Below are 110,774 nucleotides of genomic sequence, written 5' to 3'. Positions count from 1 at the left end.
GAGCCCTAACCGATATAAACGTACCATCACGCTATTGCATGCATTAATAGGCGATTTCAGCTGTTTAAAGAAGAGTTCCACTAATGAGTCTCGGTCCACAGCTCGAAACTGATTGATAAACCTAATGATGTCTTTATCACGCTGAGATAACCGAAAGCTCATCGTTGTTCCTCCTTCTCTAATAACCCAAAGATAGGCTGTGGTACGACCTCAAGCTGAGGTTCAGGGTCTTTTACGCGTGTTTTATAAGGAGAAAGTATTTCCTTGCAAGCTTCTTCATCTAAGAAAAAGGCTTGAAACTCTTTCACGTCATCAATTTTAATTTTCATGCGCCCCCTGGCTGCAGCATCGATTTCTTCTGCGCCTATCACTCCGGCTACTTTTGCATTTGTAGCATCGGCTTGCCTTCCAGAGATTCGTACTCGTAAGTTCGCCTTTAACGCTGAATTTAATAAGTCCGCGTCAGGACGCTGCATCGCAATAATGGTATGAACGCCTAACGCACGGCCTTGGCTGGCAAACTGTTGGATCATCTCTACAAGCTCCGTTTCTCTCTTCACTATGGACATTTCATCAATTACCACAACGATACGAGGGAGCTTAAAAGGTAGCCTGCTTATATGTGTGACCCCATGCTCTAACAATAAATCGCCTCGTCGATACATTTCAGCTCGTAATAATGCAAAAGGTTTTCTCATATCCTTTGCCTCAAAACAAAGCGCATCCACATGCTCAATTCCATGAAACAAGCCCAAATCAGCACGCTTTAGATCGACTAATACCAAACGTAACTCATCAGGCGATGAATGTTTCACCCATGTTGTGAGGATGACACGCATGAGACTACTTTTTCCGGCTCCAATTTCACCAGAAATCAGTAACGTTTCTAAATCGGAAAAATCCCATGAAACGGGGTTTCCATAGATATCTTGACCAATGCATACTGGGAGTTCCATTCCTTCAATATGAGGGTGAATGACTTCATAATTATAGGTAAGCATCTTAGGGAGGCTTCTGTGATGAACGGTGATACTAAAGTTCTTTAAACTACCGTGGATTTCGATGTTGCTGCCTAATACTTGCCGTAATGCCCACCTTTTTTTGTTTAAAAGCTCAGGATCAATGCCATTTAGTAAAGAAAAGACATACCTCGTATAGGTATGATGGTTATCGATTTGATGAATTTTGGGAAACAGATAGGAGGTACAGTCTCCGCGTTTCACCATCCGGTAAATCTCTGCCGTACGAAACGCTTTAATCAATTGGCCACGCAATTTGAGTTTTTCAAACATGAACATTCCTCCTTAAAACATAAAGGTCGCAAAAAAATAAATCAAGGCGCTATAGAAGGTGACAGGCAAGATAAAGCGCATCACCTTTGCGAACTGATCAACCAGATCAATGACACCCCATCGCTCTAGTATGCGTTCGATAATGGCAATTCCTAAGACAATGCCTCCTATGGCTAGAATAGTGGGGTCAAGCATGGCAAGTGGACTAAACGGAACAAAGGAATACGCCTTGAAAGGACGAGGTCTCGAAAGAGATGATGGGAGGGTTAAAGGAAAGATCTTTCGAAAAGGAAACCTTTGTGTTTTTCTCATGTTGGTACCTTCTTTCATTCTTTTTATTTGTTTGTCTTTTATGTACCTGTTATTTCAGCTCAATCCATTCGGTCGCCCCCTTCGCCTCTTCGGCTCAGCTCCCTTACAGATTTCATGAAGGGCTTCACTAGGCGTATACTGCTTGTATTAACGCGGTAACGTTACTGAACTAGCTACTGATTACGTAATAAAGTTACAATTCCTTAGATACTATGTAGCTACTGCAGTAAGCTTGCCTGTCCACTCGAAAAATAAAAAAAAACCCTTACTGCAGTAAGGGATCATTCCAGAAATTCTGTACGTTAAGCTAAATTTTAAAAAGCCGATTTCCAGTAAGGAATCGGCTTTTTTAATTTAGCTTATTGAACTAAACCCCTAATATTTCAATATAATTAGAAATTGAAGATTTTTTAAAAGAATAGATTAAATGAACTTTTTTATTAATAATCTTAGAAGAAAATTAAAAGTAATGCTCCAACGACGAAACAATAATAGGTAAAATAAACCAGTTTTCCTTTTTTCATAATTCCCATAAACCACTTCATTGCAAAATAGGTCATTAAAAGTGTTGCAATAAATGCCGTTAGATAGGGGATTACTAAGTCTACTTTATTTGTTTCATTCCAAAAGTCTGAAAAACTTAGTATAGCACCTCCGATACTTATAGGTATATACAACATAAATGAAAAGCGAAGTGCAATATCTTGTTTCATTCCAACGGCAATTGCTGAAATAATAGTTGCTCCTGAACGGCTAATTCCAGGAGTTAAAGCGACAGCCTGGCCTAATCCGACAATGAACGCATCTTTAATTGTGAGATTACGCTCATCTTTTATCCCTTTCATATTACGAACTAACCATAGTGCAACCCCTGTTATGAAGAGCATCAACGCAATTGTTGTCATATGCACATTATCGGCAATATAGTCATTTAGTAAAATACCAAGAACCCCAGCTGGAATAGTTCCAATGATTATAAAGCAAAGAAAGCGAAAATCACTTTTAAAACGGCGATTTCCTGTTTTTAAATAGTAAATTGAGTTAATCATAATCCTTATGATATCTTGTCTGTATATGTAAAGTATCGCAAGTAGTGAAGCAGTATTTGTTAATATAGCAAAAGTAAACCCTTGTTCACCTAGCCCCAAAATTTCACTCACTATCATGACGTGTCCACTAGATGACACAGGAATAGGTTCTGTAAATCCTTGAACAAGTCCAATGATAATTAGTTTAATTACATATATAAATTCTGATTCCCTCATTTTACCCTCCCATAGATACTAAATTTATCTAAAATCAAAGGCTATTTATAAAGGAAAAAAGCAACATTTAAACATTGCTATTTCCCATTTATGTTATTCAGAATTTTGTACGATAGGGAACTTCAACTAAAAAAGGGGAATTCCTACTATGCTAAGGCTCCGATCTTTTTGTAAGAAGGTACTTAGCAGTTATAAAGATTGACTAGTCTCTAACTCAGTGGAATTTTTCCCCTTAACCTGCTTTAACGTCGCTACTATAAGGAAGCTAACAATTACTAATAAAAGCCATGAGCTCACCTTACCTAGATGAACGAGACTCCATCCATCGGTTTGGTTTGGATATTCCCAAGCCCCAAAGAACGTTGCAATATTTTCAGCTAGCCATATAAAAAATCCGATGAGAACAAAAGAAAGTGCGAGTGGCATACGGTAGCGAGTTCCATTAACCTCGTATGTGACCCATGATTGCCAAAAGATGATAATTACAAGTCCAGATAACCACCAACGAACGTCAATCCAATAATGGTGGATGAAAAAATTTAAATAAATCGCAGCTGCAAGAGGTACAACTACCAAAAACGGTGGCCACTTAACCAGCTCAACCTTAAATCTCCTCCACGCTTGGCAAAGATAACTCGCTACACTCGCATACATAAATCCACTATACAAAGGCACTCCGAAAATTTTGAAATACCCTTCATCTGGATAAGACCAAGAGCCCATATGTACCTTGAAAAGTTCAAGAGCAAGTCCAATAAGATGGAATACTGTGATAACCTTTAGTTCATCCCGTGTTTCAAGACCAGAACGCACCATCCACCACTGCATCAGAAGGCAGATAATGAGCAGCCAGTCATACCTTGGTAGGAAGGGAAGTGGAATAGCTTGCGTAAGAGCCAGAGAGGCAAAAATAACGACAGGAAACAAACATGATAGGGCCTGCTCCCAACCAAAACGAACCAGTTGTTTTAGTGCTCTCATGACTTGTGCCTCCAAAGGTTCTTTCTGTATATATGTAAGTGCTGCTTGGTATAGTAGCTAAATAGATTTGGGATTGTGTACATAGGTTCACCACCGAATAACTTTCTTTTCCTTTCAATATTAAGTATTTCTACTTTATTAATCTTGGGTGTCTTTATCACTTCGGTATTCTAAAATATCCCCAGGTTGGCATTCTAAGGCTTTACAAATTGCTTCTAAAGTTGAAAACCGAATTGCCTTTGCCTTTCCATTTTTCAAAATAGAAAGGTTGGCCATTGTTATTCCAACCCTTTCCGAAAGTTCTGTAACACTCATTTTCCTTTTAGCCAACATCACATCAATATTAATTATTATTGCCATGTTAATCACCTCAGACCGTTAAGTCATTTTCTGATTTTATATCAATCGCTTGTTGTAAAAGTCTTTTAAGAACAGCAGCAAAGACTGCAATTACCAATGAAGCAAAGATTGGGACCATTCCAACTATTACGAGACCTGGAGCATCATCTTTCTCTGCCATAAGAAAAACAAATGGCATCATTACAACATACAGGCCACTAATTGTCATTGCACAGTATTTTATTTTCTTTAAAGCTATTACGGAGATGTTAGAAAACGCTTTGTTCTTGTCAATATAGATTAAAAGTCGAAACGCCTGATACAACGTGAAAAAATACGGGATAGCTGAAAGATACATAATACTTACAGCAGGATATAGTATGTAGGAATAATCTGGATTTGCTATATTATTAGCTAAATAAAATAAGCCAAATATGCCTAAAGTAAGAACTGGAGCTCCCATAAGAAAAAGAGCTATTTTCAAAAATATTGTTGAGCTTTGTTTCATAATAAAGCACCTCACTTATTTATTGTCCATTTGAATTTAACACACGATTTATTGTTTTACAATAAATTTTTTCTGTTTATTATTATATTGTTATTGATATGAGAATATGCTTTTCATTTCTTAAGAATATAAAAAGCATTTCTCATTACAAAGAAATGCTCTATAAATGTAAATATTCAATTTGTAATCTCACCAACTAACCTGCACCGTTAATCGAAGAACTTACACCAAAAGAACGCAATAAATGAGGATCGATGCATATAAAGGTTGTACGAACGCGGTAACACTAATGGAATAGATACTGATTAACAAGCAAAGTCGTTATTCTTTAGATAATATGTAGCTACTGCAGTAAGCTTGCCTGTCTACTTCTAGAAATAAAAAAGAAACTATACCGCAGTAGGTGATGATTAGATGGTCATAGAGTATGTATTCTTTTTTTATATGCTTGTGGTTGTCCCAGTTGCTTATCTTTTTTATAGATTGGACAAGAGGTAGGAAGATGTCCCAAGGATTAAAGCAGTACATAATGAGAAGCAGAGGAAGCGTGAATAATGATAAATATCAAAATGAAAAGCCGAGAGTTATCCTCTCGGCTTTTTTAATAGCTATTACTTGCCTGTTTCAGCAAAACGGTGAATACGCTCACCAATTTCATCACGCACACGTTGGAAAAATGCCCATTTCTCTTCGTCTGTTCCTTCGGCCTTTGCCGGATCATCAAATCCCCAGTGTTCACGTTTTACATGAGAAGGCGTCACAGGGCAGTGATCTGCTGCATGACCGCATAATGTAACCACTAAATCCGCATTATTTAAAATTTCAGAATCAATGACATCAGATGTTTGGTTTGAGATATCAACACCAGCTTCTTTCATTGCTTTTACAGCGTTAGGATTCAGCCCATGAGCTTCTAATCCCGCACTACGTACATCCCATTCATCATTTTTTAGATATTTTTTTGCCCAACCTTCAGCCATTTGACTACGGCAAGAGTTACCAGTACATAAGAAGTAAATTGTTTTTTTAGACATGTGTCAAATCTCCTTTTAAAATGTTATGAAATAATGAGTAACCAAATATATAAACCAACAAGCGTAATAAACAGTGTTGGAATGGTTAAAATGATGCCTGTTTTAAAATACGTTCCCCATGAAATCTTTACGCCTTTCGTTGATAGAACATGTAGCCATAAAAGTGTAGCTAGGGAGCCGATTGGTGTAATTTTAGGTCCTAAATCTGAACCAATGACATTTGCATAAATCAAAGCTTCTTTTATCGTTCCTGTTGCATGAGTTGCGTCAATGGCTAAGGCGTCAATCATGACTGTTGGCATATTGTTCATGATTGATGAAAGAATGGCTGCAATGAATCCCATACCAATTGTTGCAGCAAACAATCCTTGGTCAGCTGTTGTCTGAATAAGACTTGCTAATACTTCTGTTAGGCCAACATTACGCAATCCATAGACAACGACATACATACCAATGGAAAAGAAAACAATCGCCCAGGGAGCTCCTTGCAATACTTTTTTCGTTTGAACTACAGAGCTTTGTCTTGCTATTCCTAAGAAGAAAATAGCGATAATTCCTGCAATAATAGACACTGGAATATCAAAAAATTCACCAATAAAGTAACCAAGAACTAAAACGATTAAGACAATTCCTGATAACCGGAACGTTTTCTCATCTTTAATGGCATCAACTGGTTTCTGTAAATCGTTTAGATTGTATTTCTTAGGGATACTTTTACGGAAGTATAAGTATAAGACAAGAATACTTGCCAGAAGTGAAAATAAATCCGGCACAATCATGCGTGATGCAAACTCAGAAAAACGAATGCCAAAAAAGTCAGCTGATACGATATTAACTAAGTTACTTACAACCAAAGGTAATGATGTTGTATCCGCGATAAATCCACTTGCGATAATGAATGGAAAGACCATTTTATCTTCAAATTTTAATGCTCGTACCATGGCTAATACGATTGGCGTTAAAATTAAGGCTGCTCCATCATTGGCGAACAATGCTGATACTACAGCTCCAAGGAGTGACACATAGACGAACATGCGAACACCATTGCCTCCTGCAGCACGTGCCATATGTAAAGCTGCCCACTCAAAGAATCCAATTTCATCTAAAATTAAGGAAATAATAATAACGGCAATAAACGTCAGTGTTGCATTCCATACGATTCCTGTTACATCAAGAACATCATGAAAATCAACAACACCTGCTAAAAGCGCTAAAACGGCTCCTCCGCATGCTGACCAACCAATTGATAAATTCTTAGGTTGCCAAATTACAAAAACTAATGTCACTAAAAAGATCAGTGATGCTAAAACAACTGATGTCAAAGTTAAAACCTCCAATTACTAACAACAACTAATGCGTAACCCTTGTTTCTCTAATTCAATTAAACGCTCATCCTGATTTGGCAGCGAATCGAGTATACGTACCAGAAAATCATAATGTTCGTGTATTTGATTAATTGAATAGAAAATCCATTGACCTTTTCTCTTTTCTTTTACTAGTCCAATGTCTTTTAACTTGCGTAAATGCTGACTAATTGAAGGTTGGCTTGCTTCATAAATTTCAACTAATTCACAAACACAGCATTCATTTGTTTGTAAAAGTTTCATCATTGATAAACGTGTTTTATCTCCTAATAACTTAAGGATTTGAGCTGCCTTTTCAATCTCAATCGAATTTGTTGTTTCCATTAAGAAACACCTCCTAATTATCATATAATGATTTATTTATATATTTATATCGATAATATACTTGCTTTCGTTATTATTTACAACCTTTTTATTAAAATTTATTAAAAGGAATTACACCAAATCAAATTTCATAAAAAAAGGCCTCTAAACGATTCCTTAGAGGCTTTTATGAATTATTTAAGAATTTTTTCCATTACCATCACATCTACATGCTTATTATCTAATATTCCTTGTTCATAAAAAACTCCAACTTCTCGAAACCCTAAACCACGATATAGTTTCTGACCTGCTTCATTGAAAGGAAAAGTTGATAAAACCAACTTATGAAATTTATTTTTCTTTGCTATAACTTCTAAGGTGTGTACTAAAGCTTTCCCAATCCCTTTTCCTCTATTCTCACGATTAATATAGACGGATACATCAGCTACGCCATTATATGCACAGCGATGGGAATAAGGGTTTAAAGAGGCCCAGCCTACAATTTCATTTTCTTTTTCAGCTACAATAACCTCATACCGATCGTTGCGATGGTATAGCCACTCCTTTATGTATGGTAAGTCCTTTAGATCCTCCTCTAAAGTAGCAATTCGGTCTTCAATTCCTTCGTTATAAATACTTAAAACTTGTGGTAAGTCCTCTTCTTTCATGATTCGAACATTCATAAAACTCCCCCTATCTTAAGTCTTTATTTATTATATCAATTTTTTTTGATGTATTAATTGATTTCTGTATTTTCAATTGTTATGATTAATACATTAAGAAATTTTGATTCAATCAATGTGAGGTTAAAAAATGAGAATTAACAATTCAGGAAACCTATCTGTAGAGTATTTTCATGCTTATTTCCGGTTAGTCACTAATACACAAAATATAAACAAAAATGAAGCTAAAACCCTTATATTCAAACGTTTTTTTCATAATGATCCAATGTTACGCGGAAAAACCACGTATACAAATTTTGAAAAAGCATACGATACATTTAACTATTAGATCAAAAAAAGTTGATTAAGGAGAAGAATAATGGATACAGTAAAAGATATGAAGCAAACATTTGAACAATACGAACAAAAATTTAAAGCTCTTGCAGATCAAAAACGCCTAGAAATTATGTATGAACTTTGCCAACGAGGTCAAACTTGTGTATGTGATTTAACCGAATTCTTTGGTATATCGCAGTCCAAGCTATCCTACCACCTTAAAATTTTATTGGATGCCGATTTAATTACGAAAGAAAAGAAGGGAACTTGGAATTACTATGATTTAAATAATGAACAACTAAATCATCTATTATCTGAGAAGCTATGTTGTTTATTTAAAAATAAAAAAGGATAATTTTATCCTTATTTTTTCATCTTATAAATCAACTTTTTTTGATTTAATGGAAAGGTTATATTACTAAGGAGGAATTTTAAATGAAATATGTTCATGTAGGGATTAACGTAACGAATTTAGACCAATCGATTGAGTTTTATCAAAAAGTATTTGGTGTAAAGCCTGAAAAGGTAAAAGAGGATTATGCGAAGTTTCTATTAGATGAACCAGGACTTAATTTCACTCTAAATGTACGTGATGAAGTAAATGGGAACCAAGTAAACCACTTTGGATTCCAAGTTAATAACGCAGAAGAAGTAATTGCTCATAAAGAGCGATTAGAGAAAGAAGGGTTCTTTGCACGTGAAGAGATGGATACTACATGCTGCTATGCTGTTCAAGATAAATTTTGGGTAACAGATCCAGACGGAAATGAGTGGGAATTCTTTTATACAAAAGCAAATAGTGATGTTCACAAGATTGGACCGGATGTAGGTCCAAATGAAAAAGTCCCTAATACTAACTCTTGCTGCTAAATGAAAAGCCTACCTCTTAACGGAGGCAGGCTTTTTTTATGAAGCTCTAAATGTTCTTCTATTTAGTCAATTGTATAAAAATATAATGGCTGTTAAAGGATCAACTTTAGAATATAATAGAAAATCATTGCAATAATTCCGGCACCCGGTAAAGTAACAACCCAGGATAGAATAATCTCTCTAATAACTCCGAAATTCATTGCTTCTCGTCCATTTTTTAATCCAGCTCCAATAATAGAAGAAGTGCTTACGTGGGTTGTAGAAGCCGGTAATCCAAATTGACTCGAGGCCATAACTAAAGAGGTGGTAGTGAGCACTGCTGATAAGGAGCTATTTTCATCTAATTTAGTCACTTTTTTTGCTAATAATTCTGTTACTGGCAGCCCTTTAATTAAGCTCCCTAGGCTCATCGCTACAGTAACTAAGATGAAGAATGAAAATGGTAAGGTACTGCCTTGCTCCGAGGAACCATTTAATACAGAGACTAGTAAAGCAATTGCTACAATTTTTGGTGTATCATTGACCGATCGAACGAAACAAATTAAACCACTAGAGATCCATGCAATCCCTTTTCCTACTTGGGGATTGATTTTAATTTTATCTACAAATAAATTAAGGAACCAAGCTATACATAAGCCTAATACTGGACTAAGAAGTAAAGGTAAAACAAATTTACTTCCAAGATTCCCCCACAATACACTAGATACACCTTGTGAGATACATGCAACTAAGATAACTGCTCCGATAATGGCATGTGTTGTAGAAACAGGTAATGAAAATTTAGTGGCAAGTGCTACCCAAAGAGTTGCCCCTAGTGCCATAGCCAAAGCCATGATACCCGTGAGTTGATATTCTGAATTCATTAAACCGGCAGTAAATAAACCAACTAGTTTAGAAGCAAGAAAGAAGGAGCATACTCCTCCAATTACAGTCATGACAACGCCATATATTATAGCTGTTAACGCACTAGCGTAACCAGAAGCTACTAATGAGGATACACCTTTAGAAACATCGTTTCCTCCATTTTCTGCTGCTAACCAAGCAACAACACATAACCCGATAAAGGTTATAAAAGACCCCGATGGCACAATATTGGTTATCACAAAGGAAGTTGTAGTTAAAATGGCGATGATTAGACCTGTTAAAGGGTTAGTCCCAATATTTAATTTCTTTCTTAAACCTGTTTGAACTGCTATATCTGTACTTATCTTTTGATTTTGCATCTCTATTTTCAAACCCTTTCATCCTGATATAATTTTTTAGCTTTTAGAAAGCTTATCTCTTTATTTAGAAGCCAATGTTTTATTTATATAGATCTTATTTTAAATAAGGAGCCAGTTTACTGGCTCCTTACTACTTAGCTAAATTCTTTTACCACTAGTTCTAAGTGAGGTTTAGTTGCAAAGCTTACTAAGTTCCCGTTTACAACTACAGCTGGTGTTACATACTTAAGGATTGTATCCTCGCTTATATGCTGAAATCCTCTTTGTTTAATTAATTCGCTGAGTTTTTTCTGAGCCATTACTCGATCCATTGAAATATCGTAATTATAAAGATGCACATTTACCGATTTATCAAAGTGCTCCTTTAATTGCTCTTTTAACTCAAGGCTTTCTTCATAAAAATTTTGACTATCTTCGCAGCAGCCAGTATCCTCATCTGAATTTGGTTCACAACATTGAGCACCTGATATACTTGGGAAGATTTCGATTAAATCACTTGTTTTCATTTATATCCTCTCCTTACAATACTTCGTATAAACGATGAACAGGCTTTGGTGGTAATGGGCTAAAGCACTCATTATATGTCTCAGTCCATTTCGTACCAAACTCTTGATTAAGCGCACCGATGGCATCTGCTACAACTAGATTTAAGATTGCTGGGGATGCTTCAATACGTATATTTAATACCACTCGTAGTTGTTTTGCATCGTGTACATTTTCTTCAGTAAACGTTGGGTCATCACCTGTATGAACCATACTTGCTTTCACATATCCATTTTCAAGTCCTACATGAACTTTTAAATGAGCAATAGCCATTTTTTCTCTTACAAAGTGAGCATTTAATCTATCTAAGAAGTTTGTAGCCCATTGACGTGGATCTACATCTTGATCAGAACTTAAATCACCTAGGATGTTCATCCAAGCTAATTGTGCTTCTCCTTCCGCATATCGTTCGTAATCGATATCAAGAACTTTATCTCCGCCTAAATCTGTTGTTAACCATGTTTCAGTTAATAGATCAAGGTTATCTCCTCTTTCTGCAGAGATGGTTTGGATCACAGTTTGTGGATAGCGTTGTTGTAAATAGTTATATAGTTTTTCAATTTCTTCAGAAGAGTAACGATCTAATTTGTTGAGCGTAATGATATCTGCTTCAGCTAATTGTTTCTCAAAAATATAACTTACTGATTGTGAAAAAGAAGGTCTTGTTTCATCCGTAGCATTTAACTCATGCATCAATCTAGCTGGATCAACAACAATCGTTAAAGGTGCAGTCTTAAACTGTTCTGAATAATACTGCTTTAAAGGTTGGATTACAGTAGCAGCTAAATCCGTACAACTTCCTACAGCTTCTGCAATGATGACATCCGGTTGTTTTTCCTCTAATAAACCAGTTAAATTCTCGTATAGGTCTTCAAATTGACAGCAGAAACATCCGCCTGTTACTTCTTTTGTATCTAAGCCGTTTTTACGAGCTAGTTCAGTATCAATTAACTCTTTCCCTTGATCATTTGTTACAATGGCAACACGATAACCTTGCTCCTCAAGTTTTAAAGCAGAATTAATCATTGTAGTTGTCTTACCAGCCCCTAAAAATCCTCCAAGTAACACTAATTTTGCAGTTTTCATTTTCATTCCCCCTGATTATTTACTCTTCTTCGTGAAGTATTTTATAAATGAAGGCAGCACTAATGGCACCTAATACAGTGGCTATTAGGTAGATCCATAGCGTACTAACCGTACCTGATACGATTGCAGGTCCAAATGATCTAGCAGGATTCATTGAAGCTCCACTAATTGGACCACCAAACATTGCTTCTAGAGCTACAGTTGCTCCTATTGCCATGCCAGCAAATGCTTTGACTGCTTTACCATGTACAGCTGATGTTAAAATCACCATCATTAGTACAAATGTCAAAACAAACTCTAAAACGAAGCTTTGAGTCCAAGAACCACTAGGTAGAGTAGCTCCCAAGTTCGCTACGTTCCCAAACATAAACAATAAAGTAATGCTTGAGGCTGAAGCTGCGATTAATTGAGTAAAAAGGTATAGTGTAGCTTCTCTTTTGTTGATTTCACCAAGAAATAGAAATGCGAGTGTGACTGCTGGATTAAAATGAGCTCCTGAGATATGTCCAAATGAATAAATTAAAGCCAATACAACCAAACCAAATGTGAAGGCTACTCCAACATGAGTTAGACTCTTTGTAAGGGAGTCGACGACAATTGCTCCTGTCCCTGCAAAAACAAGAAAATAGGTTCCAATAAACTCTGCTATTAGTTTCTTCTTTATTTCTGCGTAAGGATCTATCTTTGGCAAGACATGCGTTTGTCCAACAGGAGCTGCTACCATAGATTTCTCAGCCACTAGTTATTCCTCCTTAACATTTCAAGCAGCATCGCTTAAAGATGCCCTCTTCAGCTGGCGTTAACATTTCAAAGTAAAGCTCGTCCAGTTTAGGATCTGGATGCTTCCAATCATAGTGGAATTCATGTTCTTCTAAATCCAAGGCTTTAATAGACTCTTTATGTAATAATGGAGAGCCTTTATACAAATATAGTCTTGTTTCATATTGAATTGGATCTACTATATTTCCTAGTTGGTTATCCTCTACAAAAGTTCTGAATGTCGTCAGATCTTCAAATTTAGTCCATGGGTTAAACATGATAAACGTTGGATTCAATTTGATATCAATTTCTCTTAAGTAGGCAATCGCTTCCTCAATGTCTGAAACGGTAGTATTCTTAGCAACCGCATCAAGTACTTCTTCAGAAGGAAATTCTAATGCTGATGTAATAAATTTGACTCCTAAATCTTTCATTTCTAAAAGGGTTTCTTTATTTTCTAAGATGTGATCTACTCGGGTAGTGAAATCATATGTTAAGTTTGGAAATTCTTCATGAAGTTTACGTAAGATCTTAATTCCATGGTGTTTTGCATTAAAGAAATCCGCATCAATGAATGTAAGGTGAGTCATTCCTCCTGCTACAAGATTTCGAATATCTTCTAACACAATGTCTTCTGGAACTAAAATAACTTTTCCATCGTATGCTGCAAATACTGAACAGTATAAGCATTTATGATGACAGCCTCTAGCAATTTCAGTTGAGCCTACAACTTCTTCTGATCCTAAAATATGATTAATTTGTTTTTGAGGGTATTTATACAATGGTGGTAGTAAGTCTCGTGAAGGTATATCTAGATGATTACGTGCCATATAAGGATGAATTGATTCCCCTTTTATAGCTTGTTCTGCACTTAATAATCCTGGTATATTCTCTTGTACATCACCAGAAAGATGTTTAGCTAGTAGTGTTAATGGATGTTCCCATTCCCCGCAAATACAGGAGTTACTATACTTTCCAGCTAAACGATTAGCGTTAATTGTTGCATGTTGTCCAAAAAAAGTGATGTGAGCTTCTGGATTAAGATCTGCGGCACGTTTTGCGATCTCGATTCCAGCATGCACTGCATCGAATAACGGAACAGAAATAGCGATTAAATCTTTATCTAAAAATTTATCTTCAACTATTCCTTCAACGTAAGTATCTAAAACTGAAACGTTAAAGCCGGCTTTGATTAATGGAGTTGCTGCTGTGGCTATTGTATTTGGTTGAAAGCCACCTTCAAAATTTGAAACCAGTAAAACATTCATTAATGAACCCTCCTAATTTCTCTTATGGCCAAACTGGATCTGTCATCATGATAATGATGGCGGCTGCCATCGTCGCGTACATAAACCAAGGTTTATAGCGTATTTTCATTTTTCTCCCTCCGTTCTTTGATTGCTGTGATTTTTTCCTAATAAGCATTTAATTTACTTAAACACGTGGCCAAACTGGGTCCGACATCATGATAATAGTAGCTGCTGCAATTGTAGCCTTCATAAACCAAATCTTATATTTTAATTTCATCGTTATCTCTCCTTTTTTATAATATTCAAACTATTTAAGGTAAACTTGACTTGTTGTCGTCATAATTATGTAAGGCTAATCCTTCTTAACTACTAATCTTCAAATTTTAATCGTATGTTCCTCCTTTTTCATAACACTTAACATTAGTTAACATTTTTATTTTATTATAATCTTTGTTATAAATGTTAATTCATAAGTAAATAGTAATAGATGTGGAATTCATTGTCAACACATTTTGAACATTTAACAAACTGTTTACATTTTGTTCAAAAATGTTAATAATAGAGATAGGAAAATAACGAAAAGATTGGGGTAGTTTTTATGTTAGGTCAGCGCATAAAAGAATTAAGAAAAGAATCCAAGTTAACGCAGCAACATCTATCAGAGGGCATCATTACTAGAAGCTATCTAAGTCAAATTGAAAAAGGACTTGTCCAACCTTCATTTGATGTATTAGAAAAATTAAGCGAAAAACTAGATTGTACGGTCGATGATTTTTTTAAAACCGTTGAAAATAAAGACTTACTTTTATCTCAAGTGAAAAAAGAAATAAAAACAGCCGAAAACCAAGTCAATGCAAATTCATTTGATAAAGTGGAGGCATTTGTTCAGAAAAAAGAGTATTTGTCCCGTGAGGACCTAAATGAGTATGATAAAGGGATTTTAACGTGGATACATGGAAAATATTACGAGTATAAAAAGGACTATAACCACGCGATTACTTTCTTTGAAAAAAGTTTTTATCAACTAGAAAAGGGAAATCATACAAACGAAATGTTGCGTTCACTAGATTCCCTAGGTCATAGTCACAGTCAGGTTCATGATAATGAAAAGGCCCTTCATATCTTAAATAAAGCCTATCGTATCATGATTTATGATCAAATTAGTGGAATGATAAGAATCTCTATTTTAGTTAACTTAGGGATTGTTCATGGTAAGTTAAGAGAGTTTTATTCAGCAATTAATTTCTTAGAAGAAGCGAGAGGTTTAAACGATAGGCTAGGTACGTATTATAAAGCAGGAGAAATCTTTATGGCTCTAGGAGTTTGTAATATGGAGCTGAAGCGTTATAAAGAGGCTAAAATCTCTTATGAACGGGCTCTTAAATACTTTAAGTTGAGTGAAGATAAATACCATGAAGCTGGTACTTATACTAACCTAGGAATCTTATTTTCTTATCAAAAAGACTACTATCAAGCTGATCTTGACTTAAGAACAGCTATAAATATTTATAAACATGTTAAAGCTGAAGAATCTAAAATTATGAACGCACAAGTAGAGCTTGCAAAAGTATATTATCTACAAGAGATTTATGAAAAGGCTGCGTCATTATGTAACGACATTATAAAACCAGATGATAACAATAAGCATAAGGCACAAGCATTTGAACTATTAGGAGATATTAATGATAGATTATCTAATGTAGAAGTGGCGTTGGATAATTATACCGAGGCAAAGAGAATTTTAGTGAGTCAATCTATGCCGTGTGATCATGTATGTAAAAAGGTCGCAGATGTTTACTTTAAGTTAGGAGAGTATCAAAAAGCTGCTGATTCTTATAAAGAATGCTTTTAACAAAAAACAGTGAGTTATCTGGACTCACTGTTTTTTATAATCTCTTGGTAGGCAATAGGTGACAGGATACGCTTGATTTCTTTATCGTTTACCTGATAATAACACCAAGTTCCTCTTTCGCAACGTATGAGTATACCTGCCTCTACAAGCAATTTTAAGTGGTAAGATAATTTTGATTGAGAAATATCAAACTTTTTTTGTAGATCAGAGACACATAACTCCTCACAACAGGAGATTTCCTTTAAAAGTGCAAGTCTAGTTTTATCACTAAGCGCTTTAAATTTATTTTCAACATCTGCAATCATATTTAAATCTCCAATGGATTCTTAATTTTTACGGAAAATCCTTTTTCTACAGAATCTACTTTGCTACTTGAAAGGTTCTGCTCATCTCCATAGACAATAAAATATCCCAAACGATCAAAATTACTTTCAGTTCGTTTGACAGATTCACCATTTTTCACATACCATTTCTGTTCTTTTATATAAGCAGACTGGAACTGTTCATTAAAGGAAACTTTACCTTCCTGATTTGCTAATAAAAATCGAATGGATGCAGAAGGAACAGTGGATGAAGACAAATCTAAAGAATCGATTCCTTTGCCTAGGGTAACAAGAAAAGCTAAGGATTTAAGGTCGATTCCCGTAACTGCTTTAACAAGGTGGGGAATCTCATCGCCTCCAGGTCTAGCGTTCACTTCTACGATTCTTGGCCCTTTATTTGTTAATTTAACTTCAGTATGAGTAACGGCAAAATCCACACCCAAAACAGCTAGACTTTCCTCTACTAGCTCTCTAATTTCCTTCTCTTCATTAGCATGTAAATTCGCAGGGAAATCATGTCCTACTTCAATGGAAAGAGGATACGGGGTTACAAGTTTTTTAGTAATTCCAATAATAGTAGTTTGACCATTTACCGTTACAGACTCAATGCTAAATTCAGGTCCATTTAAGAATTCCTCAATCATTATATCTGCATCAAGACTTTGACCGACAATATTTTTCTCGCTCTGTACAATATGTTTAATAGCTGTTGATATTTCTGCTTCATTATTACATAAGTAAACATTTTTACTGCCAGAATCATTAGATGGTTTAACAATAAGGGGGAAATCAATCCCTTCTAGTTCAGTCTTTAAATCACTTTGTGTATTAATAAGGCGATATTGGACTTCCCCTATACCAGCTTCATTTAATTTCTGTCGGGCCATTTTTTTATTCCTACAGTTTAAACTAGCTTCATAAGGTAGTTTGTACTTTAATTGTAGTAGTTCGCTTATCTTAGATGCTAAAGGAATTCGATATTCATTCATCGTAAAAACTGAAATAATATCAAGTTGATTAGCCAGTTCTAAGCATTTTTCCAATACTACTTCTTCATTGTTTAAATCAATTTCGATAGGGACGTCCACATCAAAAATTTCGTCAAATGAAATCTCTTTCCTCAATAAAATGGTTTTATAACCTTGTTGTTGTACCAATTGAACTTCATTATCTCTAGGACTCACTAAAATAACATATTGATTATCCATAGATCGTCTCCTTATTGGCAGCATGTGGAAGATGGTTTACTCTCTACCTTTACCTCGACTTGATCCTTTAACTTTTGAGCATTCACAGCAATAGCAATAGCTGTTATTTGACCGATTTCTTCTTTAGTAAACCCTAATTGTTTAGCTGTTAGGACCGCATTTTTCAATGTAGCTTGATCATTTAATAAAGTAGCTGAAGTTAAAATAGCTACAACTTTCTCTCTTTCTGGCAGTGTTCCTCCTTCGACTGCTTCAGTAAAAAAAGTATCAAAATAAGAATTTAGTTTTTGATTTAAAGCTAACATGTATTTAGCACTCCTTTTAACTTTATTAACATTTTTATTTTTTATATATAAATGTTTTGTTATGTTAATTAGATAATATAACCTATTTTTAGAACCGTCAACAAAAATTCTGAAAAAATTGGTAATTTAATCATTGACATTTGAAATAGTTGTATTTTACAATTGTTTCAACAAGCAAATAAGGTGTGGTGAAAAGATTATGAACAACGTAGAAGTGGGAAAAGAATCTCATCAATTTCGTCAAATGCTTCAAATTCTAATTAGACGCTTTGGGTTACTCGAAAAAGAGGGTGCACAATGTTGTGGAGTTTCTTTAGTACAGAGTCATATATTATTTGAAGTAGATCGCACAAAAAGCCCGTCTTTAAATGAACTCTCTTCTTCACTAGGTTTAGATAACAGTACATTAAGTCGTCATATTCAAGGGTTGGTAGAACGTAATTTAGTAAGTCGTATACAATCCCCTACTGATCGTAGATATGTAACCATTACGCTTACTCCTGAAGGGGAGCAATATGAAGATGAGATTGCTAAACAGATGAATATATATATTCAAGAAATTCTTTCTAATGTGCCAGAAAACAAACGTGGTCAAGTTTTAGAAAGCATTGATTTAATTCTAGAGGCTATGAGAAACAGCAGTTGCTGTTAATGCCTCTTTTTTAAAAAACAATAGTTGTATTTTGCAACTATTGTAAATATACATAGTTTCGAAGTTTAAATTAATGAGGAGGAATGCTTTATGCCGGATTTAGTAACAAAAGTATTATTAGAGTTTCTATCTTTAAGTAAGAACTTATTAGTTTTATTCCTTGGTATTTCATTTTTTATTAGCTTTATTCAAGCCTACGTACCTTTCGAAAAAGTTGAAAAGTGGATGGGAAATAAAAATCCCTTTTTAGGAAACTTAGCAGGTGCATTACTTGGTTTTATAACACCTTTCTGTTCATGCTCAACAATCCCATTACTTGTAACAATGCTAAATCGTAATGTTCCTTTCCAAACTGTGATGACTTATTTATTTACTTCACCTTTATTAGATCCTTGGATTATTGGATTAATGGCTTATATCTACGGAGTAAAGGTAACAGCTATTTATACCGTTACAACGTTTGTGTTCTCAATGATCATCGGTTGGTATTTAGATAAGAACAACTACAAAGAGCAAGTTAGAAACGTTGTAATTAAAGGTGCCCTACCTGAACAAGATGAAAGACGTCGAAAAGACTTGGTTTTAAATATAAAGGAATCCATTAAGGAAACAATAGATTTAATTCGTTCCGTTGTCGTATATATATTAATCGGGGCATTCGTAGGAGCAATTATTAAAGAGGCAGTGCCAACTGATTTTCTAACATTTATCTCTGATCAAAATCAATGGTGGGTTATACCTGTTGCAGCTATTATTGGTGTTCCATTATACATTCGACTATCAACGATGTTACCGATTGCCCAAGCCTTATTGGTTAATGGATTCCCTATTGCTCCGACAATGGCATTGCTAATAGGAGGTGCTGGTGCAAGTTTACCTGAAATCATTATGTTAAAGAGTATTTTCCGTAAGAAGTTAGTAGGTGCATTTATTGTATCTGTGTTTCTCATGGCAACTGTTTCAGGGTATTTATTTTTAGTATTAGAACTCTAATGGAGGTGCAGGAAAATGGGCTTAATGTCAATTTTTAAAGGAAATAAGAAAGAAAAAGATTGCTGCAATATTGAGATTGTGGAAGTGAAAGACGAAAAGAATACTTGTTGTTCAAGTGAGGCTAATAAAGAGCAAAAGAAAGAAGCTTAAAAAGGAGTGATTGATTATGATGTATGAATTAGAATTCGTACTCCTAGAAGAACAACGTGTAATAGATCATGCATCTCGTCAACAGAGACATGATACTAATTCATCAACTAGAGAAACTTATCTTTCAAAAATAAAAGGTACTGCATCTAGAAATCCCAATGTAACACAATCTAATCCTCAATGTTGTGTACCGTGTTGCTAACACTTTAAATGACAGATAATTTTAAATTGCAAGTATAATTAAGGCGGAATAATGGTATATTGGGAGATAAAACTACCTTAGGAGTTATAAATGAGGAGGTTTTATCTTCCTTTTTTATTCTGTGTTTCTAAATAATAAGACGAGGAGGATTTGTATGAATAATGTTATTAATTTTTACGAGTTTCGCAAACATAGAAAAATCAAGAAGTTTCTTCGTTTCGTTGTAGTAATAGGGATCATTACTATATTTTTTGTGTTTGCTTATCTTTTAATTGTAACAGGAATGCATCACCCTACCGAGTTTCCTTCTTACATTGAGCCTAAACCGTAATATTTGAATGATTAGCCTCCTCACTTAAACTCAAGTATCTATTACTCAACTTTATTGAACATAAACAAAAAGGCCCCTTTAAATTCTGAAGGGACCAGTTATCATCTATTTATATTTTATATACTCTTCTTCAGTCGGGTAGGTCACGAATGTTACCATTCCTTTCCCCCCTAAGAACCGTACGTGTCCCTTTCGGAACATACGGCTCAAGTGTACATTTACCAGTCGGTCTTGAATAGGTTGTACCTTGCAAATACATCCTATAAGTATATTATTGTCTTTCTTTTTCGTAACATTTTAGAAAATGCTTTAGTTTGTTTACCATTTGGAACTGTCCCTTTGGCTGGAAATGTTTTATGCCATAGAATATGGCAAGATGTATGAACCAATGTTAAATTTCTATATTCATTTGTTCCACCGTGAAACTTAGGGTTTTTATGATGAATTTCTAACCCTTCTTCTGTTAGAATTGACGTCTGACATAAAGGGCACTTGTGTTTTTGTGTTTTAGCCAATTTCTGTCTTAATGCGATATTATCTTTGTTAAACTTTTTAATATCTCTGCTTTGATAATACTCTCCTAAGTTATGATCAAAAGGAGAGTTTCGATAAGTAACGGGAACATGTCTTATAATCGGTGTCCAGTTCATTTGAATAAGTTGATATTTCTTATCCTGACTTGTCAATAACCATTTATTCTTGCTTTGACCCCGAATATCGGCATGGAAATATACTGTATTAATCCACTTCCATGGCTTATTTGGATGGAGCCTCTTAAGAAAATGTTTAACCTTTTTCCAAATGTAACTATCCATCTTAGAAAATATCTTCTTTGATGTGACGGTGTTCCAGTAATTCGCATATCCTCGAATGATTGGATTTAAATCTTTAATTAAATTTACTACGTTACTACCTTGTTTCTTTTTAAAACATTCGCGAATTTTCCCTATCATTTTTGATATAGATTTTTTATTTGGTCTGATTAACATTTTCCATAACTGACCCTTTATTTTGTTGACGGGGTATTGCCTGAAATTGAATCCTAAGAAGTCAAATCCTTCACTAATATGGGAAACTTTAGTCTTTTCCGGTGCTAATTCTAGCCCTCGTTTTTCAAGATAAGGCTTTAGCTTTTCATACATACTCATTGCTTCCCTTTTTGTTTCACAAAGGATGACAAAATCGTCTGCATACCTTACGACTGTTTTTGTATCCACTATTTCATTTTGGATTTTTCCTGTCTTTCTTTTAGTAAATCGATATTTCACCCCAATTTCAGCTTCCATACCATGTAAAGCAATGTTCGCAAGAACAGGAGAAATAATTCCGCCTTGGGGTGTCCCTGATTCAGTCATATTAAATACGTTATTATCAATAAAACCTGCTTTTAACCATTTTTGAATAATATCTTTGGCAGGAAAATCTTCGATTTGTTTCAAGATATACTGATGATCTAAATTATCAAAGCACCCTTTAAAATCACCTTCGAAGATCCACTTCTTTTTTGATCTAGCATTCAGCTTTCTGAAAATGATTTCAACTGCATCATGAGGGCTTCTCTTTGGTCTAAAACCGTAAGAAATTGACTCAAATCTTTGTTCCCATTGAGGTTCTAAAGCAAGTTTAACGACATTTTGATAGACCCTATCTACCATTGTTGGGATACCAAGTGGGCGCAATTTAGTATTTCTACCTTTTGGAATATATTTGCGCAGGGTAGGAGACGGATTATGCATGAAAATGTTGTACTTGTACATTTTATTAAACAATTCAGTCCGTTCTTTATTTGAAACAACCTTATACCCGTCTACTCCTGCTGTGCGTTTACCTTTGTTGATTTGAGTGACTCGTCGAATGGATAGTAATAAAGATGCTTTACTTCTCATTAACAATCGTTGCAAGGATTTTACTTTTCTTTTATGTCCAAGACTTTCTGCACGATAAATCCGTTGCTGTAACTTCCTGACATACTGTTCTAATTTAACCCATGGGATGGAATCAAAATCAGTAAGTGGAAGAGTCGCGGACACTATCAATGGTTCGGATGTGCTTATCATCACGTGTCTCCTCCTATTAGTAGTGTAGTTACGTTCCATTTTTTATCGTGTTGTACACCAGTTAAAAGTCAGCACTCTTTCGAGTTATGCCATTGTATTTTTCGTCGGCACTATATGCCATCAACTAATCCCGTTGATTGAGCTTTCACCCCAGCATCATTTGCTTTTTCTAACGTCCTATACCCACTTAAGAATTAGGCTTTCCTTACGGTTTGCTTACCTAAAAGACTTAGGACTTAATTGGGTTTACCAAGTTCAGCTTGTTTCAGATACGAATGGGACAGGCTCCTTCTTTTCACCGCCTGATTTTCGGATATAATAATCAATATGCGGCAAATATTGATCCCTATCAGGTAAACAATGGTATCAGCTTATGCTTTCCATTGGTAGAGATTACGATGTTTATCAAAGGTTTACACTAAGTTAGCCACGAAATAAGTAAGTATACTTGCTATAAGCTACTTCAACTCTTTCTTTACCATTCTTTCTCTAGCACTACGTCCGATATAAGCTATCGATATTTGTGCATTTCACTCTCATGCAACCGAACAATGCCGTTACCAGCAAAGCCGTTTTGAGCGAGAACATCTGTTATACTCAGAAGTTTACTAGCCTAATAAATTAGTATTAGTAACACTGAAACTAGGGATTAAAGCTGCTTGCTTGTCGCACTGCTGCATTCCCTACATTCGCGCAAGAAAACGCCACCTTTTACTGAACTTTTGAAGTAAGCTGAGTTGCAGTTATCGCACCGGCCACTAACCTTATCCGGAAATTCAGCATAGTCGCACACTTTATCAAGATCGATTTCTTGCTCTTTTATTTCTTCCAGGTTGATCACTCTTTTCTATTTGACTGTTATTAGACTAACACAAGTAGTTATGTGTAGGCTGTTTTAATAAATAACTTATTGATGGTAATAAGATGTAAATCTATAATTGATATAAAACTATTTTTAATGAGGGAGAATTATGAAAAGATTTTCTGTGGAAAGAAACATGCAATGCCTTTGTGGTTCTGGGAAAAAGTACAAAAATTGTTGTATAGAGATTTTATCCAACATCTCCGAGCACATGGACATGCAAAAGGAAATTAATCACAAAAACTTTGAATTGGCGCTTAAATATGCACGAGCAAATTTAACTCAGTATATGGAAGGGGTTAAAAGGGAGACAGAGCTATTTCTCTTAACTAATCCAACTATAGGTAAATCTATGCTAAGAGATGATTTAAAGGGATTAGAGTCAATTCTTGAAAGGGTAAAATTCATCTTAGAACAAGGGAATTTGGATATAGATTTTATTTCTATGCTTAATAACCTTAAAACTATTTTTAATAATAAAAATTGGCATGAGATTTTAACATATTATAAAGTGTCATGGTTATATTTTCACCAAGATAACATTGAAGAAGCAGAAGCTATCCTTTATGATTTTTCATACAAGGATATTTCCAACACAAACCTTCTTCAATTGTTTTTGGAAATAAAACGTAATGAATTATCTTTTTCAACCAAAAGTGAAATTCTAGATAAGTTAATTCAAAAAATAAATAGATTCCCTGACAAATTGCAATATATGGCGGCTAAAGGCGTAGAGTATCTTTTCATTGGTGATTCAGAACAAGCAAAACACATATTCATTGATACTATATTAATAGCTGAGAAAAACATAGATACATTTAAAGAAACACATGATTATTTCCAACTTGCAAATCTTTATAATACTGCTGCTTCTTTATGTGAAAATAAAAGTTATGTAGAAAAAGCGATTACTTATTATTTAAAAATTCTTAAAGATAAAAATGCAACTCCGAAGGGAATCTCAAATGCGCTCGTGAGATTAGGAAAAGCCTATATGACCCTAGGGGATCAGACAAAAGCTTTTGAATGTTACTATAAAAGCATTGAGATTGATGAAAATCCCTCAGCAAAAATATTCATTGCAGATGCTTACATTGGTGAAGAGGAATTTAATAAGGCATTTTACGTATTAGAAAATCTGAATAGTGATGAGCTATATGATGAAGAGAAAATGGATTTTATATTTTTGTATGCTCAATTGGTTTTACTTACAAACAATAAGGATAGGGTGGAGGACATATTAATTAAACTAAAAGAACTCAAAGTTTCTTCACAATATTACAATGACATAAAAAATTCTCTAATTATAGACCTTCAAGAAGTATTTTATTCTCCATCTACTCAAAGCGAAGATATTGAAGAAACTAAAGTGAATTGGCTACTACGGAAGATAAATGATTACGTGCAGCTTCAACCAAACTGGAACGGAATTGGTGTAAATATAAATAAGATGATAAGTGACTATCTAGAAAAACAAACTAAATAGGATGTTTAGAGATCTTAACTTATACATTAATTATATTATTAATCACCATTTAGTCTTCGTTGAAAAGCAACCAATAAAACTAACTATTGGTTGCTTTTTTTAAAGTGCGAGAATTATAGAATTCTTTCTGATTTTAACTGAAATTGATTATTCTCCATTTTCATCTGATAAATAGGTATTTGCATTTCATCTTTCGCTAAATCTGAATAATTATGTTGAGCATTATCTACAAGCTTAATCTGTTTTTGTTGTATTAAATCAGTAATTCCTTCTTGAATATCCTCTTCTTCTATTAGGGTGTACTTTTTTAAAGCATCAATAGCACCCCAATAATCATAACGTTTTAAATCTAACTCCACAGCGTGTTTTACAAATTCTAGTTCTCCAACCGCATGCTTCTCAGTTAGGCTTCTTATTAAGTCACCCCACGTAGGGACTTTAAAAGGAACTGACAAGCCCGATCCAATGAATGGTACTATTTTACCTTCACGATAATCCTTTTGCAGACTTTCTAAATTTGCACTCATAAAATCTCCTCTTTCATTTACCTCTAATTTTAATTATATACTGAGACATTTGTATTAATTATTCTATTTAACTATCATAGGATCTATAAGTTACCTAGTTAAATTACAAAAAGGCATTTACTTATACTAATATAAAACAAATCAATAATTTCACTATATTTTATCTAGGCTTCCTATAACTGGATATTTTTAAGAAAATTATACCATTCAAAAACTGCATACTACAAACTATCTTTGATTAAAAACTTTACTCTTCATTAACGAATTTCTTTCTATTATCTCACCAAAAACGTTCGTAAAAGAATGTTATTTCAAGAAGACGTTCATAATCAATTCCAATACTTAAATACTTAAATACTTAAATGAACGATAAAAATAATAGATTTTCTATAAAAAAGAAAAGTCCGTAAATGTATACTTTATTGAACACTCCTTGAGCACCAATGCACACATTTTGTGTTAGTTTTTGCTGAGAGAAAGAGTAACTTTAGGGTTGCTCTTTTTTTCGTTAAATGGTATAATTTCCAAAATATAAAGATTCTACATGGTTTTAGTTTTGTAAGATAAAACTTATCGGAGAACCGCCTTACTTTTGTAGGGCGGCTTTTTCGTGCTATTTTTTTGGATGGTATCCGAGGTTTGCATTTACTTTTCCAGGTAGTCCATCGTTTTCAGCAGGAATTTTATTTCCGACAGATTGGGGTACATCTACTGGTTGGATACTTCCACCGTTTGTATCATAACTATTGCTATGATTGTTATTATCATGTGTTTGATTGAAACCGTGTTCTGGCATAAAAACACCTCCTAGTTGTATTATTTGATTGCGCTTTTTATTATTCTGATGGTTCTGATTTATATATGCGACCACAAGCTATCTTTGCTACAGCAATGCCACCGTCAGCCACTATTCCTTCAATTCCAGCTCCATCAAAAATACTACTATCGTTAGCACATTCAACAGACACTACAGCAATACAATTAGAATAGTTTTTATTTTCTCTTTCACTTTCACTATAATTTTTAGCTATCTGATATGCAATAGCGTTAACCTGTTCACGTGCCCGATTTCTAGGATTATATCCTCCATTAAGACCATCCTCAAACATTCCAGCAAAAGGGAGCATAAAAATCACTTCTTCCATTTCATTATTCACAAGGTCCAGAAGTATAAATTCGTCCACACGCTAGCCTTGCTGCAGGAAAACCGCCTAAGGTACCTAGCCCTGCTCCTACAGGCCCCCAAGAGCAGCACCAGCTACCGCAACTACACAATCACAGTAATTTTTATTTTCTCTTTCACTATTACTGCATTCTTTAGCTTTCTCATCAGCATTATCTGTTACTGATTTAAAATCACCTGGATTTAAGTCTACTCCAAAATATTCTCCTGTAGAAACTTCTCCGGTTAAAACCTTGCTTGGATCAAGAGACCTAGCTGCTCTACGAACTGATCGAGGAGGTCTAAGTCTATCTCTTAATGACATTTAATTGACCTCCTAAACGTATTATTTGATTTGTGTTGAAGAAAATAAGAGGTAGTATGAGGAAATTACTAATACAACTACTCACGAAAAGACTTTTAATTTTGCGTATGAGTTCGCTAGCAACACGATTTTAGGCAAAAAAAGAGCAACTGTGATTATTTCGGCTGCTTTTAGTAGAGCTCATACATATTTGATGTATGAAATAAGCTATTTTCATCTTATTCTTCGCATATAGGCAATTTTTTATAGGGGTTAACATATGTATAAAAGACAGCTTTTTTATACATTCTTTCTTTATCTATTCCTCTGAGAAAGCCTTTCATATCAAGGGTGTATAAAAAGCTGCATAATTCGTAATAGGAATCTTTTTGAAACCCTTACTCCCATGAGGGTTCTTTTTGGTTTGTATTCCGGAAAGTCACATTATGGTAACCAACTTTTTATGCCGTATACAGTTAAAAAGAGAAAAAACCCCTGTGCCTATTCAGGAGTTTTTTAAAGGTCATGCTAGGTGAGATGATGGTCTCCATCATCTTGAGTAGTTTGCTTAACATAGTCAATAACTATACATAATAAAAAAGAAAGTCTACTGAGGATCTCAGTAGACTTTCTTTTAGTTCATTTATAAAACCCCGAAGTTAATTTTACTTCTTGTTATAAGAATATGTACGTTTCTTCTCTTTATAACTTGTACTAACATATAAAACCAGTTGAAAGAGTGGTTCTTTCACTGGCTTTATACGAGGTGTATTTATTTAATGCATTATAGCATCATAGATAGTTTGCGCAAATGCATTTTATATTATAAATACTAGTTCTTAACTACTGATGATTTTCATCTAGTATAGCACCAGGAAAGGCTAATCTTCTTTTGTGACTAAACTTTCAAAAGTAGACAGAAAACACCCTAACTCTTTAAAACATAGTCAGGGTGTTTTCGTTTTGATCATACTGATTATATTGATACGTAATACGTCATACTTGATTATATTTTTAAGCTGAAGGCTTTTCTAAAGACTTATTGCTCGGTGCAAACCAACCAAGTAGAGCAATACCAACTAATACTCCATAGAAGATTAATGTCCAAATAGTACTATGGGGAAAATGAGGGTCTAAGACACCTATATCCTTATGAGCAAGTGTAATAACAGCAAGTTTGACACCCACCCAAGCAACAATGGCATATGCTGTAGTTTCTAAGGCAGGACGCTTTTCGAGGAGTTTTACAAACCAGGTCGCTGCAAACTTAATCAAAATAAGACCTGCAATCCCCCCCAAAACTACAACTGCAAATTGTCCGCCATCCATACCACCAATTTCGCCAAACTGTGAATCTGGAAGACCAAGGGCTATAGCTACCGCAGCTAAAATGGAATCAACTGCAAAAGCCAAATCAGCTAACGCAATTTTTCCTACTGTCGGCCAGAATCCTTTTCCAGCAGATTCCTTTTCAGCATTATGAATATTCTCGTTGTGTTTCCCAAACCGTGCCTTAAGGACATGCTTCAAACCTAAATACAGAAGATAAGCTGCTCCTACCGCCTGAATCCACCAGACATTGGCGATAAATGAAATAGCGAAGAGAGCACCGAATCGAAAAATAAATGCCATAAGAATTCCATAATTAATTGCTTTTTTCTTCTGATTATCTGGTAGATGTTTAGCTATGACTGCTAGTACAAGAGCATTGTCAGCCGATAATAAACCTTCTAAACCAATTAGAATTAACAACGCCCAAGCGTATTCGATCCATATGGACTCCATCTATCTTCCTCCTTTCCAAAGTATAATTCATTATGTTAAAGAATTTGCTTACATTAGAATGACCATCTATATGAACGGTAATCCTAGAGAATGGGACTTTCATTATTTTAACACTAATTCTATATATAATATTTATTAAAATTTAAATGTTCAGAAGTTACTTGTGTAACTTTGCTAATAATTCTTTTGAATATTGTAAACACCTTTTAACACCTCTATAATTACCTCATTTTTAGTGAAACAAAGCTGGGCTACTACAATATGATTATGAGGGAGCTAAACTGTACATATGTGAAATACATGTAAATAATAATATCACTTATATAGAACTGGGGATTTTAATATGATTATTTTAGTAAAGCTAAAATTATATATTATTGGACTATTACTGCTAATTAGCTTTATATGTACTGGTATCTTAGTTAAAATAGAAAAGTTTAGTGGATTTGACAAATGGTTATCATCTATTATTCATCATAAACGCTCCTCTTTCTTAACACCTATAATGAAATTTTTTGATTTTATTGGATCAACTTACTTTGTTATTGTAATCTGTCTTGCAATTTTATTTTACCTTTATTTTGTAACTAAACGTCGTTTGGCTTCTGTTCTATTTGTTGTTGCCATGATAGGAGAAAGACTGCTTAGCGAGGGTCTAAAGTATTTATTTAGCCGTTCACGACCAGATGGATTTCATTTAGTAGAGGTAGATAAACATAGCTTTCCTAGTCAACATGCTATGAATTCCTTTGTTCTTTACGGTATACTTCTATTTCTGTTATGGACACATTTAAAGAGCAATAAAATAAAGGTTCTACTTTCCTTACTAGCAAGCATTCTTATCTTAGTAATGGGATTCAGTCGTATTTATCTAGGTGTACACCATCCAAGCGATATTTTAGGCGGATACCTTATTAGTGCGCTTTGGCTCATAATTATAATGATATATACAGGTCATTATAAAGAAGAAAACAAAATGCCTAACTGATTAATGTCAATTTGGTGACATAAATGTCTCATACAAAGATGGTAGTTAACACAAGATTAATTATGATCATTATTGTGACTATGGTATAAAACTCCTCCGGTTTTAGAATAGTAATTTCGTTTGATTTTTTAAAGAATAGGCAATATAAATAAAAACAAAGAAAAAGGAGAAATAAGCTATATGAATAAAAAAATGGTAGTGCTTTGTATTTCATTAGCAGGTGCTTTAGCTACAGGATCTCTTGTAGGATGCTCTAATCAAAATGATTCATCTCAAAATACATCACAAAGTAAAAATAGCTCTTCTGAAAATAAATCAAATTTACAACAGTACTCTAAAGATCCGGATAGTAAACAGCAAGGTGAAGATTTTGATTTAATAGGGACGCTAGACAAAGAAACGAATGATGAGTTGACACTTGTTATCGATGATAAAAAAGTAAAGATACCTAAGAGTAAGTCGTTTAAAAAAGAAAAAGATACACCTAAGGATATTGGTGGAAAACAAGTAAATGTAGAGATTGATGCTAAAAATCAAAATGCAGAAAGCTTAGAGTTAACTCCTCAGGCAAAAGCAGATTCAAATGGTATATACGAAAAAGATACGGATGGAGACTACAGTATAATTGGAAAGTTAATCAATGAAACAGATAATGACGTAACAATAGAAGTATCTAGTGGAAAAAAAACTTATAAAAAATCTAAAGACTTTGAGCAAGATAACGACAATATATCGGGAGATAGTAAAAATAAAGTCGTGCGATTAGAAGTAAAAAAGAATGATGAAGTTGAAAGTCTTGAGGTAGATCCAGAGGATCAATAAATGGAATAGAGAATTTAAGTAGCTTATTTGTTTTACTTATAATGTATGTTTTTTTCTTTTAAAAAAGGGTAAGAACTAAATAAGATCATGTTAATTCTTAAAGTTAACACTTTTCCCCTTTTCCAAACTATTTCGTTGGATATAGGCGCCATAATAGGCGTCTTTTTTTTGCACAAAAAAGGCAATCCACTACGTTTTCATGAATATAGATAGGAAAATAGTGAAGAAAGGGAAGGTGTGAATGATAAGAAAGTTAAAGTTATCTATTCCTATTTTAATTTTAATGATACTATGGACAATTATTCTGTGGATAGAAAAACAAGTTATTGTGGCCTGTTTTCTATGGATTGTTTATAGCACCTTGCAGTTTTTTCGAAGGAAATAAGAAATAATTTTTATCCTTTAAATAAAGATTTTTAAGAAAGTATATGAATCGTACATAAGAGGATTTCTAATAGACCTTTGAATTTCTTTAGCAAAACTACAAACTTAACCTCCTTACATAAACCAAAGACACTGGCTCTTAACCAGTGTCTTTGGTTTATAATTTTATTTTATCCTCAATAATTTTTATAGAAAGGTCATTCAAGTAAGTCATTAAACGCTTTTCAATTCCTTTGGATCTTTTACTTTATTTTTATATTTCTTTTCATATTTATTAAACATGGATATATTCGCTAGTACTCCTACAGCAAACAGAAGCAATGTAAGAGAAGAACCCCCATAACTGACAAAAGGTAACGTTACACCTGTGATAGGAAGAAGGCCTGTTACTGCTCCTAGGTTAACAAATGCTTGAATGCCAATCATAACGGAAATACCGATAGCTAGTAGTGCTCCAAAAGAATCATTACATCTTTTAGCAATTTTTAAGCCTTGTAAAATAATAAAAAATAGCAACCCTAATACAAGCAGCACTCCCCAAAAACCTAATTCCTCAGCAATAATCGCCATAATAAAATCTGTATGGGATTCAGGCAAATATCCTGCCTTTTGGACACTTTGTCCCAACCCTGTTCCTGTAAGTCCTCCACTTCCAATAGCTAGGTAGGAATTCACCAGTTGATACCCGTTCCCTTGTTGGTTTTCAAAAGGATGTAAATAACCAGTAAATCGAGCTAGACGAACAGGAGAAAACACGGTGTCGATATGCCCCGTTACTAATAAAACGACTAACATAATAATGATACCTACTACTCCTAGTAAGGCAATCTTTAGCATTGATTTTATTGAAATACCTGAACATAAAACAATCGCTAAAACTGTACCTAAAATAAGTAAAATCCCACCGTAATCGGGTTGCAAAGCAATTAAGAAACAAATAAACAACACAATAAGGATAGGTGGAATAATAGAGCGCTTTAAATCATTGATATACTCTTGTTTATTTGCAAAAACAGCCGATAAATATACAATGATTGTTAGTTTCGTAAATTCTAGTGGTTGTATTCTAACCGGTCCCAGTATAAGCCAACTTTGTGCATTTCCTGCCGTATGTCCAAAAATAAGGACCAAGGCAAGAAGCGATATCACCGTTACTAATAAGATTTTCAATATTTTTTTCTCTCGATAAATTTTATAGGGAATAAAGGCAGCAATACAGAAGAAGAAGAAGCCTGCTATCAGTGCAAGTTTTTGCTTTTGATAAAAATAATCTCCTTCAACACCGTAACGACTAACCGCCGTTACCATACTAGCACTGTAAACCATGACTAAACCGATGAGGCTTAGAACAATTAAGGCTACAATAAATTTGTAATCATAACATTTTACTATTCTCTTAAACATAAAAACTCCTCGTTCCTTGCAAGTGTAAGAATCTTATTTTTATCATAAAAAAAGATTCTTAGTAAATTATATAGGGTAAAAAGAACACTCAATAGTATAGTAACAGTTCCCCGTGTTTTGTTCTTTCCGACGCTATAATCATTTACACCATGTAAGAGAAAAGATACTGAAACCATAAGAACAGCTATATTATACCAGTAATTGTTCTCAAACAGCCAAGCTATACTCAAACAAATAAGTAATCCAATCAACGTTGCATTTCGAATTCGATTATCAGTAAAAATTTGTGCGTATTTCATAAAAAACTCCCACTACTACGTCTTTTATTATATAGTTACGTTTTATTCTTTCTTCCAACAAGTTAGGACATATAGAATGTTTTATTATATAATAAGATGTTTTGTACGTTTTAATTATAGACATTAGGATAAAGAAAACAATAAAAAATGAATCCTTTTTTTATCCTATGCGTTATTATACAGCTAAATTGACTTTAGTACTTTTTGTACCTGATTAAAATATAAAGAGAGACTTATTACTTATTTAGTATTCTCACACTTAAACGTGAGAAATAAGGAGAATTACTATGTCATTGACTACTACAGATCATTTCTTTCATTTCTTAATACTTGATATCATCCTTAGTTTCCTCCTCCTTTGTTTTATTATTTTTATAGATAAATATTTTGGAAAAAATAAAGAAACAAGTGAAGAAAAGAAAAGGAAATATCAGAAAGATTTCATTGCCTTGCTAGCAGTGGGGTTAATCGTTTATTTTATGTAACATACTATAAATAGAGAATGATTAATCACATGGAGGAGCAGCTGTATGATTCGAATAATCGCTATTACACAAGACTTACACGTCAAAGAAGATGTCCCCCTTGATTACTTATCTGACCCTTCAATTAAGTGGTTCTGGGTAGATCTTGCCTCTCCATCTGAAGAGGAAGCAAAAGTGTTAGAGACGTTTTTCCACTTTCACCCTTTAGCTATCGAAGATTGTCTCCATCTATTACAACGTCCTAAACTTGATTATTATGAAGGTTACAGCTTTTTAGTGCTTCATTATTTAAATAGCAACACGCTAGATGTTGAAGAAGTAGACTTATTTATTGGAGAAAATTATTTAGTGACCTTTCACTTTAAACCGGTACTCAGTATTGAAACAGTACGACAACGCCTTTTACAACATCCTAGTGGATTTAATAAAGGAGTGTCCTATATTGCTTATGCGGTTCTAGACCAATTAGTGGATGATTACTTTCCAATTGTGTATGAAATTGAGGATAAATTAAATGAAATTGAAAGCAGAGATGCCAAAAAATCAATTGCTTTACTGATGAAGGATGTTTTTGATATCCGAAGTGATTTATTAAAGCTCAGAAAAACCATTCTTCCTATGCGTGATCTGCTATATCGAATTATTAATTCTGAACGTTTACATATACCTGCAGAGCAGAAAGCCTATTTCAATGACATCTATGACCACCTAATAAAATTAACAAACATGGTAGAAGCTAATCGAGATATGACATCAGATATGAGAGATAATTACCTTTCACTTAACGCCAATCGGATGAACTCAATTATGATGACATTAACAATTATCTCCTCTATTTTCATTCCCCTTACCTTTGTCGTAGGGTTATATGGAATGAACTTTGATCATATGCCTGAACTTCACTGGCACTACGGATATTATATTGTTCTAGGAATTATGGCTTTAATGACAATTGGTATGATTCTATGGTTTAAACAAAAAGGCTGGTTTAATGTCAATAAGTAGGAAGAGCCGGAAGGAAGCCTTTCTAATAAATTTTTTAAATAAAAAGCATCCATCTACGATTTGCCACTGCTTTTTTATTATGCTAGTATGTACTCAATGGTTATCAATTTGCTTACTTTATACATTGAGTTGTAAAGTGAAAATTGAAACAAAAAACACATCTCTTAGAGATGTGTTTTTTGTCTTTATTATATGTATATCTTCTCACAATTCTCTACGTCTGTTCAAAGATAATGATTACACAAATATATATTTTAAAAAGTATGTCTTACAAAGAACAAATAGAAAACTACCTCTAATCATCAGGTGAGGTAGCTCATAAGGGAAACTTAATATCGAATTTATTTCATATTAAATCATAGCGAATTTTTGCTATAAATACTATCTTTTACATTGCAAGCATATGTATAAAAGGTCAGCTTTTTATACATTCAAATAACCTTTACCTTCTGATAAAAGCCTTTCAAATCAAGGATGTATAAAAAGCTGCATAATCGATAAAATAGACTCACCTTGAACCCTTACTGCCACAAGGGTTCTTTTTGGTGATGTGTGCCGGAAAGAGTGTTTATGTAAACTAGCTCTGCATATGATATACATAGTGAATTAGAGTTGTATTGTTGGTAAAATGTTATAAAAAGGAATAATTTTCTGGATGCTTGAGGGGGAGCAAAATGAAAAGAATATGTTTTCTTGTTTTTGTTTTATTTATGTTATATGGATGCCAATCACAAGATAAAGAGCCTTTAGTTTTTAAGGGAAAGAGTGAAAATTGGTCAGTAGAAGAAATAGTAAAGCCTAATGATAAAGGAAATGAAGAATCGAAGACCATAAAATTAAAGTATATTGGTGACGATATGAAATCCGTAGGAGAATTTGATTTCAAGTTAGATACACCTAACGGTCAATGGGGTATGGGAATTATTGAATTAGATAAAAAAGGGCGGTTTAAGGAAACAAATAAAACGATAGTTAGTAGAGAAACTTTAAAATCAGATAAGCCAACTGTAACTATAAAATGGAATAGTAATTCAGAAGATATTCCACTGAAAAATCAATAAAGAATGTCCCTATCTTATAAAAGGTAGGGACATTCTTTATTGATCTTGAGTGATTATTCAACTTTCTCAATGGTTATAGTGGTTTCTGTACCAGGCGGAGGTTTTGGATCAAAATGATAATCTAGAGCTATGATTGCCATAACAATAATGGCAACAATAAACGCCTTTTTAATATATGTTTTCTCTTCTTTTTTCTTTTTTATTTCTTCTCTGTATTTGAGTTGAATCTGTTTCTTCTTATTATCCAATTTCATATACAAACTCCTTAAAAAACATTTTGTTTGAACTATTTTTAAGGTTTTGTTAATTTTAACATATTATTCAATATATGTTTATTATTACTACCGATAATCACGGTTACGTTAACTAGGGGTGAATGTTATATACATTATGTCTTATAAAGTGTATGCCGATTTTATAACTAAATCTAAAATGAGTAACATCACATAAATTATATTTAAATGCCTAATTAAATCCCTAATATAGTTACTATGTTAAGCATTTCGGGAATAGAAGAATAAAAGAGTGGGTTCTGGTGCAAAAAATATTCCCTATAAACATAGAGAACCAAGTTCCTTTAATTTGCTAGCTTATGAAGCTAGTCCAAACAGTCTATGAATGAGTTCTTTCTGATTTTGGACAGACTTCTCCTCTTGAAGAGTCTGTCCTTTCTTGATCATGTGCATAGCCTCTATCCCTGCGATAATCCGTTTGGCAGTCCGTAGGGACTTTAATCCGAGCATCGGGTAAATACGTTTTTTAATAAAACGATGATCCTGCTCTACAAGATTGCTGAGATATTTAACTTGCCTTAGTTGGATGCCTTCAGGCATCTGCTTTTCTTCTTTTAACTCTGGATAGGATGGGTTCCTATCTACTGTTATCACATGAGGTTTAGAAACGTACGAAAAAGCCAAGGCTTTCTAAAAAAAGCACTTGGCTGCTTTTTTATTTCTTACTTTACTTAGATAGAAATCAATGGTATTTCCTTTGACCTTTGACTTTCACATAGGTCCCATCGACTCTCCAGGAATCATTGGTTGTTTTAAGATAATGTCGTACTCGTCCATCTAATTCGGGTCCATATTGATGTACCCAACGCATAATGGTTGTATGAGTAATGGATAGTCCAAGTTCTTCCATTATTTCGACTAGATCACGAGAACTGAGGTTGTACCGAAGGTACCACTTCACGGTTAATAAAATAGGATCAGGTGGATAATGTTTCCACTTGAATAGATGTTGCTTTTCCATACTGATCACTTCCTTTTTTGAGTACTAGTATCAGTCTGTCCAAGTTTGAGAGGTTAATTGCTGAGATTTTGAAGTTTTTGCACCAGAACCAGATAAAAGGGATTGAAATCAAAATTCATGGTTTTAGGATAGTTTAAGATTTGTATAGATACTATTAATATCTAACTCTTTTATAAACTGGCTTAGTACAAGTGATCTCTATGAAAATAAAATTTAAAAATTCCTTGCTAAGAGATTTTATTAAGTTAAATCGTTTAAAGCTTTAGATAATCTATTTATTCCTTCTTTAATCTCATCCTCACTTAAATGACCATACCCTAGAATAACTTTATTAGGGTGTTTTCCTTTCTCAATGGTATGATCTTCTACTAAATAAATTTTAACACTATACTTTCTCAAAATGTGTTGAATCATATCCTTAGTAAATTTTAATTTTTTAAACTCAACAATAAGATGAAGTCCAGTTGAATAACCGGAAATATTGATACTTTCAGCAAAAGTTTTCTTTAATTGAGTAATTAAATAATCTCTTCTCTTCTTATAAATTCTTTTCATTCTTAAAATATGACGCTCCAAATGTCCTTTAGTTATAAATTGAGCAAGTGTAAGTTGATCTAATGATGGAGTGTGTAGGTCTAAATAATGTTTTATTTTCCGACATTCTTTTACAAGGTGCATAGGAAGGATTAGGTATCCCATACGTAGTGCGGGCGATAGTATTTTACTAAATGAACCAATATATAATACTCTTTCAGGGGCTAAACCTTGTATAGAGCTCACGGGAGAGTGTTCGTATCGAAACTCACTATCATAGTCATCTTCAACCAAGTAACTGTCTACCTTTCGAGCATAATTGATTAATTGAATTTGACGTTGTGCAGGTAGAGTGCCTCCTAAAGGAAATTGATGAGAAGGTGTGAAAAAGACAAACTTTGGTTTTTTCTCGATAGGTAATAAGTCCGTTCTTATACCGTTGTTATCAACAGGAATTGGTAGTAGAGAAGCTCCAGAACTCTTAAACATCTTTTGAATATCATAGGTTATAGGATCCTCAATTAAAACTTCTTCCTCAGGGGATAGCAGTAGTTTAGATACAAGTGCTAACGCTTGAACAGCACCAGTAGTGATTATAATTTGGTCTGGTTGGCAGAAAACCCTTCTTGTTTTGTATAAATATTGAGATATAACTTCTCTTAATTCAATACAACCTTCGGGGACACCATAGCCAAAAATTGATGAAGATGACTCGTAACAAATAATATTTGATAATTTAGCCCATGTTTTACGAGGAAAGAAATCTAATGCAGGGATACCTGAACGAAAATTGACAATATCATTACATTCTATCTCGTTATCTTGAATCGATATGTCAGTATGTAGATAGCCCTTATCGTTTCTTAAGTATGTTCCTTCAGCAATAAATGTCCCTGCTCCTTTGCGGGTAACTATAAAGCCTTCAGCCATTAACTGATCATAAGCTAACAATGTTACATTTCTTGAAACATTTAAATTAGAAGATAACTCTCTAGTTGAAGGCAATTTATCGCCCGACTTTAAACTTCCATTTAATATCTGTTCCCTAATATATTGATAGATTTGTCTAGTTAAAGGCACATCTGATGAGCGATTAATCGGAATTAAAAACATAGTGTAGTCCTTTCTACCTGTAAAAAATGGTACCATAAAAGTTTTTTCTAAGTGGCACTAATAGAATGTATTATAGCATGGTAAAGTATAACCAAATAGAGGAAATTCTAAAAAAAACCATTATTATAAAAAAAACGTTTTACAGGAAAAAAATTCTATAAAATATAACTTAATGAATAATATTAAACTTTAACTAAACTTATATATTCTGAGGTGTAAAGATTGATAAAGGAAATCATTTATAAATTGATTAGTAAACAATCTCTCACATTTAAAGAGTCTTTTGATTGTATGCATAGTCTTCTTCGTGGTGATATGACTGAAGTTCAAATAGGTGCATTTCTCTATGGTTTATCAGTAAAAGGTGAAGTAAAGGAAGAAATAATGGGAGCACTAAAAGCTGTCTATGAGCATATGGTTCCTATTGATGGTACAAGTAATGTAGTAGATACATGTGGTACCGGAGGAGATATGATAGATTCTTTTAATACTTCAACGGCTGCAGCACTTATAGCAAGTGCTGCGGGAGTGGACATAGCTAAATGCGGAAATAGAGCATCCAGCAGCTCGTGTGGGAGTGCAGATCTATTAGAGGAAATAGGAATAAAAATTGATTTATCACCTTCTGAAGCTAGAGAATGGCTAAAGGAGAGTGGCTTTTCTTTCTTATTTACTCCTAAATTTCATCCTTTATTAAACAAGTTATCACCTCTTAGAAAACAACTTGGTATACCTACAATATTAAATCGTATTGGTCCATTAGGGAATCCTGTCAGACCTAGACGACGATTACTAGGGGTATCTAATAGGAAACTTGCTCCTCTATATTCAGAGTTACTCTTAGAATTAGGTACGGACCATTCATTAGTGGTTCATGGCCTTGATGGCATGGATGAAATTTCTATAAGCGCACCAACAGATATATATATGATCCGTGGAGGTAAGATAGATTCTATGCGGTTTGATCCACGTTCATTGGGCATTGATTATGTTCCTCATAAGGATATTCGAGGAGGAGATACAAAACAGAATAGGGATACTTTGTTTAATTTATTTGAAGGAGAGAAAGGTGCAATTCGAAATATAGCTTGTATTAATGCTGGGGCAACTATCATGCTTGGAGGAAAAGCTAAGGATTTGAAAGAAGGCATGTTAATAGCTGAACAAACTATTGATTCAGGTTTAGCAAAATCTAAACTCAGAGAATTAATTAATAGAGGTAAAGAAAAGGGAGTGGATATTAATCATGTTCATGCTAGATGAGATCTTATCACACAAAGTACAGGAAGTTAAAAAAAAGAAAGAAAAAGGAATAGAGATGGTACAGGAAAAGGTAGAGAAGGCTAGAAAGCCAAGAGATTTTTATAATGCCTTAACAACAAACGGGATTTCCTTAATTGCAGAGGTAAAACGTAAATCGCCTTCAAAAGGTGAATTGAGGAAGGATTTTAATGCAATTGATTTAGCTCGTACATATTCAAAATTCGGGGCTAGAGCAATATCTGTACTAGCTGATGAAACGTTTTTTGGTGGAGGATCTCATGTTGTTGAAAAGGTAGCAAATGATTCAGAAGTAACATTACCAGTTATGTATAAAGAATTTGTTATCGATCCTTATCAAATATTCGAAGCTCGTTCGGTTGGTGCTGATGCAGTATTACTGATTGTCCGTGCGATTGAACGTTCCCAACTACCTCACATGATCTCTCAGGTCCATAAATTAGGAATGCAGGCTCTTGTTGAATGTTTTACCGCAGAGGAAGCGAGTATTGCAGTAGATGCTGGGGCACGAATTATAGGGGTAAACAATCGTGACTTACAAACATTTAAAGTTGATTTGAATCGCTCAGAAGAAATTCGTTCAGTTCTTCCAAACTCAATTGTGACAGTAAGTGAAAGTGGATTAAATAGTCGGAGTGATGCCTTAGAGGCAGAAGCTATGGGTTTTGATGGCATGTTAGTTGGTGAAGCCTTATTGAAATCAGAGGATATAGCTACTCAGGTGAAAGAATTTTCAGGCCTTAATGATTTAGCTCAAAACAAATTATAGGGAGGAAGAGGAAGAGAATGAATGGATTTTTTGGGAAGTTCGGAGGAGCATATGTTGCTGAAACATTAATAGCAAATCTAGAAGAATTGGAAAAGGAATATGAGAAGGCTAAAGAAGATATAGAATTCCAAAAAGAAATATCTGCGCTGTTAAAAAATTTTGTTGGACGTCCAACCCCTTTAACCCCCCTTAAACGTATGTCTGTAGAGAAAGGTGGGGCAAAAATTTATTTAAAAAGAGAGGATTTGACCCATACAGGTGCTCATAAAATAAACAATGCATTAGCTCAAGCTGTGCTTGCAAAAAGAATGGGGAAAACACGGATTGTTGCTGAAACTGGAGCTGGTCAACATGGGGTAGCGGTTGCCACTGCTGCTAGTTTACTTGGCTTAGATTGCGTAGTATATATGGGTGAAACTGACGCTAAACGCCAAGCTCCAAATGTTCAACGAATAAAATTACTAGGTGCAGACTTGCGCCTTGTTAATGCCGGTCAGAAGACTCTAAAAGATGCTATTAGCGAAGCCATTCGTGATTGGATTTCTAATGTCGATAATACTCACTATTTACTTGGTTCAGCTGTAGGACCTCATCCGTTTCCGACTATTGTAAGAGACTTTCAAACGATTATAGGTGAGGAAACAAAATCTCAAATCCTTGAAGTAGAAGGCAAGCTACCAAATTGTATTATAGCTTGTGTAGGTGGAGGCAGTAATGCAATTGGTATGTTTAATAGCTTCCTAGAACATAGGGAAGTAAAGTTAATTGGAGTCCAAGCTTCAGGAAAAGGTATAGATACAAATGAACATGCAGCCCCTCTTATTAAAGGAACTCTAGGAATTGTACAAGGAGTACATACCTACATGCTACAAGATAAATATGGTCAAATACAGGAAACTCATTCCATAGCACCTGGTCTTGATTATCCAGCAGCTGGTCCCCAACATAGTTACCTAAAAGATAGTGGACGAGTGCAATATACTCATGTCAATGATAAAGAAGCTTTAAGTGCTTTTGAATATTTATGTAAGACAGAAGGAATATTACCTGCACTTGAGTCATCTCATGCTGTTGCTTATGCACTGAAGGTAGCAGAGACAATGGATGAGGATCAAATTCTTGTTGTTAACCTATCTGGGAGAGGAGATAAAGATTTAAGTCAGGCAATCGAAGCTCTTGAAAAATTAAAAGTACAGGAGGTTCCTTCCTTATGAGTCGTATAAAAGATACATTTATAAAATTAAAAGAAAGAAATGAAGGAGCACTTATTCCTTATATTCCGGTTGGTTATCCAGATATAGAATGTTCTGAAAATTTAATTCATACTATATGTGAATCAGGTGCTGATATTTTAGAGTTAGGGGTGCCATATGCTGATCCTTTGGCAGATGGTCCCACTATTCAAGAAGCTAGTGCACAAGCGTTAACCAATGGAGCTAATTTGTACACTTGTATAAATATTGTTAGGAAATTACGCCATGAAGGTTTAGAAACTCCAATTGTTTTAATGGGCTACTGTAACTCTTTTTTGGCATACGGATTAAATCAACTGGCTGTTGATGCTTCAGAAGCTGGTATTGATGGTTTTATTATTCCTGATTTACCATCAACCATGTCTAATTCTTGGGTAGAAGTGTTTCGTCCCTTTGACCTTGATTTAATATTTTTCTTAGCACCTACTACTACAGAAGAGCGAGCTTTATCGGTAGTACAAAAAGGATCTGGTTTTTTATATTGTATATCTGTAAATGGCGTAACCGGAGAAAGAAAAAATATCCCAAGTGAGTTACCTTCGTTCTTAAAACATGCAAGCAACATAACTGATTTACCCTTATGTGTTGGTTTTGGCATTTCTACTCCAGGGCATGTAAGTGAGGTTAATGAATATGCGGATGGTGTAATTGTAGGTAGTGCTCTTATCAATGTAATTAAGAATTCGAAACCAGAACAGATTGAGGAAGAGGTCATGCAGTATATTCAATCCCTTAAGGCAGCGACTAAGAAGCCTATACGTAATTTGTAATGAAGGTTATAGAGGAGAATTAGGAATGGTCAGGATTAAGTTCTGTGGAATAAAAGATATACGTTCTGCAAAAGTTTCAGTAGAAGCTGGAGCTGATGCCATTGGTTTTGTTTTTGCTAATAGTAAACGCAAGGTTACACCCGAACAAGCTAAAGATATTATTGATAAACTTCCCCCGTATGTAACTACAGTAGGTGTATTTGTTAATGAAAAAGTGGATGATTTAAATAAGATAAGTAGATATTGTAAGTTAGATTTAGTCCAACTACATGGTGGTGAAGACATACAATATTGTAAAAATGTTGAACGACCTATTGTTAAAGCAATAGGAGTACGCAATATTAGTGATCTAGAGAAAGTATATGAATACGATAGATATGTAAGTGGCATTCTCCTAGATGCTTATGCAGAGGGCACATTTGGTGGAACGGGTCATACCTTCCCTTGGGAATATATATCCACTATTAGGAATAAAAGCAAGCTAATTATTGCTGGAGGATTACATATCGATAATGTTGAGAAAGCTATATTGCAAACAAATCCCTATGCAGTGGATGTTAGCAGTGGTATTGAGCATAAAGGAATTAAAGACGCTTCCAAAATGTATGAATTTGTAAGTCGTGTGAGAAATTGTGGCATTTAGTCCAATTCTAATAAGGAAAGGAAGAATAATATGCAACAGTCTCTAATTCTGGGATTTGGAAGAGCTGGACGAGAGCTACACTTACAGTGTCTTCGCAAAGCAATGGTTAATCATCCAACCCTATTTAATCAAAATATTGGGGTAGTTGATCCAAACATCAATTCTTGCAACTTTAAAGAGAAAAATATTAAGTTCTTTTCCAATCTTAGAGAAGTAGAGGGGTTCAATCCACTTTCTACAGTAGTTCATGTTTGTACACCACCAGAATTACATGGTGAGGCATTAGAACAAGCAGCTATATTAGGATTTACCAAATTTATCATAGAAAAACCTCTTTCAACAACAATTCAAGAATTAGAAAAAATCCATGAGGTTAATAAGAAATATAATCTGGATATTCTTGTTGTAGCCAATTGGTTATCTAGTTCATTAACTTTTGGATTAGTTGATATAATTCAGAATAAGAAGTATGGTCCACTACTCCATATTGTTGCCGAACAGAATAAAGCAAGGTTATCTCGCACTATTAATAATAAGAGTCATGGGAATTCTTTTGATATTGAAATACCTCACCTTATGGCCCTCTCATTCTTTTTAGGTGGCAGTAACGTTGAAGTAGTGGCAGCGAATACTTCAGACATGTGTGTAGGAAATCACGTATTTCCTCATATGGGAACAGCAAGTATAAAGTTATTACATAGCAATGGAATAACTTCTAGACTTTCTTCTAACTTAGAAAGTCCTATACGAGAAAGATGTATTCGTCTTTATTTTAGGGATTATAGGATAGTAGGGTATTACCCTTGCAGTCAGGAAGATAGTTATGCATGGATTAATATCTATTCATCCGATAATCAGCTTTTAGACAAGAAAGTTATGTATGATGATCCATTACCCCGTAATTTCTCTGATTATTACAAATATTTTGATGGTTTGAGAGGTAAACCAATTAGTGATTTAGATTTTAATTCTCGTATCGTTACAGCACTATATAAAGCTAAAGAAACTTGCGGATTAATACTTTCAGAAGAATATTTAACATGAGGTGATAAGATGAATATTCCATTCTATACTAACGAGAAATCATTTAATAGGTATTGGCCTATGCTTTCCTCTAAATTAGATGAGGTGATTGATAGAGGCCAATTTACAAACGGTCCAATAGTTAAGGAATTGGAACGTGAATTAGAGCTATTTACCGGTGCAAAATATGCTATTGGTGTTGGAAATGCAACTGAAGCATTAATAATTATGCTTAGAGCAGCAGGGATTGTGCCAGGTGATGAAGTGATTGTGCCATGTTTCACTTTCTTTGCTTCAGCATCTAGTGTAGCTCATGTCGGTGCAGTTCCCGTATTTTGTGACATCGATCCCGTTACATACAGTCTTAAAGTAGATGAGATAGAATCCAAAATTACTGAGCGAACCAAAGCCATTATGCCTGTCCACCTATTTAGCCAAATGGCTGATATGGTAAGTATTTGTAAAATCGCTGAAAAATATAATTTATTAGTTCTTGAGGATAGTGCAGAAGCAATATCCATGTTTAATAATGGGGTTCATGCTGGTTTGGTTGGACAAGCAGGGGTTCTTTCCTTTTTTCCTACAAAGACTCTGGGAGCAATGGGAGATGCAGGAATGATTATAACGAATGATGACAATATTGCTGAGCATGCACGTCTCTTAAGAATTCATGGACAGGAAGAAAATGATCTAGGTATACACAAAGTTGTTGGTTATAACAGTCGAATGGATGATATTCAAGCAGCTGTACTTCTAGGACGCCTAAAGTATCTTCAAGAAGATATTGCTAAACGTGCCTATCTAACAAGTTTGTATAATAAATTGTTAGCTGATTTGTCACAAGTACAAATACCAATTATAAAAGAACGTAGAGATGTAGCTAATCCTGTCTATTATGTTTATTTGATAGAAGTTGAACAGCGAGATGATTTGGTGACATATCTGTCTAGTATTGGAATAGGTACGGAAACATACTATCCTACTCCATTACACATTCAGCCGTGTTTTTCATATTTAGGATATGAATACGGTAGTATGCCTAACGCAGAGTTAGCCTGCACTCGTACACTAGGATTACCTCTGTATCCTGATTTAACAGAAAAAGAGGTACATAAAGTAAGCGAAGAAATCCATCGATTTTATGGAAACGGGGTGAACAAGTGAGAGTACCATTCTTTAATTACCAAGCTCGCTTTGAAGAGGATAGAGAGATTATAAAAGATATAGTTTACCGAGTAGGAATATCTAATGATTTTATCTTAAAAGAAAATGTATCTAAATTAGAAATGAAGATACGGGACTATACAGGAGCTAAATATGCTATAGCTACTTCAAATGGTACAAGTGCTTTGACTATTATTCTTCGTGCTATGGGAGTAGGACCAGGTGTAGATGTACTAACACCTGCTTTCTCTTTTATATCAACGGCAAGTACTATTACACTTTTAGGAGGACGACCAGTGTTTGTTGATGTGGATCCTCTCACAGGTATGATGGACCCATTAGATTTAGAATCGAAGATTACCCCTCAAAGTCGAGTGGTCATCCCTACTCACCTCTTCTCGGTAATGGCTGATATGACAGCTATTACCAAGATTGCTAAGAAGTATAATTTACGTATTTTAGAAGACAGTGCAGTTTCTCTAGGTGCTCGAATGAATGGGAAAATGGCAGGAATGTTGGGAGATATAGGATTGTACTCCTTTTTTCCAGCCAAACCACTTGGTGGTATAGGAGATGGCGCTGTTATTGTAACCAATGATGAAGAATTAGGTAGAGTTTGCCGCATGCTTAGAAACCATGGACAAGATGGTATCACTCGCTTTTTACATCATCATATCGGATATAATTACCGAATGGATGAAACTGTAGCTGCATATTTGGTTCATAAATTTAAACGTTATGACTCAATTCTTGGGCGTCGTTCGCAAATAGGAAGTTGTTATAATGAGGCGTTTAGTAATTTAAATCCGCAAATTCAAATAGTAAATGACACCACATACACACGAGTTTATTATACCTATGTTCTTCAAGCTGAGCATCGCAACGAGCTAAGACAATATCTATATGGGAAAGGGATTGAAACCCAGATTTACTATCCACAAGTTCTACCATTACAGAGGGCATTCAACTACCTAGAACATAAAGAGGGGGACTTCCCTAATGCAGAATTAATGACAAAACATTCAATAGCTTTACCACTTTACGCAGAAATGCCAGATGAACAGATAGAGTATGTAATAAAAAACGTATTATACTTTACATCTAGGGTGAAAACTAATGCTTAAAAAGCAAAGATATCCTTTTATATTATCAGGTCTTAGTGATGAAGCTGGTCCTTCAATTGATATTCAAATTCAAGCACACTTAGAACTCGGGTGGAAAGAAATAGAAATTAGGTCTTTGAATGGCAAACCTCTTTATAAAATTGATAATTCAACATTTAAACAAGTAAAAAGTAAACTTGATAATGCTGATTTTTCAATTACTACTGTTGCCTCGTGTATTGGTAACTGGGAAAGACCTATTAATATGCCTTTTGAACAAGATTTAGAAGAGCTTAAGATACTCTCTGAACGTATGCATCAACTAGGTACTAAATATGTAAGAATAATGTCTTATCCAAACAATGGGCTTTCAGAAGATGATTGGTTTAAATATGTAGTTGAACGTATGCATGTATTAACTGAATTTGCTTATTCTTCTAATATTGTATTACTCCACGAGAATTGTTCTGGATGGGGAGGTGTTTCACCTCAAAACACCTTACATTTATTGGATATAATTAATAATTCTGCTCTTCGTTTGCTATTTGATATAGGTAATGGGATTGCTTATAACTACGATGCCTATGAATTTTTACAAAAAGTATATAAATATGTGGATCATGTTCATGTTAAAGATGGTTTAATCCAAAATCAAGAAGTGGTTTACACTCTTCCTGGTAAAGGACAATCCAAGGTGAAAAAATGTCTACAGTTTTTATTGCAAAATGGATATACAGGAATCCTATCCATAGAACCACATCTTCATCTCATCCCTCATTTAAAGAAAAATGGTAAATTAAATGATTTAAAAGAATCATATATTAATTATGGGCGTCATTTAGAAACGTTGTTAGACACTTTATCACCTATTGATGGGGAAGTGAAGATCCTTCATGAGTAAACAAATTTTTAGCTTAGATTATGTAAATTTATTATTAGAATTATTGAAAATTGATACAGTGACACCAATGGAAACAGGAAAACCATCTAATATATTGAAAGCACAGAATCTATATGCAAATTTTGCTCTAAATCGACTAGGAGATATGTGTAAGGTTATTCAACATGATTCTCCGAGTGCAGATGTTCTTAATGCTGGTTGTATCCCACTTACAGTTCGAGAGAGAGCTAGACAAATGGGGGAAAGTTTTTGGGACTGTCAACCTAATTTGGTTCTATGTTTTGGTGAAGAACGATCGTATGAACAAACAATTATGTTTAACTTTCATATGGATACTGTTGATCAATTACTCCCTGTTACTTTTAATAATAATAAGTTTGTTGGTCGTGGAGCAGTGGATATGAAAGGACCAGGTGTAGGCCTATTAGCAGGCATAGAATCCGCATTGAAACAGAAACCTGATATTTTAGACCATATTTCAATTTTAGTGCAATGTGTATCCGGTGAAGAAGGTGGTGCTATGGGAGTTTATGGGACAAAACAATTAGTTGAAAAAGGATATTTTGGTCGTTTTAATCTATTTGTAGAACCATCTGGAGGAGTCTATTTTGATCAATCTAGTACTTCTATGACAGCACGGATAAATATTTCTGGAAAAGATTCTACTGATGATGCACCGCATCAAGGACATAATGCTTCCTTACTACTAGGCTACCTGGCACAGTGGTTAATGAAGAATTTATCAACCCGTATTGAGGATATAAAAGGAAAGATGTGCCTGTCAGGCTTACACACTGGTTATATGCATAATAAGGTGTTTGGTACTGGTCAATTGCTGATAAATTTTGCTTATGTAACCGAAGAGAGTGGAAGACAAATTAAAAATTGGGTTGAGGAAGAGATTGAATATGCATTAATAAGTTTTAAAAAAGAATTCTCGACTCTTTCTCCTACTGTATTGACAGCAAGAGATGCAAAAGATATTTGTCACTTAGAATGGATAAAAGAAGGATTGCCTGTATTGAAAAATAGAAATTTTGAGATAGAGCAACTTTTAAATAAACTTGGTTTACAGAGAAATCCTGATAATCAATTGGATAAAGCTTTTACTTGTGATGCCATGTGGGTTGTACATCCGGACATATATACAGCTGTGTATGGACCAGGTAACTTAGGAGTTAATAATGCTCATGCAAAAGATGAATATATTACAAGGCAAGAGATTGAAAAATTTTCTTCTTTCATTCGTGATTTACTTATTACCTATATTACCTCGATACCAAACAAATCTACTAAGGAGATAAGTTTATGAGTAATAATGTTGTTTATATCAAACAAAAACCTTTATATCAGTTTGTGACAGAAGTCTTTACATCACAAGGATTGTCAAGCGAAGATAGCCAAATTGCAGCTAAAGTTCTATGTTATGCAGATGAAAATGGTTTTGATACGCATGGAGTTACCAATCTAGAAAGAATTTACGTAGAAAGAATAAGAGACGGACGTATAAATAAAGATGCTAAATTATCTGTTATTTCAGAATCCAAAGGTACAGCTGTTATTGATGCTAATAATGGGTTAGGTCTCGTGGTTGGAGATTATGCAATGGATATGGCAGTTCAAAAAGCCAGAGATGTGGGTGTAGGATGTGTTGTAGTACGCCAAAGTTCTCATTTTGGAAGTGCCGGTTATTATACAAGTAAAGCACTTAATAATGGAATGATTGGAATAGCAATGACTAATTTAGGATCTCAAACCATTGCACGTCCTCTAGGTGGTTCCATAAATATGATTGGAACTAATCCAATCGCCGTAAGTGTACCGTCTAAAAACAATCCGGACTTCGTTTTAGATATGAGTACTACAGTTGTTGCTACTGGAAAGATTAGAGAAGCACAACGTCGAGGAGAGTCAATACCTGAAGGCTGGCTAGTTAACGATGAAGGTCATCCTCAAACTGATCCAAATGCATACTACAAAGGAACAGGTCATCTTCAGATGCTAGGAGGTTCACTTGAAACTGGTGGGGCAAAGGGGTACGGATTAGGCTTACTAGTAGACATACTTTGTGGCGTATTATCTGGTGCTAGTGTAGGTCCAAATCCCAAATTACTTGAACCCGGTGGAGAAGTGCATGCACAAAAAGATCAAAACATTGGTCACTTCTTTTTAGCATTAAATATTGAGACGTTTCGACCTCTTTTAGAGTTTCAGAAAAGCATGGATATAATGCTAGGAACATTATTAGATTGTCCTCCTGTTTCTTCTACCGACAAGGTAGTATATCCAGGATATTTAGAATATATGAGAAAAAAAGAGACAGACCTAGTTCCTATCAATACAAATGTTTTTGAGGATTTAGCAGCTTTAGGAACTCGATTGTCTTTAGCGGTACCTGATATTGAAAGTGAGGTATTAAATGTATGATTATGAAGGTTGGAATTATAGGTATGGGGGTTATTTCTAAGTTTTATGTTGATGCATTAAAAAATAAGTTAAAGAGCCATGCATTAGTGGCTGTTTGCGACTTAAATATGGAAAGGTTAAAGCCCTTTAATAATTCTGAAATCCTTTGTTTTACTAACTATCATGATTTACTAGCACAAAAAAATATAGATGCTGTAATTGTAAATGTTCCAAATGATAAACATTTTGAGATATGCCGAGATGCATTGTTGGCTGGAAAACATGTATGTTGTGAAAAACCTATGACTTTGACTTTGAATGAAGCGAATCAGTTAGTGGCTATATCTCATGAAACAAATTTAACATTATTTACGGCATTTCATAGAAGATACAATATACACTTTGTCAAAGCTTTAAAAGAATTTGGTTCTATAAGCGAAATTAAGTCCGTTCATGCTAACTATCTTGAGCTAATTGAGGAGCATGCAGGTCATGATAAATGGTATTTACAGCCTGAAAGGTGCGGTGGAGGATGTGTTGCCGATAATGGACCAAATGTGTTTGATACACTTTCTTTCTTTTTAGGAAAAATGGTTGTCACATCGGCCAACATTACCAGGGATGAACATAATGTAGATGTTAAATCCTCAATTAATTTGAAAAATGACTATGAGGTAACTATAAGTGTGGACTTGGATTGGGCATATCAGCAAGGTGAAAAAAAAGATATTTATATAACTCTAAAAGATGGTCGGGAGATTTATGTAGATATGTTGAAAAATTTTACCGAGTTTAAATCTTCTTTATATCATGAGTATGAAGAAATATTAATTGATTTCAAAAAACAAATAGCATCTGGTTGTTGTCATGGTGAAGAGGGTCTAGACGCCGTACGATTAGTACAAGAAACATATGAAGCTGAGGTTTCTAAAGTATGAGTAACATAGAAAAGCGAATCATAAGAGGTAGGTTCGTTAAATTATTATTCCACAAACAGAAGCAACGAGGTATGAAATTAATAGACTTTAAAACACGTTGTGTACAAAAAAGGGAAATTCACGAAATTGTAACTACAACACACAAAAATGCAGAATGTGGAGATACTATAAATGAAGTTGGTTTTCTTGGATTTGCGGAGATGGAATGTGGCGGAGTAGTTGAACGTGGAGATCTAGTAAAGATTGAAGGGAAACCAATCGGTCATGTCTTAGGCTTTGATGATTGTCATTTCCCGAATCATTATAATATTTTAATCTCTGTAGACAAAACCATTACTGCTAAAGACATTAATATCCAAGTAGAATCCAAGATTACTTTTGGAAACTAATGCAGGAGGTCAAGATGTATCAAGTAATTCCAATGTGCCAAGCTGTAGAGAAGCAATTAAATGGCGTAAAAGTTTTAGCTATTAGGCTTGATTTAGACCCCAAAAATGCTAACTCTATGCATTTAAAGAGTGAATGGGTTAATTTGCATAAAAATTGGAAGGGAAAAAGCAAATTGGAAGTTTCCCAAATAGAACATATTGCAGCTTACCAAAATTTCTATAAACTAATAGGGCTCAATCCTAAGAAAACACCTCCTTCAGTGCAAAATATAATTCAACGCTTTCTTATTAAGGAAGAGACAGAACGGTTTCCTTTAATTCATCCTATTGTAGATGCTGTTAATATTGCAGCTATTAAACATTTAATTCCTTTAGGCACATTTGATGCCGAGTGTGTGGAAGGTGAGATATCTTTAACTTTATCAATTGGTGGGGAGAAGCATAGACCACTTGGTAGTAATAGTACTCAGAAATTAGAGCCCGGTTTATTAGTATTAACGGATAGCAAAAAAGTGCTTTCGCAATTTTGTTATCGTGACAGTGAAGAACAAAAGATAACCGAAAATACTCGCTCTATATGGGTGTTGGGTTGTCAAGTCCCTGGAATTTTCATTGGGGATGTCATTAAAGCATTAGATGAATCTCAGGTACTTTTAAAACAAATGTTCAATTTGCAGCATAGTGAATGGTGAGGTGGGCTTTTTGAATCTTATAGAAAAAGTAGAATCTAAACAAGCAAGTATAGGTATTATTGGTTTAGGTTATGTAGGGTTACCACTTGGACTTTCCTTTTCCAAAAATGGTTTTCAAGTTGTAGGTATTGATATTAGTGAAAAAAAAGTAGAGATGTTGAATCAAGGTTGTTCTTATATCACAGATGTTAAAAATACAGAGATAAAAGAAAGTGTAGAAAATGGAAACTTTCAGGCCACCACCGATTTTTCAACTATAAGTTCCCTTGATGTAATATGTATTTGTGTTCCAACACCATTAAATAAAAATCATGAGCCTGACTTGTCTTCTATTAAATATGTTGTAACAAAGCTACAAACATTTTTGCAAAAGGACACCTTGGTGATTTTAGAGAGTACGACCTACCCTGGTACCACAGAAGAGCAAATAGAAAAAGTATTGACTTCCTCTGGTTTACAAGTTGGAACTGATTATCATTTATGTTACTCACCAGAACGTGTTGACCCAGGAAACCAAAAATATAGTATTAGTAATACACCTAAAGTTATTGGAGGAATAACAAAAGAATGCGTTCGCATTGCGGATTCTCTTTATAAAACTATAGTAAACCAAACATTTCTGGTATCAAGTCCAAGGGTTGCTGAAATGTCTAAATTATTAGAAAATACATTCCGGAGTATTAATATTGCATTCATTAATGAAATGGCATTGATGTGTGATCATATTGGAGTAAACGTATGGGAGGCTATTCAAGCCTCAGCAACTAAACCTTTTGGATTTATGCCTTTTTATCCAGGCCCAGGTATTGGAGGACATTGTATACCTCTAGATCCAATGTATCTTTCATGGCGTGCAAAAGAATCTAATTTTTTCAGCCGTTTCATTGAGCTTTCACAAGATATAAATAGCAATATGCCAAGATATGTAGTTCGGAAAATATCTGAATTACTTAATTCCAAAAAGAAATGTATTAATGGTTCTAATATCTTATTACTTGGGATGGCATATAAGCCTGATGTAAATGATCTTAGGGAATCACCTAGTTTAGATGTGTATGAATTATTAAAGGAGAAAGGCGCTCTTGTTACAGTTAACGATCCATTCTGTCATTCATTTGTCGATGCCCAAAATCAGTCAATAGATGTACAAAAAGAGCTTAATTATGATGAAATAACTACCTATGATTTAGTTGTAGTACTTACAGTACATTCAGCCTATAACCTTAATGATATTGCCACCTCTGGAGTGTCGATTTTAGATACTCGTAATGCACTTAATGGTATTGAACTTCCTAACATTGCACGTATTGGTGATACATCAAAAGAAATAGATACTGGGGTGTCTGAGAAAGTTCTTGTTAATGGATAAAGGAATATTAGAGGAGGCGACTATGGAATCTAAAGCAAAGGCTTATATATCTATGGCTATTGCCATGACAACAGTAGGGAGTTCATTTGTTGTCAGCAAATGGATTCTAGAGGTATTTCCAATATATTTAGCTTCAGGAATTAGATATGGTATTGCAGCAGTGCTATTGTTTATACTTCTTTATTTTACTGAGAGACCTTTTCCTAAATTAACTAAGCATGATTTTTTGATTTTATGCTTATTATCTTTAACGGGTGTATGTGGTTTTAGTGTATTGTTGCTCTATGGCTTGCAGTACACTACAGCCACGGAAAGTGGGATTATCACTAGTACTAGTCCTATGGTAATTTGCTTAATATCCTTTCTTTTTTTAAAAGAAAAATTGTCTCGTCGACAATGGAGTGGCGTATTACTAGCTGTTTGTGGCATCACAGCAATTCATCTATTAACTGGCGATACTCAAGAGATTGTACCTGGAATCCCAAGATGGGTTGGAACCTTACTGATTTTTGGAGCTGTCATTGGAGAAGCGTTATTTACTATATTTGGAAAAGTGTTATCTAAAAAGATGTCACCATTATGTATTGCTACATTTGCTACGATAATTGGGTTCTTAATGTTTCTACCATTCTCAATTTATGAAGCTATATCATTTAATTTTTCACAGCCTACGACCTTAGAATGGATGTACATTGGTTATTATGCAGTTATTGTTACAGTAATAGGATTTGTACTTTGGTATTATGGAGTTTCTAAAGTTCCTGTTCGTACATCAGCCGTATTTACAGGAATAATTGCTGTTTCATCCCTAATTCTTTCATATATATTTCTTAAAGAACAATTTCAATGGGGACATTTAGTAGGGATAGTGTGTGTATTAATGGGAATTTTCATTACAACACGTCAAGAAAAGGAAAACTTAGAACAAGCACAGTCTTCAGAATTAAAAGCCTAATTAATTACTAAAGAAAAAATAGAAGAGTTAAACAGGGTTGACTAGTCGACCCTGTTTTTGGTATATAAGGTTCTGGTGAAAAAACATTCCCTATAAACATAGAGAACTTTAATTTGCTAGTTTATGAAGCTAGTCCAAACAGTCTATGAATGAGTTCTTTTTGATTTTGGACAGACTTCTCCTCTTGAAGAGTCTGTCCTTTTTTGATTATGTGCATAGCCTCTATCCCTGCGATAATCCGTTTGGCAGTCTGTAGGGACTTTAATCCGAGCATCGGAGAAATACGCTTCTTAATAAACCGATGGGATAGGCTGGATTCTTATCCACTGTTATCACACGAGGAGTAGAAACGTGCGAAAAAGCCAAGGCTTTCTTAAAAAAGCGCTTGGCTGTTTGCTTATTTCTAGATTTACTTAGATAAAAATCAATGGTATTTCCTTTGGAATCAACGGCACGATACAGATACATCCATTTACCTTTTACTCTCACATACGTTTCATCGACTCGCCAAGAATCGTTCGTTGTCTTAAGGTGACGGCGTACTCGTTTATCTAATTCTGGTCCATATTGATGGACCTAACGCATAATTGTAGTATGGGCCATTGATAGTCCACGTTCTTCAATCATTTCGACTACATCACAAAAACTCAGGCTGTACCGTAGGTACCATCTCACTGTTAGCAAAATGATATCAGGTTGGTAATGTTTCCACTTGAATAAGTTCTGCTTTTCCATACCGATCACGTCCTTCTTTTAGAATAATAGTAGCAGTATGTCCAAGATTTAAAGATTAATTGCAAGGAACTTAAAATTTTTGCACCAAAACCCTCTTAATGACGACAAATGAGCAATTTTACTTCTTATGTTGTACCAATCTATCTTCCACTTCCCTTTTAAGAAATTGTTTTATTCATGATACCCTCACAGATAATCACAAAACACTTAACGTTACTATGTTTTAATAAGATTAATTTAACTAAAAATACAAAGTAAACGTCCTTTATATAGATAAATAAATGAATAAATCCTTTTATAAAAATTAAAGTTTTATCATTTACTCTACCTTACGACAAATAGATATTTTCACCTCTTATCATATACCACTCTATCTTCTATTTACCTTTCAAGAAATTTTTATATTTATAATAATTTAATAAAAAATTTATAAGTATTTAACTTTTATATATCTTTAATAATGTAATATTTATTGAAGATGAAAAATAAATGTTTTTTATGTAAAACGGTAAATGAATAAACGAACTTCTAAGAATAATAGTTTTATCATTTACTCTAGATGACGACAAATACAGCGTTTGACTACAATATATTTCCTATGTAAACTAATTTTTAATTAAGTATGTTGATAACTAAATTCAATTTCTGTGATTCTGAAATAGGTTTCATTTAATTATCAAATTAAAGAAACCAAGGTGACCCCTGGTTTTAATTAGCTACTTTTGATTTCTTCTCCATAAAGTAAAATCAATATAATCTTTTAATTCCTTAAGCTGTTCGTCTTCCATAGTAAGTAGATACCTTTTCACATAAGAAAAGGTATTATCTAAGCCTGAAATCCCATCTTTATTTTTTCCCCATCCTAACAATTCTTCCGGACTTGTGTTGAGGGCAACAGCTATTCTTTCAACAAACTCAATTGATGGGTTCGTATAGATATTGCGTTCAATTTGACTAAGATAAGACTTAGTAACTCTAGATCGTTCTGCGAGTTGTGAAAGTGACATCTTCTTTTTAGTTCTTATTGTCCGTATACGTGGCCCTATCATTAAATCACCTCCTTACTATCAAACCTTACATCATTCATTATATAGAACGTTTTAATAACAATAGTTAAGCCTTTTTCGTAATATATTGTGTATTTAATAATATAACTTTGTAACCTCTAATTCTAATAAGAATTTTTTTCGCATGCGTTTAGAGGGATATTTGCCATTTTACTTTTCAATAATCAAATAATGCTCTACAAATCTGTTATTTTATGACCCTTCAGGAAATCACAACTTATAAGCTGAAAAAAGCCCTTGATAAAAGGGCTTTTTAGTTCCTGTAAGCTGTATTATGTAAACTGAAAATGTATAGGTTATACACCTTTATATTACTTCCATTCTAGGAATTCTAGTCGGTTACCAAAAGGGTCGTCCATATAGAATCTTTCTGCTCCTGGGAGATTATCATCCTCAATGTAATGTATATTATTGTTTCTTAAATGCTCTTTTAACAGGTGAATATTTTCTACTTTGAATGCTGGATGTGCTTTTTTTGCTGGTGAAAATGGATTTTCTATTCCGATATGAACTTGATAGTTAGCAAAACCAAACCATACTCCGCCTCTTTTTTTTAGATTTTCTGGTTTTTCTACTTCTTTAAATCCTAATACCTTAATAAAAAAGTTTCTTGCTTCTTCTTCAGAACCTTATGGAGCTGCTAATTGAATATGATCAATTGCTTTAAAAGTGAAAGACATCAAATTCCTCCTAGAATTAAAGTATTAGATAAGTTCTTCACTTTAATTTTATATAAACTCTATATGTAATAAAATTACAGAAAACTTAAAGAGAACATAAGATAAACTTATATCTTCCTAAAATGGTGTTTAGTTAACTAATTTTGTATATCGTATACAGCCCAGTTTAAAGTGGACTCTTTCACGAAATGGAAATATAATGAAACTAAAAAAGTGAAGATGCACTAGCAAATTTTTATCTACTTTAAATATTAGCTAGTAAGGGAGTGTGAAGATGGAGGTTCTAAAAGATAATGTTCTTATTGTAGGAGGAGGCCCTGTAGGATTATCTCTTTCACTTGTTCTAGCAAAATATAAAATTCCTTCAGTAATAGTAGAGGAAAGAGTGGAACCTACTGCTTTAAATGAATCCAGAGCAATTACGTGGATGCCTAGAGGAATTGAATTCCTAAGTTGGCTAGGTATTGAACAAGACTTTTTAAATAAGGGTGTTATTCGTTATTATCATCAATTTGAAAGTGCTAAACAGATACTTTTCACTTGGTCTTTTAAAGAGATAAAGAGTCCATATTCATATTCCCTCCAAATCCCTCAGCATACAACTGAAGTTATTTTGGAAGAGAAAGCTCGAGCAACAGGACTTGTAGACATTCGCCGTGGACATAAAGTTACTAAAGTAGGACAACATTCTGATCAAGTTGTTGTATCGATAGCACATGATAATCAAGTATATGATCTTTGTGCACCTTGGGGAGTAGGATGCGACGGAACAAAAAGTAAGGTTCGTGAGGGATTAAATATTAAAAAACATTGGCGAGATTATGGAACATATTCAGCTGTAGCAGATTTTGAGATGGACTGTGACCTTGATAAAGAATTATCTAATATAGTACTTGATCCAAAGAGACCATATGGATTTTTTTACTTTGCTCCAGGATGTTGGCGCCTTATTTATAGAATTAACGAAGGGGAAGATCGAAAGGATGTAGCTTCCAAAGAATTTGCACTTAAGCTTCTAAAAGAAAAACTTCCTAACTCTAATGTTCATCGCTTTCTATGGGTAAGCTCTTTTCGATTAGGACAAGGTCAATCAGAAACTTACCAAACAGGGCGTTGGCTTTTAGCAGGTGATTCTGCTCATGCAATGGGTCCATCGGCAGGAGCTGGAATGATGGTTGGTATATTAGGTGCTTGGCGTTTAGGTTGGCGTTTAGCCCTTACTATGAAGAATCACCCACAATCTTTGCTTTTGCTTCAAGACTATTCTCATGAGCAACACGCAGCAGCAAATGAGATTCAAGATAATAATGCGACGATTTTTAAAAATATGTCTATGAAAAATCCTATAATAGCTGCAGGACGCTCTTTTTTGATGAGAAATGTTCTGTCTAAAGTAGCTGAAATTGGAAAAATCGCTTTAGAAAAAGAGGCTCTTTTACGTCAATCTTTACCCGTTTCCTCCGCAACAGATCGTCACATTCCAAGTGGATGGATTGAACAAAAAAGGGCAAGAGATTGGATACTTGGCCAGAGGGTTCCCTACATAGTTAATCAATTGGACTTTAACCCATTAGCACTTACAGGGTTAGGTTATACCATTTTTTCTATAGGAAAGAGCTATAAGAAGAAAGAGGAGGAACTATTTCAACATCTTTTGAATTCCTTGAAAATTCCTATGGATGCTAAATTAGTATTTCTTGCTAAAAGCTCATTGTATAGAGTAGATGATACAAAGTTTACATTTGTAGTTGTAAGACCAGATCAACATATTATTTCTATCCTTAGAGAGGAGTAAGAAACTCATTTTTTTTTGACCTTTTATATCTCACTCTCTCTTTTTGTTCCTAGAATGTTGATTATGTTAACTAACTTTGTATAGAACGCACAAAGGTAAATTATAGAAAAATGGTATTATATGGATAATAGATAAAAAAGAAAGCAATGGGGGATATTGATGAAAAAGTGGTGCGTAGCTTTGGTTAGTGTTTTACTTTTTATTTCTTTAGTTGGATGTCAAAGTAAAGATGAAAAGCCCTTAAATTTTTCTGGTAAGGGAGATCATTGGTCAACAAAAGTGATAGTAAAATCAATTGGAGATAAAAAAGAAAATAAAAAAATTAATTTAACTTACATAGGTAATGATTTAGATTCTGTTGGGGAATTTGAATTTAAATTAGATGCACCAAATGGTCAATGGGGAATGGGTGCTATTAAATTAGACAAAGAAGGTAAATTTGAAGGTGAAAGCAATATGAACATTAGCGAGAAAACTTCTAAATCTAATCAATTAGTTTTACATATTGAATGGGCTAATCAATCTGAAGAGATTGTTTTAGAAAACAAATAAGTTCTCAGAAAACCAACCATGTATTCACGGTTGGTTTCTTGCTTGTAATACTAATACTCTTTACATCAAACCTGGTATACGATATGTCTCAAACTAGAAATTTAGATGAAATGGAATTAATAGAAATTAGGGAACTTAGGAGGTAGAAGTGAATTTTTTTAAAACGATATTGCGAAATAAAAACTTAAGTATTGTATTGGGAAGCCAATTAGTATTTCAATTAGGTATATGGTTCGGCACAATTGGAAATCTACAATTTTTACAAACACATATCGAATCTCATTTTTTTCAAGCGTTTTTTCTTGTCATGGGAGGGATTATAGGCGTTATCATCGGTCCATATGCCGGACGTTATATAGATGTTACGCTCAAGGTGAAGGTATTAAGATTAGTAGGAGTAATGAGAATTGTTTCTGTTATAGCTATGTTAATTGCTATCTATACAGGATCGATTTATTGGATGATGATATATAACATAGGGATTGGCTGCTCTGCTTCATTTTTCAATCCCACAATACAGACTATTTTACCTTCAATCGTTGATAAAGAGGATCTGATTACGGTTAATGCAATTAATATAAATATCATCACATTATCAAGAATTTTTGGTGCTGTATTAGCAGGTTTGTTATTAACGGTCGCACCTTTATATGTATTGTTTCTAATTGCTCTTATTGCTTATCTTACTTTGTATTTCATCAACTTTTTGCTAATTGTTCCCGAAGCCTTTCAGCAAAACGTTAAAAAGACTAAGACTAAATTTAAAGACATCTTTCCTATTATTCTAAGAGATCATTCAATAAAGATTGTGCTAGTAGTATCTATTATTCCCCTCATTTTCATTTCTGGATTTAATTTATTTGTTATTGAAGTAGGTAAAGGTCAGCCTGGTTTTATTATGGGAATCCTCTATTTTGTAGAAGGTATGAGTATATTAGTTGCGGGACTATTTATAAAAAGGGTAATAAAACGATATAAAAATCATGTACTCATTCTGTTGTTTACTTGCTGTTTAATGGGAATAGCTCAACTTCTATTGTCATTGACAAGTATCTATATAACAGTCTTAGCATTTGGTTTATTTGGCTTGGCGTACGGCATGTTTAATCCTCTGTTATATACATATTCTCAACAAAAAGTGCCTTCAGATATCCATGGACGATTTTTTTCATTTAAGACCATGATTGATCGGACGATTATGCAGCTATGTCTTGTGATAATTGGTTTTTTACTTGATCAAATAGGATACAAAAGTTTAATGATGCTATTAGGGCTATGTACTTTCACGTTAGTTTTTTCTATTTTTATTGATTCTAAGCGTTCTAGGAATAAAAATAAAAATGAGTTTTATCAGGGTTAAAATAAGAACAGAGCTTGGGGAACCAATGCTCTGTTCTTATTTTGGTTCCGAGATCTCACATTATGTTAATTAGACAAATATGGACTTTGACTACAAATTGGATATTATTTAAACTATTTTTTAGTAAAGTAGCGATTTTTTCTACACGATAAGTAAATTATAAAGAATAAAAAGCACTTCTAAATGTTAGAGTGTATCCAACTGTAGAGGCGCAGTTCATTCATTATAAAAATAATTGATAGATCGTTTACCTTTAATGATGTACAAACCCTAATTCTTTATAAAAGTTCGTGGTACGAATATTCCTCTCTATTTCATTACACCCTTGCATAGATAATTCTTCTATTGCTGCCTTGATCAATTCTTTTGAATAACCTTTTCCCCGATAGTTAGGCAGAACGTATACTTCATAAATGAAACCAATATTTTGCTGTTTGAAGTAATCTTTACTAATATCTATTAAAATCCAACCTTTTAAACAGTCCTTTTCTTTTAATATAAGGTAATATCCTCCATGATCTAAAGTTTTTCGAATGATATTCTTAATTTGCCCCTGCCAAGGCTTAAAAGTGTAAGCAGTCGCTTCTTGAACAGCGTCTACAGCATTACTTATAATTTCTTTTAAATCATTTTCATTAGCTTTAGTAATCATATGCCCACCTCTACCATTATTAGCTTTTTATAAAACTAGGATTCTATATACTTATGCAGATGCATATAACAATAAATTAAATCAACCATGCATTCTTACTCATATGAAAGAATCAATTACTTTAACTTATTTAGTGGTGAAAATTAAATACATATCTAAATTACTTATGTATTCAATGAGAGATCGGAGAAAAGAAATGTGGATTGAACGATAATCATAGATTATAAGATATTCTGAAAGGATTAAAACGAATAAAATCGTAATCAAGCTTTTAATGAGAGGAAATTGCCTAAATTGGGGATTTAAAAGAAATTTACTTACTGACTGTATATATAAACATCACTATAAAATACACCATCATGATCTGCGGTCCATGAAGGGGTAGATGCCAAACTAATATATACACAATAAATACCATTAATAAAAGAAACGAAAGTTCAATTCCATTAAAAAAGTCAGCCATTTTATAACACCTTTTCTATATTAATTCATAACTAATCTCCTTAAAAAGTATAAATTTAAAGTGACTTTACATTTTATTTACACAAACTTTACATTATTGTACACAATTTCATAATGTATTTCTAAATACTTTTTTACTTGTCATACAAATTTATAATTTATAGATATTTTCGAAATTCCTATTAGCATGTAAAAGAAGCAAAAATAAAAGGATTACAATTAGAGAATCGCAATCCTTTCTGACTAAATGTGTTATAAATTTATAAAAGCATTAATTTGCGTGAGCTACCTAACGAGACATTACCTAGCTTTATCAGCTTGTACTTAAATTCAGTTACTTAGAGTTCTTTGCCATATAAGCCATTTGACAAAGCAGATCTTGACTGTTAATTATTTCTGCTTTATTCTCTCGTTTCACATAATGATATTGTCCCTTTGAATTTTGTTCACGAGCTTTGTAATTATCTTTTAGCATGAGGTTTAACCACATATAAATTCGTTGCTTTAAATGATCTTTTAAAATTGGGAAGAGAATTTCCACCCGGTCTTCCATATTTCGTGTCATGAGATCCGCAGACGATAAAAATACTTTCTGTTCTCCATTACAATGAAAGTAGTAGATTCGAGTATGTTCTAAGAATGTTCCTACGATACTGCGAACTTTGATATTTTCACTAACACCGTTGATGCCTGGACGTAAGCAACAAATCCCGCGTATGATAAGATCAATTTTTACCCCTGCATTCGATGCTTCATACAGCTTCATAATTATTCGTTTATCCGTTAGTGAATTCATTTTAGCGATAATATGTCCATTTCCATATTGTTTATGATAGACAATTTCTTCATTGATCAACTTTAAAAATGTATCCCTTATACCAAATGGTGAAACAGATAAATGATGGTAATCTGGTTTTTCCATGTAACCACTTAGATAATTAAAGAAGTTTGTTGCATCAATTCCTATCTGTTCATCTGATGTAATTAAACCTAGGTCCGTATAAATTCTTGCTGTCGCATCATTGTAATTACCGGTTCCTAAATGAACAAATCGTTGAATTTCCCCTTTTTTACGACGTAGAACTAACGTAATTTTACTATGGGTTTTTAGACCTGTCATCCCATATAGCACATGACATCCTGACTTTTCTAATTTCTTTGCCCATTGCACATTCTTTTCTTCATCGAATCTTGCTTTTAATTCCACAAGGACCGTTACCTGTTTTCCCTTTTCTGCAGCTCGTTCAAGACCTTTAATGATAGGAGAAACTCCACTTACTCTGTAAAGAGTCTGTTTGATAGCCAATACGTCCGGATCATCGGCAGCTTGTGAAATAAAATCGACGACTGGCTCAAAGGACTCGTACGGATGATGAAGTAAAATATCTTCATTAAGTGCTTTTGTAAAAATATCCTTCTCTCCTTCTAAGTCTTGAGGAGGTTGAGGAATAAAAGAAGGTGTCACTAAATGTTCATAGGTTAATTGAATGGTTTTATAAAATGAGAAGAGAAATGTTAAATCAAGGGGCGCCTGAACATAATAGATATCCTTATCATGGATTTCTAGTTCTTCTTTTAAGTAATCAACCATTTGATGATCGTAGCAGTGCTTTTGTACTTCTAATCTCACAGCTGCTCCCCATTTACGTTTCTTTAGTTCCTCTTCTATTTCCTTTAGAAGATCTTCTGCTTCGTCTTCGTGGATGGTTAAGTCCGCATTACGCGTAATGCGGAAAGGCGTCACGGATTTGATCTGATAGCCTTTAAATAATTTGTGAATGAATTGAGAGATCACTTGTTCTACTAAGACAAAGGTTCTTGTTCCCTTCCCTTCAGGCAACTCAACATAACGATCTAATATTGCAGGAACTTGTACAATCGCTAATTTTTTCCCCCTAGATGTTGTATTTGTTTTCTCTTCCATTCTCTCCTCAATTCGAATGGCTAGATTTAAAGATTTATTTAAGAGCATAGGAAAAGGCCGATAAGCATCAATAGCCATAGGAGTTAAAATAGGAAAAATCTGATTATCAAAGAAGGCTTCTAAAAAAGATAGCGTCGTAGAGGTTATTTTAGAGATGGATACAAATTTTACACGTTCTTTCGCTAATAGAGGGGATAATTCATATATATATACGTCATCTTGCTTGTCTACAAGCATATGAGTAATATCAGAGATAGCAGCTAATTGCTCTTTTGGCGTTAACCCGGTTTTATTTTCAGGTCGATTAAATCCAGCCTTTACTTGATCCAGTAACCCAGCTACACGGACCATAAAAAACTCATCTAAATTTGAGCTAAAAATAGATAAAAATTTAAAACGTTCTAATAAAGCATTTCGCTCATCTATTGCTTCCTCTAGTACACGCTTATTAAAATCAAGCCAACTAAGTTCACGGTTATTATACAAAGAAGGACTTTCTAAATCTATTAATCTATGGTTTGTACTTGACGTTGTCATAGTATGGACATCCCCCTTATCCAATTGTCATTATGTAATAATTGAAAAATAAAACCAATTTATGAACAGAAAATTATTTTTAAAAATATAATGTACATTTGTAAATTATAATCAATTGACAAGTTTTACTTCTGTTAACAAGTTTTCAGTTTATGTATAATTGTAAATTTCACATTAATAATATGTATATTTTAACAATTAGAGAACATCTTTGATTATTCTAATAATAATAATAAATGTATCTACATAATGAGGTGAAGTAGTTATATAAAATGAGAAAGAGTATTATATAATGAAACAGAATACATTATTTTATTTAAATACTTCTCAGTTCATGGAGAATTAAGAGATGCTCAAAAGAACGTTACTCTGAAGTAGAACTGGTTCACCACTCTCAGTTAAAAGGCTTACCCAAAAGAAACAATCACATTTTGCATGCAAGATACGCATAAATTTCTAATGAAAAGAGTGATAGATAAATTGGAAAAAAAAGTCGGAATTATAGACATTGGTTCTAATACGATGAGACTTGTTATATACGTACAGTCACAGAAGGGGCTACCTTTCAAAGAGATAGAAAATATAAAGATGGACGTGCGTTTGCGAGCTTATTTAAATGCTGAACAAATAGTAAGTGATGAAGGAATTTCTTTATTAATAGATACGCTTCATAGCTTCCAATTATTGCTTCATCATTATAAAGTAACAGATATAACTTGCGTAGCTACTGCAACCATTCGTCAAGCAAAAAACAGGGAAGATATCTTACATATCGTTCAAGAGAGAACAGGATTTACTCTCATGCTTTTAAATGAATATGAGGAAGCCTTTTACGGTTATACAGCCGTTATCCATTCTACCAATATAAAAGAAGGAATCACCGTAGACATGGGTGGAGGCAGTACAGAAATCACTTATTTCCGTGATCGTAAACTAATGGAATATTGCAGCCTTCCCTTTGGATCTTTGTCTTTAACACTTGATTTTGTGAAAGGTTCTGTTCCTACTGAGGAAGAGAACGAACAAATACGTCAGTATGTGCAAACGCAACTCGAAGGGATTCCATGGATCTTTAATAAAATGATCCCTCTTATTGGAATGGGAGGAAGCGCCCGTAACTTTGCACAACTCCACCAGCATTTGATTCATTATCCCCTAGCTGGTATCCATCAATATGAAATGGATGTATCTACTATTCGAGAGGTACAAGAGAAACTTAAACCGTTAACATTTCCTGAACTACAAAAACTTGAAGGTCTCTCTAAAGAGCGAGCTGATACCATTTTACCTTCCCTAGAAGTATTTAGATTACTACTTGATTTATCAAAGTCAAACAAATTTATCATAAGTAAAAAAGGGTTAAGAGAAGGCATTCTATATAACAAAATCAACGGACAAGATCATTCTCACCCATCCTTAGTAGATATAAGTATTGAAGAGATTATACATGATTTCTATATCAATGTTGACAACAGTAGACAAATGATCAAAATAGCAAATGTCATCTTGGAACAGATCAATAAAATAAAGAAGATGGAAAAATCCATAACCAATAAAGATGTAAAATTGTTAGAACAAGCAGCATATATCTTCCATCTGGGAAAGTATTTAAACGAAGAATCCAGCAGTCACCATACTTTTTATTTGCTTTCTAATCGGTCAATCTTAGGGTTATCACATCGGGAACGTGTGAAACTCGCTCTTGTAGCTTCATACAAAGGAAAGAGAACCTTTCGTCAATATATAGAACCTTTTAAAGATTGGTATACAAAAGAAGAACAAAAAAAGATGTGCTTATTAGGCGCTATCTTAGAGGTAGCTCAGAGTTTAAATATCACTAAGCGTAATATAGTTGATGATATAAAGATTTCCTCTAAAAATGATGATTGGATCATGAATATACGATGTCATGGTGATTATAAACTTGAAGAGCACCGAATAGAAAAACAAAAAAAGCACTTAGAAAAATTATTAAAAATTTCCTTAACCCCTAATTTCAATCGATAATTTTACTATAGTATTCTAAATAAACCTCCACCTAAACCAGTGGAGGTTACATAATTCTATCGAAAGTATGGTTATAAATCATAAAAAATTTTTATTTTATGGTAACCAAATCAGTTAACAAAGCTAGTTCTACTTGATAAGAGTTACTAATTTTACGAATTTCACAATAACCAGAATTATAAACATGAATAACTTTAAAGCGTTTGTTCATATACAAAACTTCTGTGTCATCTTTAGGATTTGTCATAATTATCCTTAAACCTCCTATGTTTTTTCATATTATCATCCTAGTAAAAAACGTTTAAATGTAGGTTAACTACTCATGATGACTTAAAAACATTATAAAGAGCAAAGGATTCCAAATGGTTTGGCGACAAAATATAATTTTACATCTCTAATTATTGTATAATTCAGGAAGCGTTTTCGCCAAGGGTAAAATATAAATTTACGTAATATTCACTTATAATTAACATAAGGACAATGACAATTCATGATGCAAATATCATGATTAATAGTAAATCATCTATCTTTTGATATAATTACTTAAGAGACATATTAAAGGGAGAAAATGTAACATGTTTGAGAAATTAAAATCTTAGGCCAGAAAGTTAAAAAGCAAATTTTCATCTTATATTTGGCTTATAAAGACGACCGGGTAGCCTGGTATGCAAAATTATTTACAGCCGGTGTTGTTGCTTATGCTTTTAGTCCAATTGATTTAATTCCTGATTTTATAACACTTTTAGGCTACATTGACGATATAATTATTGTTCCTTTAGGAATTATGCTTGCTCTAAAGATGTTACCTAAGAATGTAATAGATGACTGTATCATAAAAGCAGAAGACTTAATGAAGAATAAAAAACCTAAAAATTGGACTGTAGGTTCACTCATAATAATCTTATGGTTATTAATTTTTGCATAGATTTCTATTACTATTTTTAAGTTGTTAAACTAAATAATTCATTGCCTATAACACTCATGATAGTAGCTAACTTTTTAAAGCATGTACAGCTTAATAAAAGAAAAAACTACTTCTGAGTTCGGGAAGTAGTTTTTTCTGCGACATAATTAAGAGTTAGTCTTGATGCTTTTATACATCTTGAGTAGTTTGCTCAAAATACAAGATTTTATGTATTTAGTCTTTAGAGTTAATTTGGTTTTTTAAATCAACCATTCTTTTTTGTCCCCATTCATACATCATTTCTACTATAGGTAACAATGTCATTCCTAGTTCAGTCATCGAGTATTCAACTCGAGGAGGAATTTCAGGAAAAACTTCTCTATGTATGATTCCATCTTCCATTAGTTCACGTAACTGGTTTGATAATATCTTATGAGATATTTTTGGAAAGAGCTTTTGAAAGTCACTAAATCGATGTGGGCCTTCTACTCCTAAGTGCCATAAAATCACAACTTTCCATTTTCCACTAAGGATAGATAAAGTAAGTTCTTTTTCACAATTAAAATCACCATTTAGTATCTTTTTTCTAATTTCTTCTCGCAATGTATCTGACATTAATCTCATTCTCCTTTTGTTATTACAATAGTAACCTTTTAGTAACCTCCGCACAATAAAGTGCGTTCTTCACAGGCTACAAAGGCCAAGTTAAACTATGTTTAGGTTTTAAATAATTTTTATATTTCAGGAGGAAGACATACAATGAGTAAGAAAGCACTATTTATTATACCACCGGAACGATTCAACGAAGATGAATTATTTCATCCAAAAGAAGCATTAGAAAATGAAGGTATTGAAGTAACAATTGCAAGTACAAAAACAGGTGAAATTATAGGAGATTATCAAGGTAAAGTAGAATCAACTACTATTTTTACTGATGTTTCATCTAATGATTATGATGCCGTAGCTGTTATTGGGGGTTCTGGCACAAACGATTATTTATGGAATAATCAAGACTTACAAACTTACTTAAAACAAGCTTACGAGCAAAAAGTTCTTGTAACTGGAATTTGTGCAGGTTCAGTTTCTGTAGTTCAAACAGGTCTTCTGGAAGGACGAACAGCAACATGTTATCCAGTAGATATACAGATTAATCAATTAAAAGATAATAACGTAAAATATGTCTCAGAACATGTTGTCGCATATAACGACATCATTACTGGTGATGGTCCAGATGGTGCAAAAGAATTTGGTCAAAGTTTAGTAAAAGCTTTGAGATAATTTTTAAGTAACAAAAAGATTTTAATTAAGATAGAACTTTCTTTAGATAATAGTAAACCCTCCTTTTTTAAGGAGGGTTTACTATCGTTTAATTCCAATAATTCACATTATGGTAACTATAAATGAATATTTTATACAGCTAAAAAAGAGAAAAAACTACTGATGTGGGACTGAGCCCTTGCTCCAGTAGCTTTTTTAGTTTACGAATGATTAAATGCCCTGTTATTTTTATTTACTGTTATAAAGATATGTTCATTTATTCGATATAATAGAATAATTTCTTTATATATTTAGAAGGGGAAATATGTAAGTCTCAGATTCTATACTATATCTAACTTAGGATAGATTTTATATTCTTAATTGCATTAAAATGCATCCCCTCGTGATATAAGCAAAAACTTAAAAATTCCCTTATATATGTTAATTTTAGACCAGTAGATGTTGTATATGGATGTAATACTTTTTCATCTAACCTTTTTGACAATATTAGTTCTAAGCGCTGATTTTGCATTGTTAATAAATCTAGTAGTTCAATTAGACTCGGGGGCTCTGTAGACCATTCTAATGGTTTTGTACCAGGCGCAAAAAATCTATCATAATTTTCAGGGATGTTTATTCGTTCTCCTGCAAACGAAAAAGCGAATTTTTCTTGAATAACGTATATATGACCTATATTCCACTTTATATTATTATTTAACTTTTCTGGAATTATCTCTGTCGTTGCGTCATCCATATGGGAAACCAGTTTAATTGTATTTTCACGTGCAAAATTTAGCTGTTTAAAAATATAATCTTCCATCTTTACTCTCCTTTAAATTTTATAACCAAAAAGTCGGATAAGCTCTATCACTTCGCAAGTTATTTACAATTAACGCTACAATCACAATAAGTAAAGATCCTATTAAAACAGGTGTAACTATATAACTCCATGATGAAGCTCCTAAAATAACTACAATTGGATCTGCTCCTGCTGGGGGATGTGTAGTTTTAGTTAGCATCATTAAAGCTATTGCTAAGCCCACAGCAATGCCTAAAGTCCAAGCACTATTACCAAATAGATGATATATTACTAACCCAACAAAAGTAGCTACTAAGTGTCCTCCAATAATATTTCTTGGTTGAGATAAAGGGGCATTCCACACACCAAATGCTAATACACAACTTGCTCCGAATGGGGCCATTAACCATGGGGCTGAAGTCATAGTGGTTAATAGTCCAAGAGCTAGAATGCTGATAAACCCTCCAATCAATCCTGTAGAAGCGTCTTTTAAGCTAATCTTTAATGGACTTTTTGCGTTAGTTACCATCTTTGAAAAATATCTTGCCTTGGTTAAAGTAGCACCTTTCGATTTCGGATTAGTTGAACTAGTTATACTCATATTTTTCACTCCTTTATTTTTCATTTATTTTACATTTACATAACTAACCTGTCAATTTATATTTTATAGGTTAGTTATGTAAATGCATAAAAAAAGACTTGAATTCCTAGGTAGAATTCAAGTCTTTTTATTTTTTTTTTCTTGAAAACGAGCTACTTTTTTTCTATTTCCACATATCTTCATTGAGCACCATTTCCGCCTACCCGTTAAATCAATAAACAACAGTACACAATCGGGATTGCTACACCTTTTAATTTTTTGCAGTTTACCTTCAGCAATTAAATGTAAGGTATCTAGGGATAAAAGCGATAAAATTTTATTTAGTGTGCTACCTTTTGATATTTGTTTTAGTTCATCTGATTCCAATCGATATACATAAGGCGCATTTTCAATATTCTTTTCTAAATCGGAAATCCAGCCTTTATCAATAAAATTTCCATCTGCAATACTCTCAAAATTTTCTCTTAATGTAAAACGAAACTCATGGATATGTCTTAAGATTTCAGTGGTTTCATTCTCAGATATATTTAAAATGTTTTTATCAAGAGAAGGAATTTCTTCACACATTGTATGAAGCCAATCTAAAAGATCCTGTTCATGAACCAGTAATTCATGTCGACGACCATGACTTATAACTTCCGTATTCACCAAATCGAGAGAAAGAAAACCAGAAATAAGAGGAAATGTTTTTCTACTACACATAAATTTATCCCTCCCTAAGTCAATATCGGTCCAAAAATTAATAATATATAATTATATATTATTAAACTAATGTTTGGAAGGGCATTCATAAATCGAAACAAAATAACCTAATAAATAAATATTGACAGGTTAGTTCAGAAAAGGTATATTATAGCAAGTAATTCAAATTAATGGTAAATGAAAGGGTATAAATCCTTTAATAACAATTGCTCGATTGTAAAATAAGGGTATATATTCTTATTAAATTTGAAATTACTGGTTTCAGTTTGTTTTAATTCGGAAAATACACACAACCTGTATGAATACCTAACAAAAAAGATGTAATTTTCCGATAACTATGATTCTTAAAAACTAGGAGGAGATTTGTTATGGAATTAACTGCAGAAAAGTATCATGTAGTAAGTGAGGAAGAATTAGAAAGAGTTAGAAAACAACATGCGTGGGTAGCTGATCCTATTATTAAGGCCTCAGAGGAAGTTCTTAAGGAACCTTTTTTTAAGTGGCTTAAGGATGTAAAGTCAGTAGATGAATTAAAGTCAGTAGTAACTCAACTTTGGTACCACTCAGCAACGTTTCCTAAAGTCATGGGAATAATGTTAGGATTAACATCTTTAAAAGAAAATCATATGATGCCTTTTTACGCTTTACATATTTATGGGGAAGCTGATCATCATGAAATGTTAATGCAATGGATGTTAAAACAAGGTATTTTGGAAAATCGTGTAGAGATTGATCGTCATATTCCAAGTGTAGCAACTAATGCCTGTGTTAACCTTGTATATCAACTGGCAATAGAACAAGATAGATCTAAATGGTTAGCATGCTTAAACTCAGGTATTGAACGTTGTTCTAATCACTTCTTTATTGAAATGACAAAAAAATTAGATGAGTTAGGAGCCAATGATCCTTATTTTACAATCCACGTGGAAGCAGATGAACACCATTCTATTCTAGGACTAGATCATCTTGAAGAAGGAGCAGATGAATTTAGACAAGAAGTAATCGTAAAAAAAGCCTTAGAAGGTATTTCCTTATGGGGGTTCATGTTAAATTCTTGGATTGGTGTGAATAGAATGCCTGAGTTTGATTTACAAGGTAATTTAACTAACCCGGAAAAAGTATGTTGTCAATAAAAAGTGAAATTATCTAATTTCAGTGTTAAATTTGCAACAAATACATATTTCACTATATATTTTTAGTTAACGAGGAGTATATATGATAATTGTTTGTGAAAGACACACTAAAAGAGGCTTGAGTTTGTTTGATGCTCCTCATGTGGAAACAATAGAGCGCCAGTATTCAAAAAGAAAATGTATATTTTGTGAGAATGCAGCTAAGTTTAAGTTATTTTATACCACACCTGGGGAAAATCTTATTTTTAAAATTAGATACGAAATGAAATTAAGTTAAAGTAAGTCAAAATGATGTAGAAGATATTAGAAGCTTTGAGTGATGCAAACACAATAGCAAAAACACTGGATACGTCATTTCGTTTTGTTCCTGCAGCGATGGAACTTTTAGCAGTAAATAAATTATAATTTATAGAAAACAAGTCTTTTCCTATCAGGAAAAGACTTGTTTTTTTATAGATTATATATGGTTGCCGATAAAATCCATTATGGTAACTAGAAACAAAGGTATATGATGTGCATTTTAAAAATTGATATACCTCTCTCTTATTTGGATATTGTTGTATAATCTTATAGGCTAATCATTAAATAATTAAGGGACGGATGTCAGAGATGAATAGAGTGGATGTAGTTTACGCATTTATTTACAATGAAACAAAAGGAAAAGTGTTAATGGTACATAATAAGTCTTCTACTTGGTCATTGCCGGGTGGAGCAGTAGAGTCAGGTGAAACATTAAAGCAAGCAGTTATTCGAGAAACAGAGGAAGAAACAGGATTGAAAGTAGAAGTTGAAAATATCCTCGCAGTAAATGAAGCCTTCTTTTTAAAGCAAGAAAATCATGCTGTAATAGTCACGTTTAAAGCTAATGTTGTTGGCGGCCAGGAGAAAATACAAGATGAAAAAGAGATATCTGCTATTAAATGGGTAGATATTCAAATGGCTAATAAACTAATGCCCTATCATTTAGGGGGGGTAGAAAAGTTTCTTGCCAAATCAGTACCATATATTTATCAGGGTAAAATATAATAATAAATGCTTACTTTAGGTTGGTGATTAAATATGAATAAAACTGCTTTATTTGGAGTTCAGGAAGATGGAGAGCCCTACATAAACAAAATAGGTAGTTATGCTGTTATATATGATAATAGAGACTCTAGAATTGCTTTGATTAAAAACGATAAGGGGAATTATTTCTTACCAGGCGGCGGTCTCGAAAATGATGAATCATTAGAAGATTGCATTAAAAGAGAATGTAGAGAAGAGGCGGGATTAGAAGTTAATATTCAAAAATTTATAGGCTCTGCCAAGCAATATTTTAAATCCCCTAATGACCATAAATATTATCTTAATGAAGGTCACTTCTATATGTGTGAGCAATTAAGTAAACAGATTCCTTTAGAAGAAAATAATACTCTTTTGTGGGTTAAACCTTCTGTAGCAGTAAAAATATTAGTACACGATCATCACAAGTGGGCGATATCTCAACTGTTAAGGTAATAAAGTTCTTATAAGAGTGTTTACGTTAAGTATGTTTGTATATTATAAGCCTTTAATAAGTTTATGTAGCGCTATCTTATTTAGATAATATTGTAATTTATTTATTCATTTTACTTACACAAATTTATTTTTAGGAAGAAGGGAAGCGAATGACTTTAACTATTGAAGGAATCATAAATAAAGTACCTAAACTAAGAGAGTATGTTCAAATCCATTCTATTAAGAAAGGTTTTTCAAAAGATGAAAAATGGAAGGTAGATCTACCAAATGATTTGAAGTATTTTGTAAAGGTATCTGATATCTGTCATGCTAAACATAAAAAAACAGCATTCAACTATATGAAAAAGCTTAGTTTATTAGGAGCCCCAGTTCCTTCTACTGTGTGTGCTGTAGAACTGCAGAAGGAAGGGAAATATATTGAAATCACTGAATTTGTTGACGGGTCAGATGCTGAAGAAATTCTTTCAACACTTTCCCCACAAGAACAGTTTGAAGTTGGTAAGCAAGCAGGTGAAGCTTTAAAAGTCATTCATTCAATTCAAAGTGAGAGTCAAGAAAAGACTTGGGGTCCTTACATAATAAAGAAATACAATAATTATCTAAAGGAGTTTGAAAAATTAGAGGTCAAATATTTTTCTTTAGATACAGCTATCCAATATATAGACAGTCATCTCCACCTATTGAAAAATCGCCCTATTCATTTTCTTCATGATGATTTTCATCCGGCAAATATAATAATCCATTTAAAAAGGCTAAAAGCCGTCTTAGATTTTAATCAATATGAGTGGGGAGATCCAATTTATGATTTTCATAATATTGCTCTGTATACCCGAAATATAAGCGTTCCTTTTGCTATTGGTCAAATTCAAGGATATTTTAAAGGTAATCCCCCCTCTTACTTTTGGGAACTGTATACTACTTATGTAGCGATGGTTTTTGTATCTGATATTGTTTGGTCAATTAAGAATACACCTAATCATATAAATCAGATGGTTCAGAGACTAAATACTGTACTAGATGACCATCAGAACTTCGCTAATATTATCCCTTCATGGTATAAGGAAAACTACTGATAAGATGTTTTATGCTAACTATTGAACTAGCTTCATATAATTCAATTGAGGCGGCATAGTAAAATGGAGTGAGGAATATGGATAATCCTATTGTAATTAAGAATTATAATGCTAACTGGGTACTTAAATTTGAAGAAGAAAAAAACATTTTAAAAGCTATTATGAAAGAAAAAGCCGTTGCCATTGAACATATTGGAAGTACATCTGTCAAAGGATTAGGAGCTAAAGAGATAATAGATATAATGGTTGGTGTTCAACATCTAAAAGATGTTGAGGAGTTTATCGAACCTTTAAGAGATGTTGGATATGAACATGTATCCCATGCGCAGTTCCCCAATAGAAGATTTTTCAGAAAGGGATTATGGCGAGCAGGAACTCATCATTTACATGTATATGAATATGGAAGTAAAGAATGGACTAGCAACCTTTTATTTCGCGACTATCTGAGAACACATCCTCTAGTACTTCAAGAGTATCAACAGTTGAAAAGAGATCTGGCTGAAAAACATCATTTTGATAGAGCAGCATACACAGAAGCAAAGGCGCCATTTATAACAGATATTATTAGAAAAGCTAAAAATGATAAGAATCGCCTCTAATACACCTTATTGAAGTCACTTGTAAAAAAATAACAATCAATAAAAAAGAATCCTTTGCTTATATAGGCAAAGGATTTTCAAATTTATTGGAATAGGGGGAATACGTTATTAGTCTGGCCAGACTTGTAGATTCATATACATATACCTTTAAAAACGAATGTAGTCATTAACTATATTTATAGAAAATAACCTCGCCTTCATTTTATTGTGCGTTAAGTAAATGCTAAATTACTTCATTTATTATTAAGGTTTTACCATTTAATCTTAGTGACGACAAATTGGCTCTTTTTCTACAAAGTATATAAATGTTAAAATTTTTGTAATGAAAGTGTTTTATCATTTACTTAAATGTATTGATGATCCATAAGTTTTTCTTTTTATATCCTATATAATTAACCTATCTTTCACCTTAATTAATATAATCCTTAAACATAGCGTTTTCCAATACAATATGAACTCCGTACTCGTCTGCCATTTGTTTCGCAATAGACTCTTTGTCAAAGGGAAATTCGACCGATTCATCCTGTGTGAATTTGTAACTGGAAACCTCTTTCTTTTAACTGGATGACTTTCATGTTCACATAATGTTCGTTATTAGAAGTTAATTCATTGTTTTTTGGTTTAGTGCTATGTTTTTATTTTTCCCATATGTTCCTAAACGCCATAGCCATTCAAGAGGTCCGAAACGAAAATATTTTAACCAAATATTACTGAAAATAATTAAGAAGATGATGATGTTTACACATATGATTAAGGAACCTAAATAGCTAAGATGACCTTTTAAATTTAATGCATAGCCGATTCCTAAAATAAGGAATGTTTGTGCTACATAATTAGTTAGTGCCATACGCCCATAAGCTTTGAATGGTATCAACATTTTAGTTTGTGCAAGTAGACAAACTAGTCCTACATAAAAGCTTGAGATAATTGGTGTTGACCAGAGGCTTATATTCTCTTGGAAAATATAATCAGCGATATTTTCTTCTGTTTTTGCCGCATCATTCATGAAATAATCAAGAGGTGGTAAATGCATAAATTGAATTACCCATAACACTATAGATAATAAAAACATTATACTGGTAAAAATCCACCATTGACGACGATGTTGCAAAATCGTTGAGAATATTTCGTAATAGGCTGCAGCATAGCCAAACATCATAAATGGTAGTGGCATCAAAAATTTTGCACCTAGGAATAGACTACCACCTAATAAAATCGTTGCAAATGCGAGATTCCATACCATTGGAACTTTTGAACAGATCATTAAAACAAAGCCAAAAATTGCATAAATAAATAGGGCTTCCCCTGGTTGAAAGTACATATGAATACTTCCAAAAAGAGCTAAGATCAGTAGCCTACGTGTAAATAGTAAATATGGATGTTCGGTTTTTAATTTGGCACGTGTTAAAAAAATATAAAAACCGACTCCAAAGAGGAAAGAGAAAATTGAGAATAGCTTACCCTCCACAAAAAAATTAAGAGCATAAGCATAAATTGTATCTTTGGTTGTTTCTGGCAATTTTATTTGGAGTAATGCTGGAATATTGACCAAAATAATGCCGAGAAGCGCAAAACCTCGTAAAATATCTAATACATCAATTCGTTCATTTCTTGTTGTTGCTTGCATATTAACATCCTTTCAAGATTTTAGTTTATACAAAATATAGATAGCAATAAATGATTAAAAAAATAGGGATGAATAAAAATTCATGCTAAGTTAACATAACGTCTCCTTTAGGAACCAAACTAATCTGCACCCTTCTCACAAGAGGTCAGATTAGTTTGGATTGTTTTAGAATTTCCGATATTGATTGTCATGTTAACTAAATACTCGATTTATAAAGTTCTGCTACTCACCGTTTCAGGAACTTTTTCACCTTCTACTTTGCGGTCTGTGTCAGCTACGCTGGTATCAGGCCAATTATGATGTTAAGAGAGTAGCTGTAATCCTGTCACTCCAAAAACAATAAGAGCAACACTTACAAAACGTGCCGTGCTTTTTGATTCTCCAAATAAGAACATATTTAACAATACAGCACCGGCTGTTCCTATTCCAATCCAAACTGCGTAAGCTATACTTACTTGTAAAAATTGAAAAGATGTATATAAGAAAAAGAAAGAGACACCAAATCCTCCTAAATAAATAACTCCATTCAATAATGTTTTGTTCTGACTATACTTTTTAAGACCCATCACACCAATGATTTCACTAATTGCTGCCAAGAAGACAAATACCCAACCCATCTTTAAGCAACTCCTTTCGTTACTTTTTCCTCTTCTTTGTTATCAGCTAACTTCAGGCCGATAACGCCTGCCACTATAACTAATATCAAAGAGAATTTTGCAAGACTAAAACTTACATCAAAAAGCAAGACATCCATAAAGAACGTTCCCACAGTTCCTGCTCCTGCAAAAATAGCATACACCGTACCTGTTGGGAGACTTTCACATGCTTTAGAAAGGAAGTAAAAGTCGATAAGAATAACACCTAAAATCAACACCCAATGCCACCAGGTTTGGGCACTATTAAAACCGAACACCCAAATGAGTTCAAAAAGACAAGTTAATATTACATATAGCCAAGCTTTATTTTTCATAAGACCTCTCCTCGTATACTAATTTAACGTATATTATCTGCTAATAAGGAATTCATATTTTTAACAATTTCGCTTTTACACACCCCTAAAAAATGAATGAATGTCAGTCATTTTAAGAGTGAACAAAAAGTTATTGGAAAATATCCAATACCTTCTTCAGGTTCTTAATAACGATCTTTTTAAGAAGTTAAATATCTCAAACTTAAATACTTCCAGAGTATCATCTTGCTCAAGACCTATATAAAATCGTTCAGCAGCATTTTCAATAAGATTTATAATGAGTTTAGCCGTCCATTTTACATTAATGTCACTGATTATTTCATTATTTTTAATACCTTTATTTAATATCTCCTCAAACCAATGATAATAAGGCTGATATATCGACTCCCATTTTTCCATTGAATAATCTATAGCAAGACCAGAATAACAAAGGACAATAATATCTTTGTACGAATTAGTTATGTTAAAGGTTTTATCAATCACAACTTCTAAGACGTCCCAAAAGTTTTCTTTCCCTTGAGTATTTTCCTTAATTCCTTCTAACGTAGTTGTGAGAAGATTATCTGCAATAGCTGGTATTAAAGCCTTTTTTGATGAGAAATACAAATAAAAAGTGCCTTGTGCAATTCCTACTTTTTTGACGATATCTGAAATGGAAGTTTTATGAAGTCCTTTTTCAGAAATAACCTCAATGGCGGCTCTCAAAATTTTATTGTATTTTCCATCAGAAGTGCTTACCATACCGTTAACCTCCTCTTCTTAAAATGACTGACTGTCATTCATTATATTTCAACTTCAATAAAGTGTCAAAAGGAAAGTGATTATAACATTTCATTATTTTTAAGTAGTTTGAATTATAATTAATGTTTAAGAATAAATAAAAAGTTCCCAAACTAATCTGATCCCTTGTGAGGAGGGTTCAGATTAGTTTAGTTCCTAAAGGAGACATTATGTTAACTAAAGATGTATACCATATACAGCCTGAAAACAGAAAAAACTACCATCGGGGAGGAGGTAGTTTTTTCTGCTACATTATTTTCACTAAAGGAAGGAAACTTTACAGTTTCCTGAGTAGTTTGCTCAAGTTGCTATTTATTATTCGTTTTATAATCTTAAATAAAAAAAGAAACAGATCTAAAAAGACTGTTTCTTGTAAAATTCCAATCCATCATAGTACTTTACCCCTTTGATCGAAAATGAAACATGAAATGTGATTATTTTTTATAAAACTTATTTTGCTTCTGATAACTCACATTATGTTAACTGAGTGTGTATACATTCTAAAAACAGTAATATCTACTTCATATGCAAAGGATAGTTTTTTAAAAGGAACTTTATTCTTAATTGGGCTGCCCCTAATATCAATTATTATCCATTTTTGTTAACTATTTATCATTGATATATATAATTAAACCCTATAGTGTTACTTATGTGTAAAAATTAACATTAATGGTAAATGGGTGAATATTTAAGTGAAGGGGTATAAAAATGTTATAAGACAAACCTTAATAATCGAGATAGAAATAACAAGAGAGATCATGATTGTGACAGCATTGAAAGAAGGTTTCACTAGTAAGAATACAATTAGACTAAGTAAAAGAATTGATCACTTATTAAATGAATTAGATAAGATTAATAAACGCGATCATTAAAAAAGCCCCCAATTAAGCAAACAGATTTTTATTTACTCTGTCTACTTAATTGGGAGCATATCAGAACACGGAATGCTGCTCAGGAATTAGTCGTTTTTCATTTTATAGCCTTTTAATTTATAACCGTATACGCTCGTAAGATCAACGAAGCTCTTATAGGAGTACGTAATCGCAACCGGTGTACCTACTTGAACTTTATCGTAAAGCTTTTCAATATCTGCATTATGCATTCTCACGCAACCTTGGCTCACGTACTTTCCAATGCTGCTTTCATTGTTATTACCATGAATACCGTATGTATCACCATACGTACCGTTTGCATTTATCCCTAACCAACGTTTTCCTAATGGGTTGCGAGGATCGCCTCCAGAAATATGTCCTGTATAGTAAGGGCGATTCTTAATTTTGTTTACCACTTTAAAAAAGCCAACAGGTGTTTTATCCCATGTTTTTCCTGTTGCTACTGGATCTACGATTTCAATATAACCATTATGAAAATACGCAAGCTTGTTGTAGTACTTGTTAATGATGATTAAATCTTGATTCGTTGGTTTACTTGCTGCTTCTGTTTTCCCCTTATTTACCCCACATAATGCGACCATTAATAATGTAAGAACGGTCAGTGATTTCATAAAAATGTTCTTCATAAAAACTCTCCTCTTTTTTATATTTTTATAGGAAACGAAAAAAAGCACCTTTCAATTAGAAAGATGCTTTTTCGTCACGACCATTTATAAATAAAAACTTAGTTAATCCGATGATTTCGACATGCAGAGAAACGCTCTCTGCGGAAATTAAATTTTGTTTTGCGTGTAACTGCTCATTCGATGCAAATTTCAGCGTCTTAAAATACACATAAAAAAGACCACTCATAGGAGCGAGAGGTCTTTTTGTATTGAGACACTAGTTTAAAAATAATAAGAACTATCTTTATTCTACTTATATTATTCCTTGGTTGTAGTAAGGTGCATGCCCTTGTAAGAGTTTATTAATTCCTTCTAAATAATATGGAGCACGTTGTTCTACTTGTTCAATATCGACCCATTCAAGTTGAAATATTTCTTCAGGCATCTTAATTTCTTCAGTTCCATCTACAATATGTCCTTCAAAAGTAAAGAAGATAGCATGATGATTCCTTTTTAAAAACTTTCCTTCGTTGATGGCTAATATTTTGCCAGGTTCAATTGTCAGTCCAGTTTCTTCAAATACTTCTCGAATTACAGCTTCTACTAATGACTCACCAGCTTCCACTCTTCCGCCTGGAAAAGACCAATGCCCTTCATGATTATCAACCAATAAAATCTGATTGTACTTATTTTTAATGAGGGCATAGACTACTTTTACTTCTTCCATCAAATATATATCCTCCTAAGCGTACAGATGCAATATATGCAATATATACAATCTTAAACAACTTTATCGTCATTTTACATTTTTTATTCCTTATTAATTTTCTCCGTATGACGACAAGAAGGGAAAGAGGAACAGCCAAAAAAACGAGTATTATTCCCATCTCGTACGACTAGATCCTGCCCACATTTCGGACACTTACGAGGTTCTGGTGTGATATTTTCAAAGATTTCTCGTGCCTTAAAGACAGGTTTGACTTCATTAATGAATTTCTGAAGATCCGCACGATCCACTAAGGTCACATCACATGCAGCTGCAAGCTCTTTTGCTTGTTTCGTGAAATAACTATTGGTCACGACCCACGCTTGATTGGCCTTATAATACGCTTTTGCTGCGTACACTTCTTGTACTGCTGAGAGACTGACCCTATTTTTAGCACTATACCGTTTGGCTTGAATGACAACCTTTTCTTTACCCTTCATCACTAGATCAGCCCCAAAATCACCTGATTTTGGCGTTATCTGTGGTTTGTATCCTAATTGTTGAAAAAGTGCTCGCAAATATACCTCAAATTGATACCCATCCATCTTATCAATATAAGGCATACCTGATTGAGCTAACTCTTTCATATACCTCCGTTCACGAATCACACGATAAGCAAATTGAGAAAGTTTAAATAAAATTATAATAAGAAAAAGATAAAACACACTTTGAAACACCTTATCCATTCATTGAAAGCTCCTGTTCTGTTTGTTTATTCCGGAGACGTGATGCTACAGGTGGAATGGTTTTTCCATTCTTCTTTAACTCGTCGTTCCAGTCTTTCGCTCCCTTTGGAATATCTGCTTTTATTAAATCAGCATTAACGATTTGGTTCATTTTGTCAATAAATTCTTTTCCTCCTTGATCATTATCGACAGCTAACACCATTTCTTTAATGCCTAAGCCTTCTCTTCGAGCTTCCATATAAGATTGAGCAACGGTTTTAGGCTTTAAGCCATTCATACTAATGAGTCGTGTGTTTTGTAGGCTATTCTCCTGAATACTCCAATAAGAAAGCAAATCAATTGGACTTTCAAAAAAATGAATCTTATTTGGGCGACCAACATCAATTGAAAAGCCTGTATGTGGGTTATCGTTCGGTAAGACTTGTTTAAAGGAACCACGCTTATTACTTATAGAAGCTGTGCCTTGCCGATCCGCCCCAATTACCTTTCCTTTACCTCCATGTTCACGCCATTTAAACACGACATTGTTCCGTTTGTCTTGGGCGATTAAATCTTTTTGAAGAAGCCAGTCAACTAACCGAGAATCTATTTTACGTTCTTTTATGAGATAATCTTTTATTTTGCTTTGATCCTTTACTTCTAATTCTTTTGGATAGCGAAAAGGCTCTTTTGATGGTGAAACCGACGGTTGCTCATGCGACTGAGAAAGCTCTTTATAATCGCCTTTGTTGATATCTAATACGGCTTGTGGAAACGACATCCCATAATACATTTGAGCGAAACTGATCGCTCCATATCCTGTTTCATTCCGGCTGTTCCAAGCGTACATATTTCCTTTGATGAGTAAGCTATCATGTTCCGTATGACGATAATACTTTCCTTCTTTTACAAAGGTTTCGCCTTTGGCTTCCAGATACGACAACAAATCAATATTTCTCGCTTTCATAACCTCCTCCTCCTTGACGTGTTTTCGTTCTCCCATCTAAATCCCTCCCTCACTTCACTCTATGCAAAAAGGGAGCTTTTCAGCTCCCTCATCCTTTTCCAATCTTTTGCCATTTTTAGCGTTCTATTTCTTGCGTTTCCTTCCGTTTTTTTGAAGAATTTGCTCCATTGTTCCGTGCAAAAAACTTTGTAAATCCATTTTGTGATTTCTCTTCTTTTTTCTGCTTGTCATGATCCTTTTTCTCTGTATCTAATGCCTTTTCAAGCTTGATTAATTTCTCACGTTGAGAATCAGTCAAATTGAGCCCTTTCAATTCCTGCAGCACTTCTTTTTTTAATTTGTACACCTTATCAAAGGAATGCTTTTGTTCAAACTCCTTCATTTTGGCCAAACGCTGCTCTTTCTCTTGAGGTGTTTCTTGCTTAAGCTGTTTTTCGACAGGAGCTTTTTCTGCTTCAGCTTCCTTTTTCGCTTCTTTAGAAGAATCTTTTTCATCTGATATGCCTAATTGAGCTAACAAGCTTTGCTTAAACAGTTGCTTATACTGTGCTTCGTCACTAGGCTGCTGCATAACTTCTAGTACTTCTTGTTTGTAATCTTCTTGATATTGGTCCTTTTCTTGTGACTGTTTCCGTACCTGAAATTGATGAGAAAGCTCATTCTCCATGCCTTTTAATTGGTCATGAGTAAACGTATTTTCCTTTAAAGCACTTGATTTCAACATCACGTATTCGTTTTCTGCATTCACACGGGCTAACATACTATCAATATCTTGAGGTTTCTCTTTGTCATGCGCCTGTAAAAACGTAATATAGCTTGTTTTAAGCTGTGTTTCTCGATCTTTCTCTAAAACAGGATTCACATCATGACTCTTTAAAAAATCAAGAGTTGCTTCACTTTCATAGGCTTGTTTTTGCCCTCTTTCATCGGTGGAAACAAGCAAAACCTGCGGTTTTTCTTCTCCTAGAGCTGATTGTGTTAAGTAAACAGCTCCAGAAGGGATGCCTTGCAGCTGTTCACCACTGATATTTGCCCAACCTGCCTCGATCTTTTCATTTTGTGGGTGTTTCATAAACTTTTTTAACTCTCGTTTATCGGAAATAAGCGTTTTAAATTGGTCATTTGAAAGAGACGTAATTTTTTTCATCATATATTCCTCCATTTACGTAGTATTTGGGCAATAAAAAAGAGAGCTTTTTACGCTCCCTTACCTTTCGAGTTCCTGTTCCTCTTTTTTCTTTTTGACGGTGCCTGTACGTTTTTGGAATTGCATGTGATTACCCACTTCAACACGTTCTTGAAAAGTAAGAGATTGTTCCTGAACTTGACCATTGATGACTCCCTTCTCGTTTTTAGTCATGGTTGAATCAATCTGATGCTCAAGTTTCACGACTTCTTCCTTTGTCATCCATCCATTTTTGATCGCTTGTGTTTTGGTTGAATAGTATTTTTCTTCAGCCGTGACACGATCTAAAATGCTATCTACATTTTGTGCCGATTCCTGTTGCTGTTTTTGCTTATAATCCTCGTAAGCTTCTCCCCTCTAAATGAAACCCATATTTCTTTTTTAAATAGACGTAACTGATTGATAAAAGTTTCTTATAGAACTAACTCCTTGTTTATTCTATAAGATTAACGAATGTAACATGAATACTGTATACTATATACAAACCTCCCTCTATAAATTGAGTAATATCAAGGGTTTATAGGGGGGAAATAAAATATAACAAAATTTTTTATGTCCATTTCTAACCTTATATTTTCATTTTTATAAGAAACTGGTACTAAAGGGAATAGCTTCGCTATTCTTTTTCCATTATTTTAAAAAAAGATGGAGACATACATATAGTCGCACAATGGATTTCTATGTGCCTCATAGCGATGAAACCTCCCATGTCTCTCAGCGTCTTAGCGCCTACATTCCTTCGTTCAATCTGTCTATGAGATAGAGTTTGGTAATGCTAGTTTGCAAGGTCGAATGCCTGGAAAAATGCTTTATCCCAAATACTCCGTGCTTCATTTTTAATGGACAAAGGTTAAGCTCCTAGAGCTAGAGAAAGATGGGGAATATCTCGTATCATTCGCTCTTCATCAAATGGACATTGTTTCTGACCTACAGTATGTAGAACACGAACTAACTTCCCACAAAGTACAATCAGTGATTGTTTCTTACGTAAAGGATTTTTTGTCTCGTTGTATAGTACTGATGCAGAGCCTTAAAGGCTCGATTATGTCGAACAAGGGGCATAACAGTCCGAAAGAGCAAAGCCCTCAATTTAGCCCTTCCTCGTTTGGTAATTCGTGTTTGTCCTTTATGCTTTCCTGAGCTGGATTCTCGTAAATTTAATCCCGCGTATTTTAAGATTTGGCGTGGATTTTCAAAGTTTTTAATATCACCTAACTCAGAATAAAGCTCAATAACAGTTACCATCCCAACACCAGGTACAGTCAGCATTTCAGCAATACCCGGCAGGGTCAGCACAAGGTCTTCCAATTGTTTTTCTAATGCATGTAGTTCTTCTTTCAGCATCTTATATCGTTTGATATTTGTGGCTATTTCTCGTTGTGCCATCTGTAGTCCAACCGTTAACCCTACTGAACGTCCAGCAGCCTCTTGAAGTCGCCGTATTCGTTTATGGCTTGGGCGTTGTACTCCTCCGTAAGTGGACCATATTTCTGCCACCCTTTCGGGTGTTGTTTGATTAAGTTGAACTGGAAGAGGAATATGTTCTAGCGTGCCAACGCCATCTTTCCACTCCAGTCTTTAAAAACGGTTAAAAACTCTGGAAAATACTTATCTAGCCAATTATGAATCCGTCCTTGTAGAGACTGTAAATCACCTACAATTTGGTTTCTAATTGTAATTCCTGCCTTTACTTCTGCATCTTGATCCATTGGTAAGCGAGGATAAGAAAATCGACCATCTTTTATCAGTTGAGCGATAACTCTAGCATCCTTGATATCATTTTTCGTTGGAGAGTTATCGTCAAGTTCTTTACTTCGCTTAACGTGCAGAGGATTAACGACTCCGAAGGAGACAAGTCTTTCTTTTAGTGTATAGGCTAGATTTAACCAGTAATGACCTGTAGGTTCCATACCAACTAGAACATCAGATTTCTCATGTTTATGTTGCATCTCTTCCAACCAGGCAAAGAATCCTTCAAATCCTTCTTTTGTATTCGTGGAGGTTAGAGCTTTCCCAAGAATTTTCCCACGATCATCTTGGGCGCGAGCAACATGCTTAAATTTAGCAATATCTACTCCAACAATCAGTGTATGGGGTGTAACTTGATTTAACTTTTCGTTTTGAATACAATTCATAAGAGTCCTTCTTGAATGATGAATTGAAGTCATGGCCATGACCTTCTGCATCATATCAAGGGGACTTTTTTATTTCAAGACACCAAATAATTTCAAACAGGAATGCTAGTTAACATAATACCAACTATCAGAAGTTAGCAAAAAGGCCAAATCCTTATGTATCGAGGGTTTGGCCTTTGTTCATTTTTTATCGATTATGCAGGATTTTATACATTGTTGATTTATCAACATTTCCGGCTTCTGAGGAAGCTTGGCAGCTGCATGAAAAAATGAGATTTTATGCAATCTTCTTTTAGCTTTCTAAAGGATCTGAATCAGGATCAGGTTCCCATATAAATAAATCTCCATATGGGATCATCATTACAGGAACCATCGTAAATAAGGAAACATTTGGAACTATATTTTGTTCGTTTGACCGTACTACGACTTCGAAATGATCAGGAAAGTTCTCAGGAGATATAGTTCGAAAATCTCCACTGTATGGTTCAATTGTAAAAGTTTGATCAAACACGGTAGCTTTAGGGGATTTTGATGTGTCAAAAATCAAAACTCTTACTTTTGGCGCTCCTTTGCTCTTATTCATAAGATCTACACGAATAGAGCTAAGGTTTAGTAATGTTCCACTTATTTGTCCAGTTGAGAATGCAAACAAAATAACATAACCTCCTTCTTTTAAAAATGTAATAATTCATCACGGCATTTTTATTATGAAACTTTATACAGGTTTTTATGCAAAAAATTGTTCGGTTAGATAAGTCTATCAGAGCTGCCCCTTTGTTACATAAGGATTTTGCCTTTTTGCTTACTTCTTAAAAGCTTATCCCCCACAGACCTTTTCGCATAGGTTTTACTCATCGTCTTCACCTTCTTTATGGTATGAAATGCCCTTTAGTTCTTCTAATTCTTGTTCGTACCAAGGTTCTTCTAAATCTACAAAAAGCTTCTGTGTTTTGATATTCATGAGCACCAACATATTCTCTTGATGCACGACATATTGATGAAACTCTTTCGCTTCTTCTGGACTTAAATGCACCTCTACCTCTTTGTCTTGATACCGGACAATGGCATGATCCTCTCCTATAGCTTTAATCGAAGCTAACACTAAATCTTTGTTAAAAAACATATCTCACTCATTCCTCCTCTAAATGTTTAAATCTATCTTTATATAAATCCATCAATGAGATGGTTGTTTCCCTCTTGATTCTTCTGCATCAACCTTCTTTTGACGTTGATGAGCAATACGATTTTCGACAACTTCTCTCGCAATTCGTGTACTATCCATTTCCCTCATACTTGTCGTCATAAGTCCTTTAAAACCATGATGAGCAAATAATCCATTCATATACTCAATTAAAATTTGTGTGTTTTTATCCGCACTGTTTGCGCCAAGACGAATCTTTTTTAGTTCTTCTTTTATGACATCATGTAGGCTATTGCTGACGACTTCGGAAATATATTTCAATGACCATTCTTGCTCTTGAATCTTTCTATATTTCTCACAAATATCAATAATCGCTTCTGAAGCAAAACGAAGTTTATGTTCCTTCATATACTCTTGAATGTATGCCTCTGTTTCTTCATCCACTGTCACCTTATGTCTGTATTTCTCCATTTTTAATAACCCCTTTCGACTTCACGATTTTGTTCAATATCCTTTTGCAAACGCTCATAATGTTGTTGGTTTTTCCAACTTTCATATTCTGATTTAAAAGCACGTTCCATTTTTTTTAGAGAAACGTGTACAGGTAGATGGATAGCTGAATAAGATTTTTGCTTTGCCCCAGAAGAAGCCAATACTTTTTTGATATGTGTTTGTTTGCGATCATACTCACGCATTTCACTTAAGAAAGCATTGCCCATTCGTTTATATAATTCATCTGTTTTGTTTTGCTTATAATGTTCATACCGTTTCTTATCAAATGTCCCTTCACCGTATGCCTTCCTTAACACCTCTACCTCTTGATCCAATTTCTTATTGAACTGTTCAAACTCTTTTGCATGATACTTTTGAATATATTTTGCACTTAATATATCAATAGACGATCGTAAAGGTTGCAACGTGTTATAACTGTATTGCCATTGTCTCTTATCTTCTGGAAGATGATTATAGATGTGCAAAAAGAGTGGTTTAAGCTCTCGATTTCTCCATTTAAAAGAGGAATCCTGTTTCTTGCTTCCTACCATGTTTTTGCGGATTAAATCATTAATTTCTTTTTGTTCCTGCCCACGTTCAAGAATCTGACTCACCACTTTTGATTTCATGGCATCTAACGTTTTTGGTTTTCTTTTGCCCCGATCACGTGTAGGGTTTGGTTCTACTGTCGCAACATGAATATGAAATAGTGATAGGTAAACTTTTGAGATTATCTCCGGTTTTTCCCCCACCTCGCACCGTGCATGCAACTTTCATCGCACACGGCGCTCCATCTATTGTTTCTTATTGAAGTTTTTCTAAGTTACACACCTTACGGTACTGATTAATTTTCTTGATGAGTTTCTCATCAATCTGTATTGAGGTTGTGAGATTACTTATGATTTGTTTGTTTTTAGAATGTATAAGACGGTGTATATCCCTATGGATTATTCGAAGATTATCGAATTCATCTCCCCCTCCAAGGTGTCTTGGCCTGTAGTGATGGCAATGAACATCTTCTGCTGGTAAAAATACACCTGTAACTTCACACTTACCACTTTTCATGCTGTATCGTGAGATACGATTATCAAGATATTCAACATTTCTGTCAGGAATGTATGACTTCATAAGTTTGTTAATTTCTATAGCTACATTCTTAGAGAGACGTTTGTTAATTTCCATTCTTCCTCGTGGTGTATATGGCGTAATATCTTGTTTGAAACAAAGGTTGTTTCTTGTTTGTACATCTTTCATTGGATAGAGCCACGTTTTTGCCACTCTGAATGTTTTGTAATTAGACTGATAGAACTTCCTGAAAGAGTATGTTGCATTAATAGGTTTGCCGTAATATGCTTTTTGCCTGAGTCGGTTATACATAGTGCGGGAGATGTCATAGTATATTCTATTAAAATCTAGATTAACGAGAGTGGCCTTTTTGAAGTAGTTATGAATTCCAAGTATAAACCCGTTCCACTTAAGTGCGTTCTGTGTTATTGGTTCTTTTTGAATTGCTTTTATGATTGTTTTAGCCTGTTGTTTAATTTGCTTTTTCTTCTTTTCAGATATACCTGTTTGTGCCACTCGTCTGCCGTTTTTCCCTTTTCTTTCAGCTTTTATCGTAAATCCAAGAAATTCTGATTTTCTCTTTCGTAGGTTAGTAATTTGGGATTTCTCCTCAGAGATCTCAAGTTTGAGTCTGTCCTTTAAGTAAAGTCTAACTGCATGAAACCATTTAACTGCCGTTTGATAATCTCGACAGAGAATTTTAAAATCGTCGGCATATCTGACGATATATCCTTCTTTTAGATTGGTCCTTTTCAGTGCAGCATTTCGATTACAAATATTATGATAATTAAAGTCAGGTTCAAACTTCTCCCACTGCCTTGCGATCCATTGATCAAGATCATTTAAGACGACATTGGCAAGGAGTGGAGATAATATACCACCTTGGGGCACCCCTTTTGTAGGGGTACCTTCCCCTTGGATTTCCGCCTTGAGCATTTTACTTATAATGGCGAGCACTTTCCTATCACAGATACCAATATTCCATAGCTGTTTCATTAGCTTAGTGTGATTGATATTATCAAAGAACCCTTTAATATCAATGTCTACGATATAATGTAATTTTCCCTTATTGATTAAAAATTGTACTCTTGCAAGAGCATGGTGAGTACTTCTCATTGGTCGAAAACCATAGCTATGATTATAGAAGCGTGCTTCTGTGATAGGCTCTAAAATCTGTTTGAAGCATTGTTGAATTAATCTATCTTCAATGGTTGGTATACCTAAGGGCCTGAACTCCTCGTTTGGTTTTGGTATCATCTTCCGCCTTACTTTATCAGGTTTATAGCTAATTAACTTGTTTCTCACAAATCCCACAATTTGTTCATCTTTTAGATTTTTGAGATACGATATCGTTTTCCCATCTGTTCCAGGAGTTTTAGCCCCTGAGTTCCTTTTGATGTTTCTATATGCCAGGAGAATATTTTCTCTTGATGTAATTAGGTCGTATAGTCGAGTAAAGTTTTCCCCTGTTTTACTCCTTTCATATAGTTCATCAAATGTACTTGTAAGATTGTAATAATCAGCATATCGTAGTCGTGTTTGCACGTTGGATCACTTCCCTTTTTAGGCTTAGTGACATTCCCAACATCTTACCTGACCCTTGCAACTCACTTAGAAAAACTTTCAATCTTTAAGAACAATAGACTTAGGCCTATTCCTCCACACCCATTACAGATGTTTCATCGGTCATGACCTTACTCTCACCAAACTAAATCTATTTCGGAGTTATAACTTCCTTATAAGAACCGTCAAGAGAATAGTCTTTTATATGACGTGTCTGGCTTTCCTCGTTCCATCAACCTTAGCTATCCTTTATACTTTTAGGTGCAACCTTTAGGCCTGCGGGCCTTACGACGCCATCGTCCGTCGTGCGAATTTCATAACAACAAATCTTACTTTTCGGTGTCCCGCCCTGCGTTTTTATGCAGTTTGAGTGTTTCCATCTCAATCACAGTTTAGACCTGTACATTCAGTTGTTCGTCAGTACCAACCGGTACATTCTCACCATGAGTATCTTTTCAGCCGACCGAGCTATCAGTAACCGTATCTTTAATTATTGACTTAGGTTACCTTCATCCGACTTCACCTAGCTTAGCACCCTACACCGTATTCGATGTAACGCACGTAGGAGTATTATCGAGGATGTTTCTACTAGACATGTTAGTATCATTCCATCCTTCAGGTTGATAGTTTCACCCTTATTCAAGAGCTATCTCTTTTCATCGAAATAATTATCGATTTATAGAGAAACAAGTCACACTGTTGTCCGTGTTGTAGTGTATAGCAGCTGACCAAATAGCTGACTGATCTAGCTTTTCCCTTTTAAGCATTTCCTTCATGGACTGACGGGTAATCTCCATTAATTTTTTCTCATCCACTGTATGAGTATGAGAGTCATATAAACCATTTTCTTGGAGCCAAGGGTTATGAAATGTAATAACATCTTGCCACATGATACTGTTATTTTTTTGTGCTATTTCAAATAAACCTTTCAATTCTTTTTTCTCATCTTCATTTAACTGATCCGAGTGCTCTGTAAATAAAGAGGACGTCTTATCAGGGTTATTCATATAGTCTTGATAAAGAGAAAATAGTTTTTCATGTGCTTCTTGATCTTTCTTTGCATCGTCACGATCAACATACTCCACATACTCTTGAAATGCTTTCTTATCAGACGTAACAAATTTCGTTTTAAGCACGACTCCTGGTGTAACAGAGGACTGATTCATTTTTCATATCCCTCCAATAAAGAAGCGAAAAGCTCACCCCGTTTTGCTATGCTATAATCCTCAACTTCTTTTAAATTGTTCCTCGTAGATCGTTCAATATTTTGCTCCATATATAGCAACTCTTTTTTAATATGAAGTCGTTCCCTCTGAAAAAGATCCTCTATATTTTGAGTAACATTCTTTACGATCTTTTTTATCGAATCATCCTTTCTCTTTTGCGCTTCCTCATGCTCCTGACAGATACGAGAAATCGCATCACCTGTAAATGACAAGTGATGTTCTTTCATATAAGATTGGATATATTTTTTCACTTCAGGTGGTAACGATACTTTCATACGCTCTTTCATCATAATGGTTCATTTCCTCCCATCAATTCATGCATGATGTCATTCATATTTTCCATTGTTGTTGAGCACTGACCCATCATTTGAAGAACTTTCTCTAGCATGTTTTCAAGTTGTAATTCCCTGTTGGTTTGTTCATGAAAAAAAGCCAGCGTTTCAAGCTGACCTTTTAAAAATTCCTGACGAGAAATCTTTTTTTCTTTTGCCTTTTCGTCAATCTTTTTTATTGCGGTTGCACTTACATTTCGTATGATTATATCCACTACATTCGTTCCTTTCCTGTAATTTGTGGTTCTCCACTGAAACAGAGAGAAGAGCATAAGGGGTTTTTGCTATCACACGGGGTGATAGGCTAGGCAGAGCCTAGCAAAACCGTGATATCACGAAAAACTCTAAAGTGTGAACCTGCTGTTGACCTAAACTCCTCTATGTGAACCTACTGTGAACATGAAAAACTAATGATGTGAACCTACTGTGAACCTCTAAAAAACACATGTTGACCTACTGTTGACATGTGTTTTTTCACTTCATGGCTAAATCTTGTTGCTTTTCATTCAATTTTTGAAGCTTTTCTTGTAAACTTTTTTGTTCATCTTCATAGAGCTGAATGCTTTCATCACTCGACTGAATGGCATCCTTTTTCATCGCAATTTTTGATTCAGTATCGGCTTTTTCCTCATTCACTTGGTACTTCATATCACGTTGTAACCCGTTCATTTCTTGTTGCGTTTGGCGCTTATGTTTGGCTTCTACTGTGATTGCTTTTTCATAGTTTTTCATTTTCTTTTTGACAAAATCTTTTTCTAACTCATTAACTAAAAGCGCATATTCTTGTTTGGTTTTTGTTCCTTTTCCTTCTTCACTTTTCGTTTTTCGTTGGTCAGAATAGAGTGTCGTAATTAACGCATGAGCGTCTATTTCCTCTGTTGAATCTGTTTCTGAATCACTCGTTACTTCATCTACGTTTACCGTTTCTTTTTCTTCATTTTCTTGATATAGATCAAAGGCAAGTGCTTCCCAATTTGGAGATAGATCGCTGATTCTTACCACATAATAGCCATCATCTTCATACAATAAATGAACAGGTAATTTGATGTTTGGATTCGCTTTTTCTTGTGCAACAAAGCTTACTTCTTCTTCATCTGTTTGATCCATTTTGATGACCATATCCAGTGAGCCATTAGCCGGATGATACACACGATTCTCAATGGTTACGGTTCCTGTTATGTTAGAAGAAACTGCCTCATAGGTTTTGGTATGATACAAAGGATCTTCTGTTTTTAAATAGAATTTTGATGTCAGTAAGGATAAAAAACCGATAAAGAAAAAGATCAACATTGCTGTATACTTCCATGATCGATTGCGATTTAAATTAAATCGATAATCTTCAAATTGCTTCTTAAATGTCATCTACTCCACCTCATTTCATGATTTCTGTTTTCAATTCTTCGATACTATAAACCACCCATTTATTCTCTTCTTTCCGTAGAGAAACTTTAATAATGTCATGCGTTTGATCGTCTACATTCTCATCTTTTATGACAAGATGATTCGTAAATTCAGCAATCACTTCGACATCTTCTTGCCCTCCATCATATTGTTGTACATAAAGCTGTACATCGTTTGGAATGGAAGTGTAACTATCTCCATATACGAACTTTTCAGAAGGATAAAATTGCTCATAAAGCTCTTTGTCCATGATAGATTTTGCAACCTTCTTTCGTTCCTCAAATCCTTCTTTTTCACGATGATAAGACACATCGATGAATTGATTAACCGTATTCAAGTAATCTCGTTTTTGTTGTTCTTGGGCAGAAGGGCGAACTTCACTTAGTTGTTTTTTTAGCTCTTTATTCTCTTCTTTTAAGCTGTCATTTGTGACTTGAATTTGTTTCGAAGCTGTTGTGTTGGAGATATTATGGTTAAGGTAGATATTGAAAATGGTCACGCCTGCCACCACAAGGGCAAGCGCTCCAAATAGTAGTGCTGCTTTATTTTTCATCGCCTTTTCTCCTTTTAAAATCGTTTTACTCTTCCATTAAATCGTTCACCAAAATACGTTCCTTTTGCCATACTTGCGATGGCTACACCTGTTTTTCCTTGGCAGCCTAAAAACTGATTATTTCCAACGTAGATGCCAACGTGGCCGTCTTTTTTATAGGTATCGAAAAACACCACATCCCCAGGCTTCATGTCTTTTGGATTAATCGCTTGCCCTTGGGTTTTGAATGTATCGGTTGCCACACCTGACATCGGACCGACATTCACCCCTACCTGTTCGAATGCCCATCTTACAAAACTTGAACAATCAAAATGTCCTGCGTTAATATCAGATTGAGAGCGCCCACCACCAAATACGTATCGTGTTTTGCCAATCAACGTTTTACCCGTATCAATCGCTTTAACACCCGACTTACCACTACTTCCCCCACTTGCAGGAGCTGCTGGTTTTCCTTCAGCTGTGACCGTTCCTGTGTAGTATTTCAAAACCGCATCTTTATAGGCGTAGAGTAAGCACCCAACGCCTTTCTATATTACTGTAGTAGGTTTTCGAATGCTCCTCTCCTCCCCGAACCGGACTTACATTTCTCAATGTATCCGACTCCCCATCTGTCACCTGCTAAACTTCTCCTTTATGCCTTTTGATATAGCAGTCTTTACATAACGCATCTAATTATTGTAATTAAAATACATAATATTCTTATTAATTACATTTCCCTCTCAATAAAAAGATATATTTTCCCTATATTTACACTCTATTTTTCTTAGAATATTTCTATTGATATTTTCATTAATAACGAAAATATCCCAATTGCAACCATACAACCTGCTCTCTCTAGTAGAATCTGCATCAATGTAATTAAAAAAATAGTTTACAAGGCTGTGTTGCCCGTCGACATGCTTTTCATTACCCAGACATGATGCAGGACAACATTAAAACTAGGGAGTATAAGGCTGTGTTGCCCGTCGACATGCTTTTCATTACCCAGACATGATGTAGGACAACATTAAAACTAGGGAGTATAAGGCTGTGTTGCCCGTCGACATGCTTTTCATTACCCAGACATGATGCAGGACAACATTAAAACTAGGGAGTATAAGGCTGTGTTGCCCATCGACATGCTTTTTATTACCCAGACATGATGCAGGGCGACATTAAAACTAGGGAGTATAAGGCTGTGTTGCCCGTCGACATGCTTTTTATTACCCAGACATGATGCAGGACAATATTAAAACTAGGGAGTATGAGGCTGTGTTGCCCGTCGACATGCTTTTTATTGCCCAGACATGATGCAGGGCGACATTAAAACTAGGGAGTATGAGGCTGTGTTGCCCGTCGACATGCTTTTTATTGCCCAGACATGATGCAGGGCGACATTAAAACTAGGGAGTATGAGGCTGCGTTGCCCATCGACATGCTTTTTATTGCCCAGACATGATGCAGGGCGACATTAAAACTAGGGAGTATGAGGCTGCGTTGCCCATCGACATGCTTTTTATTGCCCAGACATGATGCAGGGCGACATTAAAACTAGGGAGTATGAGGCTGCGTTGCCCATCGACATGCTTTTTATTGCCCAGACATGATGCAGGGCGACATTAAAACTAGGGAGTATGAGGCTGCGTTGCCCATCGACATGCTTTTTATTGCCCAGACATGATGCAGGGCGACATTAAAACTAGAGAGTATGAGGCTGTGTTGCCCATCGACATGCTCTTTATTACCAGGTACAATACAGATTGATGTAGAATTAGAATAGGGAGAAAACATGTTATCCTAATCAATATAAGTTTCTTCTCAATTAATACTACATAGATACACTTTGAAATCCTATTACCATCAATAAAAGGAATTTGGTAAAGTACCTTTTATAAAAGTGATGTAGCCTTAAAACATTATAACTACTAAAAATCTCTAATTCTCAGTAACTTATTAGCTAGCAAACCATTTTTTCTAAAGAAGATTGGTCTACAAAGGACTTCACTTTACCGTATAGAATTCTACATATAAAAGGAGGGTGTCACTATGGAAAACGACACAACAAGATCTGAAAAAGCATATTGGACAAATGAAGTTGCTAAAAGATTAGATATAGCTGTTACAACAGTACGCAAGTACGCTACTTTGATGGAAAAACATAGTTATAAATTTATACGTAATGAGCATGATCAAAGGGCCTTTTTGGAACGCGACATAACTGTTTTAAAAAATATTCAATCCCTAAGTAAATCACCTGGCATTACGTTAGAAGAAGCTGTGAAAACTGTCCTTGAGGATATTCCTAAGACCCCTGTGTCGCCACCCGACATAAAGGAAAATGACCAGTTGCAAGCTATAATTAACCAATATGGTAATGAATTTACTACACTAAAAAATGAGAATGCTGAGTTAAAAAATATGATGTTAGAATTACAGGATATGATGAGGGAGCAAAAAGAATATATTGCTGTTTCACTTGAAAAACGTGATAAACAAATTACTGAGTTTTATAAAAAGACTATTGAAGAAAAACAAGAGAGAAAAAAAAGTTGGTTCCAGCGTCTCTTTAATAACTAATTACTATTAACCTGATCTTGAGCTAAAGTAATAGTTCAATCAATTCTGTATCGCCCACCGACATAGTATTTTTCCCTAAATAAGATGTAAGTTGAGATCAAAATAGTAGTTAGTTATCCATATGTCGCCCTGCAATACAGAATTGAATTTTAAGTTCAATATAAGTTGATCTTAAAACGATAACCAGTTACCTATATGTCGCCCTGCGATACAAAAATAAACTACAAGTACAACATAAGTTGATCTTAAAATAACAATTAGCACTCATATGTCGCCCTGCGATATACACTTTTTTTCACAAGTTGAACTACAATTCAACTTGTTTTTTTTATACAAGCGATTTTAAAGATTATTTGTCTTACTAAATAATCTTTAAACCCTAATTATTTAATATTTGGAGATACTTGAATCTCTACAATTCACTTTGTATGCCTAGTAGGATAATTTTGGATGTGATATAAACTGGAGATTTAACTTTAATACCAAGAAAAAGGATGATATACGTAACAGGCATGAACTTATTTTTGTTAAAAAAAATGGATGTAGAAGAGGATGAAAAAAATCATCCTGCCTAAATTGATCTTTTCGTATTAACATAGAGAGAGTAATGAATCTATTATCTTCGAAAAAACTTTGTCTTAAACATTTCATTTTCTAATTAGGTACTCTATGCTGTAATAGATTCATCTCTACCTAGATATGTAGGTAAAAATAATTGTTTTAAGAGATATTATAATTTTTATTGAATTTTGAGACGAGTTAACGCTATAATAAAACTAACAAAAATGACCGGAATAGAAAAAAGACTTCAACTGTTTAAGAAGTGTTGACCGCACTCTTAAACCGTTCACCCTAACGACGGTAGGGAAAACACTTGTCGAAGTCTCTTGTTAATAGAGTTAGTTTTTCTATAAGATAAAACTTATGTTTTTATTTTATATGAAATAGCTATCTATTTCAAGGGCTTAGTTCATCAAAATCAAGGCATTGTTTTCCTTTTCCAGGGAAACAGTGTCTTTTTTGTGTTCCTTAAAGGAGACGATGAACAAATGACAAAGATATTAACCTGCTATTTAAAAGATGTAGATACCTTCAATGGACGGTTCAAATGGTTATGGACCAACAAATCCACACTTCGTAAAAAGAAAGAAGATTTTTTAGAAAGTCTTCGTGCCCACTTTAAACAACAACAATCAGCTATACATAAAGAATTTCCTAAAAAGAGAATGGAAATGCTCGATCATGTCATCTATAACCTAGTGGCTACGGGCATTCAAGCGATCCGTTCTGAAACGCTCATGAAGAAATTTAATGTGTCCAAAAGTACGGTTTCTCGTTTTGTACGTTCGTTAAAAATGACGCCGTTTATTATTGTTTCTCGTTACATTAAAGAAGACACAAAAGGTGCTCATCCTGACAGCTATGTATTCATCCTTAAAAGTCATAAAAACTTTGACAAAATTTGTGATGAGATCTTTTTTGCCCATGACACGACAGAGGTTCAAAACTTCCAAAAAGAAGAAATGACAACTCCTGTGACAACTCCTGTGACGAATCAAGAAATGGCTGAAAACGTTGATATATCAAGCTTAGAAGCCGATAAATCACCTGATGCCTTTATTAACCTTGATTTACCTGTAAATCATATAAATAATCATTTAATGTCTGTTTCACAGGCCTTCACCTATATCAAAGGTGTTCCTAAGAAAGTGAATCAAGTCTATGCAGGTAAATATGGACATCAACTACAAGACTTTTATGCTCGTATTCAAAATGCTGCAAAAGCTGTAAAACGAGATACAGAGATTGAGATTAAAAAAGAGCAAATACATGAAATTGCGTATACATCCATTGTGGGATTAGATAAATATGTGCATGAAGCCAATCAACAAGGCAATCCTTTATCCCTACGGGATATGTGTCGATTAATCTATCAAATTGCGAAAAATCAATTTTATGAATTGGTAAACCCTAAAGAGCAAGATTATTCATCAGTATACGCACATCAACAAGAAGTTATACATAACGAAAGCAAAGAAACAACATCGGCTAAACCAAAACGGATTATCCGTAAAGAACTCGTTCCAGATTGGTTAAAAGCTGAACAGCAGCAAGAAGAAGCTACAAAAGAAACAGAGATTTCTTTGGATCAACAGCTTGAAATGATTCAGTTAAAGCAAGATTTAGGACAAGAGCTAACACGAGAAGAAGAGAACTTGTTGGAGGAGCACAGCTCCACGTATAGTTTGTTGGAGATAGCTCAGGTAAAACAAGACTTAGGACAAGCTTTAACGCCTGAGGAACAAGACTGTTTGCGTCATCATAACCAGTTAAAAGACACAGCTTCCTAATCAAAAAAAGTAGAAATTCCTTAGAAGCTGATGTTTTAATAGAATATGTTTATTTAGATCTGTGTTCTAAATAAACATTAACTAAAAATCTACGCAGGAGGAGACTATTATGCCACACAAAATTACCTTAACTGGATCAGCTACAGGACCCTTACGTGAATACGATCGCTATGTTGCCTTTGATATGCGTGAAAAAGGGTCACCATCTGCGCCTAAAGGATTAAAGAAGAGTACGTTTATTTCGTATACGGTATTTGTTGCGAAGAAAGCCTTTAATAAAACAGGGCTTACGAAGAAAAGCATCATGCATGAAAAGATTTTAATTCAAGGGGAACCAACGTTGGACATTCCCATTGATGAATGCCCTGGTGAAGTAGGGGTCATCTGTTTTCAAATTACTGTTCTCCCGAATAAAAATGACAAAGAGAAGAATCAGTCAGAAGCGAAAAAAGAACCTAAACAAGAGGCTTCTGCGTCTTCTGAGGCACCTCAGAGGACGGAATCTAAAAAACAGGCAGAAGAGCAAGCACCTGTTTCTCAACCTGTAGCAAAAGTAGAGAAGAAAGAAGTACAGTCTATTCAGCCAGAAGTACAACAAGAGCCTACAGAAGCGAAAAAGGCTGAGGAAAAAAAGAAAATACTGTCCAACCAACCGAAGGGAACCCAGGATCTATTGAATTTTGATGATATTATCGTTCCTGAAGAGTTCTTAAAGACACGCCCAAACCCTGAAAAAACGCAAAAGGTTATCGATTTTGTGAAGCGTACAGGGCGTTTAGATGAGCCGTTGACGATTGAAAAAGGATCAAAGATTTTAAAAGATGGATACCGCCGTTATGTTGTGGCAAAAACCGTGAAAATGGACAAAGTTCCAGTCGTCTATGAATATCAAAAATAGGTTACTATCTTTGGATATGTTCGAAATGCTAAGTAAAACCTATATAGGTAACATCTTTAACAGGTGGAGGGATATGCTTTGGGAAGAGAAATTATCTTTGGTAAGGATGAACTTACTTTAAAATTGACCGGATTGGTGGGTTTTTTTGCCCTAAAGCAAAAGGTAAAAATACCTTATCGTCTAATAAAAAGTGTCTATGTAGATTATTTTGATGCACCACAATGGATGATAAGAATGCCTGGAACCTCGGTATCCCCTCTTAATATTTATGAGGGTAGCTTTAAGTACGGGAATGAATGGTATTTTCTTTCTTACGAACATCGTGTACCTCTCGTTATTATTGAGTTAGAAGGGCATAAAAAATATAAGTATGTCATAGTAGAAATGAATGATCCTACTGATACTGCAGCAGAAATTAGAAGAAGGATACGAAAACTTAACTGAATCCTTCACTTATAATTTTTATTGAACAATGCTTAGGTTCAATAATATATGTTGTTCCTCCAGTCTTTTTACCTCAGTGTGAAGAGTATAGCATCGACTTTTCGATTTGCATAAATTGAATTCACCAACATAAGAACGAAGTTCTGAACTGGTTAACTGTTCCGGATATAATACGCGAGTCGCTTAATAGACATAGTTCTACTGAATTGCCTGTGTCTATGTCAAATCAACATAGCTTTTAAGTACAAAAGAGAGCCTTAGGGCTCTCTTTTGTATTTAAAAACGTATTATAAATGCTTTGAATTTTGTTCAAAGTTACCATTTTCGATGCAACTTAATTTAAAAATTTAATTGCAATTAATGTACTTGTTGATTATAATACAAGGCATAACAAATAAAAGCGTTTTCAAATTATAGAGGAGGGGGGATAACAATTGGTGATTTCAGGAATGAATGTTACTTTTAGGCATTATCCTTTTCAATACTTCTTAGATTCCATGAATCATTTGGGAATTAGTAGTATTGAGCTATGGGCTGGCGAACCACACATGTATGTTTATCGAAATGCTCTTAGTAATATCAGGAGCATAAGGAAGGAAATTAAGTCTAGGGACATGAACATTGTTTGCTATACACCAGAGCAATGTGTTTACCCTTATAATATTGCTGCTCTAGATTCACAGTGGCGAAAAGAAAGTATTAACTATTTTATAGAAAATCTATATGCTGCCTTAGAGCTAGAGACTAATATGATGCTTATAACTTCCGGAATAGGAGACTTTTCTGTTTCTAAAGAAGAATCATGGAAGTTTGCAAGTGACTCAATTTTTCAATTATCAAAGATAGCTGAAAAGGAAGGGGTAAACCTTGCCTTGGAACCTTTAACTAAATTCGAGTCTAATTTAATAACTGACTCTAGGGGGCTTAAAAGAATGATAGAGGAGATTAACTCTCCTTCATTAAAAGGAATGATTGATACCGTAGCAATGCAGTTAGCTGGTGAAACACCTAATGATTACTTTTCTATTCTTCCGGAGTTATGCCATTTTCATTTAGTAGATGGAGATAGCCAATCAGATGCCCATTTGGCATTAGATGATGGAGTTTTGAATTGGAGAGAATATCTGACAAGCCTCCATACCCATGGCTATCAAGGGACTTGTACTTTGGAGATTATGGGTTCAAATTATTATCAAAATCCACAAGATGCAGTCATGAAATCTGTTCAGAAAGTAAGGGAATTAAATATCTAATAAATTGAATGTGGAGGATCTCTTATGAGTAGTGGCACACTTACACGAAAACTGGGTTTCTGGTCTGCCCTCGCTATTGCTGTTGGAACAACCATAGGTTCAGGCATTTTTGTCTCCTCGGGTGATGTAGCAAGAGCTGCAGGTACACCTTCCATCTCTATCATGGCTTGGATTGTGGGAGGATTGATTGCTATTCCACAAGTCATGGTTTTAGCAGAGTTATCGACTGCTTACCCCCAAAATGGAAGCGGTTACGTTTACTTGAATAAAGCAGGATGGAGACCTTTAGCCTTTCTATATGGATGGGCAACGTTCTGGGCGCTAGATCCCCCATCTATTTCTATTATGGCTCTAGCAATCGTCTCTTACTTAGCAACTTTCTTTCCATTTTTCTCTGGAATACCTGGAAAACTATTAGGTATCGCTATTATTTTAATTATCACTTCTATTCATTATCGAAGTGTAAAGGAAGGAGGACTTTTTCAAGTAATCATTACTGCAGTTAAAATTGTTCCCTTCCTAATCGTTATTGTTCTCGGTTTCATGTATATGAATCCAGATAATTTTTCTTATACTCCTGCATCTGTGTCTGAGAAAACAAGTCTAATTGGTGGCGTATCTGCTACTACATGGGCTTATACGGGAATGGCAGCAATATGTTTTATGGCTGGAGAATTCAGGAACCCGGGAAAACACTCCCTCGAGCATTAATTGGTTCTGTATTTATAGTATTAGGCTTATACACGTTACTTGCAGTGTGTGTTATAGGCTTGATGCCTTTTGATAAATTAATTAACTCAAATGCTGCTGTTTCTGAAGCAGTAAAATATATTCCAGGATTATCTGATATTGCATCATCATTTGTAGCTATTACAGCAATTATTGTGATTTTAGGTTCATTGAGCTCTTGTATAATGTTTCAGCCTCGCCTAGAGTATGCAATGGCAAAGGATGGGTTATTTTTTCAACGTTTTGCAAAAGTTCACCCTAAATATGAAACGCCAAGTTTCTCTATTATTGCTCAGGTCACGTATGCATGCATTCTTGTGTTCTTTAGTAATTTAACAGCATTACTTGGTTATTTTACACTGATTCAATTAGTTATCAATATTATGGATTTTGTTGCTGTCTATAAATGCCGTAAAAGGGACGATTACAACCCAATTTACCGTATGCCAATGTGGAAGTTAACGACTATTCTAGCTATCCTAGGAGCCTCATGGCTTGCTTGGGGAACATTTACCTGGGCTCCAATACAAGGGATGGTTGCAGCATTTATTGTTATCGCAACTGGTCTGCCTGTCTACTACTATTGGGAAAAAAAACATGGGGTAAGTAATAAAAAAGATGAACAAGTCAGTGGCATAGAAGGATGAAACGAGCAAATTAATTCTTTTAGATTATTTTGTTTAAAATAATTATTGTACAATTTGTTATAATTGAATATAATACAAGACATAACAAATTAATGTAAAATTTTGTTTTATATGTATCTATCTACTAGGAGGAATGTTTGATGTTAAAATTTGATGAAGAATTATTTCTTAAGCTTGTAGAGAAAGAAGGTCTTGCTTTTAGGGGGCAGATCGAAGACATTGTAGATAAGATCACAGAAAAGGGTTATAGTAATATTTTTCTGATTGGTGCTGGTGGAACTATTGCGATGATGTATCCTTACGAATACATTTTAAATTCAAATTCCACAATTGATGTACATGCAGAAATTGCAGCAGAATTCATGGTTATGAATCACAAGCATTTCAGCAAAGATTCTGTTTGCATCTTTACATCGGTATCTGGAACTACCAAAGAAACAGTAGCTGCAGCCGAGTTTTGTAAAGAGAGAGGTGCTACTACCATTGCTTTAGTGGCAGAGCCTAATACTCCGTTAACACAAATTGTAGATTTCTGTATCACTACGGGCTCTGAAACACATTCCTTTGATACGTTCTTTATGCTTCTATATATGTTTATTTTCCGTTTTATGTATAACAATAATGAATTCTCTCAATATGAGCAATTTACAAAAGAAGTTTCCTTACTTCCACGTGCAATTCTGGATGCTGTTAAATCCTTTGACAAAACAGCAGAAGAATTTGCTATTAAACATAAGGAAACAGATTATCACATGATGGTTGGTTCTGGTAACCTATGGGGAAACACTTATTCATACGCAATGTGTATTTTAGAAGAAATGCAATGGATTCATGCGAAGTCTATTCACGCTGCAGAGTTTTTCCACGGTACACTTGAGCTAGTGGTAGAAGATACAAGTGTTATTTTATTGAAAGGCGAAGATGAAACAAGGCCATTAGTGGACCGCGTTGAAAGGTTTGCTAAAAAGATTACAAAAGATCTGACAGTTATCGATACAAAGGAGTTTAAAATGGAAGGTATTAGCGAAGAGTTTAGAAAACATTTTGCGGTAAGTATCAACTGGTCGGTCTTAAGTCGAATTAGCGTTTATCTGGAGCGTGAAAGAAATCATCCGTTGACTCTTAGAAGATATTATCGACAAATGGAATATTAAAATTACTTTGGAGGATAGCCTATACGTTCTGACTTCTCTAAGAGATTGAATATATAGTTTTCCTTAGCTTATTAAAAAACCATATATTAAGAAGAGAAGTTGACACTTAAATTAGGAGTTATCCTCCTTCCTTTAGTAGAAAGAAAGTGGGGAAAGAGGATGAGAGTAGTTACAGTCGGAGATAACTGTATGGATGTGTATCAAGAATTAGGGAAGACCTACCCTGGAGGGAATTCTGTCAATGTGGCTGTCTATCTAAAGGCTCTAGGCGCTAATTCATCCTACATTGGTTGGGTTGGTTCCGATAAATATGGGGATATAATGGTAAAAGCCATTAGGGAAAAGGGTGTCGATACTTCTCATCTATTGAGAAAAGAAGGGAAAACTGCTGTTACCTATGTTGAATTGATAGATAATGATCGAAGATTTGGAGAATATGAAGAAGGAGTAATGGAAAATTTCACTCTAACAACAGAGGAACTCTCTTTTATTCAAACTCATCAACTTGTACATTCAGGAATATGGGGACATACAGGGAAGTACTTTCCTCTTTTTAAAGAGAAGGGGTTGCTTACATCATTTGATTTCTCAGATCAATTAAATCATAGTGAAGTAAAGAAACTACCACAATTTGTTGATTACCCTTTCTTTTCTTATACAAGGGATGATATTTATATACGTGGGTTTTTAAAGGAGGTAAGAAGCCAAGGATCTAAAGTTGTCGTAGCCACTTTAGGTGAGAATGGTTCGTTAGCATACGATGGTGAACAATATTATAAATATGGTGTTAAAGAGGATAATGTAGTAGATACAATGGGTGCTGGGGATTCTTTTATTTCTGGTTTTATTTACGGATCATTGAAAGGGCTTTCTATCGATAAGTGTTTAGAGTTGGGGACGGATACAGCTACAAAAACAATCAGGTATTTTGGTGCATGGTAACTGAGAACCAATGTATAATAAGATTATATAATTAATTGATAGATAAGGATGAATTTATTATGGGTTTAAATCCTTCGACCCCCCAGCCACTATACATGCAAGTAAGACAAATGTTAAAAAACAGTATTCAACAAGGAAAATATAAACCAGATGAGCAAATCCCGACGGAAGCAGAACTTTGCGAAGCTTATAACGTAAGTCGTATTACTATACGAAAAGCAATTGAGGAATTGGTAAAGGATGGGACTTTAACACGCATCCCCCGTAGAGGTACATTTGTTGCATCTAATAAGTTTCATAATGAATTACTATCTGTAAGTGGATTTTCTGAGTTTAGTCACCAGCTGGGCATGATTCCTAATTCTCGAATTTTGAAGAGTGAGGTTATACCAGCCCCTGAAGATGTTGCGCGTCATCTCCTAATTAAGGAAGGAAGCCCCATTTTGGAGCTTGAAAGGCTTATGTATGTAAATGATCGTCCCCTTTTCTACGATATTGCTCATTATTCGTTAATTCGTTTCCCGGGTCTAGAAAAGAAAATAGCAAAAAATGAATCCACTTATAAAGTCCTTTTGGAAGATTACCATACAGAAATAGTAAGTAACGAAAAGATTATTGATGTCATTGGTGCAACACAGGATTATGCAAAGCTATTGGAATGTGCTAATGGAGCTAACCTTTTTAGAATCTTAAAGATTGCTTTTGATGCAAATGATGAGCCTGTGCATCTCTCTACCTTTATGTGCGAGACTAACAAGGTTAATTTAACTGTTCATCGAGCAAAATAATTTATAATAATTAGTTGTTATAATCTATTTAAAAGGCAAGAATTTGTAAAGTCGATTCCCTTACATTTCCTATAATAGTAGAGGCATTATGTTATCGAGTGTTATACCTAATGCTTAGTCTTTAATCTAAAACAAACGAGACTATCCGTGGTCTCGTTTGTTTAGTTATGTTAGGAAAAATACAATTGATAAAATCCATTTGGAGATTTTTAAAGTTTCATTTTATGGCCCCAAAACCTTAATTTTTTCATCATATCATTAACAAAGACCGCCCATTATGTATCAGTATATAAGGCGGTCTTAACTATATTCATGCTATATGTTTATGACAAAAGTATCGACATTATTCTCTTTTATATAAAACTAATTTGCTTTGTACTTTACTATATGTTAATTGTTAAAAAGTAATGCTTCTTTTATTGAGCAATGCTTATTTTTTTTTGCATAGATGAATAGTTTAAAGAAAATGTGTCCATCCTTTATAAAAAGGAGGTTATTGTAGTGGCTAAAAGAAGTAAGTTAGGTAGATTTTTAGATAAGGAAGGTTATAACATAACAAAATTAGCCCAAATGACGGGTTTAAATAGAAACACAATTAGTAAAATATACACTGATTCAAGTTATGTTCCATCTGGAGCTACAATAAAAAAGATTATGAAGGCATTAAGGTCACTTGATCCAAGCAAAAAGACCGAGGATTTTTTTGACATATGAAAAGGTACAATAAGCGTGCCTTTACTTATTCCTCTCCCTATTTAAAGGGAATGACCCTCTATTTTGAAAATAGAAAGTCATTGATCCATGCCTGCCTGTCACTAGTCAACCCTAAGAAGGTGACATCTCTAGTCATATCCAACATAAATGTAATCTAAACTTTTCACATAAACATATATCTTAATTTCCAGTTCAGATAACAAAGATACAGGGAATAAAATAAAGAACTATTTAAATGCTTAATTTTCCACTTATCCAATCTTCTACAAAATCATTCAAAGAAGGCGCAATCTGGGTTTGTTCATTGTTCCCATGATTCCAAAGATAAATATCATTTTGTTTTATTGATCTATCTGATATTGAATATCCAAACATATCACCATTCCTAGCATCTGCGAAAAATAACAAATTGTTAAAAGGAAGGTATATGTCCTCCAATCTTTCTCCTAAATTTAAATTTTCCCTTATAATTTTCTCTACAGACCAAATTAATGAGTAACCATAACTATCATTTACACCATTTGTTTCATACAACAAACTTCTTAATTCTTTTGGAATCTGAATACTAAATAGCTTTTCCAGCACTTCTATGTCCTCTATACTAGCCGGTTCTCCATATACACATCCTGTTGAAATATTTTGTATTAAATCCTTTCACATAGGCTCACCCCCTTATTAAAAGATTATGTGTTAAGTTGGTAAGATAACAAATAATTGCTTTAATAGCTGTGAGGAAATTCACAGCTTTAAAGTCTGGAGAATGTTACGATGTATTTAACCTTACTAACAAAGGGTCAGTCTTCCTTTGCATTATCTAAGAACGATCACTCTGTAGTAATCTCTGTTCTTTTATGTTCGGAGATTTTTTTCTATGTTGAGAATACCTTCTAGTGAGAAACTAAAAATATGACATCTTTGTTAACAACAAGGTCTTTCTCTTCTTTATCTCGAAATAACCTAATTGTAGAAAAAAATGGTAAAGGAGACAAAGTCTTATGCAAAAAATAAAATCCTCTCTTATAGATCACCTACGTGGTTATACAAAGGAAATGATGAAAGATCTAAATGTGCCAGGGGCAGCAGTCGCAATCATAAAAGATGGAGAAATTATTCTTTCTGAAGGATTTGGATACCGTGACATTGAAAATAAAAAAACTGTTACACCAAATACGCTATTTGCAATTGGCTCATCTACAAAAGCTTTTGGTACACTTTCTCTAAGTTTACTTGCCCAGCAACAAAAATTTAATTGGGATAAACCTGTTCAAAGTTATATTCCTACTTTTTCACTCCATGATCCTCTAGTAAGCTCACAAACTACATCTCGTGATTTGGCCTCTCATCGTTCTGGTGTTAGTCGTCATGAACTGCTATGGTATGGATCTTCATTAACACGAAAAGATATTGCGGAAAAAATTCGATATTTGGAGCTAGATGCACCATTTCGTACAAGCTTTTTATATAATAATTTAATGTATGCAACCATCAGCCATATGGTAGAAGAAATCACTAATCAAACATGGGAACAATATGTAACCGAACATATTCTACAACCTCTTCATATGGAAGATACAAACTTCTCGGTTACCACTTCACAAGAAGCAGATGATCACGCACTTCCATACATTGAAAAGAACGAAGATATAGTCAAAGTCCCATTTCGTAATATCGATACAGTTGGCGCTGCGGGATGCATAAACTCAAATATAGAAGATATGGCTAAATGGATCCTATTTCATTTAAATCAAGGAAAAGTGGACCAACATGAGCTTATTACACCAGATATGTTACAGCAGATGTATCAACCGCATATTCCAATTCCAGATGAACCACTTTTATCTACATCAGAAACAACACTAAATTGCTATGGACTTGGCTGGTTTATTAGTGCATATCGAGGTTATAAAGTAATCCATCATGGTGGGAATATTGATGGTTTTTCAGCACTCGTATCTTTTATACCAAAGGAAAATATCGGACTTGTTATATTAACAAACACTGGAACAACGTTATTACCATCTTACCTTGCGAATCAAATTTATGATGAGCTTCTGGGGCTAGATGCAATTGACTGGCATAAAAGAGCTGTAGAAGATACAGCTAAATTTAAAGAAATGATGAAAGAATTAGATAAGCCTCTTCCACAAGTAAAAGAGACAACCCTTACGCATGCAGTAGAAGAATATACAGGGATATTTGAGCATCCTGCATATGGGGAAATGGAAGTGTATAAACAAAACGATACGTTATATTTAAAGTGGGAATCAGTTGATATAGAGATGAAACATCATCATTACAATGTGTACACGACAAAGTGGAATCTTTCTCATACGGAAATGAATGTGTTAATTTCCTATGAGATGGACGTAGAAGGGAAATTATCACAGTTTAAATTGCATTTACCACCGATGTTGAGTACAAAGTCAATTGTATTTAGTAAAATTACAGATAGAAATTCATAAATTAAATATAAAACTTAAAATATATTGGTTTTAATAAAAGGAAAGTATGAGCTGGGACGCAAACTCTCGCTCAATACTTTCTTTATACCTTTCTATGTGGATATAGTACTAAATAGTAATGTTCAACATAATTTTTCAGAAATCCTTTCTTTAGAAGATTGATAACATATTCATATCCAGTTAACATAAAACGCATTATCGGTACGAATTATAAATTTATGGTAGGATAATCCTTAGAAGGAGGAATATAGAAAGTTGAATAATGTATTAAATACAAGAAAACTATTCAAAGACATGATGATGTGGGAATGTGTATTGTTTATACCTTCACTTTTACTCATGTCATATTTACCTTTAAATAATTTATTAGATATGTTTATTAACGTTATTATTTTTATTTTAAGTGTAATAGGGATATTTGCTATTCGTATGTACATAAAAGATCGAAGAATGACTTGTGTCGACAAATAAAAAGAGCACCTATAAATGGGTGCTCTTTTTTAGAATCTAGTTCACATAATGGATTTTCTAGGTAGCAGTAAGAGACTTCCTTTATTGAAAGTCTCTTACTGCTTCATTCTTCTTCATCTTCTACGTAAAATTCCAATAACACAGCTACAATTTCATTTTGATCATTGTATTGAACAAAAACGGGATAGTATCCATCACCTATACCAGACATTGAAACTGTACCACCTGCTACGATGCCAGCTTCGTCATCAGAAGAAGCGATGATGTCTGAGCACGCGACATAATATTTCATGCCTTCTTCGTCCATTTCTATCTCATAAATATTCTTTACTTCATATGAAATAGCTTCATCTCTTCCGAAAACGGATGCATCAAATATACCCGCCATAGCAGAATCAACGCCGATATTTTTACCTGTTTCTATCCATTCTGAACCCAGTTCAACATCACGGTGACAGGCCATTAATTTAGTTATCGTAAAATCTTCAGTGAAGAAGACAGTCGATTCCCATTCTCCACTTTTAGCTGGCTCCAATACCCAAGATAATATGTCACTTTCGTCAAACGCATCTTCTACTGGATAACACGGATCTGAAACAATAAGTTGATTTCCTTTCACTTCGAAAGAACCTAAGATTTTTTTATTCATATTTTTACCCCCATTTATTTATTAGTTTAATTCATCTAATTCAATAAATGAAGATGTATACTATATACAAAGCTCCCTCTATAAATTGAGTAGCATCAAGGGTTTATAGGGGGGGAAATAAAATATAAAAAATTTTTTATGTTCATTTCGATCCTTATATTTTCATTTTTATAAGAAACTGGTACTAAGGGGAATAGCTTCGCTATTCTTTTTCCATTATTTTAAAAAAAGATGGAGACATACATATGGTCGCACAATGGATCTCTATATGTCTCATAGCGATGAAACCTCCCATGTCTCTCAGCGTCTTAGCGCCTACATTCCTTCGTTCAATCTGTCTATGAGATAGAGTTTGGTAATGCTAGTTTGCAAGGTCGAATGCCTGGAAAAATGCTTTATCCCAAATACTCCGTGCTTCATTTTTAATGGACAAAGGTTACGCTCCTAGAGCTAAAGAAAGATGGGGAATATCTCGTATCATTCGCTCTTCATCAAATGGACATTGTTTCTGACCTACAGTATGTAGAACACGAACTAACTTCCCACAAAGTACAATCAGTGATTGTTTCTTACGTAAAGGGTTTTCCTGTCTGGTTGTGTAGTACTTATGCAGAGCCTTAAAGGCTCGATTATGACGAACAAGGGGCATAACAGTCCGAAAGAGCAACGCCCTCAATTTAGCCCTTCCTCGTTTGGTAATTCGTGTTTGTCCTTTATGCTTTCCTGAGCTGGATTCTCGCAAATTTAATCCCGCGTATTTTAAAATTTGGCGTGGATTTTCAAAGTTTTTAATATCGCCCAACTCAGAATAAAGTTCAATCACCGTTACCATCCCAACACCAGGTACAGTCAGCATTTCAGCAATACCCGGCAGGGTGAGCACAAGGTCTTCCAATTGTTTTTCTAATACATGTAGTTCTTCTTTCAGCATCTTATATCGTTTGATATTTGTGGCTATTTCTCGTTGTGCCATCTGTAGTCCAACAGTTAATCCTACCGAACGTCCAGCAGCCTCTTGAAGTCGCCGTATTCGTTTATGGCTTGGGCGTTGTACTCCTCCGTAAGTGGACCATATTTCTGCCACCCTTTCGGGTGTTGTTTGATTAAGTTGAACTGGAAGAGGAATATGTTCTAGCGTGCCAACGCCATCTTTCCACTCCAGTCTTTAAAAACGGTTAAAAACTCTGGAAAATACTTATCTAGCCAATTATGAATCCGTCCTTGTAGAGACTGTAAATCACCTACAATTTGGTTTCTAATTGTAATTCCTGCCTTTACTTCTGCATCTTGATCCATTGGTAAGCGAGGATAAGAAAATCGACCATCTTTTATCAGTTGAGCGATAACTCTAGCATCCTTGATATCATTTTTCGTTGGAGAGTTATCGTCAAGTTCTTTACTTCGCTTAACGTGCAGAGGATTAACGACTCCGAAGGAGACAAGTCTTTCTTTTAGTGTATAGGCTAGATTTAACCAGTAATGACCTGTAGGTTCCATACCAACTAGAACATCAGATTTCTCATGTTTATGTTGCATCTCTTCCAACCAGGCAAAGAATCCTTCAAATCCTTCTTTTGTATTCGTGGAGGTTAGAGCTTTCCCAAGAATTTTCCCACGATCATCTTGGGCGCGAGCAACATGCTTAAATTTAGCAATATCTACTCCAACAATCAGTGTATGGGGTGTAACTTGATTTAACTTTTCGTTTTGAATACAATTCATAAGAGTCCTTCTTGAATGATGAATTGAAGTCATGGCCATGACCTTCTGCATCATATCAAGGGGACTTTTTTATTTCAAGACACCAAGTAATTTCAAACAGGAATGCTAGTTAACATAAACACTCTTCAAGGAACCAAGCAAACGAAAAAACCCTTATAAATAAGGGTTCTCTGAAGGGTTTTTTTATTGGATATGCGGTTTCTTATACACCTTTGATATGACCGATTTTTCCCGTTCACCCGTTGAGAGGATAATGTATAAGAAACCTACCTTTTATACATATGCTAATTCATCCAAAAATAGCCATCATGGCAAAAATGTGCTATTGTTTACTTGCGGTTATATTTTGGTACTCTATAATTGGCAATCCTAGTAAAAAGCTATCTCGGTATTATCAGGCGAGATAGCTTTTTATATTCTTTATCATTATGTGAGATTAATTTTAATCCCACCGGAAGAAGCTGATGTTCTTGGTTTTCCATCTCTTTGCTGTTTAGCTGAACTTCTGTATTTCTCCATTAATTCATGAATACTTGCTACCTGTATAATGCGAATATGATCTGAAGATACCGCATACCGAACAGGCGTAATTAAAATAACGGAAGGAAAGATGGCTCCTCGATCTTCTGGCTGCCACTGCAATGCTTTCCACTCATCCGAAAAGAAAAACTCCTCATATAAACGGATTTTATCCTGCATTTTCTGTTCTGAATACTGAGTTCGTTGTATTTCAATCCAAAAGGGAGATCCCTTAAAAATACAAAACAGGTCTGGTTCAATTCCTCCTTTTCGTCCAGTCGGCTTATCTTCGACAATGACCTGTTTAGGACTACCATAGGACCACATTTGCTTATAGACATCTAGAATCGAAAGGAAATGCAATATTTTTTGAGAGTTCTTTTTAATCTTGGCATCCACAGGTAAATAGACCGTCGGAGAATACTGCTGTGTACGTTCAAC

109 protein-coding genes and 8 pseudogenes are annotated in these 110,774 nt (G+C 34.3%); 52 read left to right on the top strand and 65 right to left on the bottom strand.

Features of this window, described 5'->3' with window-relative positions; all coding sequences use genetic code 11:
• Positions 1–158: 158 nt before the first annotated feature.
• The 10 genes from ACLHDF_RS25950 to ACLHDF_RS25905 form a co-directional block, all read right to left on the bottom strand.
• Positions 159–1,292 (bottom strand): FtsK/SpoIIIE domain-containing protein, encoded by a 1,134-nt coding sequence (locus ACLHDF_RS25950; RefSeq protein WP_413921422.1) that lies wholly within the window; start codon positions 1,290–1,292, stop codon positions 159–161.
• A gap of 12 nt (positions 1,293–1,304) precedes the next feature.
• The gene (locus ACLHDF_RS25945; protein ID WP_413921421.1) at positions 1,305–1,604 is read right to left on the bottom strand and encodes a hypothetical protein; all 300 of its coding nucleotides are present in this window, start codon (positions 1,602–1,604) and stop codon (positions 1,305–1,307) included.
• A gap of 449 nt (positions 1,605–2,053) precedes the next feature.
• On the bottom strand, positions 2,054–2,869 hold the full coding sequence (locus ACLHDF_RS25940) for an undecaprenyl-diphosphate phosphatase (protein WP_413921420.1): 816 nt from the start codon (positions 2,867–2,869) through the stop codon (positions 2,054–2,056).
• 189 nt (positions 2,870–3,058) lie between these two features.
• A complete protein-coding gene (locus ACLHDF_RS25935; RefSeq protein ID WP_413921428.1) occupies positions 3,059–3,850 on the bottom strand; it encodes a DUF817 domain-containing protein in 792 nt (263 codons plus the stop codon).
• A gap of 138 nt (positions 3,851–3,988) precedes the next feature.
• Positions 3,989–4,210, bottom strand: coding sequence for a helix-turn-helix domain-containing protein (locus ACLHDF_RS25930; protein WP_034656243.1), 222 nt, complete (start codon positions 4,208–4,210; stop codon positions 3,989–3,991).
• Between the two features lie 10 nt (positions 4,211–4,220).
• On the bottom strand, positions 4,221–4,697 hold the full coding sequence (locus tag ACLHDF_RS25925) for a DUF2975 domain-containing protein (RefSeq protein ID WP_413921419.1): 477 nt from the start codon (positions 4,695–4,697) through the stop codon (positions 4,221–4,223).
• Between the two features lie 611 nt (positions 4,698–5,308).
• Entirely contained in the window at positions 5,309–5,731 is a 423-nt protein-coding gene (gene arsC / locus ACLHDF_RS25920; protein ID WP_413921418.1) for an arsenate reductase (thioredoxin), read from the bottom strand.
• A gap of 23 nt (positions 5,732–5,754) precedes the next feature.
• On the bottom strand, positions 5,755–7,053 hold the full coding sequence (locus ACLHDF_RS25915) for an arsenic transporter (protein WP_413921417.1): 1,299 nt from the start codon (positions 7,051–7,053) through the stop codon (positions 5,755–5,757).
• Positions 7,054–7,071: 18 nt separating this feature from the next.
• Positions 7,072–7,419, bottom strand: coding sequence for an ArsR/SmtB family transcription factor (locus ACLHDF_RS25910; RefSeq protein WP_413921416.1), 348 nt, complete (start codon positions 7,417–7,419; stop codon positions 7,072–7,074).
• A 173-nt stretch (positions 7,420–7,592) separates the two neighbouring features.
• A complete protein-coding gene (locus ACLHDF_RS25905; protein ID WP_413921415.1) occupies positions 7,593–8,081 on the bottom strand; it encodes an arsinothricin resistance N-acetyltransferase ArsN1 family A in 489 nt (162 codons plus the stop codon).
• 376 nt (positions 8,082–8,457) lie between these two features.
• Here ACLHDF_RS25905 and ACLHDF_RS25900 point away from each other — a divergent pair, with 376 nt between their 5' ends.
• Together ACLHDF_RS25900 and ACLHDF_RS25895 are read left to right on the top strand one after the other, a co-directional pair.
• Positions 8,458–8,751 (top strand): ArsR/SmtB family transcription factor, encoded by a 294-nt coding sequence (locus ACLHDF_RS25900; RefSeq protein ID WP_413921427.1) that lies wholly within the window; start codon positions 8,458–8,460, stop codon positions 8,749–8,751.
• Positions 8,752–8,831: 80 nt separating this feature from the next.
• Entirely contained in the window at positions 8,832–9,266 is a 435-nt protein-coding gene (locus ACLHDF_RS25895; RefSeq protein WP_221791407.1) for an ArsI/CadI family heavy metal resistance metalloenzyme, read from the top strand.
• Between the two features lie 92 nt (positions 9,267–9,358).
• Here the strand turns inward: ACLHDF_RS25895 and ACLHDF_RS25890 are convergent, their stop codons facing one another.
• The 5 genes from ACLHDF_RS25890 to arsL form a co-directional block, all read right to left on the bottom strand.
• Positions 9,359–10,501 carry an anion permease gene (locus tag ACLHDF_RS25890; protein ID WP_413921414.1) on the bottom strand — a complete coding sequence of 381 codons (1,143 nt, stop codon included), beginning with the start codon at positions 10,499–10,501 and terminating at the stop codon, positions 9,359–9,361.
• Positions 10,502–10,623: 122 nt separating this feature from the next.
• Complete coding sequence (gene vcpD / locus ACLHDF_RS25885) at positions 10,624–10,995, bottom strand: ArsD-related vicinal cysteine protein VcpD (protein WP_075422214.1); 372 nt, start codon at positions 10,993–10,995, stop codon at positions 10,624–10,626.
• 13 nt (positions 10,996–11,008) lie between these two features.
• Positions 11,009–12,118: a GTP-binding protein gene (locus tag ACLHDF_RS25880; RefSeq protein ID WP_413921413.1), complete on the bottom strand. Its 1,110-nt coding sequence runs from the start codon at positions 12,116–12,118 to the stop codon at positions 11,009–11,011.
• Between the two features lie 19 nt (positions 12,119–12,137).
• A complete protein-coding gene (locus tag ACLHDF_RS25875) occupies positions 12,138–12,857 on the bottom strand; it encodes an aquaporin (RefSeq protein WP_413921412.1) in 720 nt (239 codons plus the stop codon).
• Positions 12,858–12,870: 13 nt separating this feature from the next.
• Positions 12,871–14,145: an arsinothricin biosynthesis radical SAM protein ArsL gene (gene arsL, locus ACLHDF_RS25870; protein ID WP_413921411.1), complete on the bottom strand. Its 1,275-nt coding sequence runs from the start codon at positions 14,143–14,145 to the stop codon at positions 12,871–12,873.
• 580 nt (positions 14,146–14,725) lie between these two features.
• On the opposite strand from arsL, the gene ACLHDF_RS25865 reads away from it, so the two are divergent.
• A complete protein-coding gene (locus ACLHDF_RS25865; RefSeq protein ID WP_413921410.1) occupies positions 14,726–15,979 on the top strand; it encodes a tetratricopeptide repeat protein in 1,254 nt (417 codons plus the stop codon).
• A gap of 14 nt (positions 15,980–15,993) precedes the next feature.
• Here ACLHDF_RS25865 and ACLHDF_RS25860 read toward each other — a convergent pair whose 3' ends face one another.
• Genes ACLHDF_RS25860 through ACLHDF_RS25850 form a run of 3 tightly spaced genes read right to left on the bottom strand, consistent with a single transcriptional unit; the run spans position 15,994 to position 17,815 of the window.
• Positions 15,994–16,284 carry an ArsR/SmtB family transcription factor gene (locus tag ACLHDF_RS25860; RefSeq protein WP_221791416.1) on the bottom strand — a complete coding sequence of 97 codons (291 nt, stop codon included), beginning with the start codon at positions 16,282–16,284 and terminating at the stop codon, positions 15,994–15,996.
• Positions 16,285–16,286: 2 nt separating this feature from the next.
• On the bottom strand, positions 16,287–17,510 hold the full coding sequence (locus ACLHDF_RS25855) for an ATP-grasp domain-containing protein (protein ID WP_413921409.1): 1,224 nt from the start codon (positions 17,508–17,510) through the stop codon (positions 16,287–16,289).
• 11 nt (positions 17,511–17,521) lie between these two features.
• Positions 17,522–17,815 (bottom strand): carboxymuconolactone decarboxylase family protein, encoded by a 294-nt coding sequence (locus tag ACLHDF_RS25850; RefSeq protein WP_221791420.1) that lies wholly within the window; start codon positions 17,813–17,815, stop codon positions 17,522–17,524.
• 199 nt (positions 17,816–18,014) lie between these two features.
• Here ACLHDF_RS25850 and ACLHDF_RS25845 point away from each other — a divergent pair, with 199 nt between their 5' ends.
• From ACLHDF_RS25845 to ACLHDF_RS25830, 4 genes are all read left to right on the top strand, one after another.
• The gene (locus ACLHDF_RS25845) at positions 18,015–18,467 is read left to right on the top strand and encodes a MarR family winged helix-turn-helix transcriptional regulator (RefSeq protein ID WP_413921408.1); all 453 of its coding nucleotides are present in this window, start codon (positions 18,015–18,017) and stop codon (positions 18,465–18,467) included.
• Between the two features lie 90 nt (positions 18,468–18,557).
• Positions 18,558–19,460, top strand: a complete 903-nt coding sequence (locus ACLHDF_RS25840) for a permease (protein WP_413921407.1) — start codon at positions 18,558–18,560, stop codon at positions 19,458–19,460.
• A 15-nt stretch (positions 19,461–19,475) separates the two neighbouring features.
• On the top strand, positions 19,476–19,610 hold the full coding sequence (locus ACLHDF_RS25835; RefSeq protein ID WP_257064497.1) for a hypothetical protein: 135 nt from the start codon (positions 19,476–19,478) through the stop codon (positions 19,608–19,610).
• Positions 19,611–19,966: 356 nt separating this feature from the next.
• A complete protein-coding gene (locus ACLHDF_RS25830; RefSeq protein ID WP_413921406.1) occupies positions 19,967–20,143 on the top strand; it encodes a hypothetical protein in 177 nt (58 codons plus the stop codon).
• A gap of 260 nt (positions 20,144–20,403) precedes the next feature.
• On the opposite strand, the gene ltrA (ACLHDF_RS25825) is transcribed toward ACLHDF_RS25830, so the two are convergent.
• Entirely contained in the window at positions 20,404–22,200 is a 1,797-nt protein-coding gene (gene ltrA / locus ACLHDF_RS25825; RefSeq protein WP_071275544.1) for a group II intron reverse transcriptase/maturase, read from the bottom strand.
• 649 nt (positions 22,201–22,849) lie between these two features.
• Positions 22,850–23,041, bottom strand: a complete 192-nt coding sequence (locus tag ACLHDF_RS25820) for a hypothetical protein (protein WP_413921405.1) — start codon at positions 23,039–23,041, stop codon at positions 22,850–22,852.
• 130 nt (positions 23,042–23,171) lie between these two features.
• Between ACLHDF_RS25820 and ACLHDF_RS25815 the strand changes: the two genes are divergently transcribed.
• Positions 23,172–24,548, top strand: coding sequence for an SEC-C metal-binding domain-containing protein (locus tag ACLHDF_RS25815; RefSeq protein ID WP_413921404.1), 1,377 nt, complete (start codon positions 23,172–23,174; stop codon positions 24,546–24,548).
• A 113-nt stretch (positions 24,549–24,661) separates the two neighbouring features.
• On the opposite strand, the gene ACLHDF_RS25810 is transcribed toward ACLHDF_RS25815, so the two are convergent.
• The 5 genes from ACLHDF_RS25810 to ACLHDF_RS25790 form a co-directional block, all read right to left on the bottom strand.
• Positions 24,662–25,075 (bottom strand): hypothetical protein, encoded by a 414-nt coding sequence (locus ACLHDF_RS25810; RefSeq protein WP_413921403.1) that lies wholly within the window; start codon positions 25,073–25,075, stop codon positions 24,662–24,664.
• Between the two features lie 613 nt (positions 25,076–25,688).
• On the bottom strand, positions 25,689–25,871 hold the full coding sequence (locus tag ACLHDF_RS25805) for a hypothetical protein (protein WP_413921402.1): 183 nt from the start codon (positions 25,869–25,871) through the stop codon (positions 25,689–25,691).
• Between the two features lie 40 nt (positions 25,872–25,911).
• Entirely contained in the window at positions 25,912–26,259 is a 348-nt protein-coding gene (locus tag ACLHDF_RS25800; RefSeq protein WP_053487863.1) for a hypothetical protein, read from the bottom strand.
• A gap of 48 nt (positions 26,260–26,307) precedes the next feature.
• Positions 26,308–26,562, bottom strand: coding sequence for a hypothetical protein (locus ACLHDF_RS25795; RefSeq protein ID WP_413921401.1), 255 nt, complete (start codon positions 26,560–26,562; stop codon positions 26,308–26,310).
• Positions 26,563–27,555: 993 nt separating this feature from the next.
• Positions 27,556–28,326: a TerC family protein gene (locus ACLHDF_RS25790; RefSeq protein WP_252285815.1), complete on the bottom strand. Its 771-nt coding sequence runs from the start codon at positions 28,324–28,326 to the stop codon at positions 27,556–27,558.
• Positions 28,327–28,669: 343 nt separating this feature from the next.
• Here ACLHDF_RS25790 and ACLHDF_RS25785 point away from each other — a divergent pair, with 343 nt between their 5' ends.
• Positions 28,670–29,314: a phosphatase PAP2 family protein gene (locus ACLHDF_RS25785; protein WP_182528332.1), complete on the top strand. Its 645-nt coding sequence runs from the start codon at positions 28,670–28,672 to the stop codon at positions 29,312–29,314.
• A gap of 180 nt (positions 29,315–29,494) precedes the next feature.
• The gene (locus ACLHDF_RS25780) at positions 29,495–30,136 is read left to right on the top strand and encodes a hypothetical protein (RefSeq protein WP_413921400.1); all 642 of its coding nucleotides are present in this window, start codon (positions 29,495–29,497) and stop codon (positions 30,134–30,136) included.
• Between the two features lie 597 nt (positions 30,137–30,733).
• Here the strand turns inward: ACLHDF_RS25780 and ftsW are convergent.
• Entirely contained in the window at positions 30,734–31,924 is a 1,191-nt protein-coding gene (gene ftsW, locus ACLHDF_RS25775) for a putative lipid II flippase FtsW (protein ID WP_413921399.1), read from the bottom strand.
• 829 nt (positions 31,925–32,753) lie between these two features.
• Between ftsW and corA the strand changes: the two genes are divergently transcribed.
• Positions 32,754–33,713: a magnesium/cobalt transporter CorA gene (corA, locus tag ACLHDF_RS25770; RefSeq protein WP_413921398.1), complete on the top strand. Its 960-nt coding sequence runs from the start codon at positions 32,754–32,756 to the stop codon at positions 33,711–33,713.
• A gap of 674 nt (positions 33,714–34,387) precedes the next feature.
• Entirely contained in the window at positions 34,388–34,774 is a 387-nt protein-coding gene (locus tag ACLHDF_RS25765; protein ID WP_413921397.1) for a hypothetical protein, read from the top strand.
• A gap of 53 nt (positions 34,775–34,827) precedes the next feature.
• Here the strand turns inward: ACLHDF_RS25765 and ACLHDF_RS25760 are convergent, their stop codons facing one another.
• The 3 genes and pseudogenes from ACLHDF_RS25760 to ACLHDF_RS25750 all read right to left on the bottom strand — a co-directional run bounded on the left by ACLHDF_RS25760 (position 34,828) and on the right by ACLHDF_RS25750 (position 37,675).
• Positions 34,828–35,028 carry a hypothetical protein gene (locus ACLHDF_RS25760; RefSeq protein WP_413921396.1) on the bottom strand — a complete coding sequence of 67 codons (201 nt, stop codon included), beginning with the start codon at positions 35,026–35,028 and terminating at the stop codon, positions 34,828–34,830.
• A gap of 336 nt (positions 35,029–35,364) precedes the next feature.
• A pseudogene (locus tag ACLHDF_RS25755) lies at positions 35,365–36,028 on the bottom strand (IS6 family transposase).
• 240 nt (positions 36,029–36,268) lie between these two features.
• The gene (locus tag ACLHDF_RS25750) at positions 36,269–37,675 is read right to left on the bottom strand and encodes a PLP-dependent aminotransferase family protein (protein WP_413921426.1); all 1,407 of its coding nucleotides are present in this window, start codon (positions 37,673–37,675) and stop codon (positions 36,269–36,271) included.
• A gap of 222 nt (positions 37,676–37,897) precedes the next feature.
• Between ACLHDF_RS25750 and trpD the strand changes: the two genes are divergently transcribed.
• Genes trpD through ACLHDF_RS25670 form a run of 16 tightly spaced genes read left to right on the top strand, consistent with a single transcriptional unit; the run spans position 37,898 to position 53,331 of the window.
• Positions 37,898–38,938: an anthranilate phosphoribosyltransferase gene (trpD, locus tag ACLHDF_RS25745; protein WP_413921395.1), complete on the top strand. Its 1,041-nt coding sequence runs from the start codon at positions 37,898–37,900 to the stop codon at positions 38,936–38,938.
• Positions 38,922–39,725, top strand: a complete 804-nt coding sequence (trpC, locus tag ACLHDF_RS25740) for an indole-3-glycerol phosphate synthase TrpC (RefSeq protein WP_413921394.1) — start codon at positions 38,922–38,924, stop codon at positions 39,723–39,725. Before trpD ends, trpC begins: the two co-directional genes overlap by 17 nt.
• Positions 39,726–39,742: 17 nt before the next feature.
• Positions 39,743–40,939 (top strand): tryptophan synthase subunit beta, encoded by a 1,197-nt coding sequence (trpB, locus tag ACLHDF_RS25735; protein ID WP_413921393.1) that lies wholly within the window; start codon positions 39,743–39,745, stop codon positions 40,937–40,939.
• Positions 40,936–41,748, top strand: coding sequence for a tryptophan synthase subunit alpha (gene trpA, locus ACLHDF_RS25730; protein ID WP_413921392.1), 813 nt, complete (start codon positions 40,936–40,938; stop codon positions 41,746–41,748). Before trpB ends, trpA begins: the two co-directional genes overlap by 4 nt.
• Before the next feature lie 25 nt (positions 41,749–41,773).
• Positions 41,774–42,391, top strand: a complete 618-nt coding sequence (locus tag ACLHDF_RS25725; RefSeq protein WP_413921391.1) for a phosphoribosylanthranilate isomerase — start codon at positions 41,774–41,776, stop codon at positions 42,389–42,391.
• Between the two features lie 30 nt (positions 42,392–42,421).
• A complete protein-coding gene (locus ACLHDF_RS25720; RefSeq protein ID WP_413921390.1) occupies positions 42,422–43,435 on the top strand; it encodes a Gfo/Idh/MocA family oxidoreductase in 1,014 nt (337 codons plus the stop codon).
• Between the two features lie 60 nt (positions 43,436–43,495).
• Positions 43,496–44,578 (top strand): DegT/DnrJ/EryC1/StrS family aminotransferase, encoded by a 1,083-nt coding sequence (locus ACLHDF_RS25715; RefSeq protein ID WP_413921389.1) that lies wholly within the window; start codon positions 43,496–43,498, stop codon positions 44,576–44,578.
• Positions 44,575–45,702, top strand: coding sequence for a DegT/DnrJ/EryC1/StrS family aminotransferase (locus tag ACLHDF_RS25710; protein WP_413921388.1), 1,128 nt, complete (start codon positions 44,575–44,577; stop codon positions 45,700–45,702). Before ACLHDF_RS25715 ends, ACLHDF_RS25710 begins: the two co-directional genes overlap by 4 nt.
• A complete protein-coding gene (locus tag ACLHDF_RS25705; RefSeq protein WP_413921387.1) occupies positions 45,695–46,582 on the top strand; it encodes a sugar phosphate isomerase/epimerase family protein in 888 nt (295 codons plus the stop codon). Before ACLHDF_RS25710 ends, ACLHDF_RS25705 begins: the two co-directional genes overlap by 8 nt.
• Positions 46,575–47,894 (top strand): M20/M25/M40 family metallo-hydrolase, encoded by a 1,320-nt coding sequence (locus ACLHDF_RS25700; protein ID WP_413921386.1) that lies wholly within the window; start codon positions 46,575–46,577, stop codon positions 47,892–47,894. The genes ACLHDF_RS25705 and ACLHDF_RS25700 overlap by 8 nt, the downstream gene beginning before the upstream one ends.
• Complete coding sequence (locus ACLHDF_RS25695) at positions 47,891–49,009, top strand: Ldh family oxidoreductase (protein WP_413921385.1); 1,119 nt, start codon at positions 47,891–47,893, stop codon at positions 49,007–49,009. The genes ACLHDF_RS25700 and ACLHDF_RS25695 overlap by 4 nt, the downstream gene beginning before the upstream one ends.
• Entirely contained in the window at positions 49,006–49,926 is a 921-nt protein-coding gene (locus tag ACLHDF_RS25690) for a Gfo/Idh/MocA family protein (protein ID WP_413921384.1), read from the top strand. Before ACLHDF_RS25695 ends, ACLHDF_RS25690 begins: the two co-directional genes overlap by 4 nt.
• Positions 49,923–50,315: a DUF6917 domain-containing protein gene (locus ACLHDF_RS25685; protein ID WP_413921383.1), complete on the top strand. Its 393-nt coding sequence runs from the start codon at positions 49,923–49,925 to the stop codon at positions 50,313–50,315. The genes ACLHDF_RS25690 and ACLHDF_RS25685 overlap by 4 nt, the downstream gene beginning before the upstream one ends.
• A 14-nt stretch (positions 50,316–50,329) precedes the next feature.
• A complete protein-coding gene (locus tag ACLHDF_RS25680) occupies positions 50,330–51,007 on the top strand; it encodes a B3/4 domain-containing protein (protein WP_413921382.1) in 678 nt (225 codons plus the stop codon).
• Between the two features lie 10 nt (positions 51,008–51,017).
• The gene (locus ACLHDF_RS25675; protein ID WP_413921381.1) at positions 51,018–52,376 is read left to right on the top strand and encodes a nucleotide sugar dehydrogenase; all 1,359 of its coding nucleotides are present in this window, start codon (positions 51,018–51,020) and stop codon (positions 52,374–52,376) included.
• A 22-nt stretch (positions 52,377–52,398) separates the two neighbouring features.
• Positions 52,399–53,331, top strand: coding sequence for a DMT family transporter (locus ACLHDF_RS25670; RefSeq protein WP_413921380.1), 933 nt, complete (start codon positions 52,399–52,401; stop codon positions 53,329–53,331).
• 121 nt (positions 53,332–53,452) lie between these two features.
• On the opposite strand, the pseudogene ACLHDF_RS25665 reads toward ACLHDF_RS25670, so the two are convergent.
• From ACLHDF_RS25665 to ACLHDF_RS25655, 3 genes and pseudogenes are all read right to left on the bottom strand, one after another.
• Positions 53,453–54,066, bottom strand: a pseudogene (locus tag ACLHDF_RS25665) (IS6 family transposase).
• Between the two features lie 716 nt (positions 54,067–54,782).
• On the bottom strand, positions 54,783–55,115 hold the full coding sequence (locus ACLHDF_RS25660; protein ID WP_413921379.1) for a helix-turn-helix domain-containing protein: 333 nt from the start codon (positions 55,113–55,115) through the stop codon (positions 54,783–54,785).
• A 329-nt stretch (positions 55,116–55,444) separates the two neighbouring features.
• A pseudogene (locus ACLHDF_RS25655) lies at positions 55,445–55,813 on the bottom strand (VOC family protein).
• Between the two features lie 274 nt (positions 55,814–56,087).
• Here ACLHDF_RS25655 and ACLHDF_RS25650 point away from each other — a divergent pair.
• From ACLHDF_RS25650 to ACLHDF_RS25640, 3 genes are all read left to right on the top strand, one after another.
• A complete protein-coding gene (locus ACLHDF_RS25650) occupies positions 56,088–57,608 on the top strand; it encodes an FAD-dependent oxidoreductase (RefSeq protein WP_413921378.1) in 1,521 nt (506 codons plus the stop codon).
• A 159-nt stretch (positions 57,609–57,767) separates the two neighbouring features.
• Positions 57,768–58,160, top strand: a complete 393-nt coding sequence (locus ACLHDF_RS25645) for a hypothetical protein (RefSeq protein WP_413921377.1) — start codon at positions 57,768–57,770, stop codon at positions 58,158–58,160.
• Positions 58,161–58,308: 148 nt separating this feature from the next.
• Positions 58,309–59,520 carry an MFS transporter gene (locus ACLHDF_RS25640; protein ID WP_413921376.1) on the top strand — a complete coding sequence of 404 codons (1,212 nt, stop codon included), beginning with the start codon at positions 58,309–58,311 and terminating at the stop codon, positions 59,518–59,520.
• Positions 59,521–59,773: 253 nt separating this feature from the next.
• On the opposite strand, the gene ACLHDF_RS25635 is transcribed toward ACLHDF_RS25640, so the two are convergent.
• Positions 59,774–60,172, bottom strand: a complete 399-nt coding sequence (locus ACLHDF_RS25635) for a GNAT family N-acetyltransferase (protein ID WP_413921375.1) — start codon at positions 60,170–60,172, stop codon at positions 59,774–59,776.
• A 796-nt stretch (positions 60,173–60,968) separates the two neighbouring features.
• Positions 60,969–63,095, bottom strand: coding sequence for an RNA degradosome polyphosphate kinase (locus tag ACLHDF_RS25630; RefSeq protein ID WP_413921374.1), 2,127 nt, complete (start codon positions 63,093–63,095; stop codon positions 60,969–60,971).
• 480 nt (positions 63,096–63,575) lie between these two features.
• Between ACLHDF_RS25630 and ACLHDF_RS25625 the strand changes: the two genes are divergently transcribed.
• Positions 63,576–65,102, top strand: coding sequence for an exopolyphosphatase (locus tag ACLHDF_RS25625; RefSeq protein ID WP_413921373.1), 1,527 nt, complete (start codon positions 63,576–63,578; stop codon positions 65,100–65,102).
• Between the two features lie 91 nt (positions 65,103–65,193).
• Here ACLHDF_RS25625 and ACLHDF_RS25620 read toward each other — a convergent pair whose 3' ends face one another.
• Positions 65,194–65,349, bottom strand: a complete 156-nt coding sequence (locus tag ACLHDF_RS25620; RefSeq protein WP_413921372.1) for a hypothetical protein — start codon at positions 65,347–65,349, stop codon at positions 65,194–65,196.
• A gap of 339 nt (positions 65,350–65,688) precedes the next feature.
• On the opposite strand from ACLHDF_RS25620, the gene ACLHDF_RS25615 reads away from it, so the two are divergent.
• Positions 65,689–66,027, top strand: coding sequence for a YkvA family protein (locus ACLHDF_RS25615; protein ID WP_413921425.1), 339 nt, complete (start codon positions 65,689–65,691; stop codon positions 66,025–66,027).
• 213 nt (positions 66,028–66,240) lie between these two features.
• Here the strand turns inward: ACLHDF_RS25615 and ACLHDF_RS25610 are convergent, their stop codons facing one another.
• Complete coding sequence (locus tag ACLHDF_RS25610) at positions 66,241–66,621, bottom strand: winged helix-turn-helix transcriptional regulator (protein WP_413921371.1); 381 nt, start codon at positions 66,619–66,621, stop codon at positions 66,241–66,243.
• 144 nt (positions 66,622–66,765) lie between these two features.
• Here ACLHDF_RS25610 and ACLHDF_RS25605 point away from each other — a divergent pair, with 144 nt between their 5' ends.
• Positions 66,766–67,284, top strand: coding sequence for a DJ-1/PfpI family protein (locus ACLHDF_RS25605; RefSeq protein WP_413921370.1), 519 nt, complete (start codon positions 66,766–66,768; stop codon positions 67,282–67,284).
• A 331-nt stretch (positions 67,285–67,615) separates the two neighbouring features.
• Here ACLHDF_RS25605 and ACLHDF_RS25600 read toward each other — a convergent pair whose 3' ends face one another.
• The 3 genes from ACLHDF_RS25600 to ACLHDF_RS25590 form a co-directional block, all read right to left on the bottom strand.
• Positions 67,616–68,083 (bottom strand): DinB family protein, encoded by a 468-nt coding sequence (locus tag ACLHDF_RS25600; protein ID WP_413921369.1) that lies wholly within the window; start codon positions 68,081–68,083, stop codon positions 67,616–67,618.
• A 19-nt stretch (positions 68,084–68,102) separates the two neighbouring features.
• Positions 68,103–68,657: an HPP family protein gene (locus ACLHDF_RS25595; protein WP_413921424.1), complete on the bottom strand. Its 555-nt coding sequence runs from the start codon at positions 68,655–68,657 to the stop codon at positions 68,103–68,105.
• Positions 68,658–68,780: 123 nt separating this feature from the next.
• Complete coding sequence (locus ACLHDF_RS25590; RefSeq protein ID WP_114895362.1) at positions 68,781–69,365, bottom strand: CGNR zinc finger domain-containing protein; 585 nt, start codon at positions 69,363–69,365, stop codon at positions 68,781–68,783.
• 368 nt (positions 69,366–69,733) lie between these two features.
• On the opposite strand from ACLHDF_RS25590, the gene ACLHDF_RS25585 reads away from it, so the two are divergent.
• From ACLHDF_RS25585 to ACLHDF_RS25565, 5 genes are all read left to right on the top strand, one after another.
• A complete protein-coding gene (locus tag ACLHDF_RS25585) occupies positions 69,734–70,498 on the top strand; it encodes an iron-containing redox enzyme family protein (protein ID WP_413921368.1) in 765 nt (254 codons plus the stop codon).
• Between the two features lie 609 nt (positions 70,499–71,107).
• Positions 71,108–71,524, top strand: a complete 417-nt coding sequence (locus ACLHDF_RS25580) for an NUDIX hydrolase (protein ID WP_413921367.1) — start codon at positions 71,108–71,110, stop codon at positions 71,522–71,524.
• A 33-nt stretch (positions 71,525–71,557) separates the two neighbouring features.
• Positions 71,558–71,995, top strand: coding sequence for an NUDIX domain-containing protein (locus ACLHDF_RS25575; protein ID WP_413921366.1), 438 nt, complete (start codon positions 71,558–71,560; stop codon positions 71,993–71,995).
• 149 nt (positions 71,996–72,144) lie between these two features.
• A complete protein-coding gene (locus ACLHDF_RS25570) occupies positions 72,145–73,068 on the top strand; it encodes an aminoglycoside phosphotransferase family protein (RefSeq protein WP_413921365.1) in 924 nt (307 codons plus the stop codon).
• A gap of 77 nt (positions 73,069–73,145) precedes the next feature.
• Positions 73,146–73,667 carry a GrpB family protein gene (locus ACLHDF_RS25565; protein ID WP_413921364.1) on the top strand — a complete coding sequence of 174 codons (522 nt, stop codon included), beginning with the start codon at positions 73,146–73,148 and terminating at the stop codon, positions 73,665–73,667.
• Between the two features lie 601 nt (positions 73,668–74,268).
• On the opposite strand, the gene ACLHDF_RS25560 is transcribed toward ACLHDF_RS25565, so the two are convergent.
• From ACLHDF_RS25560 to ACLHDF_RS25545, 4 genes are all read right to left on the bottom strand, one after another.
• The gene (locus tag ACLHDF_RS25560) at positions 74,269–75,294 is read right to left on the bottom strand and encodes a DUF418 domain-containing protein (RefSeq protein WP_413921363.1); all 1,026 of its coding nucleotides are present in this window, start codon (positions 75,292–75,294) and stop codon (positions 74,269–74,271) included.
• 302 nt (positions 75,295–75,596) lie between these two features.
• A complete protein-coding gene (locus ACLHDF_RS25555) occupies positions 75,597–75,911 on the bottom strand; it encodes a DMT family transporter (RefSeq protein WP_074898456.1) in 315 nt (104 codons plus the stop codon).
• Between the two features lie 2 nt (positions 75,912–75,913).
• Entirely contained in the window at positions 75,914–76,264 is a 351-nt protein-coding gene (locus ACLHDF_RS25550; protein WP_413921362.1) for a DMT family transporter, read from the bottom strand.
• A gap of 156 nt (positions 76,265–76,420) precedes the next feature.
• Complete coding sequence (locus ACLHDF_RS25545; RefSeq protein WP_413921361.1) at positions 76,421–77,005, bottom strand: TetR family transcriptional regulator; 585 nt, start codon at positions 77,003–77,005, stop codon at positions 76,421–76,423.
• 731 nt (positions 77,006–77,736) lie between these two features.
• On the opposite strand from ACLHDF_RS25545, the gene ACLHDF_RS25540 reads away from it, so the two are divergent.
• On the top strand, positions 77,737–77,916 hold the full coding sequence (locus ACLHDF_RS25540) for a Spo0E family sporulation regulatory protein-aspartic acid phosphatase (RefSeq protein WP_215055251.1): 180 nt from the start codon (positions 77,737–77,739) through the stop codon (positions 77,914–77,916).
• A gap of 86 nt (positions 77,917–78,002) precedes the next feature.
• On the opposite strand, the gene ACLHDF_RS25535 is transcribed toward ACLHDF_RS25540, so the two are convergent.
• From ACLHDF_RS25535 to ACLHDF_RS25450, 18 genes and pseudogenes are all read right to left on the bottom strand, one after another.
• Positions 78,003–78,563, bottom strand: coding sequence for a L,D-transpeptidase (locus ACLHDF_RS25535; protein ID WP_413921360.1), 561 nt, complete (start codon positions 78,561–78,563; stop codon positions 78,003–78,005).
• A 292-nt stretch (positions 78,564–78,855) separates the two neighbouring features.
• Positions 78,856–79,269, bottom strand: coding sequence for an NUDIX hydrolase (locus tag ACLHDF_RS25530; RefSeq protein ID WP_413921359.1), 414 nt, complete (start codon positions 79,267–79,269; stop codon positions 78,856–78,858).
• Positions 79,270–79,352: 83 nt separating this feature from the next.
• A complete protein-coding gene (locus ACLHDF_RS25525) occupies positions 79,353–79,994 on the bottom strand; it encodes a restriction endonuclease (protein ID WP_413921358.1) in 642 nt (213 codons plus the stop codon).
• Entirely contained in the window at positions 79,987–80,976 is a 990-nt protein-coding gene (locus ACLHDF_RS25520) for a toprim domain-containing protein (protein ID WP_413921357.1), read from the bottom strand. Before ACLHDF_RS25520 ends, ACLHDF_RS25525 begins: the two co-directional genes overlap by 8 nt.
• A 79-nt stretch (positions 80,977–81,055) precedes the next feature.
• A complete protein-coding gene (locus ACLHDF_RS25515) occupies positions 81,056–82,087 on the bottom strand; it encodes a hypothetical protein (RefSeq protein WP_413921356.1) in 1,032 nt (343 codons plus the stop codon).
• A gap of 60 nt (positions 82,088–82,147) precedes the next feature.
• A complete protein-coding gene (locus tag ACLHDF_RS25510; protein WP_413921355.1) occupies positions 82,148–82,330 on the bottom strand; it encodes a hypothetical protein in 183 nt (60 codons plus the stop codon).
• A gap of 646 nt (positions 82,331–82,976) precedes the next feature.
• Positions 82,977–84,261 (bottom strand): annotated as a pseudogene (locus ACLHDF_RS25505) (IS110 family transposase).
• 292 nt (positions 84,262–84,553) lie between these two features.
• On the bottom strand, positions 84,554–84,913 hold the full coding sequence (locus ACLHDF_RS25500; protein WP_413921354.1) for a hypothetical protein: 360 nt from the start codon (positions 84,911–84,913) through the stop codon (positions 84,554–84,556).
• A gap of 195 nt (positions 84,914–85,108) precedes the next feature.
• Positions 85,109–85,384 (bottom strand): hypothetical protein, encoded by a 276-nt coding sequence (locus ACLHDF_RS25495; RefSeq protein ID WP_413921353.1) that lies wholly within the window; start codon positions 85,382–85,384, stop codon positions 85,109–85,111.
• Between the two features lie 51 nt (positions 85,385–85,435).
• Positions 85,436–85,873 (bottom strand): hypothetical protein, encoded by a 438-nt coding sequence (locus tag ACLHDF_RS25490; RefSeq protein WP_057275479.1) that lies wholly within the window; start codon positions 85,871–85,873, stop codon positions 85,436–85,438.
• Positions 85,874–85,875: 2 nt separating this feature from the next.
• Positions 85,876–86,598: pseudogene (gene mobL / locus ACLHDF_RS25485) on the bottom strand (relaxase MobL); the annotation flags it as partial.
• Between the two features lie 100 nt (positions 86,599–86,698).
• Positions 86,699–88,504, bottom strand: coding sequence for a group II intron reverse transcriptase/maturase (gene ltrA / locus ACLHDF_RS25480; RefSeq protein ID WP_413921352.1), 1,806 nt, complete (start codon positions 88,502–88,504; stop codon positions 86,699–86,701).
• A gap of 716 nt (positions 88,505–89,220) precedes the next feature.
• Positions 89,221–89,688 (bottom strand): annotated as a pseudogene (gene mobL, locus ACLHDF_RS25475) (relaxase MobL); the annotation flags it as partial.
• Entirely contained in the window at positions 89,685–90,038 is a 354-nt protein-coding gene (locus ACLHDF_RS25470) for a hypothetical protein (protein WP_413921351.1), read from the bottom strand. The pseudogene mobL (ACLHDF_RS25475) and the gene ACLHDF_RS25470, both read right to left, overlap by 4 nt.
• Positions 90,035–90,295 (bottom strand): hypothetical protein, encoded by a 261-nt coding sequence (locus tag ACLHDF_RS25465; RefSeq protein WP_413921350.1) that lies wholly within the window; start codon positions 90,293–90,295, stop codon positions 90,035–90,037. Before ACLHDF_RS25465 ends, ACLHDF_RS25470 begins: the two co-directional genes overlap by 4 nt.
• A 259-nt stretch (positions 90,296–90,554) precedes the next feature.
• Positions 90,555–91,442 (bottom strand): hypothetical protein, encoded by an 888-nt coding sequence (locus tag ACLHDF_RS25460; protein ID WP_413921349.1) that lies wholly within the window; start codon positions 91,440–91,442, stop codon positions 90,555–90,557.
• Positions 91,443–91,452: 10 nt separating this feature from the next.
• Positions 91,453–92,034 (bottom strand): MerR family transcriptional regulator, encoded by a 582-nt coding sequence (locus ACLHDF_RS25455; RefSeq protein WP_413921348.1) that lies wholly within the window; start codon positions 92,032–92,034, stop codon positions 91,453–91,455.
• 14 nt (positions 92,035–92,048) lie between these two features.
• Positions 92,049–92,519: a C40 family peptidase gene (locus ACLHDF_RS25450; RefSeq protein WP_413921347.1), complete on the bottom strand. Its 471-nt coding sequence runs from the start codon at positions 92,517–92,519 to the stop codon at positions 92,049–92,051.
• A gap of 1,540 nt (positions 92,520–94,059) precedes the next feature.
• On the opposite strand from ACLHDF_RS25450, the gene ACLHDF_RS25445 reads away from it, so the two are divergent.
• The 10 genes and pseudogenes from ACLHDF_RS25445 (at position 94,060) to ACLHDF_RS25400 (ending at position 104,510) form a co-directional block, all read left to right on the top strand.
• Positions 94,060–94,590, top strand: a complete 531-nt coding sequence (locus ACLHDF_RS25445; protein ID WP_413921346.1) for a MerR family transcriptional regulator — start codon at positions 94,060–94,062, stop codon at positions 94,588–94,590.
• A 1,049-nt stretch (positions 94,591–95,639) separates the two neighbouring features.
• Entirely contained in the window at positions 95,640–96,941 is a 1,302-nt protein-coding gene (locus ACLHDF_RS25440; RefSeq protein ID WP_413921345.1) for a replication protein, read from the top strand.
• Positions 96,942–97,050: 109 nt separating this feature from the next.
• Positions 97,051–97,839 (top strand): plasmid stabilization protein, encoded by a 789-nt coding sequence (locus ACLHDF_RS25435; protein ID WP_413921344.1) that lies wholly within the window; start codon positions 97,051–97,053, stop codon positions 97,837–97,839.
• 78 nt (positions 97,840–97,917) lie between these two features.
• Positions 97,918–98,283, top strand: a complete 366-nt coding sequence (locus ACLHDF_RS25430) for a hypothetical protein (protein WP_413921343.1) — start codon at positions 97,918–97,920, stop codon at positions 98,281–98,283.
• A 434-nt stretch (positions 98,284–98,717) separates the two neighbouring features.
• Positions 98,718–99,536, top strand: coding sequence for a TIM barrel protein (locus ACLHDF_RS25425; RefSeq protein WP_413921342.1), 819 nt, complete (start codon positions 98,718–98,720; stop codon positions 99,534–99,536).
• Between the two features lie 24 nt (positions 99,537–99,560).
• A pseudogene (locus tag ACLHDF_RS25420) lies at positions 99,561–100,912 on the top strand (amino acid permease).
• 140 nt (positions 100,913–101,052) lie between these two features.
• Positions 101,053–102,066 (top strand): SIS domain-containing protein, encoded by a 1,014-nt coding sequence (locus ACLHDF_RS25415; RefSeq protein WP_413921341.1) that lies wholly within the window; start codon positions 101,053–101,055, stop codon positions 102,064–102,066.
• A 159-nt stretch (positions 102,067–102,225) separates the two neighbouring features.
• Positions 102,226–103,008, top strand: a complete 783-nt coding sequence (gene frlD, locus ACLHDF_RS25410) for a fructoselysine 6-kinase (protein WP_413921340.1) — start codon at positions 102,226–102,228, stop codon at positions 103,006–103,008.
• A 59-nt stretch (positions 103,009–103,067) separates the two neighbouring features.
• Positions 103,068–103,796 carry a GntR family transcriptional regulator gene (locus ACLHDF_RS25405; protein WP_207372628.1) on the top strand — a complete coding sequence of 243 codons (729 nt, stop codon included), beginning with the start codon at positions 103,068–103,070 and terminating at the stop codon, positions 103,794–103,796.
• Positions 103,797–104,297: 501 nt separating this feature from the next.
• A complete protein-coding gene (locus ACLHDF_RS25400; RefSeq protein ID WP_235918805.1) occupies positions 104,298–104,510 on the top strand; it encodes a helix-turn-helix domain-containing protein in 213 nt (70 codons plus the stop codon).
• A 231-nt stretch (positions 104,511–104,741) separates the two neighbouring features.
• Here the strand turns inward: ACLHDF_RS25400 and ACLHDF_RS25395 are convergent, their stop codons facing one another.
• On the bottom strand, positions 104,742–105,146 hold the full coding sequence (locus tag ACLHDF_RS25395; RefSeq protein WP_413921423.1) for an SMI1/KNR4 family protein: 405 nt from the start codon (positions 105,144–105,146) through the stop codon (positions 104,742–104,744).
• A gap of 359 nt (positions 105,147–105,505) precedes the next feature.
• Here ACLHDF_RS25395 and ACLHDF_RS25390 point away from each other — a divergent pair, with 359 nt between their 5' ends.
• Both ACLHDF_RS25390 and ACLHDF_RS25385 read left to right on the top strand, forming a co-directional pair.
• Positions 105,506–106,972: a serine hydrolase gene (locus tag ACLHDF_RS25390; protein WP_413921339.1), complete on the top strand. Its 1,467-nt coding sequence runs from the start codon at positions 105,506–105,508 to the stop codon at positions 106,970–106,972.
• 255 nt (positions 106,973–107,227) lie between these two features.
• Positions 107,228–107,443, top strand: coding sequence for a DUF6007 family protein (locus ACLHDF_RS25385; RefSeq protein ID WP_413921338.1), 216 nt, complete (start codon positions 107,228–107,230; stop codon positions 107,441–107,443).
• Positions 107,444–107,546: 103 nt separating this feature from the next.
• Here the strand turns inward: ACLHDF_RS25385 and ACLHDF_RS25380 are convergent, their stop codons facing one another.
• The 3 genes and pseudogenes from ACLHDF_RS25380 to ACLHDF_RS25370 form a co-directional block, all read right to left on the bottom strand.
• Complete coding sequence (locus ACLHDF_RS25380; protein ID WP_413921337.1) at positions 107,547–108,092, bottom strand: DUF4241 domain-containing protein; 546 nt, start codon at positions 108,090–108,092, stop codon at positions 107,547–107,549.
• 436 nt (positions 108,093–108,528) lie between these two features.
• Positions 108,529–109,814: pseudogene (locus tag ACLHDF_RS25375) on the bottom strand (IS110 family transposase).
• 426 nt (positions 109,815–110,240) lie between these two features.
• Positions 110,241–110,774: hypothetical protein (locus ACLHDF_RS25370; RefSeq protein ID WP_413921336.1), on the bottom strand; the 534-nt coding region annotated here is incomplete at its 5' end.

This window comes from Priestia megaterium, assembly GCF_046599315.1.
Taxonomy (GTDB): domain Bacteria; phylum Bacillota; class Bacilli; order Bacillales; family Bacillaceae_H; genus Priestia; species Priestia megaterium_F.
This window is presented reverse-complemented; position numbering and strand designations above follow the sequence as displayed.

Excerpts from the sequence above, each read along its gene's own strand:
- ACLHDF_RS25950 (WP_413921422.1), bottom strand. The coding sequence starts at position 1,292 with ATGTTTGAAAAACTCAAATTGCGTGGCCAATTGATTAAAGCGTTTCGT.
- ACLHDF_RS25945 (WP_413921421.1), bottom strand. The coding sequence starts at position 1,604 with ATGAGAAAAACACAAAGGTTTCCTTTTCGAAAGATCTTTCCTTTAACC.
- ACLHDF_RS25940 (WP_413921420.1), bottom strand. The coding sequence starts at position 2,869 with ATGAGGGAATCAGAATTTATATATGTAATTAAACTAATTATCATTGGA.
- ACLHDF_RS25935 (WP_413921428.1), bottom strand. The coding sequence starts at position 3,850 with ATGAGAGCACTAAAACAACTGGTTCGTTTTGGTTGGGAGCAGGCCCTA.
- ACLHDF_RS25930 (WP_034656243.1), bottom strand. The coding sequence starts at position 4,210 with ATGGCAATAATAATTAATATTGATGTGATGTTGGCTAAAAGGAAAATG.
- ACLHDF_RS25925 (WP_413921419.1), bottom strand. The coding sequence starts at position 4,697 with ATGAAACAAAGCTCAACAATATTTTTGAAAATAGCTCTTTTTCTTATG.
- arsC (WP_413921418.1), bottom strand. The coding sequence starts at position 5,731 with ATGTCTAAAAAAACAATTTACTTCTTATGTACTGGTAACTCTTGCCGT.
- ACLHDF_RS25910 (WP_413921416.1), bottom strand. The coding sequence starts at position 7,419 with ATGGAAACAACAAATTCGATTGAGATTGAAAAGGCAGCTCAAATCCTT.
- ACLHDF_RS25905 (WP_413921415.1), bottom strand. The coding sequence starts at position 8,081 with ATGAATGTTCGAATCATGAAAGAAGAGGACTTACCACAAGTTTTAAGT.
- ACLHDF_RS25900 (WP_413921427.1), top strand. The coding sequence starts at position 8,458 with ATGAAGCAAACATTTGAACAATACGAACAAAAATTTAAAGCTCTTGCA.
- ACLHDF_RS25895 (WP_221791407.1), top strand. The coding sequence starts at position 8,832 with ATGAAATATGTTCATGTAGGGATTAACGTAACGAATTTAGACCAATCG.
- vcpD (WP_075422214.1), bottom strand. The coding sequence starts at position 10,995 with ATGAAAACAAGTGATTTAATCGAAATCTTCCCAAGTATATCAGGTGCT.
- ACLHDF_RS25880 (WP_413921413.1), bottom strand. The coding sequence starts at position 12,118 with ATGAAAACTGCAAAATTAGTGTTACTTGGAGGATTTTTAGGGGCTGGT.
- arsL (WP_413921411.1), bottom strand. The coding sequence starts at position 14,145 with ATGAATGTTTTACTGGTTTCAAATTTTGAAGGTGGCTTTCAACCAAAT.
- ACLHDF_RS25865 (WP_413921410.1), top strand. The coding sequence starts at position 14,726 with ATGTTAGGTCAGCGCATAAAAGAATTAAGAAAAGAATCCAAGTTAACG.
- ACLHDF_RS25860 (WP_221791416.1), bottom strand. The coding sequence starts at position 16,284 with ATGATTGCAGATGTTGAAAATAAATTTAAAGCGCTTAGTGATAAAACT.
- ACLHDF_RS25855 (WP_413921409.1), bottom strand. The coding sequence starts at position 17,510 with ATGGATAATCAATATGTTATTTTAGTGAGTCCTAGAGATAATGAAGTT.
- ACLHDF_RS25850 (WP_221791420.1), bottom strand. The coding sequence starts at position 17,815 with ATGTTAGCTTTAAATCAAAAACTAAATTCTTATTTTGATACTTTTTTT.
- ACLHDF_RS25845 (WP_413921408.1), top strand. The coding sequence starts at position 18,015 with ATGAACAACGTAGAAGTGGGAAAAGAATCTCATCAATTTCGTCAAATG.
- ACLHDF_RS25840 (WP_413921407.1), top strand. The coding sequence starts at position 18,558 with ATGCCGGATTTAGTAACAAAAGTATTATTAGAGTTTCTATCTTTAAGT.
- ACLHDF_RS25835 (WP_257064497.1), top strand. The coding sequence starts at position 19,476 with ATGGGCTTAATGTCAATTTTTAAAGGAAATAAGAAAGAAAAAGATTGC.
- ACLHDF_RS25830 (WP_413921406.1), top strand. The coding sequence starts at position 19,967 with ATGAATAATGTTATTAATTTTTACGAGTTTCGCAAACATAGAAAAATC.
- ltrA (WP_071275544.1), bottom strand. The coding sequence starts at position 22,200 with ATGATAAGCACATCCGAACCATTGATAGTGTCCGCGACTCTTCCACTT.
- ACLHDF_RS25815 (WP_413921404.1), top strand. The coding sequence starts at position 23,172 with ATGAAAAGATTTTCTGTGGAAAGAAACATGCAATGCCTTTGTGGTTCT.
- ACLHDF_RS25810 (WP_413921403.1), bottom strand. The coding sequence starts at position 25,075 with ATGAGTGCAAATTTAGAAAGTCTGCAAAAGGATTATCGTGAAGGTAAA.
- ACLHDF_RS25805 (WP_413921402.1), bottom strand. The coding sequence starts at position 25,871 with ATGCCAGAACACGGTTTCAATCAAACACATGATAATAACAATCATAGC.
- ACLHDF_RS25795 (WP_413921401.1), bottom strand. The coding sequence starts at position 26,562 with ATGTCATTAAGAGATAGACTTAGACCTCCTCGATCAGTTCGTAGAGCA.
- ACLHDF_RS25790 (WP_252285815.1), bottom strand. The coding sequence starts at position 28,326 with ATGGAGTCCATATGGATCGAATACGCTTGGGCGTTGTTAATTCTAATT.
- ACLHDF_RS25785 (WP_182528332.1), top strand. The coding sequence starts at position 28,670 with ATGATTATTTTAGTAAAGCTAAAATTATATATTATTGGACTATTACTG.
- ACLHDF_RS25780 (WP_413921400.1), top strand. The coding sequence starts at position 29,495 with ATGAATAAAAAAATGGTAGTGCTTTGTATTTCATTAGCAGGTGCTTTA.
- ftsW (WP_413921399.1), bottom strand. The coding sequence starts at position 31,924 with ATGTTTAAGAGAATAGTAAAATGTTATGATTACAAATTTATTGTAGCC.
- corA (WP_413921398.1), top strand. The coding sequence starts at position 32,754 with ATGATTCGAATAATCGCTATTACACAAGACTTACACGTCAAAGAAGAT.
- ACLHDF_RS25765 (WP_413921397.1), top strand. The coding sequence starts at position 34,388 with ATGAAAAGAATATGTTTTCTTGTTTTTGTTTTATTTATGTTATATGGA.
- ACLHDF_RS25760 (WP_413921396.1), bottom strand. The coding sequence starts at position 35,028 with ATGAAATTGGATAATAAGAAGAAACAGATTCAACTCAAATACAGAGAA.
- ACLHDF_RS25750 (WP_413921426.1), bottom strand. The coding sequence starts at position 37,675 with ATGTTTTTAATTCCGATTAATCGCTCATCAGATGTGCCTTTAACTAGA.
- trpC (WP_413921394.1), top strand. The coding sequence starts at position 38,922 with ATGTTCATGCTAGATGAGATCTTATCACACAAAGTACAGGAAGTTAAA.
- trpB (WP_413921393.1), top strand. The coding sequence starts at position 39,743 with ATGAATGGATTTTTTGGGAAGTTCGGAGGAGCATATGTTGCTGAAACA.
- trpA (WP_413921392.1), top strand. The coding sequence starts at position 40,936 with ATGAGTCGTATAAAAGATACATTTATAAAATTAAAAGAAAGAAATGAA.
- ACLHDF_RS25725 (WP_413921391.1), top strand. The coding sequence starts at position 41,774 with ATGGTCAGGATTAAGTTCTGTGGAATAAAAGATATACGTTCTGCAAAA.
- ACLHDF_RS25720 (WP_413921390.1), top strand. The coding sequence starts at position 42,422 with ATGCAACAGTCTCTAATTCTGGGATTTGGAAGAGCTGGACGAGAGCTA.
- ACLHDF_RS25715 (WP_413921389.1), top strand. The coding sequence starts at position 43,496 with ATGCTTTCCTCTAAATTAGATGAGGTGATTGATAGAGGCCAATTTACA.
- ACLHDF_RS25705 (WP_413921387.1), top strand. The coding sequence starts at position 45,695 with ATGCTTAAAAAGCAAAGATATCCTTTTATATTATCAGGTCTTAGTGAT.
- ACLHDF_RS25700 (WP_413921386.1), top strand. The coding sequence starts at position 46,575 with ATGAGTAAACAAATTTTTAGCTTAGATTATGTAAATTTATTATTAGAA.
- ACLHDF_RS25695 (WP_413921385.1), top strand. The coding sequence starts at position 47,891 with ATGAGTAATAATGTTGTTTATATCAAACAAAAACCTTTATATCAGTTT.
- ACLHDF_RS25690 (WP_413921384.1), top strand. The coding sequence starts at position 49,006 with ATGATTATGAAGGTTGGAATTATAGGTATGGGGGTTATTTCTAAGTTT.
- ACLHDF_RS25685 (WP_413921383.1), top strand. The coding sequence starts at position 49,923 with ATGAGTAACATAGAAAAGCGAATCATAAGAGGTAGGTTCGTTAAATTA.
- ACLHDF_RS25680 (WP_413921382.1), top strand. The coding sequence starts at position 50,330 with ATGTATCAAGTAATTCCAATGTGCCAAGCTGTAGAGAAGCAATTAAAT.
- ACLHDF_RS25670 (WP_413921380.1), top strand. The coding sequence starts at position 52,399 with ATGGAATCTAAAGCAAAGGCTTATATATCTATGGCTATTGCCATGACA.
- ACLHDF_RS25660 (WP_413921379.1), bottom strand. The coding sequence starts at position 55,115 with ATGATAGGGCCACGTATACGGACAATAAGAACTAAAAAGAAGATGTCA.
- ACLHDF_RS25650 (WP_413921378.1), top strand. The coding sequence starts at position 56,088 with ATGGAGGTTCTAAAAGATAATGTTCTTATTGTAGGAGGAGGCCCTGTA.
- ACLHDF_RS25645 (WP_413921377.1), top strand. The coding sequence starts at position 57,768 with ATGAAAAAGTGGTGCGTAGCTTTGGTTAGTGTTTTACTTTTTATTTCT.
- ACLHDF_RS25635 (WP_413921375.1), bottom strand. The coding sequence starts at position 60,172 with ATGATTACTAAAGCTAATGAAAATGATTTAAAAGAAATTATAAGTAAT.
- ACLHDF_RS25630 (WP_413921374.1), bottom strand. The coding sequence starts at position 63,095 with ATGACAACGTCAAGTACAAACCATAGATTAATAGATTTAGAAAGTCCT.
- ACLHDF_RS25620 (WP_413921372.1), bottom strand. The coding sequence starts at position 65,349 with ATGACAAATCCTAAAGATGACACAGAAGTTTTGTATATGAACAAACGC.
- ACLHDF_RS25610 (WP_413921371.1), bottom strand. The coding sequence starts at position 66,621 with ATGTCAGATACATTGCGAGAAGAAATTAGAAAAAAGATACTAAATGGT.
- ACLHDF_RS25605 (WP_413921370.1), top strand. The coding sequence starts at position 66,766 with ATGAGTAAGAAAGCACTATTTATTATACCACCGGAACGATTCAACGAA.
- ACLHDF_RS25600 (WP_413921369.1), bottom strand. The coding sequence starts at position 68,083 with ATGGAAGATTATATTTTTAAACAGCTAAATTTTGCACGTGAAAATACA.
- ACLHDF_RS25590 (WP_114895362.1), bottom strand. The coding sequence starts at position 69,365 with ATGTGTAGTAGAAAAACATTTCCTCTTATTTCTGGTTTTCTTTCTCTC.
- ACLHDF_RS25585 (WP_413921368.1), top strand. The coding sequence starts at position 69,734 with ATGGAATTAACTGCAGAAAAGTATCATGTAGTAAGTGAGGAAGAATTA.
- ACLHDF_RS25580 (WP_413921367.1), top strand. The coding sequence starts at position 71,108 with ATGAATAGAGTGGATGTAGTTTACGCATTTATTTACAATGAAACAAAA.
- ACLHDF_RS25575 (WP_413921366.1), top strand. The coding sequence starts at position 71,558 with ATGAATAAAACTGCTTTATTTGGAGTTCAGGAAGATGGAGAGCCCTAC.
- ACLHDF_RS25570 (WP_413921365.1), top strand. The coding sequence starts at position 72,145 with ATGACTTTAACTATTGAAGGAATCATAAATAAAGTACCTAAACTAAGA.
- ACLHDF_RS25565 (WP_413921364.1), top strand. The coding sequence starts at position 73,146 with ATGGATAATCCTATTGTAATTAAGAATTATAATGCTAACTGGGTACTT.
- ACLHDF_RS25560 (WP_413921363.1), bottom strand. The coding sequence starts at position 75,294 with ATGCAAGCAACAACAAGAAATGAACGAATTGATGTATTAGATATTTTA.
- ACLHDF_RS25555 (WP_074898456.1), bottom strand. The coding sequence starts at position 75,911 with ATGGGTTGGGTATTTGTCTTCTTGGCAGCAATTAGTGAAATCATTGGT.
- ACLHDF_RS25550 (WP_413921362.1), bottom strand. The coding sequence starts at position 76,264 with ATGAAAAATAAAGCTTGGCTATATGTAATATTAACTTGTCTTTTTGAA.
- ACLHDF_RS25545 (WP_413921361.1), bottom strand. The coding sequence starts at position 77,005 with ATGGTAAGCACTTCTGATGGAAAATACAATAAAATTTTGAGAGCCGCC.
- ACLHDF_RS25535 (WP_413921360.1), bottom strand. The coding sequence starts at position 78,563 with ATGAAGAACATTTTTATGAAATCACTGACCGTTCTTACATTATTAATG.
- ACLHDF_RS25530 (WP_413921359.1), bottom strand. The coding sequence starts at position 79,269 with ATGGAAGAAGTAAAAGTAGTCTATGCCCTCATTAAAAATAAGTACAAT.
- ACLHDF_RS25525 (WP_413921358.1), bottom strand. The coding sequence starts at position 79,994 with ATGGATAAGGTGTTTCAAAGTGTGTTTTATCTTTTTCTTATTATAATT.
- ACLHDF_RS25520 (WP_413921357.1), bottom strand. The coding sequence starts at position 80,976 with ATGGGAGAACGAAAACACGTCAAGGAGGAGGAGGTTATGAAAGCGAGA.
- ACLHDF_RS25515 (WP_413921356.1), bottom strand. The coding sequence starts at position 82,087 with ATGAAAAAAATTACGTCTCTTTCAAATGACCAATTTAAAACGCTTATT.
- ACLHDF_RS25495 (WP_413921353.1), bottom strand. The coding sequence starts at position 85,384 with ATGTTTTTTAACAAAGATTTAGTGTTAGCTTCGATTAAAGCTATAGGA.
- ACLHDF_RS25490 (WP_057275479.1), bottom strand. The coding sequence starts at position 85,873 with ATGGAGAAATACAGACATAAGGTGACAGTGGATGAAGAAACAGAGGCA.
- ACLHDF_RS25470 (WP_413921351.1), bottom strand. The coding sequence starts at position 90,038 with ATGATGAAAGAGCGTATGAAAGTATCGTTACCACCTGAAGTGAAAAAA.
- ACLHDF_RS25460 (WP_413921349.1), bottom strand. The coding sequence starts at position 91,442 with ATGACATTTAAGAAGCAATTTGAAGATTATCGATTTAATTTAAATCGC.
- ACLHDF_RS25455 (WP_413921348.1), bottom strand. The coding sequence starts at position 92,034 with ATGAAAAATAAAGCAGCACTACTATTTGGAGCGCTTGCCCTTGTGGTG.
- ACLHDF_RS25445 (WP_413921346.1), top strand. The coding sequence starts at position 94,060 with ATGGAAAACGACACAACAAGATCTGAAAAAGCATATTGGACAAATGAA.
- ACLHDF_RS25440 (WP_413921345.1), top strand. The coding sequence starts at position 95,640 with ATGACAAAGATATTAACCTGCTATTTAAAAGATGTAGATACCTTCAAT.
- ACLHDF_RS25435 (WP_413921344.1), top strand. The coding sequence starts at position 97,051 with ATGCCACACAAAATTACCTTAACTGGATCAGCTACAGGACCCTTACGT.
- ACLHDF_RS25415 (WP_413921341.1), top strand. The coding sequence starts at position 101,053 with ATGTTAAAATTTGATGAAGAATTATTTCTTAAGCTTGTAGAGAAAGAA.
- frlD (WP_413921340.1), top strand. The coding sequence starts at position 102,226 with ATGAGAGTAGTTACAGTCGGAGATAACTGTATGGATGTGTATCAAGAA.
- ACLHDF_RS25405 (WP_207372628.1), top strand. The coding sequence starts at position 103,068 with ATGGGTTTAAATCCTTCGACCCCCCAGCCACTATACATGCAAGTAAGA.
- ACLHDF_RS25390 (WP_413921339.1), top strand. The coding sequence starts at position 105,506 with ATGCAAAAAATAAAATCCTCTCTTATAGATCACCTACGTGGTTATACA.
- ACLHDF_RS25380 (WP_413921337.1), bottom strand. The coding sequence starts at position 108,092 with ATGAATAAAAAAATCTTAGGTTCTTTCGAAGTGAAAGGAAATCAACTT.